100 protein-coding genes and 1 pseudogene (2 of these 101 cut by a window edge) are annotated in these 114,486 nt (G+C 64.5%); 67 read left to right on the forward strand and 34 right to left on the reverse strand.

The window, feature by feature from the left end; genetic code table 11:
* Nucleotides 1-310: the 3' end of a peptidoglycan-binding domain-containing protein gene (locus tag ACE10X_RS15565; RefSeq protein ID WP_244435937.1), read on the forward strand. The gene continues 431 nt to the left of window position 1, outside the view; only the last 310 of its 741 coding nucleotides appear in the window; its start codon lies beyond the left edge, outside the window; its stop codon occupies nt 308-310.
* A gap of 119 nt (nt 311-429) precedes the next feature.
* Here ACE10X_RS15565 and ACE10X_RS15570 read toward each other — a convergent pair whose 3' ends face one another.
* Nucleotides 430-2,073, reverse strand: coding sequence for an ankyrin repeat domain-containing protein (locus tag ACE10X_RS15570; RefSeq protein WP_038387188.1), 1,644 nt, complete (start codon nt 2,071-2,073; stop codon nt 430-432).
* 225 nt (nt 2,074-2,298) lie between these two features.
* Between ACE10X_RS15570 and ACE10X_RS15575 the strand changes: the two genes are divergently transcribed.
* Nucleotides 2,299-2,643 (forward strand): DUF1491 family protein, encoded by a 345-nt coding sequence (locus ACE10X_RS15575; protein WP_038387189.1) that lies wholly within the window; start codon nt 2,299-2,301, stop codon nt 2,641-2,643.
* On the opposite strand, the gene ACE10X_RS15580 is transcribed toward ACE10X_RS15575, so the two are convergent.
* Nucleotides 2,640-3,572 (reverse strand): DUF2336 domain-containing protein, encoded by a 933-nt coding sequence (locus ACE10X_RS15580; RefSeq protein WP_304556409.1) that lies wholly within the window; start codon nt 3,570-3,572, stop codon nt 2,640-2,642. The genes ACE10X_RS15575 and ACE10X_RS15580 overlap by 4 nt on opposite strands.
* A 295-nt stretch (nt 3,573-3,867) precedes the next feature.
* Between ACE10X_RS15580 and ACE10X_RS15585 the strand changes: the two genes are divergently transcribed.
* Nucleotides 3,868-4,062, forward strand: a complete 195-nt coding sequence (locus ACE10X_RS15585; RefSeq protein WP_024579523.1) for a hypothetical protein — start codon at nt 3,868-3,870, stop codon at nt 4,060-4,062.
* A gap of 16 nt (nt 4,063-4,078) precedes the next feature.
* Nucleotides 4,079-4,846 (forward strand): hypothetical protein, encoded by a 768-nt coding sequence (locus ACE10X_RS15590; RefSeq protein ID WP_038387196.1) that lies wholly within the window; start codon nt 4,079-4,081, stop codon nt 4,844-4,846.
* Here ACE10X_RS15590 and ACE10X_RS15595 read toward each other — a convergent pair.
* Nucleotides 4,843-5,703, reverse strand: a complete 861-nt coding sequence (locus tag ACE10X_RS15595; RefSeq protein ID WP_038387197.1) for a LysR family transcriptional regulator — start codon at nt 5,701-5,703, stop codon at nt 4,843-4,845. The genes ACE10X_RS15590 and ACE10X_RS15595 overlap by 4 nt on opposite strands.
* A 91-nt stretch (nt 5,704-5,794) precedes the next feature.
* On the opposite strand from ACE10X_RS15595, the gene ACE10X_RS15600 reads away from it, so the two are divergent.
* The gene (locus ACE10X_RS15600) at nt 5,795-6,637 is read left to right on the forward strand and encodes an MBL fold metallo-hydrolase (RefSeq protein WP_038387198.1); all 843 of its coding nucleotides are present in this window, start codon (nt 5,795-5,797) and stop codon (nt 6,635-6,637) included.
* Here the strand turns inward: ACE10X_RS15600 and ACE10X_RS15605 are convergent.
* From ACE10X_RS15605 to ACE10X_RS15615, 3 genes are read right to left on the reverse strand one after another with little or no spacing between them, the layout of a single operon-like run.
* Nucleotides 6,634-7,254, reverse strand: a complete 621-nt coding sequence (locus ACE10X_RS15605; RefSeq protein ID WP_028345337.1) for a DUF1254 domain-containing protein — start codon at nt 7,252-7,254, stop codon at nt 6,634-6,636. The two genes, ACE10X_RS15600 and ACE10X_RS15605, sit on opposite strands and share 4 nt — an antisense overlap.
* Nucleotides 7,251-7,829, reverse strand: coding sequence for a DUF1214 domain-containing protein (locus tag ACE10X_RS15610; RefSeq protein ID WP_028345336.1), 579 nt, complete (start codon nt 7,827-7,829; stop codon nt 7,251-7,253). The genes ACE10X_RS15605 and ACE10X_RS15610 overlap by 4 nt, the downstream gene beginning before the upstream one ends.
* A 1-nt stretch (nt 7,830) precedes the next feature.
* Nucleotides 7,831-10,104: a transglycosylase domain-containing protein gene (locus ACE10X_RS15615; protein ID WP_038387199.1), complete on the reverse strand. Its 2,274-nt coding sequence runs from the start codon at nt 10,102-10,104 to the stop codon at nt 7,831-7,833.
* 288 nt (nt 10,105-10,392) lie between these two features.
* Between ACE10X_RS15615 and ACE10X_RS15620 the strand changes: the two genes are divergently transcribed.
* From ACE10X_RS15620 to ACE10X_RS15650, 7 genes are all read left to right on the forward strand, one after another.
* The gene (locus ACE10X_RS15620) at nt 10,393-10,929 is read left to right on the forward strand and encodes a YcgN family cysteine cluster protein (RefSeq protein WP_016841827.1); all 537 of its coding nucleotides are present in this window, start codon (nt 10,393-10,395) and stop codon (nt 10,927-10,929) included.
* A gap of 159 nt (nt 10,930-11,088) precedes the next feature.
* On the forward strand, nt 11,089-12,681 hold the full coding sequence (locus ACE10X_RS15625) for an MDR family MFS transporter (protein WP_038387200.1): 1,593 nt from the start codon (nt 11,089-11,091) through the stop codon (nt 12,679-12,681).
* Between the two features lie 502 nt (nt 12,682-13,183).
* A complete protein-coding gene (locus ACE10X_RS15630) occupies nt 13,184-14,407 on the forward strand; it encodes an ABC transporter substrate-binding protein (protein WP_038387201.1) in 1,224 nt (407 codons plus the stop codon).
* A gap of 97 nt (nt 14,408-14,504) precedes the next feature.
* Nucleotides 14,505-15,380: a branched-chain amino acid ABC transporter permease gene (locus ACE10X_RS15635; protein WP_018270667.1), complete on the forward strand. Its 876-nt coding sequence runs from the start codon at nt 14,505-14,507 to the stop codon at nt 15,378-15,380.
* Between the two features lies 1 nt (nt 15,381).
* On the forward strand, nt 15,382-16,308 hold the full coding sequence (locus tag ACE10X_RS15640; protein ID WP_038387202.1) for a branched-chain amino acid ABC transporter permease: 927 nt from the start codon (nt 15,382-15,384) through the stop codon (nt 16,306-16,308).
* Nucleotides 16,309-17,787 (forward strand): ATP-binding cassette domain-containing protein, encoded by a 1,479-nt coding sequence (locus ACE10X_RS15645; protein WP_028331621.1) that lies wholly within the window; start codon nt 16,309-16,311, stop codon nt 17,785-17,787.
* A gap of 41 nt (nt 17,788-17,828) precedes the next feature.
* Nucleotides 17,829-19,073, forward strand: coding sequence for an ABC transporter substrate-binding protein (locus tag ACE10X_RS15650; protein ID WP_038387203.1), 1,245 nt, complete (start codon nt 17,829-17,831; stop codon nt 19,071-19,073).
* A 57-nt stretch (nt 19,074-19,130) separates the two neighbouring features.
* On the opposite strand, the gene ACE10X_RS15655 is transcribed toward ACE10X_RS15650, so the two are convergent.
* Nucleotides 19,131-20,345 carry an NAD(P)/FAD-dependent oxidoreductase gene (locus ACE10X_RS15655; RefSeq protein WP_038387204.1) on the reverse strand — a complete coding sequence of 405 codons (1,215 nt, stop codon included), beginning with the start codon at nt 20,343-20,345 and terminating at the stop codon, nt 19,131-19,133.
* 83 nt (nt 20,346-20,428) lie between these two features.
* Nucleotides 20,429-22,063: a thiamine pyrophosphate-requiring protein gene (locus ACE10X_RS15660; protein WP_038387205.1), complete on the reverse strand. Its 1,635-nt coding sequence runs from the start codon at nt 22,061-22,063 to the stop codon at nt 20,429-20,431.
* A gap of 425 nt (nt 22,064-22,488) precedes the next feature.
* Here ACE10X_RS15660 and ACE10X_RS15665 point away from each other — a divergent pair, with 425 nt between their 5' ends.
* Complete coding sequence (locus ACE10X_RS15665; RefSeq protein ID WP_016841801.1) at nt 22,489-22,653, forward strand: Flp family type IVb pilin; 165 nt, start codon at nt 22,489-22,491, stop codon at nt 22,651-22,653.
* A 30-nt stretch (nt 22,654-22,683) separates the two neighbouring features.
* On the opposite strand, the pseudogene ACE10X_RS15670 reads toward ACE10X_RS15665, so the two are convergent.
* Nucleotides 22,684-22,910 (reverse strand): annotated as a pseudogene (locus ACE10X_RS15670) (hypothetical protein).
* A 215-nt stretch (nt 22,911-23,125) separates the two neighbouring features.
* A complete protein-coding gene (locus tag ACE10X_RS15675; protein ID WP_038387206.1) occupies nt 23,126-24,103 on the reverse strand; it encodes a Ku protein in 978 nt (325 codons plus the stop codon).
* Here ACE10X_RS15675 and ACE10X_RS15680 point away from each other — a divergent pair.
* Entirely contained in the window at nt 24,102-24,518 is a 417-nt protein-coding gene (locus ACE10X_RS15680) for a hypothetical protein (RefSeq protein WP_038387207.1), read from the forward strand. The two genes, ACE10X_RS15675 and ACE10X_RS15680, sit on opposite strands and share 2 nt — an antisense overlap.
* Before the next feature lie 266 nt (nt 24,519-24,784).
* On the opposite strand, the gene ACE10X_RS15685 is transcribed toward ACE10X_RS15680, so the two are convergent.
* Nucleotides 24,785-25,798 carry an IS5 family transposase gene (locus ACE10X_RS15685; RefSeq protein ID WP_304556408.1) on the reverse strand — a complete coding sequence of 338 codons (1,014 nt, stop codon included), beginning with the start codon at nt 25,796-25,798 and terminating at the stop codon, nt 24,785-24,787.
* A gap of 350 nt (nt 25,799-26,148) precedes the next feature.
* Here ACE10X_RS15685 and ACE10X_RS15690 point away from each other — a divergent pair, with 350 nt between their 5' ends.
* The 7 genes from ACE10X_RS15690 to ACE10X_RS15720 all read left to right on the forward strand — a co-directional run bounded on the left by ACE10X_RS15690 (nt 26,149) and on the right by ACE10X_RS15720 (nt 30,121).
* Complete coding sequence (locus tag ACE10X_RS15690; RefSeq protein WP_016841796.1) at nt 26,149-26,307, forward strand: hypothetical protein; 159 nt, start codon at nt 26,149-26,151, stop codon at nt 26,305-26,307.
* 44 nt (nt 26,308-26,351) lie between these two features.
* A complete protein-coding gene (locus tag ACE10X_RS15695; RefSeq protein ID WP_157788140.1) occupies nt 26,352-26,666 on the forward strand; it encodes a hypothetical protein in 315 nt (104 codons plus the stop codon).
* Between the two features lie 169 nt (nt 26,667-26,835).
* A complete protein-coding gene (locus ACE10X_RS15700; RefSeq protein WP_038387968.1) occupies nt 26,836-27,114 on the forward strand; it encodes a hypothetical protein in 279 nt (92 codons plus the stop codon).
* A 56-nt stretch (nt 27,115-27,170) separates the two neighbouring features.
* Nucleotides 27,171-27,587: a hypothetical protein gene (locus tag ACE10X_RS15705; RefSeq protein ID WP_038387967.1), complete on the forward strand. Its 417-nt coding sequence runs from the start codon at nt 27,171-27,173 to the stop codon at nt 27,585-27,587.
* A 94-nt stretch (nt 27,588-27,681) separates the two neighbouring features.
* Entirely contained in the window at nt 27,682-28,710 is a 1,029-nt protein-coding gene (locus tag ACE10X_RS15710; protein WP_375764293.1) for an NAD-dependent epimerase, read from the forward strand.
* Between the two features lie 179 nt (nt 28,711-28,889).
* Nucleotides 28,890-29,147, forward strand: a complete 258-nt coding sequence (locus ACE10X_RS15715) for a hypothetical protein (RefSeq protein WP_244436009.1) — start codon at nt 28,890-28,892, stop codon at nt 29,145-29,147.
* A 764-nt stretch (nt 29,148-29,911) separates the two neighbouring features.
* Complete coding sequence (locus tag ACE10X_RS15720; protein ID WP_016841790.1) at nt 29,912-30,121, forward strand: hypothetical protein; 210 nt, start codon at nt 29,912-29,914, stop codon at nt 30,119-30,121.
* Between the two features lie 186 nt (nt 30,122-30,307).
* Here the strand turns inward: ACE10X_RS15720 and ACE10X_RS15725 are convergent, their stop codons facing one another.
* Nucleotides 30,308-30,496, reverse strand: coding sequence for a hypothetical protein (locus ACE10X_RS15725; RefSeq protein WP_038387966.1), 189 nt, complete (start codon nt 30,494-30,496; stop codon nt 30,308-30,310).
* A gap of 668 nt (nt 30,497-31,164) precedes the next feature.
* Between ACE10X_RS15725 and ACE10X_RS15730 the strand changes: the two genes are divergently transcribed.
* Nucleotides 31,165-31,539, forward strand: coding sequence for a helix-turn-helix domain-containing protein (locus ACE10X_RS15730; protein WP_304556407.1), 375 nt, complete (start codon nt 31,165-31,167; stop codon nt 31,537-31,539).
* A gap of 24 nt (nt 31,540-31,563) precedes the next feature.
* Here ACE10X_RS15730 and ACE10X_RS15735 read toward each other — a convergent pair whose 3' ends face one another.
* The gene (locus ACE10X_RS15735) at nt 31,564-31,869 is read right to left on the reverse strand and encodes a hypothetical protein (protein WP_038387964.1); all 306 of its coding nucleotides are present in this window, start codon (nt 31,867-31,869) and stop codon (nt 31,564-31,566) included.
* Between the two features lie 119 nt (nt 31,870-31,988).
* Here ACE10X_RS15735 and ACE10X_RS15740 point away from each other — a divergent pair, with 119 nt between their 5' ends.
* Nucleotides 31,989-33,407, forward strand: a complete 1,419-nt coding sequence (locus tag ACE10X_RS15740) for an undecaprenyl-phosphate glucose phosphotransferase (RefSeq protein WP_244436008.1) — start codon at nt 31,989-31,991, stop codon at nt 33,405-33,407.
* A gap of 28 nt (nt 33,408-33,435) precedes the next feature.
* On the opposite strand, the gene ACE10X_RS15745 is transcribed toward ACE10X_RS15740, so the two are convergent.
* The 5 genes from ACE10X_RS15745 to ACE10X_RS15765 form a co-directional block, all read right to left on the reverse strand.
* Entirely contained in the window at nt 33,436-34,020 is a 585-nt protein-coding gene (locus ACE10X_RS15745) for a hypothetical protein (protein ID WP_038387962.1), read from the reverse strand.
* Entirely contained in the window at nt 34,013-34,789 is a 777-nt protein-coding gene (locus ACE10X_RS15750; protein ID WP_038387961.1) for a metallophosphoesterase family protein, read from the reverse strand. Before ACE10X_RS15750 ends, ACE10X_RS15745 begins: the two co-directional genes overlap by 8 nt.
* Nucleotides 34,790-34,796: 7 nt before the next feature.
* Entirely contained in the window at nt 34,797-36,029 is a 1,233-nt protein-coding gene (locus ACE10X_RS15755) for a hypothetical protein (protein ID WP_375764294.1), read from the reverse strand.
* 160 nt (nt 36,030-36,189) lie between these two features.
* Nucleotides 36,190-36,474: a hypothetical protein gene (locus ACE10X_RS15760; RefSeq protein ID WP_157788137.1), complete on the reverse strand. Its 285-nt coding sequence runs from the start codon at nt 36,472-36,474 to the stop codon at nt 36,190-36,192.
* Between the two features lie 106 nt (nt 36,475-36,580).
* Entirely contained in the window at nt 36,581-36,886 is a 306-nt protein-coding gene (locus tag ACE10X_RS15765) for a hypothetical protein (protein ID WP_304556406.1), read from the reverse strand.
* Between the two features lie 320 nt (nt 36,887-37,206).
* Here ACE10X_RS15765 and ACE10X_RS15770 point away from each other — a divergent pair, with 320 nt between their 5' ends.
* The 11 genes from ACE10X_RS15770 (at nt 37,207) to ACE10X_RS15820 (ending at nt 49,668) form a co-directional block, all read left to right on the forward strand.
* Nucleotides 37,207-38,319 carry a polysaccharide biosynthesis/export family protein gene (locus ACE10X_RS15770; protein ID WP_080583562.1) on the forward strand — a complete coding sequence of 371 codons (1,113 nt, stop codon included), beginning with the start codon at nt 37,207-37,209 and terminating at the stop codon, nt 38,317-38,319.
* Between the two features lie 31 nt (nt 38,320-38,350).
* Nucleotides 38,351-39,865: an O-antigen ligase gene (locus tag ACE10X_RS15775; RefSeq protein ID WP_244436007.1), complete on the forward strand. Its 1,515-nt coding sequence runs from the start codon at nt 38,351-38,353 to the stop codon at nt 39,863-39,865.
* A 58-nt stretch (nt 39,866-39,923) separates the two neighbouring features.
* The gene (locus ACE10X_RS15780) at nt 39,924-40,586 is read left to right on the forward strand and encodes a hypothetical protein (protein WP_244436006.1); all 663 of its coding nucleotides are present in this window, start codon (nt 39,924-39,926) and stop codon (nt 40,584-40,586) included.
* A 129-nt stretch (nt 40,587-40,715) separates the two neighbouring features.
* The gene (locus ACE10X_RS15785; RefSeq protein WP_038387953.1) at nt 40,716-42,989 is read left to right on the forward strand and encodes a polysaccharide biosynthesis tyrosine autokinase; all 2,274 of its coding nucleotides are present in this window, start codon (nt 40,716-40,718) and stop codon (nt 42,987-42,989) included.
* Nucleotides 42,990-43,002: 13 nt separating this feature from the next.
* A complete protein-coding gene (locus ACE10X_RS15790) occupies nt 43,003-43,815 on the forward strand; it encodes a hypothetical protein (RefSeq protein WP_038387952.1) in 813 nt (270 codons plus the stop codon).
* On the forward strand, nt 43,812-44,564 hold the full coding sequence (locus ACE10X_RS15795) for a class I SAM-dependent methyltransferase (RefSeq protein ID WP_038387951.1): 753 nt from the start codon (nt 43,812-43,814) through the stop codon (nt 44,562-44,564). Before ACE10X_RS15790 ends, ACE10X_RS15795 begins: the two co-directional genes overlap by 4 nt.
* A 3-nt stretch (nt 44,565-44,567) precedes the next feature.
* Complete coding sequence (locus ACE10X_RS15800; protein ID WP_038387950.1) at nt 44,568-45,683, forward strand: glycosyltransferase family 4 protein; 1,116 nt, start codon at nt 44,568-44,570, stop codon at nt 45,681-45,683.
* Nucleotides 45,680-46,972 (forward strand): O-antigen ligase, encoded by a 1,293-nt coding sequence (locus ACE10X_RS15805; protein WP_028345307.1) that lies wholly within the window; start codon nt 45,680-45,682, stop codon nt 46,970-46,972. The genes ACE10X_RS15800 and ACE10X_RS15805 overlap by 4 nt, the downstream gene beginning before the upstream one ends.
* Nucleotides 46,969-48,288 carry a polysaccharide transporter gene (locus ACE10X_RS15810; RefSeq protein WP_304556405.1) on the forward strand — a complete coding sequence of 440 codons (1,320 nt, stop codon included), beginning with the start codon at nt 46,969-46,971 and terminating at the stop codon, nt 48,286-48,288. Before ACE10X_RS15805 ends, ACE10X_RS15810 begins: the two co-directional genes overlap by 4 nt.
* Entirely contained in the window at nt 48,285-48,911 is a 627-nt protein-coding gene (locus ACE10X_RS15815; RefSeq protein WP_038387946.1) for a methyltransferase domain-containing protein, read from the forward strand. Before ACE10X_RS15810 ends, ACE10X_RS15815 begins: the two co-directional genes overlap by 4 nt.
* A gap of 85 nt (nt 48,912-48,996) precedes the next feature.
* Nucleotides 48,997-49,668, forward strand: a complete 672-nt coding sequence (locus ACE10X_RS15820) for a class I SAM-dependent methyltransferase (RefSeq protein ID WP_038387949.1) — start codon at nt 48,997-48,999, stop codon at nt 49,666-49,668.
* A gap of 21 nt (nt 49,669-49,689) precedes the next feature.
* On the opposite strand, the gene ACE10X_RS15825 is transcribed toward ACE10X_RS15820, so the two are convergent.
* The 3 genes from ACE10X_RS15825 to ACE10X_RS15835 form a co-directional block, all read right to left on the reverse strand.
* Nucleotides 49,690-50,409, reverse strand: a complete 720-nt coding sequence (locus tag ACE10X_RS15825) for a bifunctional 2-polyprenyl-6-hydroxyphenol methylase/3-demethylubiquinol 3-O-methyltransferase UbiG (RefSeq protein WP_038387945.1) — start codon at nt 50,407-50,409, stop codon at nt 49,690-49,692.
* Between the two features lie 8 nt (nt 50,410-50,417).
* The gene (locus tag ACE10X_RS15830) at nt 50,418-51,728 is read right to left on the reverse strand and encodes a nucleotide sugar dehydrogenase (protein ID WP_018270697.1); all 1,311 of its coding nucleotides are present in this window, start codon (nt 51,726-51,728) and stop codon (nt 50,418-50,420) included.
* A 78-nt stretch (nt 51,729-51,806) separates the two neighbouring features.
* Nucleotides 51,807-53,111 carry a glycosyltransferase family 4 protein gene (locus ACE10X_RS15835; RefSeq protein ID WP_038387944.1) on the reverse strand — a complete coding sequence of 435 codons (1,305 nt, stop codon included), beginning with the start codon at nt 53,109-53,111 and terminating at the stop codon, nt 51,807-51,809.
* Between the two features lie 117 nt (nt 53,112-53,228).
* Between ACE10X_RS15835 and ACE10X_RS15840 the strand changes: the two genes are divergently transcribed.
* The 11 genes from ACE10X_RS15840 (at nt 53,229) to ACE10X_RS15890 (ending at nt 72,191) form a co-directional block, all read left to right on the forward strand.
* Nucleotides 53,229-54,479, forward strand: a complete 1,251-nt coding sequence (locus ACE10X_RS15840; RefSeq protein WP_244436005.1) for a glycosyl hydrolase — start codon at nt 53,229-53,231, stop codon at nt 54,477-54,479.
* A 112-nt stretch (nt 54,480-54,591) separates the two neighbouring features.
* A complete protein-coding gene (locus ACE10X_RS15845) occupies nt 54,592-56,778 on the forward strand; it encodes a bi-domain-containing oxidoreductase (protein WP_038387942.1) in 2,187 nt (728 codons plus the stop codon).
* Nucleotides 56,775-58,763, forward strand: coding sequence for an alginate lyase family protein (locus ACE10X_RS15850; protein ID WP_038387941.1), 1,989 nt, complete (start codon nt 56,775-56,777; stop codon nt 58,761-58,763). Before ACE10X_RS15845 ends, ACE10X_RS15850 begins: the two co-directional genes overlap by 4 nt.
* Nucleotides 58,760-59,914, forward strand: a complete 1,155-nt coding sequence (locus ACE10X_RS15855; RefSeq protein ID WP_038387940.1) for a glycosyltransferase — start codon at nt 58,760-58,762, stop codon at nt 59,912-59,914. Before ACE10X_RS15850 ends, ACE10X_RS15855 begins: the two co-directional genes overlap by 4 nt.
* Before the next feature lie 670 nt (nt 59,915-60,584).
* Nucleotides 60,585-61,856, forward strand: coding sequence for a calcium-binding protein (locus ACE10X_RS15860; protein WP_038387939.1), 1,272 nt, complete (start codon nt 60,585-60,587; stop codon nt 61,854-61,856).
* Nucleotides 61,857-62,304: 448 nt separating this feature from the next.
* Nucleotides 62,305-62,919, forward strand: coding sequence for a methyltransferase domain-containing protein (locus tag ACE10X_RS15865; RefSeq protein WP_038387948.1), 615 nt, complete (start codon nt 62,305-62,307; stop codon nt 62,917-62,919).
* 196 nt (nt 62,920-63,115) lie between these two features.
* Nucleotides 63,116-65,353, forward strand: coding sequence for a peptidase domain-containing ABC transporter (locus ACE10X_RS15870; RefSeq protein WP_038387938.1), 2,238 nt, complete (start codon nt 63,116-63,118; stop codon nt 65,351-65,353).
* A complete protein-coding gene (locus ACE10X_RS15875) occupies nt 65,343-66,689 on the forward strand; it encodes an HlyD family type I secretion periplasmic adaptor subunit (RefSeq protein WP_038387937.1) in 1,347 nt (448 codons plus the stop codon). Before ACE10X_RS15870 ends, ACE10X_RS15875 begins: the two co-directional genes overlap by 11 nt.
* Nucleotides 66,689-68,722: a tetratricopeptide repeat protein gene (locus tag ACE10X_RS15880; protein WP_038387936.1), complete on the forward strand. Its 2,034-nt coding sequence runs from the start codon at nt 66,689-66,691 to the stop codon at nt 68,720-68,722. Before ACE10X_RS15875 ends, ACE10X_RS15880 begins: the two co-directional genes overlap by 1 nt.
* A gap of 322 nt (nt 68,723-69,044) precedes the next feature.
* Nucleotides 69,045-71,255 (forward strand): glycoside hydrolase family 99-like domain-containing protein, encoded by a 2,211-nt coding sequence (locus tag ACE10X_RS15885; RefSeq protein WP_038387935.1) that lies wholly within the window; start codon nt 69,045-69,047, stop codon nt 71,253-71,255.
* A gap of 12 nt (nt 71,256-71,267) precedes the next feature.
* Nucleotides 71,268-72,191, forward strand: a complete 924-nt coding sequence (locus ACE10X_RS15890) for a glycosyltransferase family 2 protein (protein WP_038387934.1) — start codon at nt 71,268-71,270, stop codon at nt 72,189-72,191.
* A gap of 95 nt (nt 72,192-72,286) precedes the next feature.
* Here ACE10X_RS15890 and ACE10X_RS15895 read toward each other — a convergent pair whose 3' ends face one another.
* On the reverse strand, nt 72,287-73,447 hold the full coding sequence (locus tag ACE10X_RS15895) for a hypothetical protein (RefSeq protein WP_304556404.1): 1,161 nt from the start codon (nt 73,445-73,447) through the stop codon (nt 72,287-72,289).
* 169 nt (nt 73,448-73,616) lie between these two features.
* On the opposite strand from ACE10X_RS15895, the gene ACE10X_RS15900 reads away from it, so the two are divergent.
* Entirely contained in the window at nt 73,617-74,585 is a 969-nt protein-coding gene (locus ACE10X_RS15900) for a hypothetical protein (protein WP_038387932.1), read from the forward strand.
* Nucleotides 74,586-74,687: 102 nt separating this feature from the next.
* Here ACE10X_RS15900 and ACE10X_RS15905 read toward each other — a convergent pair whose 3' ends face one another.
* From ACE10X_RS15905 to rfbA, 3 genes are all read right to left on the reverse strand, one after another.
* A complete protein-coding gene (locus tag ACE10X_RS15905; RefSeq protein ID WP_038387931.1) occupies nt 74,688-75,236 on the reverse strand; it encodes a hypothetical protein in 549 nt (182 codons plus the stop codon).
* Between the two features lie 288 nt (nt 75,237-75,524).
* Nucleotides 75,525-76,592, reverse strand: coding sequence for a dTDP-glucose 4,6-dehydratase (rfbB, locus tag ACE10X_RS15910; RefSeq protein WP_028345287.1), 1,068 nt, complete (start codon nt 76,590-76,592; stop codon nt 75,525-75,527).
* Nucleotides 76,582-77,493 carry a glucose-1-phosphate thymidylyltransferase RfbA gene (gene rfbA / locus ACE10X_RS15915; protein WP_028345286.1) on the reverse strand — a complete coding sequence of 304 codons (912 nt, stop codon included), beginning with the start codon at nt 77,491-77,493 and terminating at the stop codon, nt 76,582-76,584. The genes rfbB and rfbA overlap by 11 nt, the downstream gene beginning before the upstream one ends.
* Before the next feature lie 109 nt (nt 77,494-77,602).
* On the opposite strand from rfbA, the gene rfbC reads away from it, so the two are divergent.
* Nucleotides 77,603-78,157, forward strand: coding sequence for a dTDP-4-dehydrorhamnose 3,5-epimerase (gene rfbC, locus ACE10X_RS15920; RefSeq protein ID WP_016841672.1), 555 nt, complete (start codon nt 77,603-77,605; stop codon nt 78,155-78,157).
* Nucleotides 78,157-79,068 (forward strand): dTDP-4-dehydrorhamnose reductase, encoded by a 912-nt coding sequence (gene rfbD / locus ACE10X_RS15925; protein ID WP_304556402.1) that lies wholly within the window; start codon nt 78,157-78,159, stop codon nt 79,066-79,068. The genes rfbC and rfbD overlap by 1 nt, the downstream gene beginning before the upstream one ends.
* Nucleotides 79,069-79,305: 237 nt before the next feature.
* On the opposite strand, the gene ACE10X_RS15930 is transcribed toward rfbD, so the two are convergent.
* Nucleotides 79,306-80,613 (reverse strand): UDP-glucose/GDP-mannose dehydrogenase family protein, encoded by a 1,308-nt coding sequence (locus tag ACE10X_RS15930; RefSeq protein ID WP_304556401.1) that lies wholly within the window; start codon nt 80,611-80,613, stop codon nt 79,306-79,308.
* 227 nt (nt 80,614-80,840) lie between these two features.
* Here ACE10X_RS15930 and ACE10X_RS15935 point away from each other — a divergent pair, with 227 nt between their 5' ends.
* Nucleotides 80,841-83,189, forward strand: a complete 2,349-nt coding sequence (locus ACE10X_RS15935; RefSeq protein WP_038382204.1) for a glycosyltransferase family 2 protein — start codon at nt 80,841-80,843, stop codon at nt 83,187-83,189.
* On the opposite strand, the gene ACE10X_RS15940 is transcribed toward ACE10X_RS15935, so the two are convergent.
* Entirely contained in the window at nt 83,130-85,412 is a 2,283-nt protein-coding gene (locus ACE10X_RS15940; RefSeq protein ID WP_375764581.1) for a glycosyltransferase family 2 protein, read from the reverse strand. The two genes, ACE10X_RS15935 and ACE10X_RS15940, sit on opposite strands and share 60 nt — an antisense overlap.
* A gap of 298 nt (nt 85,413-85,710) precedes the next feature.
* Nucleotides 85,711-86,634 carry a hypothetical protein gene (locus ACE10X_RS15945; protein ID WP_038382203.1) on the reverse strand — a complete coding sequence of 308 codons (924 nt, stop codon included), beginning with the start codon at nt 86,632-86,634 and terminating at the stop codon, nt 85,711-85,713.
* Nucleotides 86,635-86,828: 194 nt separating this feature from the next.
* Between ACE10X_RS15945 and ACE10X_RS15950 the strand changes: the two genes are divergently transcribed.
* From ACE10X_RS15950 to galE, 5 genes are all read left to right on the forward strand, one after another.
* Nucleotides 86,829-88,055 (forward strand): glycosyltransferase family 4 protein, encoded by a 1,227-nt coding sequence (locus ACE10X_RS15950; RefSeq protein ID WP_038382202.1) that lies wholly within the window; start codon nt 86,829-86,831, stop codon nt 88,053-88,055.
* 24 nt (nt 88,056-88,079) lie between these two features.
* Complete coding sequence (locus tag ACE10X_RS15955) at nt 88,080-88,742, forward strand: ParA family protein (protein ID WP_028345280.1); 663 nt, start codon at nt 88,080-88,082, stop codon at nt 88,740-88,742.
* A gap of 220 nt (nt 88,743-88,962) precedes the next feature.
* Nucleotides 88,963-89,592, forward strand: a complete 630-nt coding sequence (locus tag ACE10X_RS15960) for a transglutaminase-like cysteine peptidase (RefSeq protein WP_038382201.1) — start codon at nt 88,963-88,965, stop codon at nt 89,590-89,592.
* Nucleotides 89,593-89,742: 150 nt separating this feature from the next.
* On the forward strand, nt 89,743-89,997 hold the full coding sequence (locus ACE10X_RS15965) for a hypothetical protein (protein WP_038382200.1): 255 nt from the start codon (nt 89,743-89,745) through the stop codon (nt 89,995-89,997).
* 140 nt (nt 89,998-90,137) lie between these two features.
* Entirely contained in the window at nt 90,138-91,133 is a 996-nt protein-coding gene (gene galE / locus ACE10X_RS15970; protein WP_038382199.1) for a UDP-glucose 4-epimerase GalE, read from the forward strand.
* Between the two features lie 98 nt (nt 91,134-91,231).
* Here galE and ACE10X_RS15975 read toward each other — a convergent pair whose 3' ends face one another.
* Together ACE10X_RS15975 and ACE10X_RS15980 are read right to left on the reverse strand one after the other, a co-directional pair.
* Nucleotides 91,232-92,218, reverse strand: a complete 987-nt coding sequence (locus tag ACE10X_RS15975) for a UbiA family prenyltransferase (protein ID WP_244435659.1) — start codon at nt 92,216-92,218, stop codon at nt 91,232-91,234.
* Between the two features lie 36 nt (nt 92,219-92,254).
* Nucleotides 92,255-93,823, reverse strand: coding sequence for a hypothetical protein (locus ACE10X_RS15980; RefSeq protein ID WP_038382198.1), 1,569 nt, complete (start codon nt 93,821-93,823; stop codon nt 92,255-92,257).
* Between the two features lie 126 nt (nt 93,824-93,949).
* Between ACE10X_RS15980 and ACE10X_RS15985 the strand changes: the two genes are divergently transcribed.
* Nucleotides 93,950-95,107, forward strand: coding sequence for a hypothetical protein (locus ACE10X_RS15985; RefSeq protein WP_244435658.1), 1,158 nt, complete (start codon nt 93,950-93,952; stop codon nt 95,105-95,107).
* Nucleotides 95,104-95,337 (forward strand): hypothetical protein, encoded by a 234-nt coding sequence (locus ACE10X_RS15990; protein ID WP_244435657.1) that lies wholly within the window; start codon nt 95,104-95,106, stop codon nt 95,335-95,337. The genes ACE10X_RS15985 and ACE10X_RS15990 overlap by 4 nt, the downstream gene beginning before the upstream one ends.
* Nucleotides 95,338-95,355: 18 nt before the next feature.
* On the opposite strand, the gene ACE10X_RS15995 is transcribed toward ACE10X_RS15990, so the two are convergent.
* A complete protein-coding gene (locus tag ACE10X_RS15995; protein WP_179077249.1) occupies nt 95,356-95,715 on the reverse strand; it encodes a VanZ family protein in 360 nt (119 codons plus the stop codon).
* A 385-nt stretch (nt 95,716-96,100) separates the two neighbouring features.
* Between ACE10X_RS15995 and ACE10X_RS16000 the strand changes: the two genes are divergently transcribed.
* The 11 genes from ACE10X_RS16000 (at nt 96,101) to ACE10X_RS16050 (ending at nt 111,482) form a co-directional block, all read left to right on the forward strand.
* The gene (locus ACE10X_RS16000) at nt 96,101-96,763 is read left to right on the forward strand and encodes a response regulator transcription factor (RefSeq protein WP_016841655.1); all 663 of its coding nucleotides are present in this window, start codon (nt 96,101-96,103) and stop codon (nt 96,761-96,763) included.
* 178 nt (nt 96,764-96,941) lie between these two features.
* The gene (locus ACE10X_RS16005; protein ID WP_038382195.1) at nt 96,942-98,318 is read left to right on the forward strand and encodes a sensor histidine kinase; all 1,377 of its coding nucleotides are present in this window, start codon (nt 96,942-96,944) and stop codon (nt 98,316-98,318) included.
* Between the two features lie 108 nt (nt 98,319-98,426).
* Nucleotides 98,427-99,821 (forward strand): hypothetical protein, encoded by a 1,395-nt coding sequence (locus ACE10X_RS16010; protein ID WP_038382194.1) that lies wholly within the window; start codon nt 98,427-98,429, stop codon nt 99,819-99,821.
* A 392-nt stretch (nt 99,822-100,213) separates the two neighbouring features.
* The gene (gene ccmI / locus ACE10X_RS16015; protein ID WP_038382193.1) at nt 100,214-101,338 is read left to right on the forward strand and encodes a c-type cytochrome biogenesis protein CcmI; all 1,125 of its coding nucleotides are present in this window, start codon (nt 100,214-100,216) and stop codon (nt 101,336-101,338) included.
* A gap of 59 nt (nt 101,339-101,397) precedes the next feature.
* Complete coding sequence (gene ccmE / locus ACE10X_RS16020) at nt 101,398-101,895, forward strand: cytochrome c maturation protein CcmE (protein ID WP_038382192.1); 498 nt, start codon at nt 101,398-101,400, stop codon at nt 101,893-101,895.
* Nucleotides 101,892-103,874: a heme lyase CcmF/NrfE family subunit gene (locus ACE10X_RS16025; RefSeq protein WP_038382191.1), complete on the forward strand. Its 1,983-nt coding sequence runs from the start codon at nt 101,892-101,894 to the stop codon at nt 103,872-103,874. The genes ccmE and ACE10X_RS16025 overlap by 4 nt, the downstream gene beginning before the upstream one ends.
* Nucleotides 103,874-104,380: a cytochrome c-type biogenesis protein gene (locus ACE10X_RS16030; protein WP_038382190.1), complete on the forward strand. Its 507-nt coding sequence runs from the start codon at nt 103,874-103,876 to the stop codon at nt 104,378-104,380. The genes ACE10X_RS16025 and ACE10X_RS16030 overlap by 1 nt, the downstream gene beginning before the upstream one ends.
* Before the next feature lie 171 nt (nt 104,381-104,551).
* On the forward strand, nt 104,552-106,138 hold the full coding sequence (locus ACE10X_RS16035; protein WP_038382189.1) for a Do family serine endopeptidase: 1,587 nt from the start codon (nt 104,552-104,554) through the stop codon (nt 106,136-106,138).
* 265 nt (nt 106,139-106,403) lie between these two features.
* Nucleotides 106,404-107,084 carry a response regulator transcription factor gene (locus tag ACE10X_RS16040; RefSeq protein ID WP_016842329.1) on the forward strand — a complete coding sequence of 227 codons (681 nt, stop codon included), beginning with the start codon at nt 106,404-106,406 and terminating at the stop codon, nt 107,082-107,084.
* On the forward strand, nt 107,068-108,522 hold the full coding sequence (locus ACE10X_RS16045; RefSeq protein WP_375764295.1) for an ATP-binding protein: 1,455 nt from the start codon (nt 107,068-107,070) through the stop codon (nt 108,520-108,522). Before ACE10X_RS16040 ends, ACE10X_RS16045 begins: the two co-directional genes overlap by 17 nt.
* Entirely contained in the window at nt 108,519-111,482 is a 2,964-nt protein-coding gene (locus ACE10X_RS16050) for a bifunctional [glutamine synthetase] adenylyltransferase/[glutamine synthetase]-adenylyl-L-tyrosine phosphorylase (protein WP_375764296.1), read from the forward strand. The genes ACE10X_RS16045 and ACE10X_RS16050 overlap by 4 nt, the downstream gene beginning before the upstream one ends.
* A 172-nt stretch (nt 111,483-111,654) precedes the next feature.
* Here the strand turns inward: ACE10X_RS16050 and ACE10X_RS16055 are convergent, their stop codons facing one another.
* The 3 genes in view from ACE10X_RS16055 to fdhF are tightly spaced (at most 2 nt apart) and all read right to left on the reverse strand, a layout consistent with a single transcriptional unit that may run on beyond the window.
* A complete protein-coding gene (locus ACE10X_RS16055) occupies nt 111,655-111,876 on the reverse strand; it encodes a formate dehydrogenase subunit delta (RefSeq protein WP_038382187.1) in 222 nt (73 codons plus the stop codon).
* The gene (gene fdhD / locus ACE10X_RS16060) at nt 111,860-112,696 is read right to left on the reverse strand and encodes a formate dehydrogenase accessory sulfurtransferase FdhD (protein ID WP_038382186.1); all 837 of its coding nucleotides are present in this window, start codon (nt 112,694-112,696) and stop codon (nt 111,860-111,862) included. The genes ACE10X_RS16055 and fdhD overlap by 17 nt, the downstream gene beginning before the upstream one ends.
* A 2-nt stretch (nt 112,697-112,698) precedes the next feature.
* Nucleotides 112,699-114,486, reverse strand: partial view of a formate dehydrogenase subunit alpha gene (fdhF, locus tag ACE10X_RS16065; RefSeq protein ID WP_304556399.1) — the 3' portion only. Its footprint extends 1,092 nt past the window's final position; the window shows 1,788 of its 2,880 coding nt (coding positions 1,093-2,880); its start codon lies off the right edge, out of view — the gene reads right to left on this strand; its stop codon occupies nt 112,699-112,701.

Below are 114,486 nucleotides of genomic sequence, written 5' to 3' on the forward strand. Positions count from 1 at the left end.
GGTGCTGAAATCGACCACTGCGCCGCCGGCCGCAGCACCGTCCCCGGCCGCCGCGCCGTCCAGCGTCATTCGTCCGCCGGCATCGATTCCGACACAGCATCTGAGCCCGGCCGGCAAACGCATCGCCGCGGTCCAGCGTACGCTGACGGAGTATGGCTACGGCCAGCTCAAGCCGACCGGCACGATCGGCGCCGATACCCAGCACGCGATCGCGAAGTTCGAGCGCGCCCGCAAGCTGCCGGTGACCGGTCAGATGTCCGATCGCCTGGTGCGCGAGCTCAGCGCGATGATCGGGCATTCGATCGAGTAGCCTCTCTACTACGGCATTGAATGTGTATTCGTCATGCCCGGGCTTGTCCCGGGCATCCACGTCTTTGAGACCTGTTGAAGCTAACGCGTGGATGGCCGGGACAAGCCGGCCATGACGAGTTAGGTCGTCTCGCCCAGCAGCACGTCCCTGACCTCGTCGGAGAACAGCTTCCTGCGGCCGGCCACCAGCACCCATTCCGGATCGTCGCGATCCGGAATGGCGCGCGGCATCCCGTGATCGAGCAGGGCCTGCGCGCAGCCCACCCAATTGCCGCCGCTGACCGGCTCGTTGCAGGAGGCCCACGACAAGGAGCCGGACGCATTGTCGCCGAAGCCGTGCTGCTCGGTCCATTCCGCGCCGTGCTCGAGCAGGAATCGCGTCAGGGCGGCATTGCCGCGGAATACCGCGTGATTGAGCGCCGACGCATCCCAATCGCCGCCGCGTACCGTGATCGGCCAGCCGAGCTCGACCATCAGCCGCACTGCATCGTCGCCGCCTGCCGCGGCAAGTTCCGGAAGCAACCGCAATTGCTGCGGTGAAAGTGAACCTGGAAGGTCGGGCCGGCCGGCCTGGATTCGCCGCGCCTCGCTCTCGTCACCGCTGCTGCACGCCGCGGCGAACCGCTCGTCATCGGCAAGCGTCTCGTCGCCGGTGCGCTCACGCAGCAACTCGGCGACCTCGGTCAGTCCGAATTGCAATGCGTAGCGGTAGGCGCTGAGACCATCCGGCGTCGTGACGTGCGGATCTGCGCCAGCGTCGAGCAGTGTTGCGATGCAGGTCCGCGACCGCCGCCGGCGAATCGCCCACAGCAGCGGCGAGCCGCATTCGGTCAGCGGCGCGTTGCCGGCGGGTTCGTTTGGATTTCCGCCGTGCCGCAGCAGCAAGTCGAGCGCCGCCACGTTCTCGTCGTCGAGCGCCTTGTACATTGCGTTGGTGCCGGCGATCCGCGCGCCATGCTCGAGCAGCAGGCCTGTCGTCACCGAGCCTTCGAGCGAGTGATACAGCGATTCATTGTCGTTCGGATTGGCGCCCGCTTCGAGCAACAGTCTGGTCAGTTCGAGATCGTGGTTGCGGCCGGCGGCGCCGTACAGCGCTGACAGCGGATTGCTGTCATCGGGTGCGTCGAGCGTTCCGGGCGGCCAGCGGCTGCTGATGTGCTGGTCGGGATCGGCGCCGGCTTGCAGCAGCAGGCGTGCGCAGCGATGCAGCCGGGCCTGAAATTCCGCAATCTGCAGCAGGCTGGAATGCGTGACCGCGACCAGCGGCGGCACTTTGAACGGACCGCCGGGACGATTGACCCATCCTGGATCGTCGTTGGCGGCGCGTTGCACCGTCTCCTCGTCGCCGATGGCGCAGGCGAGATAGGGATCATCGGCGATGAGGCCGGGATCCTCGGCGAGCATCCGCGCCGCAACGCGCGGATTGGCGCGGTCGGTGGTGCCGGCGACGTCTGCGGCATAGACTAGCTGCAACCATCGCCGCACGCGGTCGGCCTTGCTTTTACCGGGCGGCAATTGTGCGTCGACATAGCGCCGCAGGTCCGGCCAGGAGCCGAAGCCGAGATCGCGCGCCACGCAGGACTGCGCATCGTGCAGCCGCAGATCAAGCGCGGCGATCTCAGTATCGCTGCGCCCGGCCGCAGCCGGAAGCGCATGCCGGAAACGCGCGTAAGCCTCCGGCGCTTGCCGCCGGTAAAGGCGAATGAGCTCCTTGGCCTGCTTCTTCAGATGTTCGAGATTCAATCGCGCGGGCGATCGGTCCATGGAAACCTCCGTGCATCATCGCCGATGGTCCACAAAACCGGCTGCACAAAGGCTTGGTTGGCCGCTCAATTGGTGCAAGTGGGTTCAACCCTTCCCGTGGACCCGGGCGCGGCTTGCACCGCAGATGCAAGGATATGGGTGACGATTGGTTCGGTCAACCCGCCGCGGCGTGACGACATCTGTGACAATTGGACGTGGCCGTGCCGCTGGCCTATAGGTCGGCGCATGCGATTGAAAACCAGCATATGGGTCGCGGCGTATCTGCGCCGCTGCCAGACCGAGGGCGTGTTCGGCGCAGTCCGCAAGAAGGGCGCTGAGGAAGCCGGTGCCGTGTTCGTCAAGGTGGCGCTGATGGACGGCAACGCGATGCTGTATGCGCCCGCGCCGCAGACAGTCTATGACGACAGCCGTCCGGTCGAGCGGCTGTTCGTGCCGACCGCGCTACAACCGGTGTCCGAGCCCTCAATCGAGGAACGTTTGACCAAGGAACTCCGCTTCGATCCCGATGCCTGGATCGTCGAGACCGAAGATCGCGCCGGACGGCACTTCCTCGATCTGGCTAAAAACTAGCTTCCGGATTTCTGGTTGCGAATGGCGGGCGCACTGCCGGGCTGCAGCGCGGGGCGCGTCTGCGAGGATGTCGCGCGCACGCGATGACGCTCATCGTCATAGAGCGACGAGCGATACCTGGCGCGGGCCACCGCCATGGTCGAGCCGCGCCACGCCGCCAGCATCACCAGTGCCGAGCGCTCGCTCAAGCGATCGTAGAGCCGCGACAGCCGATAGACATAATTGACCGAGGAGCCGGCTTCCGGATTGAGGAACATCAGGATCCGCTGGAATGCGGCGCTCGACACGTCGAGCGCCCGCATCGCGCAGGCGAGCGGCTCGCCGCCGGGATCGTTGACCACATCGGCGGCGATCCGCGACGGCAGGATCAGCGCCTCGCCGAGTTCGAGCGTGAAGTTATCGAGGTCCTCGGCAAACGCCGCCATCTCCAGGATATGGATCGCGCGCGCGGCGCGCGCGGCGGGGATCCGCGCGGCGGCCTTCAGCGGCGTGTCCTGCAGATTGTGCAGGATCTGCGCGCGCTCCTTCGTGCTGGCGGCAAAGAACATGTCGGAGATTTCGGCGGCATCGTTCGGCCGCATGGCAAGGCTCGCGGCCATCCGCAGTTCGGCTTCGGTCGGGATCTTGGCCGGCAGCGCGGAGGGGGCGGGCGCAGGAATTGGTGTGGCCGCCGGCATCGGCTGGTCGGGACCGACGCGGCGCAGCCCGAGCTTGTCCATGATCCGGGCGGGCGTGGCCGGATAGATCGCAAGCCGCGCGCGGACGGCGGCGCGCGTTGCGTCGTCGACCTCGTCGATCAGGCGTGTCGTCAGCTCGACGAACTGGCGCTCTTCATCGGCGGAATGTGCGCTCGCCTGCACATAGAGGTCGGTCAGGACGCGCAGCAGCGTCGGGCGGATGTCGACGCCCTCGCGACGGGAGAGCGTCATCAGCCCATCGAAACCAGGAAATAGCGGAGCTGCGCTCATCTCGGGCGTACGCGACTTGCCAGTGAACTTCGGTTTGAAAACCTTGTGGCAGCGAGCCTACGCAGGCTGTTTTAAGAGGCAGTTAAGGAAAATAAGCCGTGAAGGTGAATGCTCGAATTTGCGCGTGTCTATTAAGGCACAGCGCCATATCCGTAACCGTCCGTACCCGAGGCTTAAGATGTCATTAACCATGCGCGTTCTTAACTCGGCGTGCGCGGGGCAAATCATGTCCGTGCGGGGCCAGAGAGAACGGAACATGGGCACCATCGTTGAGTTTCCGGCGGATGCGGCTGCACGGCGGCCGAGCATGGCCGGTGCTGCCGGCGAAGGCATGGGGACCGTACTGATCCTTCCCGTCGTCCGGATCGAGCGAACGACGGAGGAGACCGGCGGTGGTCGCGGACCGGAGCAGGGCACTGCGCAGGGCCGCCGTCGCCGACGCCGCTCCTGATCGCGGACATCGGGCAATGCCGGAGCTTGTGCAGCGGACCGTCGCTCGGCGGTCACTCCCGGCGCTGATCCTGCTGCTGGCAGGCTCGGCGCTCGCCGGCTGCAGCGGCGGGGATTTCGGCCGCACCCGCGCCGATTTCCGCAACGACGACATGCATCGCTGGATCGGTGCCGAGGCGACCGGCAGCATCGGCAAGAACGCCTCGCAATTCCAGCTCACCGAACACGAACGTCAGCTGCGCGACCTCGCCTATCAGTTCATCGAGCCGCCGCTGTCGCGTCCGGCGTGGAAGAGCGTATTCGGCGACTACCAGCCGCTGCCTTCGCCGTGGCGGCAGAGGGTCGTGTTCGATCGCACCGCCTATGGCCGCAATCTGATCGACGAGCCGCATCGCTCGTTCGCCTCGCGCTATTCGCTGCTGATCGACGAGGTGCGCGACGACATCACCCGCTTCGAGCCGTTCTTCGCCACCGCGATCCAGGTGATCGAGCTCGATCGCAAGCGCAATGCCAGCCTCCACATGATCGCCGATGTGTCGCCGCGCGAGCGGGCTGACGCGGTGGCGCGGATGGAAGAGAACACGCTGATCGTGCAATGGGTCCAGCAGGCCCTGGAGCGGCGGATCTCGTCCTATCGCTGGGCGCTGGAGCGACTGGTGATCCAGGCGCCCGACGGCATGGCGGCGGATGCAGAACGCCAGATCAACGAGCTCGCCCGGCTCACCGCCAACGCACCGCTCATCTCCGCGCCGGTCGCGGGCCAGGCTGTGGTGACGAAGGGCTAGGCGCGCTTCGCCTTCTTCGCCGTCGATTTGACCCGGCGACCGTTGGCCTGCCGTGGCAGGCTCGCAATGAATGCCTTCAGCGCATCGGAGGGCGGGTGGGCCGAGGGATAGGCGAGGCCGACCTGGCGCGTCACGTCGATATCGATCGCGCGCATCGCGACATCAGGATTGCCGCGCGCCACGCCCTCGGGGACGATGGCGACGCCGACCCCGGCCGCCACCAGCGCCATCGCCCACTCCTCGGATTCCGCGATCGCCACCGGCTTGCGCGGCGGTGAGGCACGCTTGAAGAATTCCTGCTGCTCGCAATGGCAACGATCGATCATCGGAACGCCGGCGAAGTCGGTGGTCCGGAGCGTCTCCTTCAGCGTCAGGGGATGCGAGGGCGGCAGTGCCGCGACATAACGCTCGCTCCACAGCGGGATGAAGTGCTCGCCGGCGCCGACCATGGACTTGGCGACGATCCGCGCGTCGGCCTTTTCGCTGGCGCCGACCAGCCGGAGCGCAAGATCGGTATCGCCGGTCAACGGCTTCAGCAGCGCGATGGTCCGGGCTTGATCGAGCGTCCGCAGCAGCCCGAGCGTCAGCGCCTGCCGCGTCGCGGGCTTGCGGAAGAGATTTCGCGCCGCGTCCGCCTCGTCGATGATCCGGCGGGCGATGCCGTGAAACTGCGCGGCTGAGGCGGTCGGGGCCATGCCCTTCTTGTGCCGGATGAACAGCGTGGTGCCGAGCTCGGCCTCGAGATTGGTGATCGCCGCCGAGATCGACGGCTGCGAGATGAAGCAGCGCTTCGCCGCGGCGGTCAGATTGCGCTCGCGGTAGACCGCGGCGAAGTAGCGGAGTTCGCGGATATCCATAGGCATATCCTATCACAGAGATAGAAAGACAATATTTTACCTATGGAAACGCCAGTGGCAAGCCTGCGCCTATTAAAGCGGAGGATCTGTCATGCGCATCCACCATCTCAACACCGGCACGATGTGCCCGATCGGAAAGCGGCTCGTGAACGGCAGCGGCAGCGTTTTCCAGCGGGCGCGGATGGTATGTCATTGCTTGCTGGTCGAGAGCAATGACGGCCTCGTGCTGGTCGACACCGGGATCGGCCTCGACGACATCGGCGACCCGCCGCGGCTCGGACGCAAATGGGTGCGGCAGGCGACGCCGCGGCTCGATCCGGCCGAGACGGCGGTGCGGCAGGTCAAGGCGCTCGGCTTTTCAGCTGATGATGTGCGCCATGTGCTGCTGACGCATCTCGATCGCGATCACGCCGGCGGCGTGCCGGACTTTCCGAAGGCCAAGGTGCACGTCCATCGCAAGGAGTACGAGATGGCGGTGACGCATCAGGTCACGCCGCCGCAGGGGCGCTACATCACGGCGCAGTGGCGGCATGGGCCGGATTGGAGTTTCTATGGTGCCGGCGGCGAGGACTGGTTCGGCTTCAAGGGCGTGCGCGCGCTCGGTGACCGCGAGCCGGACATCCTGATGATCCCGTTGCCGGGCCACACGCTCGGCCATTGCGGGATTGGGGTGCGCGACAAGAACAAATGGCTGCTGCACGCCGGCGACGCCTATTTCCACCACGCGCAGCTCGACGCCAGGCCGCGGATCCCGCTGGTGCTCGGCATGTTCCAGCGCCGCGCGGACATGGATCGCGCGACGCGCATCCAGAACCAGGAGCGGCTGCGGCAATTGAAGGCGGCGCATGGCGCTGATGTGACGATCGTCAACAGCCACGATCCCGTCGACTACGAGACCTGCCGCTGCGGCCGGCATGCACTGGATGTAAGCTAACGCTTGCGAGCGGCAGGCGGCGGGGCCGGAGCGGGGAGCGGCGGCGGCGCCTCCTGCTTGGCCGCGACCGGCTCGGTCTGCACCTTGCACGAGGAGGCGGCGAGCGAGGCCTGCGCCTGCGGCATCAGGCCGGGCTCCGGCGCCAGCGCCTTCAGCAGGATCAGGCCGGTTGACGTCGGCGAGTCGATGATCAGCCGGTCGGCAGCGGTGATTTCCTCGTCCTCCGGCAGCTCGTTGTGCTGCGCTTCCGTCATCAGGTCGAGCTCGATCACCTTCTTGCCGGCCGAGCGGTCGTTGATCGCGTAATAGGCGACCTCGTTGCGGGTGTAGAACGACACCGACGTATAGGCCTGGCTGACCGGCACGGTGAGCTTGAGCGGTCCGGTCGAGAGATCGTAGCGGCAGATCGCCACCGCGAAGGCCGGATCCATCAGCGGCATCGGCGAATGGCTCGGGTCGGCCAGCGGCAGCTGCGTCACCTCGTTGAGCTTGGTCATCGGCGTCAGCCGCGAATAGGCGTCCTGCGAGGCGATGCGCGGCAGCGCCAGCACGCTGACGAGATGCACCACGCCACCGAGCAGCACGCCTGCGAGGATGGTGAGCAGCACGCGGATCATGGGCAACCCGTCGTTGCGATCGAGGGCATCGGCGCGTCGCGCTGCGTGCGGGTCGCGACCCCGACCGGCGTATCGTAGAGGCGCAGCATCAGCGCGTAGCGCTCGATGCCGCCAGTCGGCAGCCAGTTGCCGGCGCGCGAGCGCGAGGCGATGTGGATCTCGAACGTGCCGTCGGAGGCGCGCATGATCTCCTGGCTGGTGAAGCCGTAGCGCTGCAGCGTGTTGGCGACCAGATGGCCCTTGCGGTCGAACAGCGTCAGCGTCCAGAACCGCGCCGCCGGCGTCACGCCGCTGACCACGATGTCGCAGCGGCCGTCGAGCGGCTTGTTCTTGTCGTCTGATGTCGCCGAGAACGCGATGCCGTCGCCGGTGCCGATCGGCAGCTCGCCGCTGCGCGCGATGGTGGCGCGCGAATAGGGGTCGACATCGGAGGTGCCGCTCTTCGGACGCGCGGTCCAGGCGCCGATCTTCAGCGTGCCGAGATCGGTGCCGCGCGTCGCCGTCGCATAGGTCAGGCCGAGGCCAACGGCCGTGGCGATGACGAGTGCCAGCAAAGTGGTGAGGAGGAGCCGCACGTCAGTTCTTGCGTGGCACGGCCGGTGTCGCGCCGTCCGGCCCGGCCGCGGCAACGTAGTTTTCGGGGAACGCCAGCGCGCTCGAGGACTCGGCCTTGCCGGTCTTCGAAGGCTCGTTCAGCGTGGTCTTGCCGGCGGTCTTGGCGGCGTCGTCGAGCAGCTTCTCGACCCGCACCAAGATATCCGCGCCGCGCTTGGTCAAAACCGGCGGCGGGCCGGGCTTGGTTTCCAATACGCGCGGCGCCGCGTTGGCCTGGGCATTGGCCTGCGCCGGCTGCGGCGGCAGCTTCTGGCCCATGCCGACGCCGACGAGCTCCTTGACCTCCACGCCCTGATGCGCGGCGACCATGATGTCGTGCCAGGTCTGTGCCGGCAGCGATCCGCCGGTCATGCGGTTGGTCGGCGAATAGTCGTCATTGCCGTACCAGACCGCGCAGGTGAAGTTGCCAGTGTAGCCGACGAACCAGGCGTCGCGATAGGCGTTGGTGGTGCCGGTCTTGCCCGCGGTCGGAATGCCGTCGAGCGCGGCGCGTCGCGCGGTGCCTTCGCTGACCACGTGGCTCATCATGCCGGCCATGTCGGCGGCGATGTTCGGCGGAATGGCTTGCCGCGGTTTCGGGCCGTCGCGGTCCCAGCGCCAGACCAGGTCGCCGGCGCCGGTGCGCACCTCGAGCACCGAATGCGGCGTCACCGCCTTGCCGCGGTTCGGGAAGGTCGCATAGGCGACCGCGTGCTCCAGCACCGTGACTTCGTCGGAGCCGATCGGCAGCGACGGCGTATCGGGCAGCGGCGCCTTGAGGCCGAAGCGGCGCGCGACCTCGACGATCTTGGCGCGGCCCGCCTTCGGGCCTTCCTTGCCGCCCATCATGATCGAGAGCTTGACCGGCACCACGTTGATCGAGCGGGTGATCGCCTGCGTCAGCGTGACCTGACCCGAATAAGAATGGCCATAGTTCTGCGGGCACCAGTTGCCGATGCAGACCGGGCCGTCGACGATCTTCGAGTTCGGCGTGAAGCCGTTCAGCAGCGCCGTGGTGTAGACATAGGGTTTGAACGACGAGCCCGGCTGGCGATAGGCGTCCGTGGCGCGGTTGAACTGGCTCGCACCATAGTCGCGGCCGCCGACCATGGCGCGGATGCCGCCGTCGAGATCGGACACCACGGTCGCGGCCTGCGTCGCGTGATAGTCGCGCCCGAACTGCCGCAGCTGGTTCTCGATCGCTTCCTCGGCCGCCTTCTGCACGTTCATGTCGATCGCGGTGCGGACCACGAAGACGCGCTCGGTGTAGGATTTCGGGAAGGTGTCGACCAGCTTGCGCATCTCGTCGAAGGCGTAGTCGAGATAGTAGTTCGGCGAATTCTCGTCGCGCCGGTCGACCGCGACCGCCGGATTGCGGCGGGCGCCGAACACCTGGCCCTCGGTCATGAAGCCGGCATCGACGAGGTTGTCGAGCACGACATTGGCGCGGGCACGCGCCGCGGGCAGGTTGATGTGCGGGGCGTATTTGGTCGGCGCCTTGAACAGGCCGGCGAGCATCGCGGCCTCCGCGAGGTTCACGTCGCGCACTGACTTGTTGAAGTAGAAGTGCGCCGCGCCGTCGACGCCGAAGGTGCCGCCGCCCATATAGGCGCGGTCGAGATAGAGCTTCAGGATCTCGTTCTTGGTGAGCCGCGTCTCCAGCCAGATCGCGAGGAAGGCTTCCTTCACCTTGCGCTCGATGGTGCGCTCGTTGTTCAGGAACAGGTTCTTGGCGAGCTGCTGGGTGATCGACGAACCGCCCTGGCGGACGCCGCCGGCCTGCGCGTTGGTGACGAGCGCGCGGGCGAGGCCCGGCACGTCGATGCCGAAATGGTCGTAGAAGCGGCGGTCTTCGGTCGCGAGCGTTGCCTTGATCAGATTGTCCGGAAAATCTTCCAGCGGGATCGAGTCATTATGCTTGATGCCGCGGCTGCCGATCGGGTTGCCGTAACGGTCGAGGAAGGTCACCGCGAGGTCGGACTTCTTCAGCCAGTCCTCGTCGGCGGTCTCGCGGAAAGCCGGGATCGCGAGCGTCAGCATCAGGATCATGCCGCCGAGCCCGAGGGTTGCGGCCTCCGACAGCGGCTCGATGAACACCCAGCGCTTCCAGCGGCCGACATAGAAGCGGTCCATGAAGGTGGAATAGCGCTCGTAGAGCTCGCGCAGGCCCTTGCCCGACGAGAACAGCGTCGAGTCGATACGCGCATCGAGGTCCAGGAAGAAGTTCCGGACCTTCTGTTTCCAATGCGACGGCATGATCTGAAAGGACCGGACCCTTGATCAGTTCGACAGCGGTGCGGGTGCCCATAACGGGCACGGGCCAGCGTCTTGCTTCGATGTTGCGGCAATCCCAAGGCGCTTTTGCGTCGTTGGGGACTCGTTCGTTGTTCTATCCGAGCGGCTGCGATAAACCAATGGCGCGGCTTGTGAATTTAATGAAAGCCCTAACGCTGCCCACCGGCTTTTTCGACCCCGCAATACCACCCCCTTGCGGAGGGAGCGCCGGCATCCCAAGAAGAGTTGCACCGCCATTTCAGGGATATCATGACCGCACCGCCCAAGCGCCCGTCGGACCAGGAGGGATTCTTCTGGAAAACCAAGACGTTGGAAGAAATGTCCAACGCCGAATGGGAGAGCCTGTGTGACGGCTGCGCACGGTGCTGCCTGGAGAAGCTCGAGGACGAGGACACCGGCAAGATCTATTTCACCCATATCTCCTGCAAGCTGCTCGATTCCGGCCTCTGCACCTGCAAGGACTACCCGAACCGTTCCGACCAGGTTCCGGATTGCGTCCGCCTGACGCCCGAAAATGTCCGGACGCTGAACTGGCTGCCGCCGAGCTGCGGCTACCGGCTGGTGGCCGAGGGGCGGGACCTCTATTGGTGGCATCCCCTGATCTCGGGCGATCCCAACACCGTCCATGAAGCCGGAGTCTCGGTGCGCGGGCGGGTGGAGGGCACCGAGCTCGACGTCAACGACGCCGATCTCGAGGATCATATCGTGCGATGGCCCGCTCTGCTGCCGAAACGGGCACAATTGAAGAAGCGGCCGAAAATGCTGGGCAAGACGACCAAAGCGTGACGTCGTCGCTGCGTCCGCGATCACGTCACCGCGAGAACGTTGCGGCGGGATGCACCCATGCGCTGGGGTGCCTGCCTCAGCATTCAATTGCTGCATAAATTACGAACCAGAGAATGATTCCATCGCGGGACGCGCCCGCGCAGCAGCATTACGCCCCAAATGAACAAGTATGAACGGCAGAGCCGTTTTCCTGCCGACCAATCCACATTGCCTGAAGACATTGCCGAAGAGCTGTCTCATCTCCCGAGCGAGGTGATCGAACTCAGCGACGCGCCACCACTGGCGCCGCCGGCACCGCTCAATCCGGACGAAGTCCGCACCATCGTCATCAGCCTGATGCTGACGATGTTCCTGGCCGCGCTCGACCAGACCATCGTCGCGACCGCGCTGCCGACGATCGGGCGCCAGTTTCACGACGTCACCAATCTGTCCTGGGTGATCACGGCCTATCTGCTCGCCTCCACCGCGGTGGCGCCGGTGTTCGGCACGCTGAGCGACATCTATGGCCGCCGCGTCATGATCATCACCTCGCTCAGCCTGTTCGTGGTCGGCTCGGTGCTGTGCGCGATCGCGCCCAGCATGCCCATGCTGATCGTTGCCCGCGGCCTGCAGGGGCTCGGCGGCGGCGGCATCATGCCGGTGGTCCAGACCGTGATCTCCGACGTGGTGAGCCCGCGCGAGCGCGGGCGATATCAGGCCTATTTCTCCAGCGTCTGGATGGCCGGCGGCATCCTCGGCCCGGTGGTCGGCGGCGTGTTCGCCGAGCATCTGCACTGGTCGATGATTTTCTGGATCAACCTGCCGCTCGCGGCGGCGGCGCTGGCGCTGCTGCTGCCGAAGATGAGCAAGATCCCGGTGTTCCACCGCAAGCGCAAGGTCGACTGGCTTGGCGGCGTGCTGCTGATGGCCTCGGCCGTCGTGCTGATGCTGGTGCTGACCTGGGGCGGCACCAAGCTGTCTTGGCTGTCGCCGACGATTACGGCGATGATTGGCGCCTCGATCGCGCTTGCCGGCGCCTTCGTCTGGCACGCGCGCCGCGCCGACGAGCCGTTCCTGCCGCTGTCGCTGCTCGGCGGCTCGGTGGTGCCGTTCGCGATGGGTGCGGGCGGCTGTGCGCTCGGCGCCATGGTCGGCCTCACCGTCCACCTGCCGCTCTATTATGAGGTGGTCTATCACCTCACCGCCAGCGAGGCCGGCCTCGCGCTGATCCCGCTCGCGGCGATCTCGACCTTCGGTGCGGCGATCGCCGGCCGGACAATGGCGAAGGCCAAGCACTACAAGCGTGTCGCGATCGTCGGCACCTCGGTGGCCGCGATCTGTGCCGTCGGCATGGCGGTGACGACGCTGCCGCTGTGGGGATTGTTGCTGTTGATGAGCGTGTTCGCGCTCGGGCTCGGCACCACTTTCCCGATCAGCGTGGTGTCGCTGCAGAACGCGGTGGCGCGGCCGCAGGTCGGCACCGTCACCGGTGCGATGAACTTCTTCCGCGCGATGATGGCCTCCTTCACGGTCGCCGCCTTCACCACCATTCTGCTGATGACGCTCGGGACCGACATCTCGCTCGCCGGCGAGCATCATGCCGCGGCCAGCACCGTAAGCGCGATCCCGATGGCCGACATGATCCACGCGTTCCGCTACGTGTTCGGCGCCGCCGCCGTGCTGCTGACCACCGCCTCGATCTGCATGATCACGATGGAAGAGCGCCCGCTCGCCGGTCCCGCCGCCCACCCGCCGGCGGAGATGGCTGAGTAGGACGGTGGCCCCATACACCGCTGTCGTCCCGGCGAAAGCCGGGACCGATACGCCGCGGCGGATGTTGTGAATGGGACTCGTCGTCCAACATCGCGTAACAATCAGCATCCGTGGTTACGGGTCCCTGCTTTCGCAGGGACGACACGGAGCTTGTCGCACGGCCAGCGGGCGACAATCCACGTTCTCGCGACATGAATTGCCCGAGCCTTGCTTTTCGTTCCGCTTTCTCCGCTTCGCTCGCCCTGCGTAATTTGCGCAGCGGGGAATGAGATCTGAGAGATCGGCGCCCCACGACCTTTTATTCCCCCTCTGCCTCAAATTTATTCAGCCGCACCGCGCCGACCCACTACTTTAGTCGCCGTCCATGCATGACGATCTGCGCGCAGTTTCACTTGCTGCGCATTTTGTCGCGGCTATAGTCGCGCCCCAAGAGCTCGAAGCAGCCGAAGAAAAAGAGGAGAGAAACAGGGTGACAAGAACATCGCGACTCCCCGTGCATGCGATGCAAAAACTCGCAGGAGCGGCCGTGTTGGGCCTGTTGGCTGCGGCGCCGAGCGGAGCGCTGGCTGCCGACACCCTCAAGATCGGCGTGATCGCCGAAGCGCAGGCGATTGCCGGTGCATCGATCCCGCAGGCGGCGCAGCTGGCCGCCGACGAGATCAACGCCAAGGGCGGCATCGACGGCCGGAAGATCGAGATCGTCAGCTACGACAACCACTCGTCCTCGGCGGATTCGGTGCGCGCATTCCAGCGCGCCGTCAACGAGGACAAGGTCAACGTCGTCATCTCGAGCTACATCAGCGAAGTGGTGCTGGCGCTCGAGCCCTGGGCTTCGCGCCTGAAGACGCCGTTCGTCACGCCCGGCGCCGCCTCCAACGAGATCAGCAAGAGCGTCCACGCCGACTACGAGAAGAACAAGTACACCTTCCACGGCTACCTGACCTCGGCCGCGCTGGCGCTGTCGGTGTGCGACGCCGCCAAGGAGCTCCTGGTCGATCAGAAGCACATGAAGACCGCGGTCATCATGAGCGAGGATGCGGCGTGGACCAAGCCGCTCGATGTCGGCTACGAGGAGTGCCTGCCGAAGATCGGGCTCAAGGTCGTCGACCATATCCGTTTCTCGCCCGACACCACAGACTTCACGCCGATCTTCAACAAGGTCGAAGGCTCCAAGCCCGACGTGATCATCACCGGCATCTCGCATGTCGGCGTGCAGCCGACGGTGCAGTGGAAGAACCAGCAGGTGCCGATCCCGATGTTCGGCATTTCTTCACAGGCGACCAACGAGACCTTCGGCAAGGACACCAATGACGCGGCGGAAGGCGTACTGTATCAGGGCGTGTCGGGCCCGAACGTCGCGGTGACGCCGAAGTCGGTGCCGTTCGCGGAGGGCTTCAAGAAGCGCTACGGCAACTATCCGTCCTACGCGGGCTACACCGCCTATGACGAGGTCTACTACATCGCGGATGCGGTGAAGCGCGCCGGCTCGGTCGAGGCCGACAAGATGGTCGATGCGCTGGAGAAGACCGACTGGGAAGGCACCATCGGACGCGTCCAGTTCTACGGCAAGGACGATCCGTTCACCCATTCGATCAAGTACGGCAAGGGCCTGATCACCGGACTGATGCTGCAGTGGCAGGGCGGCAAGCAGGTCGCGGTCTGGCCGAAGGAGGTCGCCAAGAGCGACCTCAAGTTCCCGAGCTTCGTCAAGGTCACCACGAATTAGTTGATGATCATGCTCCCGGGCCCCTCCCGGGAGCATCGGTCTTCGTCGGTTCCGCGTCCTCCACAACAGGCAGCCCCGCTGCCGCGGCCAATCTGAGATGCTTGCCCTACAAATCCTGATCGATGGCTTTGCCATCAGTGCGCTCTATGCACTCGGCGCGACCGGCTTCACCCTGATCTTCGGTGTCTCCGGCGTTCTCAATCTCTCCCACGGTGCCATCATGGTGGCCGCAGCGGTCGCGGCCTGGGCCGCGGCCAGCGTGCTGCACCTCGACATCTACACCGGCGCGCTGTTCGGTGTCGGCGTCGCGCTGATCGTGTCGTTCGCGACCTATTTCGCGGTCGTCAAGCCGATCCAGAATTCGAGGCGGATCCCCAACGAGGAGAAGGAAATCTTCGTCCTCACCGGCACCCTGCTGTGGGGCATCATGATCCAGGAGCTGATCGCCTATTTCTTCACCAACAACGCCAAGACGGTGCTGCCGATCGTCGAAGGTGTCGTCGATATCTTCGGCAACCGCACGCCGCGCAACAATATCTTCACCGCGCTGGTGTGCTGCCTCGTGATCGGCCTGCTGTGGCTCCTGGTGAACCGCACCAGGACCGGCAAGGCGGTGCTGGCGGCCTCGATGAACCCGCGCGGCGTCACGCTGCTCGGGCTCGAGCTCACCCAGATCTACATCGTGGTGTGGGGCATCTACGGCATTCTCGCCGGCATCGCCGGCGTGCTGCTCGGCATGTTCCTCGGCGTCAGCTCCTACAGCGTCGGGCCGCTGACCGCGAGCGCGTTCTCGATCGTCGTGCTCGGCGGCCTCGGCAGCGTGTCAGGCTCGCTGATCGCGGCCTTCGTCGTCGGCTATCTCGAGACCATCACGGCCTACATGATCTCGCCGGCCTATCGCACCATTCCGGCGCTGCTGCTTCTGGTGTTCGTGATGTATATCCGGCCTCAAGGCCTGCTCGGGAGGCGCTGAGATGGCCAGCTTCTTTTCCTCGCGCCTGTTCTTCATTTCGCTGATCTGCGTGGTGGTCGCCGCGACGCTGCCGTTCTACGTCTCGGGCTACATCCTCGGGCTGCTGACCGTCGCGTTCTATTTCGGCGTGTTCGCGATGGCCTGGGACCTCTTGTTCGGCTTCGCCGGCGAGGTGAATTTCGGGCCGACCTTCCTGATCGGCACCGGCGCCTACACCGCCGGGATCCTCAACAACCAGTTCGGCTGGTCGGTTTATGTCTGCATCCTGCTCGGCGCGCTGGCGTCGGTCGTCGCGGGCTTCGTGCTGGCGCTGCCGGCGCTGCGGGTGAGGGGACCGTATTTCGGCCTGACCACGCTGGTCGCGGTCTTGATGCTGCAGAACTTCGTCGTGGTGTTCGCCGATCTCACCGGCGGCGAGATCGGGCTCACCATCCCCGACGTCATCACCATCAATGCCGGCGCCAATTACTGGATCGCGCTCGGCTTCATGACCGTGAGCGCGGCCATCCTGTACGGCCTGTCGCAATCGCCGGTCGGTCTCGTGCTGCAGGCGAGCGGGCAGGACCCGGTGCAGGCCGGCGCGCTCGGCTTCAACATCGTCAAGCACAAGCTCGCGGCCTTCATCGTCAGCGCCTTCTTCTCGGGACTGTCGGGCGCGCTGCTGGTGTTCTACTTCGGCACCGCCTCGGTCGGCACCGTGGTCGACGTCGCGGTCGGCGTGAACGTGATCGTCTCCGCCGTGCTCGGCGGCCGGCGCACGGTGCTGGGGGCCGCGTTAGGCGCGATCTTCCTGATCGTCGCCGGCGAATTCCTGCGCCCGACCGGCGAGCTTGCGACCTTCATCGTCTCGGCGGTGGCGCTGCTCGTCGTCCTGTTCTTCCCCGGCGGTTTCCTCGGAGCGGCCCTGTCACGCGAGGCGCGCTCTTAAATGGATCAGACTGTGACCACAGCAACGCTCACCGTCCGTGGATTGACCAAGCGATTCGGCGGCTTGACCGCCGTGAAGAACCTCTCGTTCGACCTGCATCCCGGCGAGATCCTCGGCCTGATCGGACCGAACGGCTCGGGCAAGTCGACCGCGATGAAGAGCGTGATGGGCATCGAGCGTCCGACCGCGGGCGAGGTGCTGTTCGAAGGCGAGAACGTCGCCGGGCTGCCTGCGCACAAGATCGCGCGCAAGGGCTTCGGCATGGTGTTCCAGCACTCGCGGCCCCTGAACCGGCAGACCGTGCTGGAGAACATCATGGTCGCGCTGTTGCCCGACAGCCTGTTCATGCTGTTTCCCGACAAGGCGCTGACCGAGCGCGCCAAGTGGATCGCCGAGCGCGTCGGGTTGGGGGCGGTGATGGACCGCCGCCCGCCGACGCTGCCGTTCGCCGACCTGCGCCGGCTGGAATTGGCCAAGGCGATCGCGCGCGACCCCAAGGTTGTGCTGGTCGACGAGCCCTTCGCTGGCCTCACCAGCGCCGAGGTCGGCACCTTCTCCGCATTGATCCGCAGCTTCCGCGACGAAGGCCGCGCGGTGATGCTGGTCGATCACAACGTCAAGAGCGTCGCGGCGCTGGTCGACCGCGTGCTCGCGATGTATCTCGGCGAGGAGATCACGACCGGCCGCGCCGAGGACGTGATGAAGAACGAGACCGTGCGGCGGGTCTATCTCGGCGGCGCGATCGAGACCCACGCGCGGCCCGAGACCTCGTTCAAGGACAAGGTGCCGCTGCTGCAGGTCGAGAATGTCAGCGTGCATTACGGCAAGGCGCAGGCGCTGGAGAACGTCTCGATCCACGTCCATGAGGGCGAATTCGTCTCCGTCGTCGGCCTCAACGGCGCCGGCAAGACCACGCTGTTCAACACCATCTCGGGCTTCCTGCCCTATACCGGCGAGATCCTGCGCGGCGGACAGCCACTGCGCGGCACGGGGCCTGCGAAGATCGCCCGCTCAGGCCTCGTGCAATGTCCGGAATCGCGCGAGCTATTCGGCGAGATGACGGTGCGGGAAAATCTCGATCTCGGCGGCCAGCATCTCGATGACGCGGCGAGGGCCAAGCAGCTCGCCTGGTTGTTCGAGCTGTTCCCGATCCTGAAGGAGCGTCAGGGCCAGATGGCGCAGACGCTGTCCGGCGGCGAGCAGCAGATGCTGGCGATCGGCCGCGCGCTGATGATGCAGCCGCAGATCCTGATCCTGGACGAGCCGACGCTGGGGCTTGCGCCTGTTATCCTCGAGCTGCTGTCGAAGGCGCTGGAGAAGCTGCGCCAGACCACCAAGATCACGGTGCTGCTCGGCGAGCAGAACGTGACGTTTGCGCTCCCGCATGCCGACCGCGTCTATGTGCTGGAGCACGCGCGGATCGTCTGGGAGGGCGATCCGGGCCGGTTCGCCGCGGAGGCCGGCAAGGACTTTCTGTGACGTTCGCAGTTTGAAAAGAAAAAAGCAAAACAAGGGAGATCATGATGACAGCATATTCAACCGCGACCCGCGTGAGCCTGTTGGCCTCGGCGCTTGCGCTCTGCGTCACGGCGCCGGCCTATGCGCAGTCCAAGGACCCGATCAAGATCGGCATCATTGCCGAAGTGCAGTCGATCGCGGGTGCGGCGACGCCGGGTGGCGCGCAGATCGCAGCCGACGAGATCAACGCCAAGGGCGGCGTGATGGGCCGCAAGATCGAGATCGTCACCTACGACAACAAGAGCTCGTCGGCGGACTCGGTGCGCGCCTTCCAGCGCGCGGTGAGCGAGGACAAGGTCTCCGCCGTGATCGCGAGCTATATCAGCGAGGTCGTGCTGGCGCTCGAGCCGTGGGCCTCGCGGCTGAAGATGCCGCTGATCACGCCCGGCGCCGCGTCGAACGAGATCACCAAGGCGGTGCACAACGACTATGAGAAGAACAAGTACACCTTCCACGGCTACCTGACCTCGGCCGCGCAGGCGCAGCTGGTCTGCGACGCGGCCAAGGAGCTGCTGGTCGACCAGCTCAAGTTCAAGTCGGTCGCGATCATGAGCGAGGACGCGGCCTGGACCAAGCCGCTCGACGTCGGCTACGAGGCCTGCCTGCCGAAAGCGGGCCTGAAGGTGGTCGAGCACATCCGCTTCTCGCCCGACACCACCGACTTCACGCCGATCTTCAACAAGATGGAAGCCGCCAAGCCCGACGTGATCGTCACCGGCATCTCCCATGTCGGCGTGCAGCCGACCGTGCAGTGGAAGAACCAGCAGGTGCCGATCCCGATGTTCGGCATCAGCGCGCAGGCGCTGAGCCCGACCTTCTGGGGCGACACCAACGGCGCGGCCGAGGGCGTGCCCTCGCTCGCGGTGGCGACGCCTGATGTTGCCGTCACGCCGAAGACCAAGCCGTTCGCGGCGGCGTTCAAGGCCAAGTTCGGCACGCCGCCGGCCTATACCGGCTACACCGCCTATGACGAGGTCTACATCATCGCCGAGGCAATCCAGCGCGCCGGCTCGACCGATCCGGACAAGATGGTGACCGAGCTCGAGAAGACCGACTTCGAGGGCACGATCGGCAAGATCCAGTTCTACGGCAAGAACGACGAGTTCACCCACGGCATCAAGTCCGGTCCGGGCGCCGTGACCGGCCTCGTGTTCCAGTGGCAGGGCGGCAAGCAGATCACGGTCTGGCCGAAGGCGATCGCCGAGGGCCAGATGAAGTTTCCGAACTTTGTGAAGCTGTCGCAGTAATCGCGGCGCGAGTGTTAAAGGCGACCAGGGGCGGTCATGCGGTGGCCGCCCCTTTTGTTATTTGCGCGTCGGCGGCGCCGTCTGGATCGTCGGCGCGGCTGCCGCGAGCAGCGCGGCACGGTCGCCGTTGCGCGGCGGATAGATGCGCTGCTGGTTGATGGTCTGCTTGGTGAGCTTGGCGGCGGCGCCTGACGTGTGCACCTCGCGGTCCCAGCCGGTGGTGTAGAGTGCGCCCCAGGCGCCGAGATCGAGCACCGTCACATACCAGTCGATATTGAGCGGCAGCAGCTTTTCACCAAACAGGTCCGCCACCACATTGTGGCCGGCGAAGCGGCCCATCGGCCGCGCGAATTGGCAGGACATCACGGTCGGGTGCTCGCCGTCGATCAGGCAGACGGCGACGTCGCCGGCGGCGAAGACATCCGGCAGGCCTTCGACGCGCATGGTGTGGTCGACTTTGATGCGGCCGAGCGCGTCGCGCCCGGCCGGCAGCGAGGCGGTGAGGGGGCTGGCGCGCATGCCCGCGCACCACACCACGGTTTTGGTCAGAATGATCTCGTCGGAGTTGAGCGTGATGCTGTCGGCGCTGATGGCACTGACCCGGACATTCAGCTGCGTCTCGACGCCGAGCGTGGCCAGCGCCTCGTTGATGACCGGGCGGCCATGCGCGCCGAAGGTCGCGCCGACCACGGGATTGGGATCGATCAGGATGATCCGATGATCGCCGGTGATGCCGGCGTGCGCCAGCTTGGCCGGCATCTCGGCCGCGACCTCTATCCCGGTGAACCCCGCGCCGACGACCGCGACCGTCGCGCGTGCCTCTGACGGCGGCTCTTTGCCGAGCGCCGCCAGATGCGCGTCGAGCCGCATCGCCGCTTCATACGTGTCGACATCGAAGCCGTGGGCGGCCAAGCCTGAGATGGCGGGGCGGACCAGTTCGCTGCCGGTGGTCAGCACCAGCCGGTCGTAGCTCAGAACCTCCGCGCCCGCGCTGGTCTTGATTGTGACCGCGCGCGTCGCCGGATCGATCGCCGCGACCTCGGCCACCCTGTGGCTGACGCCGACCGGATCGAGCAGGTCCTTAAGCGGCAACGCGACGTCGCCGAGATCGACCTCGTAATTGCGCACCCGAATGTTGTGATAGGCGTTGCGATCGACGACGAGGATTTCGGTGTCTGCTGCCCGCGCGCCGATCTCGTCGCGCTTGCGGGCTGCGCCGAGCGCGGCCCATAGCCCGGCAAAGCCGGCCCCCAGCACCAGGATGCGCGCCATCTCTCCCTCCGAAGTTGCACCGGAGGGAGCTTGCCTGCGCTAGCGATGTCAAATCAAGTGGCAGAGAGGCGTGTGAGGTGCCCTCACGTTCCCGGCCGCGACACCTCGGTTTCCTTGCTGGTGATGAACTCCAGCAGCACCGGCACGCCTTCCTTGGTCTTCTGGATGCCGCGCTTAATCGCGGGGATGATATCCTCGGGCTTGGTCACCCGTTCGCCGTAGCCGCCGAACGCGCGGGCCATCGCGGCGTAGTCGCCGGAGATGTCGGTCGAGCGATATTTCTCCGTCGAGATCGGCATCACCTTCAATTCGATCGCCATCGAGAAATTGTTGAGCAGGATCGACATGATCGGAATCCGCTCGCGCACCGCGGTCTCGAAGTCCATCCCGGTAAAGCCGATCGCGGCGTCGCCCCAGACATTGATGCAGAGCTTGTCCGGCTTTGCCAGTTTGGCGCCCATCGCAAGGCCCAGGCCGTAGCCAAGCTGCGTGGTCTTGCCCCAGCCGATATAGGACAGCGGCTCGACCGACTTCCAGAACGGCGAGAGCTGGTCGCGCGGGCTGCCGGCGTCGTGGGTGATGATGGTGTTGTGGATGTCGACGGTGTGTTGCAGGTCCCACAGCACGCGGTAGGGATTGAGCGGCGCGTCGTTATGCGTCAGCTTCGGCATCCACTTGGCGAGCCACTCCTTGTGGGAGGCGGCGATCTCCTCGGCGACCGCGCTGGCGTTGCGGTCCGAGGTCACGGTCTTGCCGATCTCCTCCAGCAGCGCGTCGAGCACCAGGCCGGCGTCGCCGACCAGGCCGACCTTGGCCTCGACATCCTTGTTGATGTGGTTCGGATCGAGCGTCGAGTGGATGATGGTCTTGCCCTTCGGCATCGCGATGCCGAACGACGTCTCGGTGAAGGAGCAGCCGATGCCGAAGATCACGTCGGCTTCGGAAAGAAATTTCGGCACCGCGCGCGGCACGGCGAGGCCGCCGGAGCCGAGCGAGAGCGGGTGCGTCTCGGGGAAGGACGACTTGCCGCCGAGGCTGGTGGTAACCGGGATCGCAAGCCGTTCGGCGAGGCGCTTCAGCTGCGGCCAGGCCTTTGCATAGTGCACGCCCTGGCCGGCATAGATCACCGGACGTTTTGCATTCACGAGTAGCGCCGCTGCCTCCTTCACATGCACGGGGTCGGCGCCATAGCGGGTGCGCAGCACCGGCGTGTAGTTCAGGGGCTCCGGCACCTCCTCGTTCCACATGTCGGCGGGGATTTCGACGATGACCGGCCCGCCGCGGCCGTTCTTCAGTTTGGTAAAGGCGCGGCGGAAAATGTTACAGACCTCCGCGGCGATGTTGATCGGCTCCGAGGATTTCGAGAACGCCTTCATCGCCTGGCTGGAATTGAAGTTCGGGTCGATATTCGCGAGCCGACGCGCATAGCCCATCGGCAGCACCAGGACGGGCACGGATTCGCCGTAGCACTGCGCGACGCCGCCCATCGCGTTCTCCGCGCCGGGGCCGTGCTGCATGCAGAAGGCGCCGATCTTCTCGCCCGAGGTGACGCGGGAGATCGCGTCTGCCATGTGCACGCCGATGCGCTCCTGGCGCACCATCACCGGGCGGATGTCGGCATTGGCGGCGTATTCGATCAGGTGGTTGACCGGGTAGCCCGTGAGGATCTCGATGCCCTCGCGCTTCATGATTTCCGCGATCGCGGTGCCGAGCTTCATGACGGTCACTCCCTTTGCATGCGGCCGGTTCGTTCCGGCCTCGTTGTCGCCTGTCCGATAAAGGAACAGGATTCCGCGGCACCGGTAAAGCGCGGCCGGGGCCGGATCAGGTAGTCCTGATATGCGTTTACGAGCGGAGCTGTTTCCGGTCAGACAGGATCAGAGCGGGGGCCCTAGATTCTTGTTTTGACGCGTTTTTCTTTGCGCGAGCCGGTGTCCATTTCGCTGGAAAACGCTCCGGTCGCGGCCCGTGCCTCGCCCGGCGGCAACCCGATGCAGGCAGAACTAGCAGGGAAATTCGCTGCAACTTTTAAGCGACCGTTCATCCTTTCCCTCAATGGGCCGTCAACCAATGTGGCCTAGTTTGGCCGGCATATTACTACGGCGCGGGAGAAAAAGCCGCGAGCGTCGGACAGGAGCTTTTCATGCGCGCGTTGATGGCAAGGTTTCTGCGTGATGAGGTCGGGGCGACGGCCATTGAATACGCCATCATCGCCGGTGGCATCAGCATCGTTATCGTCGCCGGCGTCAGGGGCATCGGCACCAGTGTAAGCGGCCAATTCAATGCCGTCAGTTCGGCATTCAAGTAAGCGCTGCCGACAGGCCGGCATTTTCCAGATTCAGTCATCCCCATTCAACGCGCGCAGCATCGCGATGCGCGCGAACATCAACCAGCCGGCACCTTGTTCCGCCGCATTGATCAGATGCTCGACCGCGATCTGCCAGCGCGTCTCCTGCTGGGTGTCTTCCGATAGCTTCATGATGTGTCGGCAGCGTGCTGCAGCGTCACCAGCGTGCCGCCGCGATGCGGCGCGATCGGTTCGTCAAACGGCGTCGACCAGGGCATCTCGACCAGGACATCTCAGGCGCGGCGGACCGGGCTCAACTTGCGGTCGCTGCGCTAGTGTCCCGAATCCGAAGTTCGCATCATTTGCCGCACCTTCGGAGCGTACTTCGGATTCGATAAGGACACTAGGAAACTTATGATTCTAGTGTGCTTTATGAATGCGAAGTTCGTGAAAGTGGCTGCCGCGAAATCGCACGAACTTCGCATTCAGCACACTAGCCTGCCTTCTTCCGCGCCGCGGTGCCCTGGGCGCGCGTTGTCTTCTCGGCCTTCTTCGGCTCGGGCTTGGCGGCCTCCTTGGGCTCGCGCTTGCCGCTGCCCGAGATCGGCAGCAGCATTTCGCGCTGGCCCTCGATGCGCTTCTTCGGCTTCTTGCCCTTCGCGGCCTTTGCCTCGGCCTTGGCGGGCGCGGCCTGCTTCTCGTTGGCGAGGCTCTTTTTCAGCGCGTCCATCAGGTTGATGACGTTGCCGCTGGTCTTCGCCGCGGGCTTGGCGATCTTGATGCCGTTGCGCTTCTGGTTGATCAGGTCGATCAGCGCCTGCTCGTAGCGGTCCTCGAACTCCTCCGGATCGAAGTCGACGGACTTCTGCTCGACGATGTGCTTGGCGAGATCGAGCATGTCCTTGGTGATCTTCACATCCTGGATGTCGTCGAAATACTCCTTCTCGCTGCGCACTTCATACGGGTAGCGCAACAGCGTGCCCATCAGCCCGTTGTCGAGCGGCTCGAGCGCGATGATGTGCTCGCGATTGGTCAGCACCACGCGGCCGATCGCGACCTTGTTCAGGCTGCGGATGGTCTCGCGGATCACCGCAAAGGCGTCGTGGCCCACCTTGCCGTCGGGAACGAGGTAGTAGGGGCGGATCAGATAGCGGCTGTCGATCTCGCTGCGCGGCACGAATTCGTCGATCTCGATGGTGCGGGTCGAATCCAGCGCGATGTCGTCGAGCTCTTCCTTGGTGACCTCGATATAGGTGTCGGTGTCGACCTTGTAGCCCTTCATGATGTCTTCGGTAGAGACTTCCTCGCCAGTCTCCGCGTCGACCTTGGCGTATTTGATGCGATGGCCGGTCTTGCGGTTGATCTGGTTGAAGGAGACCTTTTCGGTATCCGATGTCGCCGGGTACAGGGCAACCGGGCAAGTCACGAGCGAAAGGCGCAAAAAGCCCTTCCAATTGGCGCGAGGGGCCATGGGGAAACTCCGGGGAAACTCCGATTACGCAACCGACGGAACGGTCAAGGATAACACCGGGAACCCCAGTTTGAAACAACGCGGCCCGGTGAATCTCGCAACGGCGTTAACCGTGACCTCGCGCTGCGCCCGTTTGACGCGGCGGGCGGACTGCGGTTGGGCAGCCGTCGAAGCGCTCGGAACATCGCTCCCGATCACGCGTTGGCTGTCGAAGGGGAGCGGCAAACGCCGGAATTACAGGCACTTAAGCAATGAGGTTGCCATGGCAACGGAACGACACGGTCAAATCGTTGAAACCCCGACCGAGGCGCGCCAGGCCGAGCCTGGACCTTCGGTTCTCGCGCTGCTCACCGCCTCGACAGGGCTGGCTGTCCTGATCCTCGGCATTGTCTGGTTCGCCTTTTTCCGCGTGTGAGGCGATGATCATTGGTTGGCCGCGTGCGAGGACTTGATTGTTAAACTGAGAGGCGGGGCGAAGCGGGCAGATTGCTCCCGGGAAGAATGCGTTCGGTCGATCGCACGGGCTTCCGGCGCGCGGCTATCCCGCAAGCGAGGGCTTTGCGCAATCGGGCGTGCGCGAGTGCAGGCCAGTGTCAGGCCTTTTTTTGCGTGGCTTCTGGGGGCGCGGGGGAGTGGACAGCTTGGTTTGGGCGGCCGATTGACGGCATTGCGGAGCGGCGGTCACAGCGCAACTCCCGCTGGACGCAGCATTGCCCATCGTTTGAGGTTCATGGCGAGGCAGAGAAGATGCAGATGGGTCTGATTGCGTGCCAAGCCCAGATAGCGAGCGCGCGCCCAGCCATAGACGCCCTTGAGGCGCGCGAAGACCTGCTCGACCGGGGCGCGGCGCCGTCCCACGGCGTCGTTGAAGCGCTTCTGACGCGCGGTCAGGGGATGATGCTTGTTGGGCCGGAACATCAGCCGCGGCTTGATGCCCCGGGCCGCGAGGAGGGCGCGGCGCTCGTGCTTGTCATAGGCCTGGTCGGCGTAGACCGCCTTCTCGTCGCCGCAGATCAACTCGTCGGCCGGCACCGTGTCGTTGACCGCAGCGTCGGTCAGCTTGCTGCGACGGATGATCGCCGAGCCCTGGTCGACGCCGACATGCGCCTTGTAGCCGAAGTACCGCTTGCCACCCTTCTTGGTCCATCGCGCATCCGCATCCCGCTCGCTGTTGACCAGCTTGCTCGGCGCACGCCCGTCCGGGCCGAGCGGCAGCGGGTCTTTCGGCGGCTTCGGCGGCTTCACCGCCGCCGGGATCAGGCTCGCATCGATCAAGGTGCCCCGGCGCAGCACCAGCCCGCGCGCGTCGATCTGGCGCAGGATCTCGCCGAACAGCCTCTCCTCCAGAGCGGCCTGCTGCAAAGCTTCGCGGAAGCGCCAGATCGTCGTGTGGTCGGGCGTCTCGTCACCGAGCACAAAGCCGCAGAATTCGCGGAACGAGGCCCGATCATCGAGCGCCTCCTCCAGCTCCGGATCAGACAACCCATACCATTGCTGCAACAACAACGCCTTGAACATCACCAGCCGTGGATAGGGCGGCGCTCCACGCTCCGGTTCAGCAAGGCTGCGCAGCACGCACTCCACAGCCGCCCAATCGACCAGCTCGCCAATCCGCCTCAGCACCGAACTCCCTTTCCCCCGCCGCGACACCAGCGCATCTGCGAAGCTCGCTTGATCAACCTGCCGATACGCCATCCCCGCCTCCCCCTTCAGATCGGTCCTAGAGAATCGCAGATTCGCCTTTGCGCAAAGCCCTCGCATGCGGGCCACATCGCATGGTCAAGCCGCACGATCGTCTTGACGTACGGACGCGACGTCGATCGGATCAGAATGCAAGTGGAAATTCCGGCGCGCGGGCTGTCGCGATCGCCGACATCGAATTCCACATCGTGTCGAATGGAATTTCCCTGAGCGACGACGTGCGGCCTGGCGGCGTTTTGCAGCGGTGATCTGTGATGCGCGAGGCGAATGGCTGCGGCGACGCGCCACGAGATCATCGAAATTGACTGCTAGCTGATTTGAATCAGATACGTCCTGAGCCTGAGATGTTCTATTCACAAGAAGAAAAAAACTCGTTGCTGGCCCGCCTCAAGGAGAAAAGCGTTTCAGGTGTCTTCGTCGGATTGACGGTGCTGGCGATGGCGGGGTGGATTTATCTTCTCAGCTCGATGTTCCTGAAATTCATGCTCTGGTGGTTCTCCTGAGACGTTGTCTCGCGAGAACAACCATTGTTGACGCCTGATCATTGTTGCGCCGTTCGATTGCACAAAAATTCCAGCGGCTGAACAATCTTTCGGCGCGTCCAATCATGATGTCGTCACAACTTCGAATGTTAATAACATCGGGGCAAACGTGGACGATTGTGATGGTTTCTCCTGCTCTGATTCTCGCGGCGGTGTTCGTCGCAGGCTTCTTCTCCGGTTTCGCTGCGCGCTCGTGGCGATCGCACAAGCGCCGCGCGCAATATCGGATCTATGCACCGTATGTGGCGCCATCAGCCGCGAAATCGTCGAGGCGGGAACAGCCGGTCAGTGCGTTCGGCCACATGCGTCGCGCGTTCTAGCGGAGTAGTTCGATCGAGGTAGCGCGACTGTGCGTGGTGAGTTGGGGTTGGCTGGCAACATGCAATCGGTCATCATGTCCGCGTCCGTTGCGGCAGGCGGGTTGGTTGCGCGCCGGCGTGCGCCTGATCTCGTCGCCAGCCCCGCGGATCGCAAGGGAACTTTCACGTCATGAGTGATCTCAGGGGGCATTCGCCAAGGCGGTATGTCGTCGATGTCAGTGGCAAGCGCGTGCTGGTCGGCCTGACGCTTGAGGAGACGTCGGAGTTCGAGGACCTGGACTCCTCGCTGCCGGGACTGGCGGACGGAGGCGATAAGGGCACGGGCCTGGTGCCGTCAGCGGGAGAGGGACGGTGGCTCGAACTCTATGACAAGCACGACAAGGCCTGGATCAAGTGGAAAGCCGACCTGAGGGCCGGGCATGAGGGCAATTCACCCTTTTTTAACTAAGACCGGGCGATTTTTGACCTGTGCTGCCTGAATGGGCCCGAACCGGATACTGACAGATGTTTCAGCTGTTTTTGCGGTCTCGCGCGCACGACCTGATCAGGTCGCGGCGCGGCGAGGAAGGTTTCAAGGCACGCTCGGCCGAGCGCGATGCCGAGACCGATCGCGCCCGGATCGGATCGATCATGGCCGCGATCGAGGCCGCGTTGCAGGCGGCCGAAAGCGAGCAATCTGGTCTTGGCCGCCGTGTCGATGATGTTCTGGCCCGCGCCGCGGTGACCCTCGGCAACGGCACCGACGAATATCTGGAACGCGAGGCGCTTGACAACTATCATCAAGACCTGTTTGACGCCGAGATCTCCAACGGCCAGCGCCGGTTGAAGGAATTGGCGACCGAGATTGCGCACTTCAAGTTCATGAAGGCCGCGGTCCTGAGCCGCTTTCCGGACTACAAGCCTCCGGCCGCCGGCAACTGACGCCTAGCGGCGCGCAACGTGCAGGCAGCTGCGGCTGCCGCGTGTAACGGCGTTTCCCGAAGGTCCGGCGCAAGGCGAAAGGCACAGGCAAAACGTGGTGATCGCAGGCAATCTACTCGTCACGGGCTGCGCCGGCTTCATCGGCTTCCATCTGGCGGAGCATCTGCTGCGTGCAGGGCAGCCGGTCATCGGCCTCGACAATCTGAACGACTATTACGATCCGGCGCTCAAGCGCGCGCGCCTCGATCTGCTCAAGCAGCACCGTGGCTTCACCTTCGTGGAGCTCGACCTCGCCGACCGCGCCGGCATGAAGGCGCTGTTCGAGCGTTATCGCTTCGAGGTCGTGGTGCATCTCGCCGCGCAGGCCGGCGTGCGCTATTCCCTGCAGAACCCGCACGCCTATGCGGATTCCAATCTGGAGGGCTTCCTCAACGTCCTCGAGGGCTGCCGGCACACCGCGTGCAAACACCTGTTGTTTGCGTCCTCATCGTCAGTCTATGGCGCCAACACCAAGTTGCCGTTTTCGGTCCACGACAATGTCGACCATCCGGTCAGCCTGTACGCCGCGACCAAGAAGGCCAACGAGCTGATCGCCCATTCCTACAGCCATCTGTATCGCGTACCGACGACCGGGCTGCGGTTTTTCACCGTGTATGGGACGTGGTATCGGCCCGACATGGCGCTCTATGCGTTCGCCGACGCGATCACCAAGGGCAAGCCGATCCAGCTGTTCAACAACGGCAACATGCGGCGCGACTTCACCTATGTCGACGACGTGGTCGAGGCGGTGGTGCGGTTGATCGGCCGTGCGCCCGAGGGCGACGTCAACTGGTCGGGAGCGCATCCCGATCCGGGTTCGAGCCGGGCGCCGTGGCGGGTCTACAATATCGGCAACAGCAGGCCGGAAGAATTGATGCACGTGGTGGCGCTGCTCGAGCAGGGCTTCGGGCGGCAGGCCGAAAAGCAGTTGTTGCCGATGCAACCGGGAGATGTACCGCAGACGTCGGCCGACGTCTCCGACCTGGAGCGTGAAATCGGCTTCCGCCCGCAGACGCGGATCGAGGATGGCATTGCCAGGTTTGTCGCCTGGTATCGGGCCTATCACGACCTCGATCGGACCTAGGCCCCGCGAGAATCGCCGTCGCGTTTTAACTCGTGGTCAGTGCTTGATCTTCGCGCAAACGCGATCCGCGTTTGTCGCGATGGAAAACCGCTTCGCACTTTTCCGGATCATGCTTTAGTGCGCGCCTTGCGGGTCCGGGCTCGAGAAAAAAATGGTTCAGCTTGGAACGGAGCGTGGCAATGCGAGTTATCTCCGGTTTTGCGGTCGCTTCAGCCGTGATCATGATCTTCAGCGCGACGGTTCCGGCGCACGCGATCGACGTGCAGGTGGCACGCGCCTGCGATGCTTTGGTGGCGAAGGCATTTCCGCCGCTGCAGCCCGGCAATCCCGCTTCCGGTAGCGCGCGGGGCGGTGCGAAAGCCCAGCGGGACTATTTCAACAAGTGCGTCGCCAATGGTGGCAAGATGGACGACGATACGCCTCCTAAATCGAAATAGCGCGCGATCGCGACGCGTGGCGAATTAGCGATGCTTATGGCGAATCTTCGCTGTCGCTGCTGTTCGTGGCGACTTGCAAGCGCGTGCGAATGGAGCGCCAAGCGCGCGAAAGGCGTTCGCTCCCTCTGATCAAGCCGGACGCTCGGTCCCGCTCATTTGAATTAGAATAGCGTTAGCGCGGTTGGGTCCGGCGGAGGCGAAATCGCGCTTGATCCGATGCCCAGCGTTGAATTCATTTCGCTGGATTGCTCGAGCGCTTCAGAACCGTCAGCTGCTTCAATATTCGCAACCGATCGAAACACTCTGCGATCCTTGATGGACATGGCAGCAGCAGATTTTGCGTCTACGGAGCAGCTTGGTAGAATATCTTGTATGCAGCTGAACGCGTCCTTCGACGTGCGATCGCTGTAACACGGCGACATTGTGTTAGCCCGACAATGCGCGTTCAGCATTGCAAGACAGGCAGCCATCAATGATCACCGAGCAATATCATGCGCTTGGTAGAGCTTCTGCCCCGCATTGAGTCGCGTTGTCCAGCCGCGCGCCTTATCGCTGCCGCTGCCAACTCATCGGTACGACACATCGAAGGCCGCCGATCGAGCGCCTCGCGATCAGGTTGTGGAACCTGATTGAGAAAATTTAACTTGGAGCCGTGTTGGTCGCAAACCTGCCCCATTAACCGCCTTCCATGTGCGCGGAATAACCCTGTCATCGAAACTTCAATCACATCGCTCATACCCTTAACCGCAGAGCGAGGGCGCGCCATGAAGCAGCACAAAGTTCAACATTTGCATCAGCCGATCGAAGAGGCGTTGCTCGCGACCAATCAATCGCTGCGCAACGAAGTCGTTGCGTTGATGCTTGATATCGCTGAGTTACGTGAAATCCAGGAACGCCCGGGCTCGTCGCGTTCGTTCGGCATGTCTCGTGAGCAGAACACCCCGCGCGTCGCGCTGCGCCGGGTTCACAGCTGAAGTTCGTCAGCCTATTTCTAACCGGCAAAATATGCGGCCACATCCTCGCCAATCCGGCGAGCATGCTGGCGCGCCTGCAGCTGCGGACAATTCAATTCTAAATTGAAGAATGCGCCGGCCCAATGCTCGTTCAGGCGAGCTGGCGGACGTTGCTGCGGACAATCGCGGTCGTGAGGGTTGGGGCGGTCAGTGTTCCTGCGGCACGGACTTGTGCGCCCCGACATCGGACAGACGCTCGCGCAGGATCCAATTCTGCAAGACCAGTTCGACCGCGGTATGCCGGAGCTCGCAATTCTCTGCGACGAGGCGTTCCAGGATGTCGGCCGCCTCGCTGGACGCGGGTTGGTTCCCCTCGAAGACCTTGAGACGCGCCATGGTGTCGATCCTCGCAAAAAATGTTGATCAGAGACTGGCTCTGACAAGCGTCAGCGCAGAATGGTTCGTGGATTATCGGGCGGACGTGGTTCCGCCTGATGGCCTTGGGTGGGAAAGCGCTTAATTGATAATTCGTGGATCGAGTTATGAGCGTTAGATCTCGTGAAAATAATCCTCAAATATGTTGAAACCCTCATGACACCTGACGTCCTAGTAACTACTGCTGGGCGTGTACGCCCGCAAGCGGTCCGACGCGAAAGTTGCGGGATTAATTTGTTAGAAATTTGTGAAAGTTGCGCTTGGCCGATGAGGCGATTATCGCGGCGAGGCATGGCGCACTCACAATCTGTCGAGGGACCGATTGAATATTCTCATTTGCTTCCCGTTTGAGAATGCAAACAGTGCGCCAGTTATCCAGATCAAACTCTCATACACAGAAAGTCGTATAACTTTTTTTATCGGGCCCTTTCAGCGGAGGAATATTCCCCGTATATTCCGGTAAATACCTTGCAGCTTCGGCGTTTCTTCGCACTATGTGTTGCTGCCGACCGGCAAGTTCGAGGCTCCCGAAAGGCCCCCGGGAAACCCTCAATTTGAATTTCCTGTTGCATTTACATAGCTTATAGGCCATGCGATGATTGCTAATCTAGGGGGCAATGAGATGACCAATGAGGCGTCATTCTACTGAGGAGATCAGTTCCAAGGTCAAACAGGCCGAGGAACTCATGGCGCGGGGGCAGTCCCAGGCCCAAGCGTGCAAGGTGCTGGGCGTTAGCGTGATGACATTTCATCGCTGGCGCAAGCAGGAGGCCGCACGTGGCCACCAGGCGAATGGTAGTGTTACCGAATTCGCCGCTCGCACCGATGATCGAGATGGGATCCCCCCTGTCCATAACCGTATTGATGAATTACGGCTGGAAAATGAACGGCTGCGCCGGATCGTGACCGACTTGCTGCTCGAGAAAATGAAGATCGAGGAGAAGCTTGCGCTCAGGTCCAGCGGCGGGAGCGGCTTGCCCCGCCGTGGTGAAGCCCAAAGCTGACGTCAGCTATCCGTTAGCTATCCGTTAGTGGATGCGTGGAGGCCTGGGAGCCAGCAGCAGCTGGTCGCTCAGATGTGCCTTCTCCGACCTTGCGCGCAGCTCTTCGAAGATCGGACGCAGTCTGGCCTGTGCAAGGTCCAGACCTCTGACGATGTCCTGATTCGGCATGTCCGCCGGGAAGCGGGCCGCGCGCAGCTTTGTCTCGATCGCCTTGACCAGCACCTCGACGTCGTCGCGGTGCTGGCCTGCGACGAGTTCGGCGCCCATCAGGCGGATGAGATGGAGGAGGGCCACCAGCGCGGCCTCGGTTTCGCCAGCCGATGAACTCATGCGCGCTCTCTGTCTGATATCCGCAGCAGGTCTTGCGAGCTCACGACCCGCCTGATAATACACATATGAATTGTTAACACGAATGTTAATTCCCGATGACCGACCTTTCGGACGCTCGATTGGCGAAGGTACCGGTTAACTTCGGCGCCTTCTCGTTCGCTTTCGCCTCTCTCGAGGTGTTTGCCGTCGCCTTCGAGATGATAATCGTCGTGCTGTCCAGCATCGTCGGCGGCGCGGCCTATCACCTCTTTTACTACCACACGGTTTATAGCAACAGCTTCGAGGGTTTTCTAGGGATCGGGGTCCTCGCCGCCATCCTTCACATGTTCGTGGCGAAGTCGCAGGGCCTCTACAATGCGCAGGTGCTGGCCGGTCTCGACCGGCGCTGGAGCAGCCTGCTCGGCGGATGGCTGCTGGTCGTTCTGCTGATGACCCTGATCATCTTCCTTCTGAAGGTGGGTTCCGGCGTCTCGCGCGGATCGGTGATGTCATTTGGCCTGATCGGCGGCCTCGGGCTGGTCACCGGACGGATGCTGCTGCAGGCGCCGCTGCAACGCGCGATCGACCGCGGCATTCTGGCCACGCGCCGCGCGGTCGTGGTCGGGATGGCGGACGAATTGTCCCGGGTGCGGCAAGCGAGCCTGCTGAGCGATTTCGGCCTCAGCGAGGTGCGGCGGGTCCAGCTCTCCGGATCGTCCGACGACGCCGGCGACCGGGCCGCCGTCGCGTCAGCCATTCGTGCAGCCCGCGAGTGCGGCGCCGACGAGATCATCCTGGCCATGCCCTGGCAGCAAGAGCCGCGCATCCAGTTCGTGTGCGATCAGCTGCGGGCATCGCCGCTGCCGGTGCGGCTGCTGCCGGACCGGACCGCGGAGCGGTTCCTGGCGCTGCGGATGGTGGCGACCGGCCCGATCCCAACGCTGGAGATGCAGCGCTCGCCGCTTACCTCGCTCGAGCGCGCCGGCAAGCGGCTGTTCGACATCGTGGCATCCAGCGGCCTCCTGGTGCTGTTCGCGCCGCTGCTGATCGGAACGGCGATTGCGATCAAGCTCGACTCCAGGGGGCCGGTCCTGTTCCGACAGCGCCGCAACGGCTTCGACGGCGAGCAATTCACCATCCTCAAATTCCGCTCGATGCACGTGCTCGAGGATGGCGATGTCATCACGCAGGCCCGCCCGAACGATCCGCGGCTGACCGGGATCGGTGCGACGCTGCGCCGCCGCAGCATCGACGAGCTGCCGCAGCTGGTGAACGTGTTGCGCGGCGACATGTCGCTGGTCGGGCCGCGGCCGCACGCGCTGGCGCATGACGACAAATATTCGAAGCTGATCGCGAGCTATGCGCAGCGCCAGCACGTCAAGCCCGGCATCACCGGTCTCGCGCAGGTGCAGGGGCTGCGCGGCGCGACGCCGGCGATCGAGGACATGCAGCTACGCGTGGCGCACGACCTCATCTACATCAAGAGCTGGAGCTTCGTGCTCGACCTGCGCATCCTGCTGCGCACGGTCGGCGCGGTGCTGCGTCACAAGGGCATCTGACGGCTGGGCATCCGGCGCCAGGCGCGCCTTACTCCGGAATGCTCTGGTTGGCGTCCTTGAATTCCGCCTCGATGATGCGCCGGTTAGCGTCGCCGGCCACGCGATAGGCCTGCCCGATCGCTCCCTTCAGCTCCGGCGCGCGGGTGAGGATCAGGCGAATCTGCCGCTGCAGCAGATCGACCAATTCGACATCGCGCGTGGTGTCGACCTGCGCCAGCAGGATCAGGCGCGGCGCGATCAGGTCGCTGCGGTTGAAGCCGGTGTAGTAGGACATCTTCAGCGCCTTCGACGCGGTCGGGTTCAGCCAGTCGAACCGTCCCGTTGCCGAGGCGAGGCCGAACCAGGCGCCGGCGTCCATCGGCGAGAGGCGAAGCGCGTGCGTGAACGCGGCTTCGGCCGCCTCCGGCGACGTCTGCAATTCGCTCCAGCCGTCGCGCAGCCACAGCTCGCCTCGGACCATGCCGACCTCTGCGGCGATCGCCGGTTTGCCGCGCAATGCATCGCCGGCAAGCCACCAGGCCGACAAGGCCAGCGTCGCCGCGCCGATCACGGCGGCGGCGGGCACGAAGGCAGGCGAGAGGCGCCTCGCATTCCGGCCGATCGCGTCAGCCATGGCGCGCGGCCCGGTTGCCGGTCATCAGCAGGGTTCGCCGTGCTCCCTCGAGCTTGACGCAGGTCAGGCGGCCGGTCGCATAGGCGCCGGTGTCGACATTGATGCGGTTGCGCAGCAGCTCGGCCTCATGCACCGGCGTATGGCCGTGGACCACGACCTTGCCGAAATCATCTTCCGACATCAGGAAGTCGTCGCGGATCCAGAGCAGATCCTCCTTGCGCTGCTGGTTGAGCGCGACCCCGGGCCTGACGCCGGCATGGACGAAGAAGTAGCGTTTGTGCACATAACAGAGCGGCAGAGAGCGCAGGAAGGCGAGATGAGCCGGCGGCATCTCGCGGATCAATTGCCGGGCGAGCGCCCTTCGTTCGGAGGCGTCGGGATTGGGCGAGGGCGTCAATCCGTAGGACATCAGCGTTTGCAAGCCGCCGAACTGCCGCCATTGCGCGAGCATGTCGGGATTGACGAGAAACTCCAGCAGGCAGGCCTCGTGATTGCCGAGCAGGCAGACCATGCTGCGGGTGCGGCGGCGTTGATCGAGCATGGCGATGACATCGCGCGAATCCGGTCCGCGATCGATATAGTCGCCGAGGAACACCTGGATCGGTCGCGCCGGCCGGAACCGACCGATGTCGGCATCGATGCGGGCGCAGATCTCGTGCAGCAGGTCGGCGTGGCCGTGGATATCACCGACGGCGTAGATGCAGGTCTCGTCGCCCTCATGTTCGCGATCGCCGGTCTGGCGGACAAGACGCTGGAGGAAGCTGCGCATCTGGCGTCTAGCCCGCCTGCAACCGTGAACGGCTGATCCGCTGTGCCAGTCCTGTTCCGATCACGGCTCCCAACACGATCACTCCGGGCAGCGCCGGCAATTCCGGCAAGGTGAAGCTGGCAAGCAGCAGCGTCAGCAGGGCGGCTGCGGCCGATGCAGGGTAGGACCAGTCGCGGCCGCGATTGCGCGCACCGGCCGTGTACGCCGCGATGCCGACGATGATAGCCGCGACTAAAGTCCAGAACATGGCGGAGCCGAACTGGGCGATCAAGGCCGCCGCGCTGGTCGCAACCACCGGCCGCGTGGTGGCGCCCTGCCAGTCCATATAGGTCGACGCCAGCGTTGCCGTGGTGCCGGCGCCGCTGCCGAGCGCGGACAGGTCGGCGAGCAGATTGTGAGTCGATTGCACGAACTCGGACGGTGCATGAACAAAGGCGACCGCAAGCGGCACGTCGGGATGGCGGTTGGCGATCGCCGTCGCCAGGGCGATCAGCGCGATCGCCGCCGCAGCAGCAGCGCTGCTCCAGCCGTGCAGATGAAGCTTCCGCGCGGCAAAGGTCATCAGGACGAGGGCGATGCCCGCCGCGAGTGCGATCGCGGCGCCGCGCCCCCCGTACCAGCAGGCGCTGGCGGCGCAGAACAGCGCGCCGGCGGCGAGTAGCCAGCGCAGCCGCGTCAATTGGGCTGCGGTGCGGCCATCGGCGTGTCCACCGACGTCGAGCGCGCGCGCAAGGCCGAGCGGAACGCCAACGAGAACCACGACCAGGAATCCGTTTGCCGTCTCATCGCGCGCAGCGCCAAGCCAGACTTTGACCGGATCGCTTGATAGCAGCAGGATCAGGGCCGCGACGGCGGCCGTTGCTGCAATGGTGCGGGCCACCACATCGGCGCGGCGGGCGTCGATCGCGATCGCGGCGGCGGTGATCATGACTGACGTGAGTGACAGCCAGATCAGCAGCGCGCCGAGGCTTGCGCCGGTGTCGATCGTGATGCTGCCGCTGAGCTGTGCTCCCAGTGTTTCGCCGGCGAACTTCCACACCGGATGTGCCAAGGAAGCGAGTGGCAGCATCTGCAGGATGATCCAGAGCATCGGTAGAAGCGCCGCCGCAACAGCGGGCCCGGCGACCGACTTCAGGAACGACAGCTCACCTGGACGGATCGCCACGAGGCTTGCGAGCAGCCCGAGCGACGTCGCCGCGCCGACGGGACCCGTTGCGAGCGATGCGTCGATGAGACCCAACGGAACCGACGCCCCGATCAAGATGCAGATGAAAGCCGTGACGTTCCACACGAGAGGGGGAGGTCCTGCGGAGGATGAGACGCAAGACAGCGGGATGCCCCGGGCTTGCCGCGAGGTCAACGGAAATCGGCCACGCCAAAGGGGGCAGTGTTATGCCCTGTTATTGCGAACGGCGCAGGGCAAGACGTGGCGTCGAGGTGCGAGACCAGAACAGCGGCGCGAAGGTGCTTGCCAGATATCCGACTTGCAGCGCTACGATCGCGGTGATCATGAGCAGCGCGGTTTCCGACCACGACAGGCGCGCGACTCCGATGGCGGCCAGCAGCGCGAGCTCCGCAAGTGCCACCGGCGCCAGCACCAGACAGTGCTGACGCAGCCCGAGAACGGCGCCGCCGATCAAATTGCCAAGGAAAATAAATAACATAACCAAACCCTGCGCCCGCACGGTAGCGGGCCGGGCCTAAGCCTGGGTTAATCCGCACGCCGAAAACGGGCCGGCGCGGCGCCGGCCGACGCGCGAATGGCCAGTGGGTTTGTTAATCGATTAACATTCAGAACGGGCGCAGATCGCCGTAACTATAGGCGGCCCAATAGTCGCGGCCGCCATACGGTCCATAGGCGCCGTAGAGCGGTGCGCAGGAGTAGCGATCGGGACAGCCGTGCCAGCAAACCCGTTTCCACTGGCAGACGTCGCCATGACAATATTGCAGCCGCTGACAATTGCCGCCGACCCGTTGCACGGCGCGCGGCGCCGGGGAAACGCTTAGTTCTACGGCAAAAACCGAGCTGCCAACAGAACCGCCCAGCAGCAAGGCGACCATTCCCAACGCGATCGCCAGTGGCTTCATGCGGGTCATCGAAGTGGCTTCATGCGGGTCATCGAACCCTCAATCGGTTAACTCAAACCATCTCATTCACAGATAACGGGAACATCGGACGAAATCAAAGCCGGAGTGACGGCGCGCCGGGCTTTGTCTCACGGCGGTGCGCCGATGTCGCCGAATTGCCTCACCTCGCTAACATTATTTATCAATTGCATCGCAATATATCGCGGAACCTTGTGATTATGATAGTCGGCGTGTTACGGCACGGCCGGAGTATTTAAATGTCGCGTGCGGTTTTCATTCGGGTAATGTTATTGCTTGCGGCCGCCTGTTGGGTCAGCGGTTGCCATTACATGCCGACCAACGGTCCGACGAGCTCCGATGTCGTGGCCGGGCAGCGCGATCCCGAAAGCCTGCCCTATGCGATGGTCAAGATCACACCGCAGATCGAGAACGTGCTGGCGTCATTCTCGCCGCAACTTGCCGGCGGCATCCAGGGCCCGCCGCCGAAGGATATCCGTTTCGGCATCGGCGACGTCGTCAGCGTCACGATCTTCGAGGCCGCCGCCGGCGGTCTGTTCATTCCGGTCGAGGCCGGCGTGCGCCCCGGCAACTACATCACGCTGCCGAACCAGAACGTCGATACCGACGGCAACATCTCGGTGCCCTATGCCGGCGCGATCCGCGCCAAGAGCCGCACGCCGACCGAAGTGCAGCGCTCGATCGTCGATGCGCTGAAGAACCGCGCGATCGAGCCGCAGGCCGTGGTCGCCCTGATCGAGCAGCGCACCTCGCTGATCTCCGTGCTCGGCGAGGTCAATTCGCCGAACCGCTTCCCCGCCAACGCAGCGGGTGAGCACGTGCTCGACGCCATCACGCGCGCCGGCGGCCCGAAAGGGCAGGGCTTTGACACATGGGTCATGCTCGAGCGCGACGGCAAACGTACTACGGTGCCGTTCGGCCAGCTGGTCTACGAGCCCAAGAGCAACATCTACGCCCATCCCGGCGACACCATTTATGTCTACCGCGAGCCGCAGACCTTCGTCGCCTTCGGCGCCTCGGGCGCGCAGGGCCAGTTCAATTTCGAGGCCTGGCGCATCTCGCTCGCCGAAGCGGTCGCCAAGGCGGGCGGCCTAAATGACTCCTCCGCCGATCCGGCCTCGGTGTTCGTCTATCGCGGCGAACTGCCGGAAGTGGCGGCCAAGCTTGGCGTCGACGTCAGCAAATATTCAGGGCCGATCATCCCGGTCGTCTACAACATCAATTTCCGCGATCCGGCCGGCTATTTTCTGGCCACGCGTTTCCAGTTGCGCAACAAGGACGTGCTTTATGCGTCGAACGCGGCATCCGTCGAGGACGCCAAGGTGATGCAGCAGATCCGCCTCGTGACCGCAACGGTGAACGATCCGATCGTGGCCGCCTACAACGCAACCTTACTTCGTAATTCGATCAAGCTTGCGCCCTGATACTGGGGCGTGAGCCGGCACGGCCGGCTTCATGACACGTTTGCGATTTGCTTCCGGCTCGGGCGAGGCGACGGCATTGCCGTGGCCGGTGCGCTGGTCGTCGTGGCTGTTCTGCGCCGTCGTCGCCTTGGCGCCGCTGCCGCTCGGCTCGGTCGGCACTGTTGCGCCCGCGATCTGGTCGATCCTGCTCGGGATTGCACTGCTCGGGGTGTTGCCGATGCGCCTGCGCGGCAGTCAGCTCATGATCCTCGCCGTGACGGCGCTATTGACGGCGCTTGCCATGCTGGTGCTGCACGAGCAGTCGGCGCTCCACCCCTGGTCAGGCGTGGCGCCGAACGCGTTGTGGGCACAGGCCGGCAAATTGCTGCCTGCCGAGCTGCCGCCGGCCGTGTCGATCGCGCGCGGTCAGCCGTTCTATTCGATCGGCGTCGGAATCGTTTGCCTGCTCAGCTTCGCTATCGGCGTCGTACTCGGTGCCAACCGCGGACTGGCGCGCGGGTTGTTGCGGGCGGTGGCCGCGGCGGGCCTGGTCTATGCGATCTGCGGCATCATCACCTTCGCGATCGATCCCACCCGGATCTACCTGCTGCACGAGAAGCAGGCGCACCTGGCGTGGCTGACATCTCCGTTCGTCAATCGCAACACTGCCGGCATCTATTATGGTTGCTGTGCGCTGATCTGGCTGTTGTTCGGCTGCGAGCTGATCGAGCGGCATTGGCCGTCGCGCCGCGCCAGCCTGTCACGGCTGCTCGCGCGTCTCGATATGCCGGCGCGGCACCGGCTCGCCGGCCATGCGTTCGGCTGGCTCACCTGTCTTCTGGCGATGTTTCTGACCGGCTCGCGCGGCGGCATCGGGATCTCGCTGCTCGCTGCGGTCGCAGCAGCCGCGATCTTCTTTCGCGACCGCGTGCCGCGCCGCTACGGCATGATCGTGGCGCTCGGCGGCGGCGGCCTGGTCGCGCTGGCACTGCTGCAGCTTCTCGGCGGCGGAGTCGGCGCGCGCTTCAGCACGATGGGCCTGTCGGACGAGGGACGGTTCTCGACCTATCGCGCAACGTTACGGATGATCTGGGATCACCCGTGGCTCGGCGATGGTTTCGGGACCTTCGAATGGGTCTATCCGGCCTATCGCACCGACGACATCTCGCTGCGCGGGACCTGGAACCGGGCGCACAACAGCTGGCTCGAACTGGCGTCCGACGGCGGAATGTTAATGGCCGGCGCCGCCATGATCGCACTGCTCGCAGCGTTCGGCGTGCTCGCGCATGGCGTGCGGACCCGTCGCCGCGACGTGATCGTGCCGCTCGCGGCGCTCTGCGCGTCGGCCGCCGGCGCGCTCCATTCGATGATCGATTTCTCGCTCCAGATCACCGGCTATGCCGTTGTGATCGCGGCCCTGCTCGGGGCAGGCCTGTCGCAATCCTTCCGCTCCGGCGGGGGCGGCTCCGGTGGCGGCTCCGATCGTGACGCCGGTGTTACGGTCGGGCAGCCGGTTAACGCTGATTTGCCGCGCCGAAGCGGAGGCGCGGCCGGCGAGGCTATTTAATTGGCGCGATAACTCTGACTATGCTAACGAACTGTTAGTATTCGTTAGGGAGATAGCTGTGTTCACATTTGAGCGATCCGGCGGCTTTTCCGCCCCGCGCTTGGCGACGTTGGTGGTGATGCTGGTGCTCGCGACACCCGGTGGCGCGGCGCTGGCGGAGACTCCTGGCGGGCTGATCCAGCTGTCCCAGGCGGTCACCAATTTCAAGGCCAATCCGGAGCAGCTGCTGACCCAATATCCGAATGCGGGCGTGGAGTTGACCTCGCGGGCGCGCGATTTCGCCCTCAACGATCCGACGTCGCTCGACCCGCTGATTGCGCTGCTCGCCAAGGCAAGCAAGGACCAGAAGACCGCGATCGCCGCCGGTCTCGCCCAGGCCGCGCGCATCGTGGTGCGCAGCAACCAGCCCTACGCGACGCGCATCCAGCAGGCGATTGCCGACACCAAGGATCTCGACACCGTGATGGCGTTTGCCGCAGCGTCGGGCGACAGCGGCACCGCCGCGACCGGCGCCGGCGGCGCGGGTAGCGCCGGTGCATCCGGCGGCCAGACCAGCGCGCTGGGCGCCAGCGGCGCCGGAGCCGGCACGCTCGAGGCCATCGACGGCAACAGTGTGAACACCGGCATCTTCAGCTTCACCTCGTCGGTCAGCAGTTCGGGCAGCACGACCGGTACGGCCACGGGCACCGGCACCACCCTCATTTCAACAGTAACTCCCTGAGCGGGCTTCCGATCGCCAATGGAGAACTCTCTGCAGCAACGCGCTTCGGTGTCGGCGGCGGGACGCTTCGCAGGATCATTGGAGGGCGCGAGGGCAGGCATCGGCCTGCCGGCGCGGCGATAGGACGAGATGCTTCAGCGCAACCAGATTTCGCCGTCTGTCGATCTGAGAAATCGTCCGGCCGAACTGCCGTCGCTGGCGGAAACCTTCGACGCCTTCGTCACCTATCTGCTCCGGCAATACTGGGTCATCCTCGGGACCGCCGCGCTCTGCCTGTTCGGCGGCATCTGCTATCTGATGACGGCGGCACCGAGCTACACGGCGCTCGCCACGATGATCATCGACACGCGCAAATTCCAGGCCTTCCAGCAGCAATCGCCGGTGAGCGAGGCCCCGGTCGATTCCGCCGCGGTCGAGAGCCAGGTCGAAATCCTGAAGTCGGAGAACGTGGCGCTCGCGGTGATCCGCGACCTCAAGCTCAACGAGGATCCGGAATTCGTCGGCTCGAGGGCCGGCGCTGCGGGAGCCGTGCTGGATTTCGTGTCCGGCCTGCTCGCCGGCGGCGCGCCACCCACCGAGTTCGACCGGACCCGGCGCGCGGTTCGCGCTTTCCAGAAGCAGCTCGACGTCCGCCGTCGCGGCATGACCTATGTGATCGAGGTCAGCTTCCGTTCGCTCGATCCGGAGCGCGCGGCGCAGATCGCCAATGCCGTCGCCGACGCCTACATCGTCGACCAGCTCGATTCCAAGTATCAGGCGACGCGACGCGCCAGCGTCTGGCTGCAGGACCGCATCCAGGAGCTGCGCACGCAGGCATCCAACGCCGAGCGCGCGGTGCTCGACTACAAGAAGACCAACAACATCGTCACCTCCAGCGGCAAGCTGCTCAACGAGCAGCAGCTCGGCGAGCTCAACACCCAGCTGCTCCACGTGAAGTCGCAGGTCACCGACGCCAAGGCCAAGCTCGACCGCATCGAGGCGGTGGTGAAGGGGGGCGTCCCCGATGCGACGGTAGCCGATACCCTGAACAACCAGGTCATCACCAAGCTGCGCTCGCAATATCTCGAGCTGGCCAACCGCGAGGCCGACTGGTCGTCGCGCTACGGCTACAATCACTTGGCCGCCGTCAACCTGCGCAACCAGATGCGCGAGATCCAGTCGTCGATCGTTGACGAGCTGAAGCGGCTCGCCGAAAGCTACAAGAGCGACTATGCGATCGCCCTGCAGCGCCAGAACGAGATCGAGCGCGCCGTCAACGACTCGGTGTCGCAGTCGCAGTCGACCAACCAGGCGCAGGTCACGCTGCGCGAGCTCGAGAGCTCTGCGCAGACCTATCGCTCGCTCTACGACAACTTCCTGCAGCGCTACATGGAAAACGTGCAGCAGCAATCGTTTCCGGTCAGCGAGGCGCGGGTGATCACCCGCGCCTCGCGTCCGCTCAGCAAGAGCCATCCGCAGACCTTGGTCGTGCTCGCGCTCTCGGCGCTCGGCGGCCTGCTCGCCGGGCTCGGGCTCGGCGTGCTGCGCGACCTCTATGACCGGGTGTTCCGCACCGCTGAAATGGTCGAGACGATCCTCGAGGCCGACTGCGTCGCCATCGTTCCCCGCGTCTCGCCGGGCCAGATCAAGGCGCCGGTCGCCGGTCGTCCCAATCTGCCGATCGGTCCGCGCACGATCCGGCGCGGCAACGAGCCGGTGCTGTGGGCGGCGATCGATTCGCCGTTCTCGCGGTTCTCGGAAGCGATCCGCTCGATCAAGGTCAATGCTGACCTCAACGTCACCAAGCCGTCAAAGATCCTCGGCCTGACCTCCGCGCTGCCCAACGAGGGCAAGTCGACGCTGGCCTTCGTGTTTGCGCAACTGGTTGCCCAGAGCGGGGCCCGCGTGCTCCTGATCGATTGCGACCTGCGCAATCCCTCGCTCAGCCGCAAGGTCGCCGCGACTGCCGAGCGCGGCATCCTCGACGTGCTGTCGAACAATGCGACATTGCAGGACACGCTGTGGCGCGATCCCGAGACCGGCCTCGCCTTCCTGCCTGGCGCCACGCGATCGCGCATCGCGCATTCGCACGACGTGCTGGCCTCCGACCAGATGAGGGATTTCATCGACGGGGCCCGCGGCCACTATGACTACGTGATCGTCGATTTCCCGCCGCTCACGCCGGTGGTCGATGTCCGTATCACCGCACACTTCGTCGATTCCTTCGTCTTCATCGTGGAATGGGGCAAGACCCAGGTGCAGGTGGTCGAGCGCGCGCTGCGCAGTGCGCGAGCGGTCAACGAGAACCTGCTCGGCGTCGTGCTCAACAAGGCCGATATTGCCGCGATGAGCCGCTATAGCGGCTATGGCGGCAAGAACTACTATTACAACTCGCACTATGGGCGATATGGCTACACCGAGTGAGACGCACGGTGGGATGCCCGGGCGCGCAGCCGCCTGGCTTGCGCGCGGCTTGCTGGCCGCGCTCGCGTGCTCGTCGGTTGCCTGGGGCACGACCACCTTGCCGGACTTTGTCGACCAGACCCGGCTCGACGGCGCAAAGGACCTGATCCTTCGCAACGTACCGGTCAGCGACACTGAGCTCGATGACCTCGGTCCGTTGCTGTCGCGCGCCGTGGCGGAAAGGGATTGCATGCCGGCCATCGATCGCAGCGCGGCGGTGATCCGGTTGCGGCGCGCCGAGAACGCGCTCGCATCCGGCGAGCAGGTCGACGCACGGATGGGCGAGCTTGACGAAGCCGTCCGCAAATCGCTCGGCTGCGCGCCGGCCGATCCCTATCTCTGGCTCGTGCTGTTCTGGCTTCGCAATACAAGGCAGGGTTTGAGCGACGCCAATTTCGACCTGCTGCGGATGTCGTACCGGCTCGGACCGAACGAGGGCTGGATCGTGGTCAAGCGCAGCGCGATGGCTCTCGCAATGTTCGACGCGCTGCCGCCCGACCTTTCGGCCGACGTGGTTGCCGAGTTCGCGCGTCTCGTGAAGACCGAACTGTACACCGAGGCAATCGATCTCCTGAAGGGACCGGGCTGGGCGCACCGTGACAAGCTGCTGGCCGGCCTCGCAGCTGTCCCGCAACGGAACGTCGACATCCTGACCCGCACCATGGCCGACATTGGATACGATCTTGACCGCCGCTCGCCGGCGGAACGGCGCAATCGGGAGCACAAATCGAACGACCGCTTCGACGAGCTTGCCCGAATGCCGCCGGAGGCGAGGGCCAGGCCATGACGATGGAATTTTGCGTCGGACAGCACAACGCGCATTATGAGGGCGTCTATTCGGCGCAGGAGCGCGACTGGCGCCGCGTCTGCGCGGTCGACAAGGCCGATCATATCGCCGGGTTGCTCGGCGCAGCCGCCGCGCGGGTCGGCAATGTGCTCGAGGTCGGCTGCGGAACCGGCGCCGTGCTGGCGCGGCTGTCGGCGATCGGTGTCGGCCGCGATTTCACCGGCATTGACGTCATCGATCCCGCGACCAATCTGGAGATCGACGGCGCGGCTTCAACTCCATTCCGCTGGTCCAGCTATGACGGTGCGACGATCCCGTTCGCCGACGGCGCGTTCGACCTCGTCTATGCCAGCCACGTGCTGGAACACGTGCCCGAACCGCGCGCATTGCTTTACGAGCTCGCCCGGGTCTCGCGGGACTTCATCTATGTCGAGGTGCCCTGCGAATTGCACGCGCGGACCAGTCGCCGGGCGCTGCAATCGACGCTCGACATCGGCCATATCAATTTTTACACGCCCGATACGTTTCGGCTGCTGCTGGAGACCGTGGGGCTCAAGGTCAAGGACTTCGGCACCTGGGACCACAGCCTGCCGGTGCATGCTTTTCATTCGTCGCGGATGAAGGGGCTCGCGAAGAGCATCGTGCGGAAGTCGCTGTTGACGGTCAGCCCAGGGGTCGCGACCCGGCTTGCGACTTATCATTGCGGGGCGATCTGCCGGCACGACGCGGCGCCGCCACAGGACCGATAAGCCATGGCGTCGCGCGTGGTCGTCTTCAACAACATGATCACACCTTACACCAACCGTCTCTACAACGAGCTGGCCAGCCGCGGGCTGGATCTCGCCGTGCTGTCCTGTACGCCGCAGGAGGCCGATCGCGCCTGGGCCGGCTCGTTCACGCCGCGCTACATCACGCGCACGGTGCCGGGTGTATCGATTCCGCTGTCGCGGTCGCGTCACACCCATGTCAATATCGGGATCGGGCGCGCCTTGAATGCGCTCGCGCCCGACCTGCTGTTCGTCAACGGCCTGTATCCCTCGATGCTGGCCGGGGCGGCATGGGCGCGCGCCAACGGCAAGGCGCTCGCGCTCACGATCGACGGCTGGCGCGAGACGATGCCCAACACCGCCTATCATCGGCTGGCGCGGCCCTGGCTGCTGCGCCAGTGCGACGCAGTCGTATGTTGCAGCGACAAGGGCAGGGCGTATTTTCGCGGCGAGGGCGTTCGTGCCGACGATCTGTTCGTGGTGCCGCTGGTGCCGGCATGGGATCCGCCGGAGACTGCGCCGGCATTCCACGACCGTCCATTTCATCTGCTCTGGTGCGCCCGCCTCAATGACGACGCCAAGAACGCGATCTTCTTCGAGAACGTCGCGATCGCGCTTGGCCGGATCGTGCCCGGACTGAAGGTGCGCGTGGTCGGGTCCGGCGCCGCTGAGCGGCGCATGCTGGCGCGGCTCGGCGGTGCCGGCATTGATGTCAGCCACGACCGCTATCTGCCGTGGCACGCGATATCGGACGTTTTTCTGCAGTCGCGGCTGCTGCTGCTGCCCTCATTGCTGGAACCGTGGGGCCTGGTGTGCAACGAGGCCCTGCAGTGCGGGGTTCCCTGCCTGGTGTCGCCTCATGTCGGGGCAGGCGGCGAGTTGGTCCGTGACCAGGACAACGGCTATGTTTGCGCGCTCGATGAACAGGTTTGGGTCGACGCGGCGCGCGGCTTGCTCGAACATCCCGCGCGCTGGGCGGCAATGTCGCGGCAGGCCCGGCAGAGCGTGCGACGCGATGCGCTTGCCGACGCCGCGGCGCGTTTCACCGACGCGGTCGATCATCTCTTGAGGGCGCCGGCCCGGCAGGAGGCCGTGCAATGATCGGCAGATGGTGGCTGCGAACCGATGTCTTTCTGCACGCCTATCTGGTGATGGTGCTCGGCTGCATCTATTTCCTGTTCAATTTCATCGAGGGCATCTCGTTCGCGGAAAGGGCCGGGGAATCCACGCTGTTCCGCGGCGCATGGCTGCTGCTCTACATCCTCTTGATGCTGCACATTGCGATCGATCGGAATCGCTTCGGCCTGCTGATGCTGCAGTCGCATCTCTATCTGACGTTCATCGCCTTCGCCCTGGTATCGCTGGCGCTGAGCGCCGACCCCGCCGGCTCGTCGATCAAGTTCGCGATGTATCTGCTGACCACGATGTTCTCGGCGTGGGTCGTGATCAGCTGCCCGGTCGATCGTCTCGTCGATACGCTGTTCCGGATCGGGATCGTGGTGCTGATCGTTCACGTCCTGCTGTTTCCGGTGATAGGCTCGCAATGGGATTACGACCCGCTGCACCGGCCGACGGTGCTCGGAACCCAGGCCTATGCTGGCGTGTTCGGTCACAAGAACCTCGCGGGCGCGTTCTTCGGCCTCATGGTGCTGATCTGCTTCGTGCGCATGCTGGCAGGACCGCGGCGGCAATTCGGCTGGACGCTGCTGCTGATGGGATGTCATTTTTTCGCGCTCGCCGCGGCCGGCGCCGCAGGACCGCTGATCAGCATGTTGACGGCGCTTGCCGTGACCTTCGGGCTTCTGCTGGTGGTGCTCGGGCACAGGGGCGCTGCCTCGATCTACTGGCTCGGCCTCGCCTTTGTCGCGCTTGTCGTGTTCGCCGTGCCGAGCGACGAGTTGTATGGGCTGGTCGGCCGAAGCGGAAACCTGACCGGCCGCTCGTTCCTCTGGTCGGTCTGGCCGCACTTCTTCTGGCAGCACCCCTGGCTCGGCTACGGGTTTTCGGGATTCTTCAACGAACTGCCGAACTCACCCGTGAACGAGCTGACGAGCATGGCGCCGTGGAATACCGAGTTCGGCTCATTCGAGAATTCCTATCTCGACGCCTTTCTCCAGTTCGGCCTGCTCGGCGGTGCGCTCTATATGCTGCTGCTGGCGCTCGCATTGTGGAATAGCATCGTGTTCGCGTTCGAGCGGAGAGGGATGTACTGTATGGCGCCGTTCGCGATGCTGCTGTTCGTCGTGATCGCGTCGGCCAATGACTCCAGCCAGCTGCTGCACAATTATTTCGGCTGCGTGCTGGTGTTCTGGTGCTATTTCGGCCCGGAGGCCAGGCTGCAAATGGCGCCGCGGCGGACATTCAACAGGCTACGGGTGAGTGAGGCGTGAGTGCGTTGACCGACAGGCTGGACCGGGCGGCGGCTCAGACCGGGGTCGCCGGTGCCATGAGCGGATTGCTTCGCCGGCTACGGCGTGCCGGGGGCAATGTCGCGCTCGGCCTGATCGATCAGGCGCTGCTGAGCGGGTCTGCCTTCGTGCTGACGATCGTGCTCGCCAACGTGCTCGGCATCAATTCATTCGGCAGGTTCAGCGTCGCCTGGTCGCTCTCGATCCTGATCGAGGCGGTGTTTCTGCGCGGCCTGTTCGACGACGGCTTGCCGGCGACTGCGCACCGCATCCCGAAATCGCTATGGCCGCAGCTGCGGCTCGGCCTCTATCTGTCGTCGCTGCTCGTCTCGGGTGCGCTCGGCCTGCTGCTGGCGGGTGCGGGGCTTGTGATCGCAGCCGCCGGCGGGGACGCCGGCGGGCTCGTGATCGCAACCGGGCTTGCGATCCCGGCGGTTCGGCTGCAGAGCATGTTCCGCCGCATCAGCTATCTCGACGGGCGGCTGCCGCGCGCGCTGGCGTCCTCGCTGACCTATTGCGTGGCGCTGGTCGTCTCGGCCGGGCTGATGATCGTCTTCAAGCTCGCCGGCGCCGCCGCGGCGATGGCGTGCATCGCGATCTCGGCGGCGCTCGCCGGCAGCCTGCTGCTGGCCCACACCCGCGAGCTGGCCTGGCCGCAAGCCAGAATCTTCCGTGGCTCGCTGCGGCGGCTGTTTCGGAACGGGCGCTGGTTCGTCGCGACCTCGCTCACCTACTGGATCGGCAGCATCGGGCTGATCCCGGTGTGCGGCTTCCTGATCGGGCTGGACGCGAGCGCGTCGCTGCGGATCCTGCTCTTGGTGTTCGCACCGCTCAGTCAGTTCTGCGCGACGATGTTCTCGGTTCGCCTGCCGGAAATCGCGGCCGAACTGCGCGCCGGCCGGCGCAGCGCGGTCGCCGCGGCCGCGCGCGAAAATGCCCTGCTGCTCGGGTCGATCGCGGCCGCCTATGGCACGGTGGTCGTGCTGCTCGGCCAGCGCATTCTGGCGTTTGTCATCCACGGACAGAGCTACGAGATCGGCACCGGCAGCCTCGCCTTGATGGGCGCGGCGATGGCGCTCGACGCGGTGTGGCTCGGCCTCGCGCTGCCGCTGTTTGCGACCGGCAAGCCGCAGCGATTCATGCTGAGCCGGATCGCCGGCCTCGTCGCGCTGTGCTGCGTCCTGCCGTTCGCGGCGGAGGCCTGGCAGGTGATGGGCGCGGTTGCGGCGATGGTGGCCTCCAGCGCGGCGTCGGTGATCACGGTTGTGCTGACCAATTCGGCGCGGGAGCGGACATGACCGGCGACGCGCGCGGCGGCTCGCTCGAAAAGCTGCATATCGGCGCCTTCAATTGCGGTATCGACGGCTGGATCAATACCGACATCACGATGCACCTGTGGATCGCGCGGATGCCGTTCGCGGCGAAAGCGCTGCATCTCGCCGGCCTGCTCAGCGATGCCCGCTATGCCGAGCATCGCCAAGGCAAGTTTGCCGGGCTGCGCCACATGAACCTGACCAGGCCGCTGCCGTTCGCGGATCGCAGCCTCTCGGCAGTATTCAGCGCGCATGTCTTCGAGCACCTGTTTCCCGACGAGGTCGAGCGGCTGGCGCGCGAGATCGCGCGGGTGCTGGCGCCGGGCGGGGTGTGCCGGATCGTCGTCCCCGACATGGAGCGGATCGTCGCGCTCTACGATCCGGCGGCGCCGCAGGCTTTCCTCAAGGGCGTGTTCGAGATCGATCGCCGCAGGGAGGCGGCCTTCGCGCATCACTGGGGCTTTACCCGCGCCTCGCTCGCCGCGCTGTTCCGCGACGCCGGCTGTTCGGAAACCCACACCCGTGCCTATCGCGAGGGCGTCTGTCCCGACATTGACCGGCTCGACAACCGGCCGGACGAGTCGATCTTCTTCGAGGCCATCAAATGAGCGCGACAGGAAAATCGACGGACCGTTGCGTGAAGGATCGCGCATGCCGTGCCAGATCGAACCGACCGGTAGCAGGAGACTGACCTTGCTGGGTGCGATTCAAGCCCGATTTTCCAATGCAGCGCGCCAGCGGCGCGGCGAATTCCTCGTTCGCACCGTGAAGCTGCCGCTCGATGCGAAAATCCTCGATCTTGGCGGCGGCACTGGCCGGCACATTCGCGCGATCCTGCCCCGCCATACCGACATCACGGTTTGCGACATATCGACCGACGATCTGAAGGCCGCGCGCGAGCGCTTCGGCTTCAAGACGGTGCTGCTGCGGGAGACCGAGCGCCTGCCGTTCGACGATCAGGCGTTCGACTTCTGCTTCTGCTCGTCGGTGATCGAACATGTCACCGGGCCGAAGCAGGATGTCGTCACGATCGAGGACGGAGCGGCGTTTCAGAGCATCGCGCGCGAGCATCAGAACCGCTTTGCGGGCGAGATCTCGCGGGTCGCAAAGTCCTTCTACGTGCAGACGCCGTACCGGTATTTTCCGATCGAAAGCCATACCTGGCTGCCGGGCATCATCGTCCTGTTGCCGAGGCGGCTGCAGATCGCGCTGATCGGTATATTCAATCGCTTCTGGTTCAAGCGCACCGCGCCCGACTGGCACCTGTTCGACTGGCGCGAGATGACGGAAACCTTTCCCGACGCCAAGATTTATCGCGAACGCTATCTCGGCATGACCAAATCGCTGATGGCGATCAAGGCCTGAGGCAGCTATCCGCCTGCCACGTCAACCGTCGCGCCGGGCCAGGACGTTGATCAGCGTGCCGACCGTCGCCTGGCGATCGAGCACCGGCGGGAGCGGGGAGCCGGCAAAGCTGCTCCCCAGCATCGTGAGGCCGTGTTGTCGCAGCAGACCCTGCATGGCCGCCGGCGAGGTGTCGAATTTGGAGAACGCGAGATAGCGGAACAGCGGCCGCGCCGACACGCGTGAAGAGGCCGCATGCGCGAGCTTGTAGCCCCGGCGCAGCAGCGATCCGCGGTTGGGGATGGAGAGCAGCAAAAGCCCGCGAGGCCTGAGCACGCGATGAATCTCGGCGAGGCACTGCGCCACGTCGGGAACATATTCCAGCACGCTCGCGCACAGCGCACCGTCGAAGGATCGATCAGGAAACGGCAGGCTTGCGATGGTCGGAATCTGCTGGAATGTGAGCCGCGCGGCGAGGGTGCCGCCGGCGCGGCGGCCGTGTGCCGCCCCAATCATCTCCGATGATGCGTCGACGCCGGTGACGTCGCAGCCGCGTGCGGCGAGCAGGCGGGACAGCGTTCCGGTGCCGCAGCCTGCATCGAGCCAGCGCTGCCCATTGAGGTCCGCGTTCCCGAGCAGACCGAACATCGCGGCCGTCCGCGCCTTGAAGGTGCGGCTCTGATGCAGCGTCTCCCATCCCGACGAAATCTCGTCGTGAAAGCGGATTTCGGGTCGCTCGCGGGTCTGGCCCATGGTGGCCATGATAGTCTTTACCAGTGGAAGCCGCTCACTTTGGCGCGCACCTGCTCGGGCAATCCGATCTCTGAAAGTTCGAGCACGACCTGGTCGGGGCGCGTCGCCGTCAACGCTGCAACGAAGCGCGGATCGGCCGTCGTCAGCACGATAATGTCGGCCCACTCGATGGTCGCAGTCACATCGTCGTTCAACAGGCCGACCAGCTCCGGATTGCGCATCAGGAATTCCCGGTTGGCGCCGATCAGTTGCGACAGCTGCACATTGGGGTCGTAGATCCGGATGTCGCGCCGCTCGCCGCGCAGGCTCTTCACCAGCCTCACGAAGGGACTGTCGCGGACGTCGTCGGTGCCGGCCTTGAAGCTGATGCCGAGGAACGCGATGCGGCGGCCCTCATGCGACAGGATCCAGTCGGCGCCGCGCGACATGATCATGTCATTGCTCGGCAGGATGCTTTCGAGCACCGGCGTCGACAGTCCGCGGCTGTGCGCCAGGTGCTTCAGCGCCTTGACGTCCTTGGGCAGGCACGAGCCGCCGAAGGCAAAACCCGGCCGCAGATAGGCCGGCGAGATGTTGAGCCGCGTGTCCTGCATGAAGATGTTCATGACGTCGCGCCCGTCGATGCCGAGCGTCTTCGCGATCGTGCCGATCTCGTTGGCAAAGCTGACCTTGAGCGCATGCCAGCTGTTGTCGACATATTTCACCAGTTCCGCGGTCTCGACCGGCGGCGTGATCTTGGCGCCGGGCAGGTCCTTGTAAAGCGCCATGACGCGGTCGGCGGTTTCCTGGTTGAAGGCGCCGACCACGGTCTTGGACGGTGCGTTGAAATCCGCAATCGCGCTGCCTTCGCGCAGGAACTCCGGATTGAAGGCGAGGTCGAAGTCGCGTCCGATCCTGTTGCCGGAGGCTTCCTCGATCAGTGGCCCGACGGTGCCGCGGGTGGTGCCGGGCAGCACGGTGGAGCGGATCGTCACGGTATGCGGCGCGTTCTTGGCGCGCAGTCCGCGGCCGATCTCGATCGCGACCTGTCGGATCGCGGTCAGGTCGAGATTGCCGTTGCCGGACGAGGGCGTGCCGACGCAGACCATCGATATGTCGCTGTTGACGATCGCTTCGGTGGCGTCGGTGGTCGCGGTCAGCTGACCGGTTGCCACCGCGCGCGCCACCTTGTCCGAGATGCCCGGCTCGACGACCGGCGATCTGCCTCCGCGGATCAGGTCGACCTTCGCAACGCTCTTGTCGACGCCGATGATCTGGTGGCCGAGCTCGGTGAAGCAGGCGGCGCAGACCGTTCCGACGTAGCCGAGGCCGAAAATGCTGACGTTCATGCTTCGACCTTCAACAATCCAGGACGTGCGCGTGGCCGCAGCCGCGTCGCGTTTGACGTGAGTGAGGCGGCTGCGCGTTCAAGACGATGCCCGCCCGGGGGCTGCGTTCGCGCTGGAAGGTTGCGAGGTTGGCCGCTCGGCGGTTGCATGCGCGCGTGGTGCGCGGTTCGGCGCGGGGACCTTCCCGGCGAACAACGCCTCATAGGCCGCGAGCAGCTTCGGCTCCTCATGCGTCCACGACAGCGCCCGCTCGACGCGGTTGCGGCCAAATGCCCCCATCGTCTGCCGCAACGACGGATCGTCGATCAACGTAATGATCTTGCTGGCGAAATCCCTCGGATCGTTCTTCGCGGCATAGAGCGAGGCGTCGAGCGCCGAGCGGCGGCCTTCGCGGACGTCGAACTGAACGATCGGCCGTCCGAGCGCCATGTACTCCATGATCTTGTTCATGGTGGAGATGTCGTTCATCGGCGTGACGCGGTCCGGATTGACGCAGACGTCAGCCGTCGAGAGCATCGTGAACAGCGCCTCATCCGCGATGGCGCCGGTGAAGTTCACGTAGTCCGAGAGCTGCATCTCCTCGCAGAGCTTGACGACCGCATTCCACTCCGGCCCGGTGCCGGCGATGTTGAACTGGATGTCGGTGCGGCCGAGATCGTGCACGATGTGGTCGATCGACTGCAGCAGCAGATCGATGCCTTCCGACTGGCCGATCACGCCGACATAGCCGACGCTGTGGCGCCGGCCGCGGCGCCAGGCCGGATCGGCCGGCCGCGAGCGCACCCGGTCGAGATTGGGGCCGGATCGCACCACGAAGACCCGGTTGGCCGGCATGCCGCCGCGCGCGATCGCGATCTCGCGATAGGATTCGTTGGTCGCGATCGAGATGCTCGCCGTCTTGAAGGTGAGATATTCGACCAGCCGCAGCAGATGCCAGAACATGTCCCTGCGGCCGAATTTTGCTTCGTAGAGCTCGGGATTGACGTCGTGATGATCGAACACGAAGCGCTTGCCGCCGAGCTTGAACAACAGGCCGATCAGGAAGATCAGGTCGGGCGGATTGCAGCCCTGGATCACGTCGAAGCCGTGCTTCCACGCCACCTTGATCGCAAGCAGCGTTTCCCAGAACAGTGCGACCGGATATTCGATCAGGTAGGCGGCGATCCCGCGCGCTTCCACCGGCATCGGATGACGGTAGATGTGAATGCCCTCGAGGCACTCGTAGGATTCGTCATGGCCGCGGCCCTTCGGGCAGATCACCGAAACTTCATAGCCTGCCTTGCGCAGCGACGTTGCTTCGCACCACACCCTGCGATCGAAAGGAACCGGAAGGTTCTCGACGATGATCAGGATCCGCCGCGGTGATGGTTCAGCTCTCGACATCTGCGATGATCTATACCATTGACCTAACAACATCACAATCCGACTAACATCGGCATTAACATGCGCGGCTTCCACTATGCAATCCCGGCACCGATGTGACGGCGACGAGACAGGGACATGGCAGGTAGAGTGAGGGATTGGGGCCAAAGAGCATTGATTGCGCTGGTTTTGAGCGCGCTGCTGCCGCTGGCCTACAAATGGCCGCTGCAGTGGGCTGGTTTGACGGCATACGATGCACTCAATGCGAGCCGCGTGAATGCGGTGATCCCGCCGACGCTTTTCGGCATGACGATCAACGCGATCGGGCAGTCGGAGCCAAAGTCGCAGCCCTGGCCCGAGCTCAAATTCGACGGCGTTCGGCTGTGGGGCGCGATCTATTGGGCGCAAATCAATCCGGCGCCCGGCATCTACAATTGGGCGCGCTTCGACGCCATCCTGGCCGCGGCGGAGCGCGAGCATGTCGAGATCGTTCTCAATCTCGCCTACACGCCGCGCTGGGCCGCAGCGGTGAAGGATGCCCCGCCGGCGTTCACGCCGGGCGCAAGCTCACCGCCTGCCGATCTCGCGTCATGGGATGACTGGGTGCGCGCGGCCGTCACGCGTGCCGCCGGCCGCATCAAATACTGGGAAATCTGGAACGAGCCCGAGGATCCCAAATATTACTCGGGCGATATCGCGACCATGGTCCAGCTGCAGAAGCGGGCCTACGAGATCATTAAAGCCAGCGATCCCACGCTGACCGTGCTGACGCCGCCGTCAAATGGCACGCCGGACGGGTATCGCTGGCAAGAGGCCTTCATGGCGCAAGGTGGCGGACAATATGCCGATGTGTTCGCCTTCCACGGCTATACGAGCGAGCCCGAAGCGGTGCTCGGAATCATTGCGCGCTTCAAGCGGATCCTTGCCGCGCACGACCTGTCCGCGAGGCCGATCTGGGACACCGAGGCCGGCTGGTCGTCCTATGAGGACAATCCGGACGGGTGTCTGGCGCGCGCCTACATCCTGAAATGGATCAGTGGTGTCGACCGGTTCTATTGGTACGAGTTTGCCGGAGGCGGCAGCGACTTTGGGAAATTATGGGACCCGGCGCGCGGGCTGCTTCCGAGCGGAATTGCCTACCGCACGATCCAGTCCTGGTTGGTCGGTGCGAGCGTCGTGGCGGCAGGCAGGACGTCGCCGTCGACCTGGCGCGTCGAGCTTCGCATGCCGGATGGCCGCAACGGTCTGATCCTCTGGACCACCAAGGGCCGGTCCGTTGATCGGGTCGACCCGCATTTTAGCCGTTACCAGGGCCTCGACGGCGGCGAAGGACCTGTCGCCAACGGCGAGGTCGAGATCTCGCCAAAACCGGTCCTGTTGCTGGAATGATAACAATGTTAAGTCCCGGCAAACGAGATAATTATGACGATGTTTCCTGGCTTCATTGCGGGCGTTGGGCGCGATACAAGGAGCGCTGTTAACTTGAGGCGATTGACCGACCGTGAAGCAGATCGCGCAGAACTATAAGAGCGGCGAGCTCAAGCTGATCGATGTGCCGGCGCCGCGCTGCCGCCCCGGCGGGGTTTTGGTGCGCACGGCGTTCTCCGCGGTGTCGACCGGCACCGAGATGATGAAGTTCACCGAAGGCCGCCTGTCGCTGCTCGGCAAGGCGCGCGCGCGACCCGACCAGGTTGCCAAGGTGGTAGGCTCGGTCCGTCAGCAGGGGTTGCTTGCGACCTATCAGAAGGTGATGAACCGGCTCGATTCCTACACGCCGCTCGGCTACTCGCTGTCGGGTACCGTCGTGGAGGTCGGCGAGGGCGTCGGCGGCTTCTCGGTCGGACAGCGCGTCTGTTGCGGCGGCAATCAATATGCAACCCACGCTGAATATAATTGGGTGCCGGTGAACCTTTGCGTGCCGCTGCCGCACAGCGCTGCGCTGGACCAGGCCGCATTCACCACGATCGCCTCGATCGCGCTGCAGGCGATGCGCCAGTCGGAGATCCGTTTCGGCGAGACCGCCTGCGTGATCGGCCTTGGCCTGATCGGGCAGATCATGGTGCGGCTGCTGCGCAGCGCCGGTGTCGTGGTCGTCGGGCTTGACAGGCTCGAGGCGCGATGCCGGCAGGCCGAGGCTGCGGGCGCCGCGGTCTGTGCCGTCGCATCGGATGATGCCGCGGCCGAATTCCGCGCCCGGATCGACCAGCTGACCGCAGGCAGCGGCGTCGACTGCGTGTTCATCACCGCAGGCAGCGACGATCCCGATCTCGCCTCGCGTTCGGCGGCACTGCTGCGCGACCGCGGCCGCATTGTCGATATCGGCAAATGCACGCTGAACCTGCCGTGGAACGAATTCTACGACAAGGAGCTCGACGTGCGCTTCTCGCGCTCCTACGGCCCCGGCCGCTACGATCCGCTCTATGAGGAGGGCGGCATCGATTATCCGATCGGTCATGTGCGCTGGACCGAGAGGCGCAATATGGAAGCGATCGTCGCGCTGCTCGCTGACGGGCGGCTCGATTTCTCCTCGCTGATTTCCGAAATGGTGCCGCTGGAGCAGGCGACGTCGGCGTTCGAGCGCATGAGCCGGGGCGAGGTCGGTCTCGGCATGGTGTTCGCCTATCCGGACGCCGCTCCCCGCGCGATGCAGATGACCTATCGTCCGGCGGTTGCCCCGCGCAGCGGCCGGGTGCGGCTCGGCGTCATCGGCGCCGGCAATTATGCCTCCAGCATGCTGTTGCCGCAGCTTGCGAATAACCAGCGCGTCGATCTCGTCGAGGTCGCCACCAATACCGGCCTGAGCGGCGCCACTGCGGTCCGCAAGTTCGGCTTCGCGCGTGCCTCGACGGATGCGGCCTCGGTGCTCGGCGCCGACGACATCGATGCCGTGCTGATCGCAACGCGCCATGCCTCCCATACCGACCTCGCGACGCAGGCGCTGCGCGCCGGCAAGGCGGTGTTTGTCGAAAAGCCCTTGGCGATCGATGCAAACTCGCTCGATCGATTGGAGCAGGTGATCCGGGAAACCGGCAACAACCGGCTGATGGTCGGCTTCAACCGCCGCTTTTCGCCGCTGCTGCAGGGCATGCGCGCGGCGTTTGCGCCGGCAGGACCGCAGACCCTGCAATATCGCGTCATCGCCGGGCCGCTGGAGAAGTCATCCTGGTATCTGCAGGCCGAGAGCGAAGGCAGCCGCTTCGTCGGCGAGGGCGGCCATTTCATCGACGTGTTGTGCTGGTGGCTCGGCGCCGGGCCGGTGCGTGTCTCCGCGAGCACGGCGGGCAAGGACGTCGACAATCTCGTCGCCACCTTCGACTTTGCCGACGGTTCGGTCGCGAGCCTCAGCTATCTCACCGGCGGCGATCCGCGGGTGCCGAAGGAAGCGCTCGAGATATCGGCAAGCACGGGTTTTGCCGCCTTCGACAATTTCTCGGGCTTCGAGGTCTGGCACGCCGGACAGCGCACGGCCAAGACAGCGCGGCTCGACAAGGGCCAGCGGCCGATGCTGGATGCCTTCATCGCGGCGGTCGCATCGGGAGCTGCGATGCCGATTGCGCTCGACTCGCTGCTGGCGACCACGCGCGCGACGCTTGCCGTGCAGGAAAGCGCGGCCGCCGGGATGCCGATCGATCTGACGGCCGGCGCGGCGGAGCAGGGCGTCGCGCGCGCCTCGACTGCGTTGAGATGAATCCGGCCTGGTATCTGCGCAGGCTGCAGCGCATGGAGCCGTCCGAGCTTGCGGGACGGGTGAACGATCAGCTGCTGCATCTGCTCTGGCGGATCACTCCGCCCGATATCGCTCGGCGCGCCAGCGCCAAACTCGCTCCCGGCCCGCGGCAGCCGCGCCTGAAGCCGCTGCCTTTGCCCGCCCACGCCCCGCAACAGGCCGCCGAACGGTTGATCCAGAGCGCCGACCGGATTCTCGCCGGGCACTGGCGGATTTTCGCCAGAGATCATGAGGCCCTCGGCGAACGGCCCGACTGGTTCGTCGATATCAGAAGCGGCAAGCGGGCGCCGGCCGATGTGCACGCGTTCGCGGTTCCCTATCGTGACGAAACCGCGGTCGGAAACATCAAATACATCTGGGAGCCGTCGCGTCACCACCATCTCACGGTGCTCGCGGCCGCGTATTACCTGACCTCCGACGAGCGCTACGCGAGGCGCGCGGCCGAGCATCTGGCGAGTTGGTGGCGCGAAAATCCGTTCCCGCGCGGCCCGCACTGGATCAGCGGCATCGAGCTTGGCGTGCGGCTGATCTCATGGGCCTGGGTACGCCAGCTGCTGCAGAACTGGCCCGAGGCTGCTGCGCTGTTCGAGAACAACGATCTGTTCCTGACGCAGCTCTATGCGCATCAATACTGGCTGTCGCAATTCCCAAGCCGTGGATCCTCGGCCAACAACCACCTCATCGCGGAGGCTGCCGGGCAGTTCGTAGCGGCTTGCGTGTTTCCGTTCTTCCAGGACAGTGCGCGATGGCGTGAGCAATCGGCCGGCACGCTGGCACACGAAGCCGTTGCGCAGACGCTTGCCTGCGGCAGCAACAGCGAACTCGCGACCGACTATCATGGTTTTGTGCTCGAACTGCTGCTGGCGGCGGCAGTGCAGGGCCAGTCGTCCGGACATCCGCTTGGCGATGCGGTCTGGACCACGATGTGCCGCATGAGCGACGTCATTGCCGCGATGCTGGACGATCGCGGTCATCCTCCGCGGCAGGGCGACGGTGACGACGGCATCGGCCTGCAGCTCGACGATCACGCCGGTAATCGCTGGCTCGGCCTGCTCGCCAGCGGAGCGCGCCTGTTCGGCGCTCTGCCATGGTGGCCCAAATCGCCGGAGCCTGATCTGCGCAGCTTTGTGCTCACCGACGGCATCGAGGCCCGCGCGATCGCTGGGCGGCCCAAGTGCCGCCCGCATTTGCTTGAAGGGGCGGGACAGACCTTTCTGATCGATTCCGAGCGCGCCGTGTGGTGCCGTTGTGACCACGGCCCGCATGGCTTCGGCCGCATTGCCGCCCACGCCCATGCGGACGCGCTGTCGCTCGAATGCAGGATCGGCGGCGTGGAGATCTTCGCCGACCCCGGCACCTATTGCTACCATGGCGATCCGCGATGGCGGGCCTACTTCCGCTCCACGCTGGCGCACAACACGCTCTGCCTGTCCGCGCGCGACCAGTCGGTGTCGGGCGGGCCGTTTCTCTGGACACGGCATGCGCAGAGCCGGCTTGTCGCAGCAGGCGGCCTGGACGATCGCGATGCGGATGCGAGCTGGGTCGCGGAGCATTCGGGATATCGGGACGAAGCAGGTGTCGTGCATCGCCGCTCGGTGCAATTGCAGCGTCAGGCGGCGCGGCTCGTCGTCACCGATACCGTGCTTGCCGATGAAGGGCTTGCGGTGCCGGCGAGCCTCAGCTGGCATCTCGGGCCCGACGTCGAATGCAGGCTCGAAGGGCACAGGGCGCAGCTCGCATGGCCGGGCGGGCGCGGCGAGCTCGATCTGCCGGCGGCACTCAGCTGGATGCCGTATCGGGGTGACGAGACCATACCGGCCGGCTGGTATTCGCCGTCCTTCGATCTCAAGGTGCCGGCGACGACGCTGATCGGCTCCGGCACGCTCGCCGCTGGCCAAAGCCTGATGACCGAGCTGAGCTGGTTCTCGGACCCGGCCCGATCATGAAGATCCTGGTCGCTCACAACAGGTATCAGGGACGCGGCGGCGAGGACGTCGTGTTTGAAGCGGAAGTCGACCTGCTGCGCGCCGCAGGACACAGCGTTGAAATGTTCACGGTCAGCAACCAGGCGATCAATTCGCTCGCCGCGCGCATCACGACCACGCTGTCGATCGCCGATAATGCGGAGGGAAAGCGGGTCGTGGCGGAGGCGATCGACCGCTTTCGCCCCGACGTCGTGCACGTCCACAATTTCTTCCCGCTGCTGTCGCCCGCGGTGTTCGATCTCTGCCGGCAAAAGCGCGTGCCCGCGGTGGCGACGCTGCACAATTATCGCACCATCTGCACCGGCGGCATGCTGCTGCGCGACGGCCGCATCTGCCACAAGTGCCTGGACCGTGGACATCTCTGGGGCGTCGTGCACCGCTGCTACCGCGGATCGCTTCCGGGCTCGATCGCTTCGGCCTACATGATCGCACAGCACCAGCGCCGCGGCACCTGGACGCGTCCCGGGCTGCGCCTGATCGCGCTGACGCAGTTTGCCAAAACCCTGTTCACGCAGGCCGGCTTCGACGCAGACCGGATCGACGTGAAACCGAACTTCATGGCCGATCCGGGGGCGCCCGATCCGGCGGCGCCGCGCGCCGGGCTGCTTTACGTTGGACGGCTGAGCCGCGAGAAGGGCGTCGGCGTGCTGCTCGAGGCCGTTGCAGGGACCGGCATGTCCTTGCGGATCGTGGGCGAGGGGCCTGAGCGCGTCGCGCTCGAGGCTCGGGCGCCCGGCAATGTCGCGTTCCTTGGCGGGCTCTCGCGCGGTGAGGTGCTTCGGGAAATGGCGAATGCCCAGGCATTGGTGGTGCCGTCGCTATGGTACGAGGGATTTCCGATGGTCGTGGTCGAGGCCTTCGCGCGAGGCACGCCGGTGATCGCGTCCGAGATCGGCGGACTTGCCGAGGTGGTGACCGCCGGCAAGACCGGCGCGCTGATGCCGCCGGGCGACGCGGCCGCGCTCCGAAAGCGGATCGGTGAGGTGCTCGGCGCCGCCGAATTGACCGCCGCATGGGGGCGGGCCGCGCGAGCCGCCTATCTCGAGCGCTACGCGCCGGACGAGAACCGCCGGCTGCTCGAGGCCATCTACGCGCGCGCCGCCGGTGGATGATCGCCGCTGGCCGGCGCGCGGCCCGCGATCGGGGCTCGTCTCGCCGGTTCCATGCTGGCGTCGCTAACATATTGCGGCAAATCTGGTGTTAATTTGTTACAGTGCGGCGTCCGGTCGGCGTCGCGCCGGGTTTTAATCGCGCGGTCGAATGGCGCTGATTCTGCGGGTGATTCCATGGATCTCGCTGGATCGAGCCCGCAAACTGCGGCCAAGCGGCGTTATAACACTGGCCGGTGGGGGGCCGGCTGCGAAGTTTGACGCTTTTTTGCAAAACGTCTCACGCGATGCAGAAATATTTTTTCAGATCAGAAAATCCCGTCGAAGCGCTCACAGCGTCAGTGAAATTCAGCGCGCCCGCGGTATCCTGGGCTCCCGTGAAACCCCGTATAATCACTACCCTTTTTGCGCCGCGGCTAACATTGGCGATCGGCCTGCGCTGAATGTTATAGCGCATCCGAAGCGGCGCTAAGTCTCACATAAACCTCGTGGAACCTAGTGTTAACAGCACATTGCTGATTGACACTCCGACTTGGTGGACTTAACAATGGACTTAACAAGTTCGTAACCTGGGTCCACATTTGGGTTGCATCGCAACAAACCAGTTGTGAATCAACAGCTTAAGTGTGGGCGAGCGGCTTGAATCCTCGTATCCCAAGCAGGGGCTACATCGATGGCGACTTACAATCTAGACCAGACGGACCTCAAAGCGGCGATCAACTCAACGATCGATCACTCGACCCAGCAACAGATTCTTGACTATCTGATCAACGCGGGGATCGGATACACCAGCCCGGATAACGGCGCGACGATACCGGTGCAGGAGGGGTCTGGGATCACCAACCCGGATCCGAACGCCAATGTTCTGATCGAGAACAACCCGATTAACACTGTTAACACCGACGCCAACCTGAAGGCGATCATCGAAAATACCAACAGCGACGTGACGCTGACGGTGAACGGCAGCACCCCGGTGCTGGTCGCGACCGGTCACGGCGACGATCAGGTGTTCATCAACAACACCGGCGACACGACGGTTCTCACCGGCTCCGGCAACGACACGATCTTCGGCGGTGCCGGTCACGACTCGATCGATGCGGGCTCCGGCAACGACGTGCTGGTCGACAACGCCTCTGGTCACAGCACGCTGGATGGCGGCAGGGGCAACGATCTGCTGTTCGGCTCCGGTGCTGACACCCTGAACGGTGGCGCCGGCAACGACACGATTTACGGCGGCGGCTCGTCGCAGCTGAGCGGCGGCAACGGCAACGACGTGCTGGCGTCCGGCAGCACCGCCGGCAATTCGAGCACGCTGGATGGCGGCAAGGGCAATGATGCGCTGTACGCTGGTGCGGGCAACGACAGCCTGGACGGCGGCGCCGGCAACGACTCGCTGTATGGCGGTTCCGGTGTCGACACGCTGTATGGCGGCAACGGCAACGATCTCCTTGTCGGCGGTGCTCAGACTGCTTCTGAGTTCGGCGGCAACGGCAAGGACGTGCTCTACTCGGGCAGCGATGCGTCGCACGCGACCTCGCTCGATGGCGGTAACGGCAACGACTCGCTCTATGGCGGTGCCGGCAACGACACGCTGTATGGCGGTTCCGGCAACGACACGCTGGTCGCCGGCTCCGGCACGCAGACGCTGATCGGCGGCGACGGCAAGGACTCGTTCGTCGGCTCCGAGACCGGTACGGCCTCGATGGTTGGCGGCTCCGGTCAGGACTACTTCTACCTGAACAATGCCACCAGCAGCGACACCATCGATGGCGGTGGCGGCAACAAGGACTCCCTGACCTTCCTGGATCACGCTTCGACCGACGTGAGCGACATCAGCTCTGGATCGAACGGTTCTCTGGACATCACCTTCAGCAATGGTCAGGTGACCCAGATCAGCAACATCGAATACCTGATCTTCAACGATGGTAACTCGACCAAGCTGTAAGATCCTAGGTCTGCACTAAGCGAAGGCGCCGCCCCAACCGAGGTTGAGGCGGCGCTTTTTTCTTTGATCGCCGGCATGACCCGTCAGGAATGGGTGATTGAATGATCGAATACGCGGCCGTTCATGATCGTGACGCACACGCGATGAGTTCGGCTCGCATCAGTGGAAGCGCGTGCGCACATCCCGATTGGAACTTTGTCGACCGATCCGCGTCGGATGCATCAAATCAATCACAAGTTCCGCCTCGGGCATTTCCGACAAGGGATGTTAGAAGTTAGTCCGTCACATTCGGACCACGTAGCTTTTGTAAAGCGTGCCGCTCGCTTGACACGACGGAGCTGTGGCGATCGCTATCCGCGGCCCTGGCGCCTTTGGTCAAGACGAACGATCGCTGCAGAACTCAGCCGCTTAACGAACCCGCGGAGCTCTCGAATTGGCCAAGAAGAAAATGCTGAATGCCGGCGCTGGATCGACGGTTACCAAGCGCATCCAGCCGCTCCTGACATCGCATGAATGGGACGAGATTCGATTAGACGTCGACAGCGGCGTGAACCCCGACGTCGTCGGCTCGATCACCGATCTTTCCCGATTGTTCCCGGTGGCCTCGTTCGATGCGATCTGGTGTTCTCATGTCATGGAGCATCTCTATGCCCATGAGGTTCACCCCACATTCGTCCAGTTCCGCGAAGTGCTCAAACCGGACGGCTTCGCACTGATCATGTCTCCCGACCTCGAGGCGGTCGCTCAGCACATGTTGACGCGCGGCCTCGGTGCGATCGCTTACGTCTCGCCGGCAGGTCCGATCCGGCCATTGGACATGATCTACGGGCATTCCGGCGCGATCGAGCAGGGGCGCCACCACATGGCGCACAAGACCGGCTTTTCGACCGAGCGGATGGGGAACCTGCTGCTCAGCGCCGGTTTCCCGACGGTGTCGGTTCGGAGCGGGAATTTCGAGATCTGCGCATTGGCACTCATGCCGGAGGCGAGGGATGAGCGGATCAGGCCACAGCTGGAGGCCTGCGGATTCGACTTCCAGGAGACGGTGACCGCCGACTCGTGATTTGTCGATGTTAAACAATGTTATAAGGTTCCCTGGTTAAGTCGCACGAGAACGTGCTCGAAACTGGCTTCGCGGCCTGCCGTGATGCATATCTTTTTCGGGTGACGCGCTGAAAATGCTGCGTTAGCGAACTAACAGTGATAAGTTATATCTCGCTGGGGACCGGACCTTGCGCAGTCGAAACTTCGAGGCATCCATGACCAAACACCTCTCGCTCGTCGGCGCACCTTCGGTGGAGGCACTGCCACCTTCGGGTCTCGCTTGTCTCGTCATCGTGGCAAGACAGCATGGTTTGCATCTGACCCCGTCCCAGCTGATCCACGACAACCTCCTGGGCGACCAGGAAGTCACGCTGGCCGAGCTTTTGAAGTGCGCGAATTCCTCGGGCATGACGGCAAAGGCCGTCACGCTGGACTGGAAGGGCCTGAGCCATCTCAAGAGGGCGCTGCCGGCCATCGTTCGGCTGCGCGACGGCAGCCACATGGTGCTGCTGCGCCTCGAAGGCGATGAAAACAGCTCCCGGGTGGTCCTGCAGGATCCGAATGCCGGCGAGGACGCGCTGCTCGTCATCGATCAACCGCGCTTTGAGGACATCTGGTCGGGCGACGTCGTCATGGCCAAGCGCGACTATGAGATTTCGGACGAGACGCAGCCGTTCAGCTTCGGTTTTGTCGTTGCCCTCGTGTTCCGCGAACGGCGCATCATGCGCGACGTCGCGATCGCGGCGCTGGTCCTGGGCTTCATGGGGCTGGCACCGATCATGTTCTGGAGGCTGCTCTCGGACAAGGTCATTTTCTACAAGGCGTACAATACGTTCTACGTGCTGTGCGTCGCGATGCTGGTGATCATCCTGTTCGAGACGGCGTTCTCGTTCCTGCGGCAATACCTCGTTCAGAGCTTGACGGCACGCCTCGACGTCAAATTGTCGACCTACGTGTTCGAAAAGGTGCTCAATCTGCCGATCGATTATTTCGAGCAGAATCCCGTCGGCCTGATTTCCCGGGACATCCGCGAAGTGTTCCGGATTCGCGGCTTCCTGACCGGGCAGTTGTTCGGGACGGTTCTCGATTCGACGACGCTGATCTTCTTCCTGCCCGTCATGTTCTTCTTCAGCCCGATCATGACGCTGATGGTTCTGGGCTTTGCCGCGATGATCGTGGTCTGGCTCATCCTGATGCTGCCCGTGTACCGGAGGAGCTCCTCGGCGGTTCTTGCCGCCGAAGGCGCGCAGGGGGCGTTTCTGATCCAGAGCCTGAACGGCATGAGGACCATCAAATCGCTGGCGCTCGACACGCGCCAGCGGCACATGTGGGATGTGCTCGTTGCGCGCGCCGCCAAGGCGCGTCTTGCCGAAGGCATGACCGGAAACATGATCCAGACGCTGGTCCGTCCGCTGGAACGGTTGGCGGTCAGCGCTCCCTATGCACTCGGCGTCTACCTCGCCGTATCGAGCGGCGATCCGGTCTATGTCGGGGCGCTGTTTGCCTTTCTGATGCTGTCGCAACGTGTTGCCGGCCCGCTGATGAAGATGGCCCAACTCATCAACCAGTATGACGAGGCGCGCACCGCGGTCACCATCGTCGGCAATCTGGTGAATCAGCTGCCGGAGGAGGGACGCTCTGGCCATGGCGTGCGGGTTCCGCTGAAGGGCCTGATCGAGTTCTCCGGCGTCACGTTCAAGTACAAGGGCGCGGTGTCGCCGGCGCTGAACAATATCTCATTCGAGATTCCGCTCGGCACGACGCTCGGCGTGATGGGCAAGAGCGGCTCGGGCAAGACCACGATCACGCGGCTGTTGCAGCGCCTGCACTCCGACTATGGCGGGCTGATCAAGGTCGACGGTATCGATGTTCGGGAATACGATGTCGACCATCTGCGGCGCAACGTCGGCGTCGTGCTGCAGGAGAACTTCCTGTTCAGCGGCACGATCCGCGAGAATATTGCCGCGGCAAAGCCGGACGCGACCTTCGACGACGTCGTCAGGGCGGCGCGATTGGCCGGCGCCGAGGAATTCATCGACAAGCTGCCGCGGGGTTACGAGACCTACGTTTACGAGGGCTCCACCAACCTCTCCGGCGGACAGCGTCAGCGCCTCGCGATCGCGCGCGCGCTGATCGTCAATCCGCCCATCCTGATCCTGGACGAGGCGACCAGCGCGCTCGATGCGGAGAGCGAGACGATCGTGAATGCGAACATTTCGCGGATCGCGCACGGCCGCACGCTGATCATCATCTCGCATCGCCTGTCGTCGCTGACGAAGGCCGACGCGATCCTCGTGCTCAATCGCGGCGTGGTCAACGATATCGGTCGCCACGAGGAACTTCTGGAGCGCAACGACATCTACAGCTCGCTCTGGTACCAGCAGAACACGCATCTCGTTCCGACGGGCCGCAACGACAAGCCTAACTTCAGGAGTCCGACCCTTGTCTCCTAATCAAGCGTCGCTCGCGACCGTTCGCCAGTTCCAGTCCGAAACCGACGCCATCCGCGAGGCGCCCGAGCCGATGTTGGCCCGTGCGACGCTGTTCGTGCTGTCGGCGCTGCTGGTATCCATCGTGGCGATCATGTGCCTGACGCGCCTCGATCGGGTGATCACCAGCGTCCGCGGCAAGATCGTTCCGGTCGATCAGATCAACGTGTTGCAGGCCCTTGACCCGTCGATCATCAAGACGATCGATGTTCGGGAAGGCGAGCAGGTCGACACGGGACAATTGCTTGCGACCCTCGACTCGACCTTCACCGCGGCCGATGTCACCCAGTACAAGCTGCAGATCGCGAGCCTCGATGCGCAGGTTGCGCGTGACGAGGCCGAATTGTCCGGAAAGCCGCTGTCGTATGGCAACGCCAAGGATCCGGATGCCGCCCGGTACAACGCCTTGCAGAAGGCGCTCTACGACCAGCGCGTCGCCCAGTACAGCGCGCAGGTGACGAGTTACGATTCCAAGATCAGCCAGACCGAAGCGACGATCTCGAAGGCGAAGAAGGACGACGAGCGGTATGGTCAACGCGCCGAGATCGCCGGCAAGATCGAGGACATGCGCTCGACCCTTGCCGAAAGCGGCAGCGGGTCCAAGCTGAACCTGTATCTGTCGCAGGATACGCGCCTGGAGTTGCTGCGTCAGATCGACAACACGCACAACACGCTGCTGGAAGCGCAACACCAGCTCGACTCGCTGAGGGCCGATCGCAAGGCCTTCATCGAGCAGTGGAACGCGCAGCTGAGCCAGGATCTGGTCACGACGCGCAACAATTTGGATACGGCCCGGGCAGCCTACGACAAGGCCATCAAGCATCAGGACCTGGTCCGATGGACGGCTGCCGAGCCGTCGGTCGTCCTCACCCTTGCCAAGCTCTCGGTCGGATCCGTGCTGAAGCCGGGCGATCCCTTCATCACGCTGATGCCGCTCAAGACGCGGCTGGAGGCGGAGATCCAGGTGCTGTCCCGCGACGTCGGCTTTATCCGGCCGAATGACCCCTGCACGTTGAAGGTCGATGCCTTCAACGCGGCGGAGCACGGCACGGCGGCGGGCAAGATACGCTGGATCAGCGAAGGCGCCTTCACCACTGACGACGACGGAAAGCCCGTCGATGCCTACTACAAGGCGCGATGCTCGGTCGATCAGACCAACTTCACCAATGTTCCGAACAATTTCCGCCTCATCCCGGGCATGACGCTGCAGGGCGACGTCAATGTCGGCACCCGTTCGGTGGCGATGTATCTGCTCAGTGACATGCTGCGCGGCATGACGGAAGCGATGCGCGAGCCATGATGGAGTCGACGAGATCCCTGCTCGAGTTGCTCCGGCCCGACTCCTCCCGTTCAGACTCAAAGCAGTTTGAACGGGGACTGGAGGCTTACGAGAACGGGCGATACCTTGAAGCCTTGCGCTTTTGGCGGCTTGCCTCGCGGGCGGGCAACCCCGAGGCGGATTACCGGATCGGGCTGCTCTATGCGCGGAACGAGGGCGTTATCGGCAGCATTCCGGACGCGGTCGCGTGGTATGAGCGCGCCGCGCTGAATGGACATCTGGATGCGCAATTCCAGCTCGGCCTGATCTACCTCAACGGGGTCAAGGCGACGCTCGGTCCGAACAGGCCCGAGATGTGGCGACAATCCACTGCGGCCCGTCTCGGCGACAAGGCGATCAACCTCCACGATCTGGTCTTCCCGAACGGGATAGGCGTGGCCAAGGACGTCGACGCCGCATTCCTCTGGATGTCGGTCGCGGCGGAAGCCGGCAAGGCGGAGGCGCAATCGATTCTCGGCAACATGTACGCCAACGGCCAAGGTTGCGAGCGGGATCACGCTGCAGCCCTGCGCTGGTATCAGGCCGCGGCCGAGCAGAAAGCGGCGTCCGGCGAATTCGCACTCGGCGATGTGTATTATCAGGGCCGCGGCGTTCCCGTCGATTTCGCGCAGGCCGCGATCTGGTATCAGAAGGCCGCCGAGCAGGGACATGTTCGCGCACAGGTTGCGCTGGCTTTCATGTGCCTCAAGGGTACCGGGCTTCCCGAAAATGTCGAAGAGGCCGCACGGCTGTTCCAGAGCGCCGCTGCGCATGACGATACGATCGCGCTCTACAACATTGCGCTGTTGCGGTTGAGCGGCAAAGGGGCTGTCAGGGATCTCGACAGGGCCGAGACCGCATTGCGCAAGGCGGCGCGGAAGGACTACCTGCCGGCGATCCAGGCGCTGGCTGAGTTCTATGCGCTCGGGACTGCCGCCGAGCCGGATCTGCGCGAGGCGGCGTATTGGTACGAGAAGGCGGCCGAGCGCGGCGATACGCAGGCGCAGTTCCTGACCGGACGCTTCTATGCCACCGGCACCGGCGTTCCGCCCAGCATTCGCCAGGCTGCGAAATGGTTCGAGCGTGCGGCGGAAGGCGGCCACGCCACGGCGGCCCACAACATTGCGGTGTTCTATCTCAATGGCAGGGGCGTGGCGCGCGATGTCGCGGCTGCGATCAAGTGGTTCGAGCGCGCATCCGAGGGAGGCATCAGCGCCGCCGGCGTGCAACTCGGCCGGCTCTACTCGGCGGGCAACGGCGTGCCGCGCGATCAAGCGCGCGCCGCGGAGTGGCTCAGCAAGGCGGCCAACGGCGGCGATGCCGACGCGAAGACGGCCTATGCGATGTTTCTTATCCAGGATGAGCCGTCCGCGGAGCGTCTTGCGCAAGCACGTGCGCTGCTGACCGACGCTGCCGAGGCGGGCCATCCGGCTGCGGCATTTCAGCTGGGCGGGCTTCACATGGGCAGATCCGGCGGCGCCGTCGATGTTCCGGCCGCAGCCCAATGGTTCAAGCGTGCGGCAAGCGCCGGGCACGTCGAAGCCCAGCACACTTTGGCGCTGCTGTATTCCGATCCTAAGAGCGGCCTCAAGGATCCGCAGGCCGCCGCCGGCTGGATCGTCAAGGCTGCGGACGGCGGCAACGCCGCGGCGCAGTTCAAGCTTGCGGTGATGTATTGCACCGGGCAGGGCGTCGAGCAGGACCTCGCCAAGGGCGTCACGTGGTACGAGGCGGCGGCGCGCCAGGGCCACACGACGGCGCAATACAACCTTGCCGTGATGCTCGGCCGGGGACAGGGGCGCGATGCCGATCCGGCGAAGGCGGCCGAATGGTTCGAGGCCGCGGCGAAGCAGGGCATGGTCGAAGCCCAGCTCGCGATCGGCGATGCGCTGCGCGCCGGCGACGGCGTCGCGCAGGACCGCGATCAGGCGCTGCACTGGTATCGACAAGCGGCACAGCAGAACAACGAAGGCGCGCGACGTCGTCTGCAGGCAATGGGCGTGAGTGTTGGCTGAGATTGCTGGAGGCGGGCTTCGCACGCGGCCGCAGACGATGAGCAGCGGCTTTGTTTTTAGGCGCGAAGGCAACGAAGCAGGCAGCTTCGCGCGACAATCTGGGCAGAACTAACGGTGGCTTTCATATCGACGACAGAGAGATTGCGTTAATGTGGACGTCGCCAACAAATACTCATTGTGGTTGTGTGAAGTTGACTGATAAGCATCAGGTCACGATCCGGGGCAGGTTTGAACGGCAACGCGATCTCGGGATATCGATCTTCCGCACGGCTGAGAAAGAAACTGGAACCAGCGTTAGACGTTGGTAGGAGATTGAGAAGCGATGAACAAGATGGTGGAACGGAGCGTCAGGGATACGAAGGATATGTTGCCCGTTGCCAGTCCGGTTCAGCAGGACGATCAATCGCAGAGCGTATTCCTGGATCCCGATGTCGGCGATCTCCAGTCGGGACCGAGGCTGCGTGGTGCGATCCTCGAGCACTCCGGGCGAGTGATCTCCGGCTGGATTGTGGATGCGCAGTCGCCTGCTTCGACCGTTGCGATATCGCTTTTTGTGGCTTCCCACTGTGTCGAAGAGGGACGGACGGGCCGGTCTGTGCCGGCCAGCGTCGGTCCGCACACCGTGATCGGGCGCCCCGGATTTCGCATCAATCTATCCACGCCGGGCGTGCGCCGTCGTCTGGCGCGCGCCCTGAAGAATACGCTGCTGGAACGCAAGCCTGTGCAGATCTACCTGCGCATCAGCCTGAACGACGGCGAATACTACGAAATACCGCTGTTCGAGAAACTCGAGTCGAACGAGGTGGTCGTCGCGCTCGGCTTCTCGACCGACGATTACGACGATCTGCTGTTTCCGAACAACGACAAGAAACTGGTTGCCGCCATGGCAGGCGCCGCCTCCGTGAAAGAGGTGCGCTACGTCTGCTTCTACCTGCCGCAATTCCATTCGTTCGCGGAGAACGACCGTTGGTGGGGTCCTGGCTTCACCGAATGGACCAACGTCTCCCAGATGCGTCCGCAGTTTCCTACGCACCAGTCTCCGTGGTTGCCCGCGGATCTCGGCTTCTATGACATGAGACTGGTCGAGACGCGCCAGCAGCAGGCAGACCTGGCTCGCCGTTACGGCGTTCACGGCTTTTGCTATTACGCCTACTGGTTTCAGGGGCGAAGATTGCTGGAGCGGCCGCTGAGGCTTTTGCTGGAGGACGGAGAGCCGAACATCCCGTTCTGCATCTGCTGGGCGAACGAAAACTGGTCACGGCGATGGGATGGTTCTGATACCGAGCTCCTGCTCGGCCAAAACCACTCCCTCGAGGATGATGTTCGCTTCATTGACGATATGGCCGATATCCTCCTGGATGATCGCTACATCACCGTTGACGGTCGCAAGATACTTCTCATCTACCGTCCCTCGCTGATCCCGGACAAGGAACGCCTGTTCCAGACCTGGCGGGTGCGTGCAAGGCAACTCGGCATCGGCGAGCTGCTGATTTGCAATGCGATGACCTTCGGCGAGTTCGATCCACGAGAATTCCATTGCGATGCCGCCGTGGAATTCCCGCCCCATACCGTCAATGCGCGGGAGCTGAGCCGAGCGGAGGTCGAGACGCCGACGGAGTTCTCCGGCAAGCTCTACGACTATCTCGAAGCCATGCGCTCGACGCTCGGCAAGGTCTATGAGTTTCCGTTCTTTCCAACCGTGATGCCGCGCTGGGACAACACGCCGCGCAAGGGCTCGCGTGGACATGTGTTCGTCAGATCAAGCCCCGAGGCATTCGAAGTCTGGCTTCGCGAGGCGACGGAGCGGGCTCGCCGGAGTTCTTTCGAACAGCCGATCGTCTTCATCAATTCGTGGAACGAATGGGCCGAGGGAGCCCACCTGGAGCCGGACTCGCGTTTCGGCCGTGCCTATCTCGATGTCGTCAGGCGTGTGTCTGCCGGCGAGTCGATCTCGGCAGAACTGCGCTCGAACTCCGCGCTGCTGGACTGCTTGAGCAGATCGGAGCTTGAGCAGACGATCAAGAGCGCTGCAGTTCATGTCGAAGTACTCGCCAATTTGCAGCGCAATGAAGTCGCGCTCACCGGATTCCAGAGTATTCGCGAAGGCTTGCCGGTCGAAATTGAGGGAGCCATCGCAAGTCCGGATGGCTCGATGTTTGTGATCGAGAATATCAATTCGCAAACGGAGGAGCGCGTGGTGGTGGACCCGCGCTACAGAGTGCTGGTCCGAGGGTGGGTTTTTGCCAAGGATGGCTTCGAGCCCCTGAGAAACCGCATCTCGTTTCTGGTGTTGTCTCCGGAAGGAGAGACGAACGCCGGCAAAAGCGGGTACTGCCTCGTCATCGATTGGCACGAGCGAATGGACGTCACGGAGTATATGAAGGCGACCGCGCGCGAGTGCTGCTTCGGCTTCGAGGTCAGCTTCATGCTCAAGGGACTGCCGGACGGAGAGTACAGGCTTTCGATGCTTGAGGTTGGCGAAGGAGAAAACCTGCTGGTTGGATCAAGCCATTCCCTGGTCGTTCGGCATTGAGTTGAGAGTCCTATGTTAGCCAGCGTGGTGATTGCTTGTTACAAGCACGAGGCCTATCTCGAGCATTGTCTCGAGACGGTCTTCGACCAGACATATCCCAAACTTGAGCTGATCATTGTCGACGACAATTCGCCGGACAACAGCTTCCAACTGGCCGAAAGGCTTCTGAAGCGGAAGTCGTTCGCAAAGCGTTTTGCATCATGCAAACTGCTCAAGAATCCCACCAACATGGGAGCTCACTTTACCTGGAATCGCGCGCTGTCCCTTGCAAAGGGCGAGATGCTCTTCCTGCTCAATTCGGACGACGCGTTCTCGAAAGAGCGGGTCGAGACATTTGTCGGCCGCCATGGCGCTGAAAAGCTGTTCTTCGGCTTCTCCGCGATTGAACCAATCGACGAGAATGGGAAGTCCATCAAGAGCTTTCAGTTTCCGGCGCGTCTCAGATACGCAACGAGCCAGGCGGTAAGCGCCGATCGCCCGCTGTCGTGGTCCTTCCTGGAGTCGCAGATCGCCGCCTCGACGGGAAATTTTGTGTTGAGCGCTGAACTATTGAGGCAGGCCGGCTGGTTCGCGGACCTCAAATATTGTCACGATTGGGAATTCGCGCTGCGCGCGATCACGATCGTCGAACCAAAATATGTGGAATCCGATCAATACATGTATCGATTGCATGCGACCAACAGCTTCCGTGGACTAAGTTCGGTGGCCGAAAGCGAAACGCGGGCTTGCATGCACAGCTATTCACTGCGCGCGATGACGTCCAAGCCACCGAACGGGACCTGTCTCAGTCCGCTCAACATGGGGGAGGCGTTCTACAAGCTGATCAGGAATTACCCGAACTTCCGCTTCTGGATGCGGCAGCTCTACGCACCTTATCTTGCCGAGCACAGGACCGTGGAGCTGAACCAATGGACGGTCCCGGCCGAATGGCGCTAGCACAACGCGGCTGACGCCAGATCACGCGCCAAGTCACGGCTGACGCCCGGTCGCAGCTGAAGGAGCTTGCGGGCGCCAGCCTCAGCGCGTCAGAGCTAGCAAAGGTTTGGCCTTTGCTTGGATTGCGGGTCTTTCAGGACCTTGCGCAAGGCCTCCAGGCGCTCGGTCTTGCAGGGCAAGGTGGGGACAAGCCATCCGCCTTCGTCGTTTTCGTTCCAGGCATAAATCAGGATCGCAGGAGACTTCATCTCACCCGGCTGAGCAGCCCTCCATTCGATCGAGCGGTGCAGATGATCCGACAGCTCCGCCCCGGTCGGCGCAATGAAGAAGTTTTCCATTCCCACGCCCGGGCGCTGCTTGGCTTCCCAAGGCACTGGGCGTTCGATGCGTGGACGGCGATCCCAACCGGTCATCACGGTGGGGATGACGGGAAGCCGGCTCTTGGCGAGTTCATTCCAGTCTCGCTCCGCTCCGCGCGTGAGGTCTGCGTAGGAACCACGGACGCTCCCGTATACTCCGGCATAGGAACTAACCGCGTCGGCAGTCAGGAAAGCGCCCTGTTCATTGAGCAGTTTCTTGTCACCGGTGAGCACCAGATACGGATCTCCGTGTCCCGCAGCCTTTACACGCGCTCTGAATTGCTCGATCTGGGCTCGAAGGTTCTCGAACCCACCCCATCGTTTTTCAACGTCGGCAACATGTATGAAGCCGAGAAAATACAGCGGTCTTCCGCCCGCTACTTTCAGGTAGTTGCTGTCGCCCATGAGTTTGACGTGTTCGTCAATCAGCGGGCTGACCTTGTCGTGGGAGCCCCATCGAGGGAACTCGGTAAAGATGCAGTACGAAATCTCATTCTTGATCGGGCTTTCCCTGAAGACTTTCAGAGCCCTCGACATCGGATCGGCGGAGCCGTAGGCGACAAACGCCCAGTAGTCGATGCCTGCGAAAACGGCCTGTTTGATTTCCTTGTCGATCGTCTGTTGCGTGATCTCCGGAAAGGCAACTTCACTGCGGCTCTTTCCGGTGGTCTCCTTCGCAAAGAATGGAACTCGCCAATGGTACTGCTGGGGAGAGAGTGATGTTTCAACTGCCTTGGTTGGCGTTGATCCGGGGGCATACCAGGCGTCCCACCGTAGCGCGCCCACCAGAGGCCGGTCGGTGCGCGCAGCCACTTGGTTGGCGGCCAGAGCGCGCTCAACCGTATAGCTAAGGGCTCCAGCTGAGCCCAGGGCCAGAAACAATCGTCGTGTCAGCATCTTCGAGCGCTCGCCGTTGTTTTCCCAAACATCCTGTTGATTCTCTTCAAAAACGCCCTAATGATCCACTGACAGTGCGGCTAATGATGGGCCAAACTTTTTCTGCGCGATGAGCTTAGATTGGCTAAAACCAGTCGATGTTGATTGCAACGCACAGGGACCGTGTTTGATGCAGCTGGTTGCATGGGAAAATGAATCTACGGCGATTTGCGATCGCATCCGGAGCAGCCATGGAGCGCTCAAGATCGTTCTCAAGACCAAGGATGATCCGTTTTTCCTTGCGGATTGGGTGGACCATCACAGGAAAATCGTGGGCGATGCGAACCTGATCATTTTTGACAATGGATCTTCCGACAGCAAGGTCTTGTCGGTTTACGAAGAGCTGGGGCCGGACTTGCTGATCGCGAGTTTCGGCGGATTTCACAACAACCTGCACAACCCCAAAAACTTCGAGGAGCTTTACGCCAGCCTGTCGGCTTCTTCCGATTTCCATTGCTTCCTGGATACGGACGAGTTTCTGGCGTTCTATGATGGCGAGCGCTTCACGAGCGATGCTTCAATATTGCGTCACCTGAGCGACAAGGACGGTGGTGCGTTTATCCCGTCGACTTGGCTGTACAACGCGCCGTCCTATCGCGACAGAATGTTGTGCGGCACCGATTTAGGCACGCTCCGGAATGGCCTCACCTGGGGCAAGCCGTTGATCCGATCGGCTGCCGCGCCTTTCTCGGGAGAGGTGAATCACAACTGCCAAATCGCCAAGGGAAAGAAGCCTCCGGCGCCGTTGTTTGGATTTTTCCTGCTGCATATGGCGACCTTGTCGCCCGCGCAGCGGATCCGCGCCAATCTAAACAAGCTGATTGCCCGCGGATTCATGCAGCGCGGGGACTCCCTCGAGAAAGTATTGGAGCGGGATATATCGCGGGCGACAGAGAACGAGAAGCTGTACGTGACCGAGATCAAGCGGATGCTCTCTCTTCGAGAAGACCGCGGTCCCGAGACGGCTCCCTTGGGAACCGGCTCGATGCGAATTGACCAGTCGGGCAAAGTTGAATTTGCGTCGTCCACCGAGGAGCGCATCTTTGCCGAATTCGCCGCATCCTTTGACGCGCTATGCGCGCAGACACTGCCTTCCTGAGGTTGGATCTGTCTGCTTCGTCGGGGCATTGCCGCCTTTTACGCCTAGGCGGCAAGCCATGGTGCAACGTAGGCTTTGACGTCTATCGGGAGAGCTCGCCGCTCAGGACGGCTCTCCGCTGAACGACTGAAGGATGGCTTGGGCAGCCTCTCTTTTCGCAAGCGGCATGAAGAACGACATATCGCCGGCCGTCGCAATCTCGCGAGCTATCTCTCTGACGCAGTGATAGGCGGGGCGAGAGCTGAAGTCGTGCATGCCGATGATTGCAGTCGGGCTGCAGTGCAGGACGATCTGGGCGAAGCATGCGACCCTGAAACGACCGTCGACGAGATACAGATCAGCATCGGCGCTTTGCGGCGTTTCCCAGATGGTGGAGTGATAGTCCGGCCAACGCGGCTTTGTTGATGGGTCGACCGGGAAACCCCAATCGCCAGTCCGTCCGATGTCGATGAACGTCAAATGGGGCTTCGTACGGGCTGAGGCGCAAGCACGATCCACCTGATCCAGCCAGTCCTGTGAGGAATCGATCGACAATATCGAGTTCGTGACGTGCTTTGAGGCGATGACCGTACTTCCGCCTGTGCCGAATTCGACGTAATCGCGGCTGTTTCTCACAAACGACAAGAACAGTTCCGCTTCTTCCCGCGACATTCTTGGTAGCAATTGACGTCTCCTCGTTGTTCGCAGCCCCTGGGACAATTTCTCCTCACCGGGGGCGTTGGACGTGTCTGATGCCCAGCACGTCTTTGCATATTCAGGCCGCGCCGCAGTTCACCAAACGCCAGTTCATCGACGCCAAGTCATCACCGCCGAGGCACGGTCACCCAGGCCTGCGTCCTTGCACCCGATCGGCCGGACATCTTCCGGCCGAGGGATATTCCGCAAGTCCCACGATGATCGGCGCTGCCACCGTCGCTGATGATCCGCGGTGATCGGCGGCTACTGGTTCAGACCGACGCGCTCCACCTTGTAGCCGCCCTCCAGGATGGAACGCCACCAGGGTTGCTCGTCGACATACCAGCGCACGGTCTTGGCGATGCCGGTCTCGAAATTCTCCTCGGCGCGCCAGCCGAGTTCGGTCTCGAGCTTGGTGGCGTCGATGGCGTAGCGGCGGTCGTGGCCGGGCCGGTCGGCGACGAAATTGATCAGCTGGCGGCGCGGGCCTGCTGCGGCCGGCACGACCTCGTCGAGCAGGTCGCAGATGCTCTCGACCACGTGCAGGTTGGTGCGCTCGTTGCGGCCGCCGACATTGTAAGTCTCGCCGACCTCGCCGCGCTCCAGCACCAGCGTCAGCGCCTTGGCGTGATCCTCGACGAACAGCCAGTCGCGGATGTTCTTGCCGTCGCCATAGACCGGCAGCGGCTCGCCGGCGAGCCCCTTGATGATCATGTGCGGGATCAGCTTTTCCGGGAAGTGATAGGGGCCGTAATTATTGGAGCAGTTGGTCACCAGGGTCGGCAGCTCGTAGGTCTCGCGCCAGGCCCGCACCAGGTGATCGGACGATGCCTTGCTGGCCGAATAGGGCGAGTTCGGCGCATACGCCGTGGTCTCGGTGAACAGCCCTTCGTCGCCGAGCGAACCGAACACCTCGTCGGTCGAGATATGCAGGAAGCGGAACCGGTCGCGCTTCTCGGGCGAGAGCGAACGCCAGTGACGCAGCGTCTCCTGCAGGATCGTGAAGGTGCCGACGATGTTGGTCTGGATGAATTCGCCGGGGCCGTCGATCGAGCGGTCGACATGGCTTTCCGCGGCAAGGTTCATCACCGCATCGGGCTGATATTTCTCGAACAGCCGGCGCAGGTTCTGTGCCTCGCAGATGCAGGCCTTCTCGAAGGTGTAGTTCAGGCTTTCGGCGGCACGGGGCAGGGAAGCCAGGTTTGCCGCGTAGGTCAGCTTGTCGATGTTGACGACGCGGGCGTGGGTGTCGCGCAGCAGGTGACGGACCACGGCGGAGCCGATGAAGCCGGCGCCGCCGGTGACGAAAATCGTCGATCCCTTAAACCGCATGTTTGAATACCTCCGCCGCGCGCGGCTCGCCGTGGAACGAGCGGTAGACCGACAGCAGGTACTCGCCGTAGCTGCTCTTGGCGGTCTTCTGTGCCACCCTCGCGAAGGCTTCGAGCGAGATGTAGCCCTGGCGCAGCGCGATCTCCTCGGGGCAGGCGATGCGCAGGCCCTGGCGCTGCTCCAGGATCTGGACGAAGTGGCTGGCTTCGACCAGCGAGGAATGGGTGCCGGTATCGAGCCAGGCAAAGCCGCGGCCGAGCACCTCGACATAGAGGTCGCCGCGCTCGAGATAGGCCTTGTTGACGTCGGTGATCTCGATCTCGCCGCGCGGCGATGGCCTGATGCCGGCCGCGATGTCGACCACATCATTGTCGTAGAAGTAGAGGCCGGTGACCGCGACGTTGGACTTCGGCCGCTTCGGCTTCTCTTCGATTGAGAGTGCCCGGCCGGTGCCGTCGAGCTCGATCACGCCGTACTGTTCAGGCGCGTTCACGACGTAGCCGAACACGGTGGCGCCTTTCTTGCGGATCGAGGCGGCCGACAGCATGCTCGGCAGGCCGTGGCCGTAGAAAATGTTATCCCCTAACACAAGGGCAACAGAGTCATCGCCGATGAAGTCGCGTCCGACGATGAAGGCGTCGGCAAGACCTCGCGGGGTCTCCTGCGTGGCATAGGCGAACCGGACACCCATCTCGCTGCCGTCGCCGAGCAAGCGCTGGAACAGCGGCTTGTCCTGCGGCGTAGAAATGATCAGGATATCGCGGATTCCGCCCAGCATCAGCGTCGACAGCGGATAGTAGATCATCGGCTTGTCGAAGACGGGCAGCAGTTGCTTGGAGACGACTGTCGTCACCGGATAGAGGCGCGAGCCGGTGCCACCGGCAAGGATAATGCCTTTCATGGTCCCTCACAATTTGACTATCAGAACATAACATATAGCGTGCGCTGCACAAGTTTGTTATGAGAGGGAAATTAACATTTCAAGCGCGTCAAACTGGAACAAATGTTAGATGAACGTCATCAAGACCGAGCTTCCTGAAGTCCTGATCGTCGAGCCGAAGCTGTTCGGCGACCAGCGCGGCTTCTTCCTCGAGACCTACCAGTCTCCGCGTTATGTCGAGCACGGCATCACGCGTCCCTTCGTGCAGGACAACATGTCCCGCTCGGCCTATGGCGTGCTGCGCGGGCTGCATCTGCAAAACCCGCTCACCCAGGGCAAGCTCGTGACCGTGCTGCGCGGCAAGGTGCTGGACGTTGCCGTCGACGTGCGCGTCGGCAGTCCGAATTTCGGCAAGCATGTCGCGGTCGAATTGAGCGAGGACAACCGCCGGCAATTATGGGTGCCGCGCGGCTTCGCCCACGGCTTCGTGGTTCTCTCGGAGACGGCCGACTTCTTCTACAAATGCGATGATTTCTACAGCCCCAAGGACGAGCTCTCGATCCGCTGGAATGATCCCGCGATCGGGATCAAATGGGGCGTCGACAAGCCTCAGCTGTCGGCCAAGGATGCGGACGCGCCGCTCCTGGCCGACGCCAGCAATCTTCCGACCTATGGACAAATCTGATGCGGATCTTGTTGACGGGAACACGCGGCCAGGTTGGCAGTGCGCTCAAGCCTTTGCTGGAAAGCCACGGCACGATCATCGCGCCGCCCACCGCGGAGTTCGATCTGTCGAAGCCGGAGATGTTGACGAGCCAACTTGAGAGTCTGAAGCCCGATCTCATCATCAATCCGGCGGCCTATACCGCCGTCGATCGCGCCGAGGACGAGCGTGAGCTGGCGTTCCTGGTCAACGCCAAGGGACCTGAAGCGATCGCCAAATGGGCTGCGGCGAACCGCGTGCCCCTGGTGCATTTCTCGACGGACTACGTCTTCAATGGTTCGGGCGACAGGCCGTGGCGCGAAGACAGCCCGACCGAACCGCTGTCGGTCTACGGCGCCAGCAAGCTTGCCGGCGATGTCGCGATCCAGGCGGCGGGCGGGGCGCACCTGATCGCGCGCACCTCGTGGGTTTACGCCGCAAAGGGCACGAACTTCCTGCGCACCATCGCGCGGCTCGCCGGCGAGCGTAAGGAACTGCGGATCGTGGCCGATCAGATCGGTGCGCCGACCACGGCATCAGCGATCGCCAGTGCGGTCGCCGGCATCGTCCTGCCGAACCTCACCACGTTGCACGATCAGCTCGTGCGCAGGGGTGGTGTCGTCAATCTCGTTTGCGCCGGCGAAACCAGCTGGCACGGCTTCGCAACCGCCATTGTCGGCGGGCTGAGGTCTCGCGGCGTCACGCTGGCGGTCGAGAATATCGCTCCGATCGCAGCGACCGATTTTCCGACCAAGGCCGTGCGTCCGGGCAATTCGCGGCTGGACTTGTCGCGGCTGCAGGCACAGTTCGGCGTGGCGATGCCGACCTGGCAGGAAGCGCTGGCGCGCGAACTGGATGCATTTGTCCAGCTCGGCGCGCCCGCCCACGCCTAGAGCGTTTTCGAGCGAAGTGGATGCCGGTTCGCGTGAAGAAAACGCGTCAAAACAAGAATCTAGAGCCCCGTTCCGATTCCATCGGAACGGGAAAAGCTCTTGGGCGCATTCGGAAGCGGATGCCGGTGCGCGTGAAGAAATCGTGTCAGACAAGAAGGGAGCCTTGGTTCTGATTTGATCAGAACCAAGGCTCCAGGATTGAACCGACCGGCGGCTATTGTCGCCAGGCGCGAGCGCTCAGCGCGGCCGACCGATGCTGTCGTAGGTGAAGCCGTGCGTGGCCATCTCGTCCGGACGGTAGATGTTGCGCAGGTCGACCACGACCGGATGCTTCATCTCCTGCTTGATGCGCTTGAGATCGAGCGCGCGGAACTGGCGCCACTCGGTCACGATCACCAGCGCATCCGCCTGGCGCGCGCATTCATAGGCATCCCTGCAGTACTCGATCTCCGGCAATTCCTTGCGCGCCTGCTCCATGCCGATGGGATCGTAGGCGCGAACCTTGGCGCCGAAGTCGATCAGGCCGTTGATCAGCGGGATCGAGGGGGCCTCGCGCATGTCGTCCGTATCGGGCTTGAAGGTCAGGCCAAGCACGCCGATGGTCTTGCCGCGCAGCTCCCCGCCGAGCACGTTGGCGACCTTGCGCGCCATCGCGCGCTTGCGGTTGTCGTTCGCGGTCAGCGTGGCTTCGACGATTTTCAGCTGGACGTCGTGGTCGAGCGCGGTCTTGAACAGCGCACGGGTGTCCTTCGGAAAGCAGGAACCGCCATAGCCGGCGCCGGCATGCAGGAACTTGGTTCCAATCCGGTTGTCGAGCCCGATGCCGCGCGCGACCTCCTGCACGTTCGCCCCGACCTTCTCGGAGAGATCGGCGATCTCGTTGATGAAGGTGATCTTGGTGGCAAGGAAGGCATTTGCGGCGTATTTGATCAATTCAGCCGTGCGTCGCGCGGTATAGAGGATCGGCGCCTGGTTGAGATAGAGCGGACGATAGACTTCGCCCATCACCCTCTTGGCCCGATCATCCTCGGTGCCGACGACGATGCGGTCGGGATGGCGAAAATCCTGGATTGCGGCGCCTTCGCGCAGGAATTCGGGGTTCGACGCAACGGCGAAATCGGCGTCGGGATTGGTTTCGCGGATCAGGCGTTCAACCTCGTCGCCGGTGCCCACGGGCACGGTCGACTTGGTCACGACCACGGTGAACTTCTTGAGCGCTGCGCCGATCTCCTTGGCAGCGGCATAGACGTAGCTCAGGTCCGCATGGCCGTCGCCGCGCCGCGAGGGCGTTCCAACCGCGATGAACACGGCATCGGCGTCCGCGACGGCGCCCGCGAGCTCCGTCGTGAAGGTCAGCCGTCCGGCCGCGGCGTTGGTCTCGACGAGCTTATCGAGGTCAGTTTCGTAGATCGGGATCTTGCCGCGCTTCAGGGCTTCGATCTTGCCGGCGTCCTTGTCGACGCAAACGACCTGATGGCCGAAATCGGCAAAACACGCTCCGGACACGAGACCTACATATCCCGTTCCAACCATTGCAATCTTCATGAATCCGCTCGTCGATCAGTGTGGAGAGGAGGAGTTAGCACTAGCACAAATGGCGCCGATAACGCCAAGTTTTATAGCGTATAGTTTGTGTTGGAGCTCGGCGGCTTTTTGTGCAAACGGTGATCGCCTCGGTGCAGCTGAGCGCCCGTTAGTCACCTCGGGCGCACCATGGACACATTCTCAACTTGAAATCGACCGACAATCGAGCCGCCGTTTCAGGGGTGGACATGAGCACGAAGACGATTGGCAAGCAGAAGCCCTCGGGAGCTGAATATGCGTCGTTGCAAACGCAGTTCGCCAGATACGATCGCACGACGTTTTCCGGGTTCGTCTATGATCGCGCCGATCTCGGCCGACGCTACACCGTCGACCTGCTCGTCGACGGCGAGCCATACATGTCATCATTGTGTGACGAGTTTGTAACGGAGCTTGCCGACGCCGGGATCGGCGATGCGCGATTTGGCTTTACCTTCAACGTGCAGGATCAAGTCAGCGCGAACGCCACGATCATTGAGGCAAGGCTGGCAAATATCGGCAGTCCCGTCGGGGCTCCGATTCGTTGCGATGTCGCCGCGCCGGAAGCGCGGTGGCACCGGATCGGCGATATCGAGTGGGTCGGAGGTTTGCGCTTCGAAGGCTGGCTTGCTCAGGACATCGACGAGGAGATCGAAATCCTGATCGCGCAACGGCCGGTGATGACCGTGAAGCCGACCGGGTGGACCAACGTTGCGCGGGGCGGCGAGTTCGGCGTCGGCCGCCGGATCGATTTTCATCTGCCCGAGCATTTTGCGGACGGTCGCATGCGCGGACTATCCGCGCGGACGATTTCGGGACGGAGCCTGATCTCGGCGCCGATTTCCTTTGTCGCTTTCGATCGCGGATTGGAGCAAACGCTCGCGGATCTCGGGCGCTGGGAGAGCGAGCGGCTTCGTGGAGAGCTGTTCGATCGGGTGCTGCCGGCCTCGATGCCGTTTCACGCCTATCGCGGCTGGAAAGAGCGCTTCTCGCCGACGACACGATCTGAACAGTCTGACGTCGTATCCGAGGCGGCAGTCGTCCTGATCGGCGATGTCAGGGTGGACGAGAGCATCGAAAGCCTCGAAGCCCAACGGCACTCCGCCTGGTCGGCGGTGTCACTGCCGGCGCGCGCGTTCAGTCAGTTCGATCCAAAAGCAGCGCGCGAGTTTATCGACGGCGATGCCGCCGGCAGCGCGTTCTTTGTGTTTTGTCTGAGCGGAACGATCCTCGCGGAAGACGCCTTGCAGCGCTTCGCCGATCTGTTCGCGTCCGAACCCGGCTGCGATCTCGTCTATGGCGACGTCGAAGTTGCTGCGGGCGCCGGCGCTGTCTGGCCGCTGGCGTTTTCGGCATTCGATCTCGAGCGTGCGCTCGAGCAGGGCTATGGGGCGTATTGTTTTGCGGTGCGCCGGGAACGTGCCCTGGACGCGCTGCGTTCGGCGACGTCGCTCTACGACATCTTCCTTTCCTGCGCGGAGTCGGATCGAACCTATCATCTTCCGGGATCGGTTGCGGCGTTGCCGCGGATTGATGCATCCGCCGCCACCGCCGAACTGGTCGCGGCAAGCAAGGCGTATTTCGCCAGGGCCGGCATCGATGCCAATGTCGAGCCGCGAAAAGCGGGTCTTCTTCCGGCCGTTCAGGTCAAGCGCGCCGTCGATTGGAGCGAGCGCACCACCATCATCGTCCCGACCAGAAATCGCGCCGAGCTGCTCAAGCGATGCATCGAGACGGTCATGCCGGCGGCAAATGAGACGAACGCCCGGATCCTTGTCGTCGACAACAGCTCAACCGAGCCGGAAACGCTGGACTATCTGGACAGCCTGTCCGCGCAGGAAATCGACGTCATCTCGGTCGAGGGGCCCTTCAACTTCGCATCCATCAACAACGCCGCCGTCGCTTGCGTCGATACGGAGAACATCTGCTTTCTCAACAATGACGTCGAGGCGCTCGACGATACTTGGTTGGCGGAGATGCTGTGGCGGCTCGCCGCTCCCGATGTCGGAGCCGTCGGTGCAAAGCTGCTCTGGCCGAGCAGCGTCGTGCAGCACGGCGGAGTGGTGCTGGGGGCCAATTTCTCGGCCGCGCACGCCTTCAACGACCGGATGGATGGTGATCCCGGCTATGGCGATCTGCTTCAGGTGGCGCACGAATGTTCGGCGGTGACGGGGGCGTGCCTCTTGATGCGCAAGCGCGATTTCGTGGCCGTCGGCGGCATGGACGAGATCCGCTTTCCGATCAGCTTCAACGATATCGATTTGTGCCTGAAGCTGCGCCAGCTCGGAAAGCGGATCGTGTTCACGCCGGATGCGAAACTCGTTCATCTGGAGTCGGCAAGCCGCGGCCGCGATTCCGCGCCGGATCGCAGGGCACGCTTCAGGCGCGAGCTGTCGATCCTGCGCGCGAAATGGGGAGAGGTGCTGCTCGACGATCCCTATTACAGCCCGCTGCTGGGGCTGGATTCGACGCCGTTCTCTTCGCTTGCATGGCCGCCGCGATCATGGAAACCGCGCGCCAACCTGCCGCCGGTGCCGACCGCTCCTCCGATCGGGTTGTAGCAGGACGTCCTCCACCGCCCAGTCGCATACGACAGCAATCGTTGCATCGGCATCGAAGCCCGCCTGCAGCTTCAGGTCCGTGCTTCGGCCGCGCCCCGGAGGAGTCGGACTCCATTCCGTTGCGGCGATCGGCAGCCCGGTTGCCAGCAGCGCGTCCACCAATGGATGGCCAAACGCCGGTTCGCCGATGTTGAGAACCAATTTCGTGATGCCGTGACCTTCGATCAGCGTGGCGACGTCGTCGACGGCAATATCGCCGGTGACGATGACATTGGTGCGCTGCATCAGCTTGAGATCGTCGAGGGTACTCCCCAGCACGATGATCTCGACGTCTTCGTCGGCGTCGGCCAGTTGATCGCTCAACGCTCGTATGAAGCGAAATTCTGTGGCGTTGGCGTGCAGGACCAGCAGGCCGAGACGCGCGGGGCCGCTCGCGGCGGGATACTGCGCCGGCGGCGCGGGCGGGTCGCTCAGCCTCACGACTTGCAGGCCGAGAACGGCTTCCGAAAAGGCTGCGCCGTCGTCACCGATCGCAGTCACGCGCCGCGCCCCGGCGACCAGGCTTGTCCAATCCGGATGAACGCCTGATCCAGCCGCCGCGCGCATGGCAAGCGTGGTGTCGGTGATCAGGAGGTCGTAGGCAAAGCGTTGCGTGAGCTGCACCACGCATGCGCCGGGAATGCGGTTCGGCTCTGCGATCTCGAGCGACCGGATTCCGAGATCGGCGAGAGACGTCAGAAGAGCTTCGCGGCCCTCAGGCGTCGCAACGTCGAGTGCGATCGACTGCGGCGCTCCGCCATCCGGATCGAACATCGCAGCCAGCTGGCGTTGCCCCTCGGAGCGGATCTGCACGACCAGACCGTGCTGACCCTCTGCAGCCAGCTGCCGGCAGCGTTCGATGGCAATTGCGCGGCCGGCGAACGAGCCGCACAGGATGACGGATGGGCCGGTGGAGACCTGCTGGTTCGTGAGCAGCTTGAGCTCAAGCGCGGCCCGGCAATCGCGGAGTGGATCGGCAAGCAGGAATGCGGCGCAGTCCGTCGCATAGCGCCGGTAACGGTGTTCGAGAACGCGAAGATTTCGCATCACGAGCGAACGCTTTTCGCCAAGGAACGAGCGCGAGCCTTCGTGTCCGACGAAAACCGAAGGAATGCACACGTTGCGGAAGCCGGCCTCCGCTGCGCGCAGGCAGAAGTCGACGTCTTCGAGATAGCCGCGATAGAAGTCGTCGGAGAGCTCGCGCACGGCGTCGAGGCATTCGCGGGTAATGTAGAGGCAGAACCCGATGCCGTTGGGGATGTCGATGGCAATTCCGGAATTTGCGCTGCCTGCAAGTTCATCCAGCAATTCGATTTCGCCCGCCGGGGGCAGGGGATTTGACCGGTTCGGGATTGGAAAGCTGGTGTATTCGCCGTTGTTCGACAGCGGGGTCGCCGTGCCCACGCGCGGCGTCGATTGCACGGCGCTTCGCAGGCGTTGCAGCGCGTATTTCGGCACGATCGTGTCCGAGTTCAGCAGCACGACGTCGCCGGCGCCGGTCTCGCCGAGCGCGCGGTTGACCGCGCCGACAAAGCCAAGATTGTGCTCGTTGGTCAGGAGGCGGATGCGGAACTCGGCGGCGAGCTCGTTGAGCAGGCGCTTGATGTCGGGCTCGGGCGACGCATCATCCACGACGACGATGGTCGAGCCCGGCGTGCAGGCGAGCGCATTCAACGCGCTGTCGATGCAGGCTCGTGTCGCGGCCAGATCCCGGTATACCGGGATGATGATGGTGAGCGGAGGAGGTTCGCCGTTTCGAAGGCGAGCCGGCCGGCGTGGTGCGGCCCGGTGATCCGGAACGCGGTTGGCCGGGAGTTGAACACTTGCGATCACCCGGTCCGCCTGCGTGATCTGCAGGCGCTGCGAGGTCGCGGACGCGGGCCGGATCAGACGAAAGCTCGCGGCCTGTCGGCCGTCTCGCGCAAACCTGTGGCGTGGGTCGGCGGGAAGCTGGATCATGCTGGATTGATCCGCCTGCGCCAGCGAAAGGTGCGGGTCGTCCGGCCCGCGCCACGTCACCCATCCCTTCACCTCTTCATCGAGAAAGTCGATGCGGGCGCAGCTGTCCTGGCCGCTCTGTTCGAGCAGCAGCAGGGCGCTCCTGACCGAATCCGGATCGTCATCACGCCGCGTGACGCTTCGCGCCGCCTCGATCTGCTGAAGGTCGTCGCCCCAAGCCATCATTCGCCGCGCGGCGACCAGATCGTCCGGCTCGAGCTCGAGCGCCCTCGCGACGCCGGCGATCGCCGCATCCCTGAGATCGAGATGAAACAGCGCTTCCGCGCGCAGCAGATGGGCGCGGGCGCCCGGATGCGGCGGGATCCGGCAGCGGCGGTCGGCGAGCGCGAACGCCAGGCGGAAATCACGCGCCTCGAGCGCCCCGACAGCGGCCCGCTCGAGATCGACGTGGTGGAGCGTTTTGGACGTAAAGGCGATCCTGCGCGCGTCGGCGGTCAAGTGGCGCCCTTATCTGCCCGCATGGTCAGCCTGCCGTCTTGACGGCGCCCTGACGGCTCCGGAACACGCGCACCCGTCCCTCGAGGCGTGGTTCCTCGTGGCGCGGCATCGGAGCGGCGGGCTCGACCCGCCTCGGCTGCTGGGGCGCGAGAGGGGCTGCCTGCACCCGGCGCTCCTCGAGATTGAGCTTGAGGCCCACCAGCGGTTCCCGTCCCGAAGGACCCGACACCACGATCCGGTTCCCGGTGACCCGCAGGGCGGGAGCCCCCAGGAAGATGGTCTCAGCCGCGATGGCGTAGCGATCCGCACCGGGACCCGTGGCCTCCAGCGAGAACCCCGTGATGGCCAATGCGCGTCCCCGGGTTCCGGCAAAAGTTCCCAGAGGAACGAACTGGTTGTCGCCCCGCTGCGGCCTAGCGAACTTGACGGCATATTGCAGCTGGAGATCGTGCGGCTTGTTGGGCCATTCGAGGGAAATTCCCTCGATCCGCGCCGGAGCGGACGGTCCGGCAATCCAGACATTCGAGCCGACCGTCACGTCGCCGAGGCCCGCGACATGTGCGAGCAGCTTGAGGTCGCTCAATTCGCCGGGGCCAGCCTCCGGCTCGAACATGTCGAATGGCTGGCTGGCCGGCTGCTCAGCCGGCTGTCCCTGGGTCAGCGGCTCGATCTTGATATTGGCGGCGGTCGACCCGCCGACGCGCCCTGCGGTGACCTCGACGATCAGGCGGCTCGGCCGGGCGACCGACACGACCAGCGCGGTCTCGGGCGCGAACAGGGTTCCATTGACCAAGTCCGGCCCGGTAATGATATTACAATTGTTAAGACTGGCGCGATCCGCGTATACGCGCACCACCGGAGGTGACACCTTATCATCTGCGCCATTGTACCGAACCAGGAAGAGACCCCGTGCCAGATCAATGGTTTTCTGCTGAATCTGTTCGTTCATTGTCGCCTGCGAGCCTAACGGAATGGATTGATAAGTCTCCTGCAGTGTGCCTCAAAAATCTGTGTGATAGAAGGGGTCTTAATGTTAATCCGGTAAGATAGTTTCGCTCGCCAATCGATGACACACCGCCGGTGATGATGCAGACCCTGACCCCAATCGAAGACCGCGCGGCCGGGGGGCGCGCTCGCCCGCCAATGAACGTCCTGTTCGTCCACAATAACTTTCCAGCCCAGTACCGCCACATTGCGCGCGCGCTCGCAGAGCAGCCCGGCAACAGGGTCGTTGCCGTCGGTTCATCGACCGCCAGCACGACGCCGGATATCCGGCTGCTCAAATATTCGACGACCAAGACGGATTCCGCGGTCGTCCATCCGTTTGCCCGGCGCTTCGATGTCGAATCGCGGCGCGCCGAAGAGGTTCTGTACGCGCTGTCGTCGCTGTCGGGGCAGGGCTTCGTGCCCGACCTGATCTTCGCGCATCCCGGTTGGGGCGAGACGCTTCCGCTGCGTACGATGTTTCCGCGCGCGCGGATCATCCTCTATTGCGAATTCTATTACGGTGCCGAGGGCAGGGACGTCGGCTTCGATCCCGAGTTTCCCATGACGGGCCTTGATGGCAATGTCGCGCTCCATCTGAAGAATGCGACCACGCTGCTGGCGCTCACCGAATGCGACACGGGCGTCTCGCCGACGCCATGGCAGCGGTCGACCTTTCCCGCCGAGTTTCAGAGCAAGATCGAGGTGATCCACGAGGGCGTCGACACCGACGAGGTGAAGCCCAATCCCGTCGCGCGGTTTCAGCTTCCGAACGGTGCGACGCTGTCGGCGGACGACGAGGTGATCACCTATGTCTCGCGCAACCTCGAGCCGGTGCGCGGATTCCATGTCTTCATGCGGTCCCTGCCGAGGATCCTCGCCACGCGGCCGAATGCGCAGGTCGTGATCGTCGGCGGCAGCGGGACATCCTACGGCGCGAATCCACCCAAGGGCTCGAGCTGGAAGTCGATGTTCCTGGACGAGATCAAGTCGGACATCGACCTGCGCCGGGTGCATTTCCTCGGCCGGATTCCTCGGGAACCGTATCTCGAGCTGCTGCAGATTTCCTCGGTGCACGTCTATCTGACCTATCCCTTCGTGCTGTCCTGGTCGCTGCTGGAGGCGATGAGCGCGGGATGTGCGGTGGTGGCATCCGACACCGCCCCGCTTCGCGATATCATCTCGGACGGCAACGGCCTGCTGGTGCCGTTTTTTGATATTGATGCGCTGTCGGATCAGGTACTCTCGGTGCTGTCACGGCCCAAGGCCTTCAAGAAGATGCGGATGAAGGCGCGCAGCTTCGTGCGGGACAATTACGACGCAAAGCGGGTCTGTCTGCCGCGGATGCTGACGCTCGTTGATGAAGGTGTCCTCCCGCGCACGTAAGGGGGATAACGCCAGGAGTTTGCGATGCCGCTTGTCATCTCGGTTGCCCAGCGCAAGGGCGGGGTCGGAAAGACGACCCTTGCGGTCTTGCTGGCCGCAGAACTGGATCGGCGCACGGGCGTCGTGGGACTGGTCGACGCCGACTCGCAGGCGTCCGCGTGTCACTGGGCCGAGCCCGGCAATCTGTCGTTCCCCGTCTACCAGCTTGATCCGGAAACCCGGCCGGTCGCCGAATGGGCCAAGCTGATGCGCCAGATCCCGCATCAGATCATCGTGGTGGACTCCGCGCCGAACGATCGGGTGCTGGGCGCCGTGCTCGCGGTCGCCAATATCGTGCTGATGCCATGCACGCCGTCCGGCCTTGACATCGAGGCCACCGCGCGGACGCTCGACATCGTGCGGGAAGTGCGTGCCACGCGGCGAACGGCGCTCCGTGCCATGATCGTGCCGAACCGCGTCGACCAGCGCACGCTCGAAGGCCAGCAGTTGATCGAGGAGCTCGATACGCTCGACGAGGAGATCGGGCCGATGATCGGCAGTCGCTCGGCCTATGTTCGCGCCGTCGCCTTGGGGCAATCGGTCGCCGATTTCGCCGGCGGGACGCCCGCGGATCTCGAGATCAAGATGCTCGCCGATCTCGTGATGAGCTGGTGCGGCATCGCTCCCAGGCAGCGGGTGGCGATTTAACAGAGCGCGCCGGCGGCTTCGCGACAGGCTGACCATGCCGGCATGGAACGAGAGATTTCGGGCCGCAACCGGCCCTTGATCTGACGGCGCCCCGCCGAAAGGGCTTGGTTAACGGACTGCTCGCGCGCACCCTCGCATTTGAAACAAATGCCGCCGCGCGCTTGAGCCCAAGCTCAAGACATTTCCCGTACATGCTTCCCGTCACTGTGGGGAGTGAAGAATGTACAACGTCAAGAGAGTGATGGCCCTGGTTCTGGCCGTCCTTGCGCTCGGGACAAGCGCACAGAACACCCAGGCTGGAATGGTCGGCTTCCCGCTGCCGCTGCGCGGCGTGATCGAGAAGATCCGCTTCAGCGAGCCGACGCTGGCCCCGATGGCCTACACCATGTTCTGCATGCGCTATGCCGACGAGTGCAAGCCGAAAGCCCGCGCCCGGATGGTGTTCCGCGGCGGCGCCACACGCCTGACCAAGCAGCGCATCGCCGACCTGATCGAGGTCAATGCTTCGGTCAATCGCAGCATCGCGCCCCTGCGCAACGAACGCGGCCTCGCCGGCGAGGAATGGTTGATCAATCCGGCGCGCGGCGATTGCAACGACTATGCGGTCAGCAAGCGCCACGAGCTTTTGGCGCGCGGCTGGCCGATGCGCGACCTTCTGCTGAGCGAGGTTGTGACCTCCTCCGGCGAGCATCATCTCGTGCTGGTGGTCCGCGCCAAGGGTGGAGACATCGTGCTCGACAATCTGAATGCGCAGATCCGCAGCTGGTCGCAGGCGCGTTATCGTTGGGTCAGGATGCAGACCCCGGCGAACCCCGATCACTGGGCCGCCGTCGCGCAGGCAGGCGCCTGAATTTCTGAACGAGCCCCATCGATCGCACGTGGCGTGGCGAGACATTTCGCCGCGCCATTTTTCGTATCAAGGACGATCACTGCGGCGACATTGCCGGAACGATTGGAGGCATCAACGGTTGATCCTGATCCAACCCATCGAGGCATCGACATGAAGCTGGCCGGCCTTGTCACAACAGCGGCGCTGGTCGTCGCCACCGTCCCCGCCCTTGCACAGGGCACCGGGCAGACCACGCAGGGCGCAACGCGCTATTCGATCGATGGACCGGGCGGCGGCGTTCCGACGTCGCGGTCGCAGGCGACCCAGCCGGTCCCGCCGGCAACACCGGCTTACCCCTATGGCAGACCGTCGCGGCACGCGCCGCCGGTCGGGCAACGGACCAACGTGCCGCTGGGGTCGCGCTAACCGTCGCTTCGGCTGCAAAATCCGTTCGGTCTTAACGCTATTCCCATCGTCATTTTGCCGCCTCGGACGGAATGTCGTACCGATGCGATCACTGCGCCTGTTGAGGCGCGGGATTGGTTCGCGCAGGGACGACACTTTCAATGGCGAGCAGGGGTTCGATCCTGATCACGGGTGGCGCGGGATACATCGGGTCCCATTGCGTCAAGGCGGTTGCCGAGGCCGGGTTTCTGCCGGTCGTCTACGACAATTTGTCCACCGGTCACCGTGATTTCGTGCGATGGGGACCGCTCGTGATCGGCGATGTCGCCGACCATGACAAGATCGCCGCCACCGTCCGCGAGCACAATGCGCTCGCCGTGATGCATTTCGCCGCGTTCAGTGCGGTCGGCGAGTCCGTGGCGGATCCGCAGAAGTACTTCACCAATAACGTTGCCGGCACGCTCGGCCTGCTGCGCGGCATGCGGGAGGCGGGCTGCGACCGCCTGGTGTTTTCCAGCACCGGCGCGGTCTACGGCAACGCCGGACGCGATCCAATTCCCGAGAGTGCTGCAGGTCCGACCGTCAATCCCTACGGCCGCTCCAAGTTCATGATCGAGCAGATCCTGGCCGACTACCGCGCGGCGTATCAGTTCAACTCGGTCTGCCTGCGCTATTTCAATGCCTGCGGCGCCGACGCCTCCGGCACCATCGGCGAGCTCCGCGATCCCGAGACGCATTTGATTCCGCGCGCGCTGATGGCGCTGCTGGGGCACGTGCCGGACTTTGCCATCTTCGGCGAAGACTATGACACGCCTGACGGCACCGCGGTGCGCGACTACATCCATGTCGATGACCTCGCGAGCGCCCATATCGCGGCGCTCGAACTGCTGCTGAAGGGCGACGCCGGCGGCGTGTTCAATCTCGGCACCGGCACCGGCTATTCCGTGCGCCAGGTGCTCGACGCGATCCGCGCCGAGACCGGTGAAGCGGTGCCGAGCGTGGTGCGCGAGCGCCGGGCCGGCGATCCGCCGATCCTGGTGGCCGATCCCTCCAGGTCGGAGCGCGGCCTCGGCTTCAAGGCCAGCCGGTCCGATCTCGGCTACATCATTCGCTCGGCCTGGGCCTGGCACCAGAAGGCTCATCCGCGCCGGCGGTGAGCATGATCCGGAAAAGTCGAAGCGGTTTTCCCTCGCGACAAACGCGGAGCGCGTTTGCGCGGAGATCATGCTCGAATAACGATCAAGCCGCCAGGGCCTCAGTTCAATGTGATGTAGTGCTGTTCGGCCAATCGCGCGAGGAACGGCATGTCGACAAGGCTTGCCACCAGGAAGACGGCGACCAGCGCCAGCACGAGCAGCATCAGGCCGCCCTCGCCATAGAGCTTCTCGGGTTTCTGCGCCGACGACCCCGGCGACGTCGACATCGAGAAGTAGGTGGTGAACAGCATCACCACCAGCGGCATCGCAAGGACATACTCGATGCGGTACTTCACCAGGAACACCGAGAGGAAGAACACCGAGAACAGCGAATAGCTGAGGCACGAGGCCGTCAGCGACACCTCGGTGTAGTACGCGAAGCTCGCGCGGTAGCGCGCCAGCAGCTCCCTGCCATGGGACGCGGCAATCTCGCGATATTCGGACAGCCGCTTGGCCGCCATCAGGAACGCGCCGCCAAACCAGTAGCACAGGATCACCGAGCCCGGCGGCAGCGAGGTTGGGTCGATCATCGCCCAGCCGATCAACAGCCGCAGCGGATTGTTGACGGATTCCGAGATGACGTCGAAATAGGCCTTGTCCTTGCTGCGCAGCGGCGGGACATTGTAGACGATGCCCTGCAGGGCGAAGATGCCGGTTGCGAACAGCATCAGGCGGCTGCTCGCAGATGCGCAGACGAGGCCGAGCGCGACCAGCAGCAGCCACTCGATTCCGATGATCTTGCCGTCCATCGCGCTCTGGACCGCGGAGCGCTGCGATTTGGTCGGGTGATGCCGGTCGAAGTCGCGGTCGAACCATTCATTGATCACATAATTGGCCGACGCGATGCAGATCGCGGCCACAAGGCCGAGGACGATCGCGCTTGCAACATGCTCGCCTCTCGGGCCGCGCAACAGCCAGGCGAGGACAATCCCGGGAACGATGAAGATGTGCTTGGTGCTGTGATCGAGCCGCAGGATGGCGAGATACTGCCGGATGCTTGCGGCCGGCGGCTTGCGGGCTTCGACCTTGCTGTCCATCAGCGCCATCGCGCGGTCCTTTTTCTGTCGTCGTTGATCGATCGCCTAGTTGAGAAGGTAGACGTCGAAACTCTCGTCGGTTTTGGCGGGGCCGAAGCTGCGGAGCATCGTGGTCGCTTCGCGGAAATCGCGGATCTGCGCCGCTGAGGCACGGAACGTCCGCCAGTCCTTGCCTTCGTCGTAGGTCCGGTTGGGCGTGATCTCGTCGAGCCGGTAGGCCAGCAGGATGATGACGGGCGCGCGGCTCGTGTCGCGAAGCTCGCGGGCGAGGCGCAGGGTCTCGCCGAGATCGCTGTCCATCTTGCCCTTGCGCGAGAAGATCACGACGCTGCCGAATTTGTAGTCGCGCGCGAGATAGATCCGGTTCTTGACGTAGTAGGGCAGCGCCTCGACCAGCCATTCCGGCTCGCTGAGGATCACCGCGTCGGCCAGATCGGCGCACGAGGCGATCAGGCGGCCGAGATCGGCGCTGCGGCTCGCGACCACGCCGGTCACTGCGTTGCGCAAATCGTTGATGCCTGCGGCGGTCTGGACCGCGAGCACCAGCAGGAGCGACACGCGTCCGATCGCCGGCAAGCGCCGGTCGAGCCATGCTCGGGAGACGGATGGCGCGGTGACCCGGCTCCAGCCGATCCAGTAAAGCGCGATCAGGAAGCTCAGCCAGACCGCGGCATGGCGGTAGGCGCCGTTGGCGGCGACGGCGAAGAACAACGACGTCAGCAACAGGGCGGCGATGGCGGCGAGAAAGGCCGGTCGTCGCGGCAAAAGCGCGAGCGTCGCGCCGAACAGCAGCGCCGATCCCGCGACCCCCGGCAACAGATTGGCAAACAGCGCGCCCAGCGACGTCGCGCCGGGGTTCACCAGCGAAAGGATTGCCGCCGCCAGCGGTGACTCGTGCGACCAGTCCCGGGCCGCGGCGTCATTATAGGTCGGCAGCATCGTCACGGCGCAGATGACGACGCCAATCGTCGCGATGATTGCATTGATCGCGAAATTGGTGAGTTGCGGCGACCAGCGCCAGCCATCGGTCTCGAGCAGGTCGAGCAGCCAGAACAGCAGGAATGCGCCGGTCATGATCGCGCCGACGACGTTGGCGTTGGCGAGCAGGAATAGCAGCGCGCCGATCAGGACGCCGCGATCTCGGTGGGGCCGATAGCACGCCGCGATCGCGAACAGGAACAGGGCCGAGATGCCGTAATTCCTGGCCATCACGACATATTCAAACAACAGCGCATGGCCGGTGATCAGCAGCAGGACCAACGGCCGCGGGAATGGCGACCGGAAGATCAGCAGTGCGACCGTGAGGAGCCCGACCACGAAGGCGACGGCGGGCAGCACCTCGACCCGATCGAATACGGCATGCGCGCCGCGCAGCAGAAGGTACCAAAGGGCAGGGTGGCCCTCGCCATGCAACCCTCTCAGCATGGCGAACACATTGTCGCCGTTCAGGGCAATGGTGAGCGCGCGGACCTCGTCGCGCCACATCACGTGACGGCCGATCTGGAAGCCGACCAGCGCGACCCATCCTGCGAGGAGCAGGACGTCCGGCCAGGATCGGCGGTCCCGCTTGGGCGCGAACAACCACTGGTCCAGGATGTGCAGAGAACGGGTCAATGAATCCTGCTGCTGCTCGGATCGGGACGGTCAAACCAGGGCGTCATCCACCGGCCTGGTGGTTTGTGTTAACAGTAAAATCCACATAGAATGTTGTAACATTATGGGCAAACCAGACTAACATTTATGACGCCGACGCCGGCCCAGAGAACGGTCAGGGACATCGCTCCTGCGCACCCCGAGGTGGAGTTCGCGCTGGTGCTGGCGCGAACCATCGATTCCGTGAGCGCCGACCCGCAGCAGCTGCGCAGCGCGGTCTACGAGCTCGCGCGGCAGAAGCTGCAGCAGCTCGCGCACGAGGATCCGGCGGAAAAGCAGCGTCTGATGCAGGCGCTGGAAGTGGCGATCGAAGGCGTCGAAGCGCACACGAAGAGCAATGTGATCGAGAAATTCGAGGTGCCGGCGGCGCGGGCGCTGCCCGCATTCCTCGAGGCGGCGGGCGCTGCACGGCGGATCGAGGCGCCGCCCCGGATCGATGCCGAGGCGGCATTTGCCGTGACCCTCGATCGCGTCGAGCCTGCCGCGGTGTCGCGCCGTCCGCGATGGTCGTCGTCGACGCCGCTGCGTTACGTTGTCATGCTGGCGTTCTTTGGGCTGATCGCGGCCGTTGTCCTGCTGCAGCAACGCGGCGTGTCATTGGCCGTGGCCCGCGCGATGATTGCCGGCACGCTGGCATCGGCGCCGCCTGAAACCCAAAGGCCGGCGGTGGTCGCGGCCGTGCCGGCGCCGGCCGTCGCGGCCGAGCCGCCGGCGCCGAGACGGCCGCTGCCGACCGCGTACGGCGTTTACGCCGAGAGCGGCGGCAGGCTCTACGAGCTGCAACTGATCCAGGGGCGTGCGCCGGATCCGCGGGTGGCGATCTCGGCGGCGATCACGCGGCCGAGCGAGACGATATTGCCGGACGGACATCTCCGCTTCATCGTGTTCCGGCGCGAGGGTGCCGGCGGCGCCTCCGATCCGATCGATGTGCGTCTGATCGCGCATGTGAGCCAGCAGACCACGTTCGACGCCACCGGCAAGCCGGTGGTTTCGCCGGGCGACGACAGCTGGGTGATCCGCAACATCTCGATCCCGTTCCGCGCGGCGCCGCTCAAGGACGATCCGCAGATGTTCGAGGTCCTGCCGCGCGACGACGCGCCGCTGCCGCCGGGACGCTACGCGCTGATCCTGAAGGCCCAAGCCTACGATTTCACGGTCGAGGGAACGGTGACCGACAATCGGCACTGCCTGCAGCGGCTGGCAGCCGCGAATGGCGTGTTCTACTCGGAATGCGAGAAACCGTGAGCGGGGTGTCCGTCCGGTTCAGCGCCGTGCTGGCGCTCCTGCTGGCGTCCAGTGCCGCCGTCGCCGCGCCCGCTGCCGAGACCGCAAAGCGCTGCCTGCGCGCGGCCTACATGGTCTACCCCTACAAGCGACCGGGGGCCGTGCCGATGAATGGCGACCGGCTGCACTTCTTTCAGCAATGCATGGCGCAGGACGGCATGAAGTCGGCGGAAGCGCCGAAGCGCGATTGAGCGCAATGCGCCGGCCGCTCAGCTCGCGGACTGCTCCACGCCCGGCCTCAGCCGGCCGAACTGGTTGCGCAGCACGAGCAGCATGAAGCGACCGACGCCTACGCCGGCGAGACCTCCCGCCACCTTGACGATCGCGTCGATCAGGCGCCCGTGACGGTCCGGTGTCAGGAATTGCATTGCTTCGAGCGTGAACGCGCTGAAGATCACAAAGAGCACGATCAGCGCGGTGCGCCGCGGGTAGCCCAGCACGAAGGCCAGCGCCATCACGGCGAAAGCCGCGAAATGCTCGATCTGCGGATGGAATAGCGAGGGACGGTCCTGGATCGGCGACAGTGTCACGAAGGCGATGAAGGCAAGCGCAAGCCAGCCTGCAATCACGCCGAACCTCCGTATCCTTGAAACAAGCAACGCGTTCTTCCCGGTCCGTGGGCGCTCGGCGCGCCGCCGTTGAATTAGCGCATCGCTCGTGTCAGCGACATGAAAATGGTCGTCGAAGGTTAACTTGCCGGTCGACTGTAAAGTGCCCTGGTCCGCGGGAAGGCTGCCAGCAAGAATAGTCTTCAGTTTAAGGTATTAAAATACCATAACCCGATCTCACTTCGCGCGCATCTCATAGAGGGAACCAGGGGTGCTTGCGCGGGTTCCCGGGATGGTGCACCTGACGAAAAAATTAGCTGCGCCTTGCGGGTCCATTCATAAGCCGTTCACGGCGGGAAGCCTCATTTGATGCCGGATATCGCAATGCTCACTCTCGGAGGCCAATGTGCGTCTGCTCGTCGTTGAGGATGACCCGGATCTGAACCGCCAGCTCACCACCGCGCTGACGGACGCCGGCTATGTGGTCGATCGCGCGTTCGACGGCGAGGAGGGGCATTTCCTTGGCGACAGCGAGCCCTATGACGCGGTCGTGCTGGATATCGGCCTGCCGAAGATGGACGGTATTTCGGTGCTCGAGGCCTGGCGGCGGAACAAGCGGGTAATGCCGGTGCTGATCCTGACTGCGCGCGATCGCTGGAGCGACAAGGTTCAGGGCTTCGACGCCGGCGCCGACGACTATGTCGCCAAGCCCTTCCACCTCGAGGAGGTGCTGGCGCGGATCCGCGCGCTGCTGCGCCGCGCGACCGGGCATGCCCAGGTCGAACTGAACTGCGGGCCGGTGGCGTTGAATACCCGCACCAAGCGTGTCACCGTCAACGGCAATCCGATCAAGCTGACCTCGCACGAGTACAATCTGCTCGACTATCTGATGCACCACACCGGGCGGGTGGTCTCGCGCACCGAACTGGTCGAGCATCTCTACGACCAGGACTTCGACCGCGACTCCAACACGATCGAGGTGTTCGTCGGGCGCATTCGCAAGAAGCTGGAAGTCGATATCATCCAGACCGTTCGCGGCCTCGGCTACATGCTGTCGCCGCCGACCTAAAGCGTTTTTTGAACGAACTGGTTCGCGCGAAGAAAGCACGACCAAACAAAAGGATAAGGGCATATCCTATTCAATCGGATCATGCTCTTAAGGCGCTTGATCGGCGTGCGGGCTACGGCATGATCCGCGCTAGGAGGACGGGATTCGCCATGTCTGTTGCCGCTGACACGATGTTCTGATGGGCGGCAGCTCGCTTGCGACACGCCTGTTCGTCTCGGCGACCGCCTGGGTGGTGGTGATCCTGGCGATCACGGGCGTCATCCTGTCGTCGGTCTATCGCGACGCGACCGAGCGCGCCTTCGACCGGCGCCTCAATCTCTATCTGCGCACCCTGATCGCCGAGGTGGCGACGCCGGACGAGCCGGCGGACCGCCAGTTCCAGTCGCTCGGCGAGCCGTTGTTCGACCTGCCGCTGTCGGGCTGGTACTGGCAGATCACCCGGACCGATACCGAAAAGGGCGAGACCCGCGCCTCGCGCTCGCTCTGGGACAAGAAGCTGCCCAAGCTCGAGGAGCACGGCGCCGAGCTGACCGCCGCCGGGGTCCGGCTCGGCTATGTCGACGGGCCCGAAGGCCAGAGCCTGCGCGTGGTGGAGCGGCCGGTCGATCTCGGCGCCGACGGCAAGTTCCTGGTCAGCGTCGCCGGCGATGCCACCGAGATCTTCGATGAGACGCGCAGCTTCGACTATTATCTCGGCGGCACCTTCGCCGCGCTCGGCATCGTGCTGCTCCTGACCACGATCTTCCAGGTGCGCTACGGCCTCGCGCCGCTCAAGCGCATTTCGGATGCGATTGCCGACATCCGCTCCGGCCGCGCCGAGCGGCTGGAGGGCCGGTTTCCGGTCGAGATCGCGCCGCTGGCGCGCGAGACCAATGCGCTGATCGACGCCAACCGGGAGATCGTCGAGCGCTCGCGTACCCATGTCGGCAATCTCGCCCATGCGATCAAGACGCCGCTCTCGGTGATCGTGAACGAGGCGGCGGCGCATACCGCCGATCCTTTCGCCAGCAAGGTGCTGGAGCAGGCCGATTTGATGCGGGACCAGGTCGCGCACCATCTCGAGCGCGCGCGGATCGCCGCCCGTGCCACCATCGTCAGCACCATCACCGACGTCGCACCCGTGATCGAGGCGCTGCGCCGGACCATGGAAAAGATCCATCGCGATCGTGACCTTTCGATCGAGGCGAAGGCCGATCCGGCGGCACAGTTTCGCGGGGAGCGGCAGGACCTCGAGGAAATGGTCGGCAATCTCGTCGATAACGCCTGCAAATGGGCGGCGTCGCAGGTGTTCGTCGAGGTGACCGTGGTGCCGCCCGAGGCCTCGGGCGCCGGGCCGAGGCTGCGCATCGTGGTCGACGACGACGGGCGCGGCCTGTCGGAAGCCGAGCGTGCCCAGGTGTCGCGGCGCGGCCAGCGGCTCGACGAGTCAAAACCCGGCTCCGGTCTCGGCCTGTCGATCGTGACCGATCTCGCCGGCCTCTATGGCGGCAATCTCACCCTGAACAACGCGCCGATCGGCGGCCTGCGAGCCGAGCTCGTGTTGCCGGCGGTCTAGCGGTCGACGCCGCTATTATTCCTAAACGGCTTCTTAACGGGCCCGCCCCTATCATTGCGGGCGGACGGGCTGCGGCGCTTGCCGGGCACCAAGCTTTCACGACCGGGCATGAGCCAGAAATCGACCGAGCGGCTGAGGGATTATCTCGCGCAGCTTCCACCGCAATCGCAGGCGCTGCTGATGCGGGAGCTGGAGCGCGCCGTCGAACGCGGCGATGACGTCGCCGTCGCCAATCTGGTCCTCGAGCAGCTGCGCAAGATCGTGCGCGGGGCCGAGGAGGACGAGCAGATCCAGCCGCGCAGCGACGATCCGGCGCGGCTCCTGTTCCGGCCGCTCGAGCCGTTCCTCGCCGAGACCAATTTCCCGACGCGAGCGGGACAGATCCGGCGCGCCTCGCTGCTGCCGATCTGGCAATGGCTCGCCCGCGAGGGCGCGCCCGAAGCGGCTCGCGCGTTCGAGGCGGCGTTGGCCGCGGCCACGGAGAGCGGTCCGATGGAGACCGCCGCGCGCAAGTTCCAGCTTGCCGCCGCGGACGCCATCCTCAAGATCGCGGCGCCAAGCCAGGATGACCGCCAGCGCGCGCTGTCGCGGGTCGGCCCGCCGAACGTGGTCGAGGACCTGCTGCCGATCGGCCTCGTTCTGCAGGCCCGCGAAGCGCTGGAAACCCTGGGAAGCCGGCTGCCGAGCCAGATCCGGGTGTTTGCCGATTCCCAGATCGCTTCAGCGACCGAAGCGCTCAAGCTGCCGTCGCTGCAGACGCCGCAGCTATTGCCGTTCGCGCTGTCACTGATTGCGCAGCGGCTCGCCGCGCCATGGCAGATCGTCCGCCTTGCCATCAAGATGGCGGCCTCGGACGATGAGCTCCGCGTCGCGGCAACGCCGTATGGCGTCGCGGTCACCATCGCGCTGCATGACCTGTCGTTCGTCGCGGCCTGCCTGCGTACCGACATCAGGCGCGGGCATTTCGATTATGTCGGCGAGCAGCTCAAGACCCTGCATGACGGGGTCCGCGGCCTGCGCACCGAGCTTGATCTGCGCAACGATTCCACCTGGGGTCGCCAGCTCACCTCGGTTCGCGCCGATACCTCCAACGCGCTGCAATCGGAGATCGACAGCGTGCCGGGCCGGGTTCGCCGCATCCTGCGCCAGCGCGCCGACAAGGACATTGCGGCAGGCGCCAAGATCGATGCGACCGAGGTCGAGGACGCCGCGGCGCTGATCGATTTCGTCGCGGTGTGCCGCACCTATGCCAGCGAGCTCGCCATCAACGAGGTGACGCTGCGGACCTTCTCCGACCTGCAACATTATGTCGAGCAATCGACCGAGGGGCTGGTGCAGTCGCTGCGCGGCGGCGATGCCCGGGTCCGGGCCTTCCGCCAGCAGCAGGTCAAGGCCGCGATCCGGTTCTGCGAAGTGCTGTTCGGCCACGACTACGCGTCGCTGATGAACAGGGCGGCGGAAAACGCCGTGACCGGCGAGCGCAAATCCTCGCGCGCGGGGTAGCGAGACCGCGCAATTCGCGGGCAGGTTCGACGGCAAGCCGACGAGCCCGCCAAGGCGGGACGACCAGCATCTGCACAATTTCGGAATAATGGAAGTGTGGCGCTGAGTTGCCCGACGTGTCAAGTCGTCAATCGAGCGCCGGCCGCCGGCTCCTTTGCATGGGGTTGTTTTCGATATTTTGGTCGCGCGCCTTCACGTCGGGCATCGGCTCCGGACCGGAACTGGCTTCGCCCGAAAACGCTCTTGCAATACCGCCGGAACGGCACCGGAAACCGCCTGATTTCGACGTTCCGCCGATCCAGCAATTGTCAATTGCCGGGCTCGCCGCCGGTAGTGTAAAGCGATTCTAAGGCGGCTTGCCGGAAGTCGCCGTTCCATCCGGGAACCGCTTGATGACGCTGTGGTTTGTGTTCGCGCTGATGACGGTCGCGGCGATCTTTGCCGTGCTGTGGCCGCTTAGCCGCCGCGGGCGCGCGGATACCGGCGGCAGCGAGGTCGTGGTCTACCGCGACCAGCTCGCCGAAATCGACCGCGACATGGCCGCCGGGATCATCGGCGCCGCGGAGGCCGATGCCGCGCGGATCGAGATCAGCCGCCGGCTGCTGGCCGCCGCCGATCAGGGCGGACGTGAAGCACCGGTGCAGTGCAGCCTCAGTCTGCGGCGCGCCGCCGCGATCGTCGGCCTGGTCGGATTGCCTGTGATTGCCTCGAGCTTCTATCTCGCGCTCGGCTCGCCACGCCTTGGTGACTTTCCGCTCGCCGAACGCGGCCGGGTGGCCGACGCCAACCAGCCGCTCGCCAATCTGGTCGCGCAGGTCGAGGCGCATCTGGAGAAGAACCCGACCGACGGCCGCGGCTGGACGGTGCTGGCGCCGGTGCTGTCGCGCCTCGGCCGCTTCGATGACGCCGTCCGCGCCTATCGCAACGCCATCACCTATGCCGGCGACAGCGCCGATCGCCGCGCCGATCTCGGCGAGGCGCTGATGGGGACCGCCGGCGGCGTCGTCACCGCGGACGCCAAGGCGGAATTCGAGCGCGCGGTCGCGCTGAACGGCGATGATGCCAAGGCGAACTATTTCCTCGGTCTTGCCGCCGAGCAGGACGGCCGCAAGGCTGATGCCGCGGCGCTCTGGCAGAAGATGCTGGCGAAGGCGCCGGCGGACGCGCCATGGCGGCCGCTGGTGCAGGCCGCGCTGGTGCGGGTCGGCGGCGCTAGCTCACCCGGTGGCGTCAGCGCACCGGCGCTGCCGGACAGTGCGGTGGCTGCGGCCAAGGACATGAGCGAGGCCGATCGCGGCACCATGATCAAAGGCATGGTCGATCGGCTGGCGACGCGGCTGAAGACCAATGGCGACGACGTCGAGGGCTGGCTGCGGCTGGTCCGCGCCTATCTCGTGATGGGCGAGCGCGACAAGGCGATGAGCGCGCTCGCGGATGCCCGTCAGGCGGTCGGCAACGATGCGGACCGGTTGCGTCAGCTCAATGAGGGGCTGAAGAATCTCGGGCTGGATGGATAACGCATGACGCCGAAAAGTGCGCAGCGGGTTTCGGAGAACGTCATGCGCAAGGATGGAACATGACCAGGAAGCAACGGCGTTTGACACTGATCGGCTGCGCGCTCGTCGTGCTTGCGATCGCCGCGGGCCTGGTGCTGAACGCGCTGCGCGATTCCATCGTGTTCTTCTCGACGCCGTCGATGGTCGCCGAAAAGCATCTTGGTCCGGGCAAGCGCTTCCGGCTCGGCGGCCTGGTGGAGCAGGGCTCGCTCAAGCGCGGCGACAATCTCGCCGTGACCTTCACCGTTGGCGACGGCGGCGCGACGCTGCCGGTCGCCTACAAGGGCATCCTGCCGGATCTGTTCCGAGAGGGGCAGGGCGTGGTAGCCGAAGGCGCGCTCGACGCGAACGGCGTGTTCCGCGCCGACACCGTGCTCGCCAAGCATGACGAGACCTACATGCCGAAGGACGTCGCCGACGCCTTGAAGAAGCAGGGCCACTGGAAGGACGATTACGGCGCCAAATCAAGCAATACGCCGAGCGCCTCCGCGGCGCCGACCCAGGGAGCCGTGCGGTGATTGCCGAAAGTGGACATTACGCCCTGGTGCTCGCGCTTGGGCTGGCGCTGATCCAGTCCATCGTGCCGATCGTCGGCGCGCGCTGGCGCGATGCGGCGCTGATGAACGTCGCGCGTTCGACCGCGCTCGCCCAATTGCTGTTCGTCGCGGCGTCGTTCGCGGCGCTGGTGACGCTGCACGTCACCTCGGATTTCTCGGTCGCCAATGTCTACGAGAATTCGCACTCGCTGAAGCCGCTGCTCTACAAAATCACCGGTGTCTGGGGAAACCATGAAGGATCGATGCTGCTGTGGGTGTCGATCCTGGCGCTGTTCGGCGGCCTCGTCGCGGCCTTCGGCAACAATCTGCCGCTGTCGCTGCGCGCGCATGTGCTGGCGGTGCAGGCGTGGGTCGCCAGCGCGTTCTACCTGTTCATCCTGATCACCTCGAACCCGTTCCTGCGCATCGCCAATCCGCCGCTGGAAGGACGCGACCTCAATCCGGTGCTGCAGGACATCGGCCTCGCGGTGCATCCGCCGATGCTCTATCTCGGCTATGTCGGCTTCTCGATCTCGTTCTCGTTCGCGGTGGCGGCGCTGCTGGAAGGACGGATCGACGCCGCCTGGGCGCGCTGGGTGCGGCCGTGGACGCTGATGGCGTGGATCTTCCTGACGCTCGGCATCGCGATGGGCTCCTACTGGGCCTATTACGAGCTCGGCTGGGGCGGCTGGTGGTTCTGGGATCCGGTCGAGAACGCCTCGCTGATGCCGTGGCTTGCCGGCACCGCGCTGCTGCATTCGGCACTGGTGATGGAGAAGCGCAATGCGCTGAAGGTCTGGACCGTCCTGCTGTCGATCCTGACCTTCTCGCTGTCGCTGCTCGGCACCTTCCTGGTGCGCTCCGGCGTGCTGACGTCGGTCCATGCCTTCGCGACCGATCCGACACGCGGCGTGTTCACCCTGCTGATCCTGTTCGTCTTCATCGGCGGCAGCCTGTCGCTCTACGCCTGGCGCGCGCCGGCGCTGAAGCAGGGCGGGCTGTTCGCGCCGATCTCGCGCGAGGGCGCGCTGGTGCTCAACAATCTGCTGCTCACCACCGCCTGCGCGACCGTGTTCATCGGCACGCTATATCCGCTGGCGCTCGAGGTGTTGACCGGCGAGAAGATCTCGGTCGGCGCGCCGTTCTTCAATTTCACCTTCGCACCATTGTTCGTGCCGCTGCTGCTCGCGGTGCCGTTCGGGCCGCTGCTGGCCTGGAAGCGCGGCGATCTGCTCGGCGCGGCGCAGCGGCTGATGGTGGCCGGCATCGTCGCGCTCGTCGCGATGGCGCTGGTGTTGGCATGGACCTATGGCGGTGCGACCTTGGCGCCGCTCGCGATTGCGCTGGCGGTGTTCGTGATCATGGGCGCGCTGTGCGATCTCGCCGAGCGCATCGCGCTGTTCCGGATTCCTTTGTCGCTCTCGCTGCGCCGCGCGCGCGGCCTGCCGCGCGCGACCTGGGGGACTGCGTTTGCGCATGCCGGTCTCGGCGTCGCGCTGATCGGGATCGTCTGCGAGACCACCTGGAACAGCGAATATATCGGCGCGATGAAGCCGGACGACGTCGCCCGCGTCGCCGGCTACCAGTTGCGGCTCGACGGCCTGAACCCGCGGCAGGGTCCGAACTTCCGCGAGATGGTCGCGCAATTCACCGTGACGCGTGACGGCGAGAAGGTCAGCGTGATGACGCCCTCGAAGCGCAACTTCACGACCCGCGGCGCCTCGACGACCGAGGCCGCGCTGATGACGCGCGGCGCAAGCCAACTCTACATCTCGCTCGGCGATACCTCGGCCGACGGCGCGATCGCGGTGCGCATCTATCACAAGCCGCTGGTGCTGATGATCTGGTGGGGCCCGGTGCTGATGGCGTTCGGCGGCATGCTGTCGGTGTCCGACCGCCGCTTGCGGGTCGGCGCGCCGAAGCCCGCGAAAGCGGCGCGCGCATTGCAGGCGGCCGAGTGATGCGGTCGCGCGCGCTTGCAGCCGCCGTGCTTGCGACGGCCCTGATGCTCGGCGCGATGCCCGCCCGGGCGGTGCTGCCCGACGAGATCATGGCGGATCCGGCCAAGGAGGCGAGGGCGCGCGAGCTCTCCAAGGAACTCCGCTGCATGGTCTGCCAGAACCAGTCGATCGACGATTCGGAGGCGCCGCTGGCGCGCGACCTCCGTCTTTTGGTGCGTGAACGCATCTCGGCCGGCGACAGCGACCGCCAGGTGATCGATTTCCTGGTGGCCCGCTACGGCGAATTCGTGCTGTTGAAGCCGCGCCTCAACGAGCATACGCTGCTGCTGTGGTTGACCCCGCCGCTGGCGCTTCTGCTGGGCGGTTTTGCGCTCTGGTGCCTCGGCCGGCGCAAGGCAAATCCGGCCGCCGGCGGGGGCGATTCCACCGCCGGACTGACGTCCGACGAGCAGGCGCGCCTGAAACGGCTGCTGGCGGCCGAATCCGCGCCGGACAAGCCGCTTTAGTTCCCTTTTAAGTGCTTTATTTACCTGCGCTATTCTGCCGCAGCGGTGGCCTGCTCAATTACCAAAGTTTAATTCCGCAGCCAGCGCGCTGTAAGGCTGATGACCCCATGTTCAGACCCATCAGGTGCTCGCCCCCGGCACCAATGATTCTGGCCCTGGAGATTTCAAGACATGACCGACCGTCCCGACCTCTCGACCCTTCCGTCCTACAAGGCGCCGAAGCGCTCGCTGTTCTCTGCCCGCAAACTCGCGCTGATGGCGTCGGTCGTGGCCGGCCTCGGTGCCGCCACCTATGGCTTCAGCCCCTCGCACAACCCCGCCGACCTGTTCACGACGCCCGCGCATGCGCAGGTCAATAACGAGGTCAAGAAGGTTCAGCAGCCGGTCGGGTTTGCCGACATCGTCGAGCGCGTCAAGCCGTCAGTGATCTCGGTCAAGGTCAACATTCGCGAGAAGGTCGCGAAGGATGACAGCAATAACAATGACGATTCGCCGTTCCAGCCGGGTTCGCCGATGGAGCGCTTCTTCCGCCGCTTCGGCGGTCCGGATGGCTTGCCCCCGGGCCTGCGCGGTGGGCCGCGTGGCGGTGGCGTGGTGACGGGCCAGGGCTCCGGCTTCTTCATCTCGGCTGACGGCTTTGCCGTGACCAACAATCACGTCGTCGACGGCGCCGACAAGGTCGAAGTCACCACCGACGACGGCAAGACCTATTCCGCCAAGGTGATCGGCACCGATCCGCGCACCGACCTCGCGCTGATCAAGGTCGAGGGCGGCTCCAACTTCCAGTTCGCCAAGCTGTCCGAAACCAAGCCGCGCATCGGCGACTGGGTGCTGGCGGTCGGCAATCCGTTCGGCCTCGGCGGCACCGTGACCGCGGGCATCGTCTCGGCCTCCGGCCGCGACATCGGCAACGGCCCGTATGACGATTTCATCCAGATCGATGCGCCCGTGAACAAGGGCAATTCGGGTGGCCCGGCGTTCGACGTGTCCGGTGAGGTGATGGGCGTCAACACGGCGATCTACTCGCCGTCCGGCGGCAGCGTCGGCATCGCGTTCTCGATCCCGGCCCAGACCGTCAAGAGCGTCGTCGCCCAGCTGAAGGACAAGGGCGCGGTCAGCCGTGGCTGGATCGGCGTCCAGATCCAGCCGGTGACCTCCGACATCGCCGACAGCCTCGGCATGAAGAAGGCCGAAGGCGCGCTGGTTGCCGAACCGCAGGCCAACGGCCCGGCGGCCAAGGCCGGCATCGAATCCGGTGACGTCATCACCGCCGTCAACGGCGAGCCGGTGAAGGATGCGCGCGAACTCGCCCGCACCATCGGTGGCCTCGCGCCTGGCAACGCCGTGAAGCTGAACGTGCTGCACAAGGGTCAGGACAAGACCGTCAACCTCACGCTCGGCCAGCTGCCGAACAACCTGGAGGCCAAGGCTGACACCGACAAGAGCGACAAGGGCAACTCGTCCCGCGGCACCGACGTGCCGAAGCTCGGCCTCACCGTGGCGCCCGCCAACAGCGTGGCCGGCGCCGGCAAGGAAGGCGTGGTCGTGACCGAAGTCGATCCCAAGAGTGCTGCCGCTGAGCGGGGCTTCAAGGAAGGCGACGTGATCCTCGAGGTCGCCGGCAAGTCCGTCGGCACCGCCGGTGAAGTGCGTGATGCGATCACCGCGGCGCGCAATGACAGCAAGAACAGCGTTCTCATGCGCGTGAAGAGCGGCGGTTCGTCGCGCTTTGTGGCAGTGCCGCTGGCGAAGGGATAACTATCTATGAGTTGGGAAGCGCCGCCGGCATCAGTCGCCCCCGCCGACGGCGCTTTCCGGGGGGCGGGCCCCTTGCTCGCTCCCTACGTTGCCTTTCGATGGAATATGCCCCCCTCTGTCGGAAGGTCTCAGGGCGGTGAGGTCCCCCAGCTTCACCGCCCACTTTTTTCAAGCAATCGAGAATATGCGCGGTCGTCTTGCATGTGCAGGCCGGCCGCGTCATGCTGACAGAGGGCCAATTCCCGTGACCGCAATCGCTCCGCAAATGCGCATCCTGATCATCGAAGACGACCGTGAGTCAGCCGACTATCTGGTCAAGGCATTCCGCGAAGTCGGCTACATCGCCGATCTCGCCTCCGATGGCGAGGAAGGGCTGTCGATGGCCGAGACCGGCGACTACGATGTGCTGGTTGTGGATCGCATGCTGCCGAAGCGTGACGGCCTGTCGCTGATCGGCAGCCTGCGCGACAAGGGCAACCGGACGCCGGTCCTGATCCTCTCGGCGCTCGGCCAGGTCGATGACCGCATCAAGGGCCTGCGTGCCGGCGGCGACGACTATCTGCCGAAACCCTATTCCTTCGCCGAGCTGCTCGCGCGCGTCGAGGTGCTGTCGCGGCGCAATGTCGGCCCGGCCGAGGAGACGACCTACCGGGTCGGCGACCTCGAGCTCGATCGGCTGTCCCATCGCGTCGCCCGCGGCAAGGACGAGCTGACCTTGCAGCCGCGCGAGTTCCGCCTGCTCGAGTATCTCATGAAGCATGCCGGGCAGGTGGTGACGCGCACCATGCTGCTCGAGAATGTCTGGGATTATCATTTCGATCCGCAGACCAACGTCATCGACGTCCACATCTCGCGGCTGCGCTCCAAGATCGACAAGGGTTTTGAGCGGCCGCTGCTGCATACCATCCGCGGCGCGGGGTATATGATCCGTGACGGCATTCGGTAAACTGATCCGGACCACGGCGTTTCGGCTGACGCTGGTCTACCTGTTCCTGTTCGCGCTGTTCGCCGCCTCGCTGCTGGCTTACTTCGCCTGGAACACGCGGCGGCTGATCACCGAGCAGATCACGACGACGGTCAACGTCGAGATCAGCGAGATCACCGACATCTACAACCGCCGCGGCCTGCGCGGCCTGCTGGGCACCATGGGCAATCGTGCGCTGCGGCCGGGCGCCAACCTCTATCTGGTGACGGCGCCGAACGGGCAGATGCTTGCCGGCAATGTCGGCGCGCTGGCGCCGGGCGTGATGAGCACGCAGGGCTGGACCGAGACCGCCTATCGCCGGCTCGACGACCAGGACAAGACCGATCACCGCGCGCTGGTGCGGGTCACCCAGATGGACAACGGCTTCCGCCTGCTGGTCGGGCGCGACCTCGAGGAACGGCGGCGGCTGTTCGGCATCGTCGCCAAGGCCGCGCAATGGTCGATCCTCGTCGTCGTCGTGCTCGGCATCGGCGGCGGTATCTTCGTCGCCCGCCGCGTGCTGCACCGGATCGACGCCATGACCGGCACGACCAAGCGCATCATGGCGGGCGATCTGTCCGGCCGGCTGCCGGTCGGCCGCAGCGGCGACGAGCTCGATCGCCTGGCGGAAAATCTCAACGCCATGCTCGAGCGCATCGAGGCGCTGATGACGGGGCTGAAGGAGGTCTCCGACAACATCGCCCATGACCTCAAGACACCGCTGACGCGGCTGCGCAACCGCGCCGAGGAGGCGCTGGCGCGGTCGGGCTACGAGGCCGACTATCGCGCGGCGCTGGAGCGGACCATCGAGGAGTCCGACGGGCTGATCCGCACCTTCAACGCCCTGTTGATGATCGCGCGTGCCGAGTCCGGCCAGGCACGCGGCAACATGGACGATTTCGACGGTGCCGATGTCGCCAACGGCATCCACGAACTGTACGAGCCGCTGGCCGAGGACGACGGCATGACGCTGCAGGTGAAGACCGTGCCGGCGCCGATTCACGGCAACCGCGAATTGATCAGCCAGGCGGTCGCCAACCTGGTCGAGAATGCCATCAAATACGGCAAGCCCGACGCGAGCGTGCAGCCGCTCAATGCTGATGCGCGGGAGATCCTGATCGAGGCGCGGCGCGAGGGCGACCAGGTCCTGCTCAGCGTCACCGACCACGGCCCGGGCATTCCCGAGGCCGACCGCAAGCACGCGGTCGAGCGCTTCGTCCGGCTCGAGGCGAGCCGCACCTTACCCGGTTCCGGTCTCGGCCTCAGCCTGGCCTCGGCGGTCGCCACGCTTCATGGCGGCGAGCTCAGGCTCGGCGACGCCCATCCGGGGCTGGTCGCCACCCTGGTGCTGCCCGCGCGGGCGGGCGGCAGTGACAGGCTTGCGGCTCAAACGCAGGATGTGCCACAGAAGGCGGCATGAATGCCGCCGCGCCGGGAAACGCGGATCGACATCGTCTGGCCGCGCGGTTCGCGGACGGACCGCGTGTCGCCGCGCCCGTATCCGCCGATCAGCGCCTGACCGACTGGTTCGCCGAGCTCGAGCCGGCGCAATCGGCCGCGCTCAATGCGTTGCTCGAACATCCGGTCGCACGGGACATCCTGCGCGGCATCGCCGAGTTCTCGCCCTATTTGTTCGAGCTCGCCCGCGCCGACGCCGCGCGGCTGATCCGGATCCTGTCATGCGACCCGGAACAGCATCTTGCCGGCCTGATCGAGACGACGTCGCGCGAGGTGCTCGCCGCCGGCAGCGAGGCCGACGTGATGGTTCTGCTTCGCCGCATGAAGGCGGAGGCCGCGCTGATGATCGCGCTGTGCGACATCGGCGGCGTCTGGCCGGTGATGCGGGTGACGGCGGCGCTGACCGACATCGCGGTGAATTCGGTGCAATCGGCGCTGCGATATTTGTTCCGGCAGGAAGTGGCCCGCGGCCGGATGACCGCCGCCGATCCCGATCATCCCGAGGCAGGCTCGGGCCTGATCGTGCTCGCGATGGGCAAGATGGGGGCCGGCGAGCTGAACTATTCCAGCGACATCGACCTGATCGTGTTCTTCGATCGCACGGCGACCTCGCTCGCCGAGGACATCGAGCCGCAGCCGTTCTTCGTGCGCGTCACCCAGGCGATGGCGCGGATGCTGCAGCAGCGCTCGGGCGACGGCTACGTGTTCCGGGTCGATCTCAGGCTGCGGCCGGACCCGGCCTCGACCCAGGTCGCGATCTCGACCGACGCGGCGCTGCATTATTACGAGCGCGAGGGGCGCACCTGGGAGCGCGCCGCGATGATCAAGGCGCGGCCCTGCGCCGGCGATCCCAAGGCCGGCGAGGCGCTGATCGCCGAGCTCGCGCCCTTCGTCTGGCGCAAGCATCTGGACTTTGCCGCGCTTGCCGATGTCCACGACATGAAGCGGCAGATGCAGACCTATCGCGGCCAGAGCGAGATCTCGGTCGAGGGCCATAACGTCAAGGTCGGCCGCGGCGGCATCCGCGAGATCGAGTTCTTCGCCCAGACCCAGCAGCTGATCGCCGGCGGCCGCCATCCGGAGTTGCGGGTGCGGCCGACGCTGGAGGCGCTCAACGTGCTCGCCAACAGCAACTGGATCACCTTTGAAGCGCGCGACGAGCTGACGACGGCCTATGAATTCCTGCGCCGGGTCGAGCACCGGCTGCAGATGATCGCCGACGAGCAGACCCATTCGCTGCCCGAAGCGCGCGAGGATGTCGAGCGCTTTGCGCATTTCTTCGGCTACGAGGATCGCGAGGCCTTCGCCAGGGATTTGCTCGGCCAGCTCAAGATCGTGCAGAACCATTACGGCAAGCTGTTTGAGGGCGACGATCCGACCGGCACCGCGAAGCTGCCGGATATCGACTATGGCGCCGGCCCCGAGGGCGCCCGCCTGATCGAGCATCTCGCCAATCTCGGCTTCAAGAAGCCGATCGCGGTTGCCGGCACCGTGCAGCAATGGATCGAGGGCGATTATCGCGCGCTGCGCGTCGAGGCGACGCGCGCCGCGTTCCTGGAATTCATTCCCGGCCTGATCGACGGCCTCGCGCATGCCGAGGAGCCGGATGATGCGGTCGCGGCGTTCGACCGTTTCCTCGGCGCGCTGCAACGGGGCGGGCGACTGATCTCGCTGCTCAGCCAGAACCGCGATTTCGTCGCGCTGGTGGCGCTGATCCTCGGCGCGGCACCGCGGCTCGGCGACATGCTGGCGCGGCAGCCGCAGATTATGGACGGCCTGGTCGATCCGCGCTTCTTCGGCGCGATGCCGGACAAGAAGGAACTGTCGGAGCGGCTCGCCGCCACGCTGCAGGATGCGTCGTCCTACGAGGATTTCCTCGATCGTCTGAGATTGTTCGGCCAGGAGAGCCTGTTCCTGATCGGCACGCGGATCCTGTCCGGCACGGTGTCGGCGCAGCACGCCAGCACCGCCTTTGCCGATGTGGCCGAGGGCATCGTCCACACCGTGCACGGCCTCGTCACCGACCAGTTCGCCGCGCAATATGGCCGGATCAAGGGGCAGGAGACCGCGATCATCGCGATGGGCCGGCTCGGCAGTCGCGAGATGACGGCGTCCTCCGACCTCGATTTGATCCTGCTGTACGATTTCGACAGCGAGGCGCCGGATTCCGACGGCGAGCGCTCGCTGCACGGCGCGCAGTATTTTGCCCGCTTCACCCAGCGCCTGATCAGCGCCTTCACGACCCGGACCAATTACGGCGTGCTCTACGAGGTCGACATGCGGCTGCGCCCGTCGGGGCGCGCCGGCCCGGTCGCCTCGCGGATCGATTCATTTGCCGACTATCAGGAGCGCGAGGCGTGGACCTGGGAGCACATGGCGCTGACGCGCGCCCGCGTGATCTCGTCGTCGCCGGAGTTCCGCGAGAAGATCGAGGCGATCATCCGCAGCGTGCTGACCCGGCCGCGCGATGCGGCGTCGACCGCGGCCGACGTTGCCGACATGCGGCGCGCGATCGCGCTGGAGAAGGGCGAGGACGACGTCTGGGATCTCAAGCTCGCCGCCGGCGGGCTCGTCGACATCGATTTCATCGCGCAATATCTCCAGCTCGCGCATGCCTCGGTGAAGCCAGAAATTCTCAGCGTCTCCACGCTGCAGGTGCTCGACAATGCCGCCAAGCTCGGCCTGCTCGGCCAGTCCGAGGCCGAGATCCTGCGCTCGGCGGCGCGGCTCTATCATGACCTGACGCAGATCCTACGGCTCTGCGTCACCGGCAAGTTCAATCCGGAGACCGCCGGCGAAGACCTGCTGCGCGTGATGGCACGGGCCGGGGACACGCCGGATTTCTCCGCACTGGAAGCGCGCCTGCGCGAGACCCAGAGCGAGGTGCGCCGCGTCTTCAACACGATCGTGGGCGGCGGCTGATCCGACTGCGATGCTCGACCCGTCATCCCCGCGCAAAGGCTTCGCCTTTGTCGCTGGAGGTGCGAGCTCTTGCGAGCCTCGAAGGATGCACGGCCACATTCGGGCCGTCGACCCTTCGAGGCTCGCTCCGCTCGCACCTCAGGGTGACGGTGATAGAGCAGGGCGCGGCTGCCTACGCCTGCTGCTTCAGCTTCTGCAGGGCATCGCGGACGTCGGGGTCGAGGCCGGCGCCGCCGGCGTCGAGATGGGCGAAGATCTGCTTGCGCATGCGCGGATCCCAGAACTTCCAGATGTGTTCGGAAATGCCCTGCACCGCGCGGTCGCGCCCCTGGCTCTGGAAGAATTTTCCGATCTGGTTCGCCATATAGACCAGTTTGTCAGGCGACGACGACATAAGCGGACTCCTTGCCGGCCACCGCGCCAGTGACGCGTTCCGGATGCGTAAAGATTTCAAATCCATCGGCGCGAGCGATCGCGGCGAGCGTGATGCCGGCGGTATCCGCCATCCGCACCGCAAGCGCGGTCGGCGCCGACACCGCGGCGATCAGCGGCGCGCCGATCGCGGCGGTCTTCTGCACCATCTCGACCGAAACGCGGCTGGTCAGCAGCACCATGCCGTCGCTGGCCGCGACCTTGTCGCGGGCCAGCGCGCCGGCGAGCTTGTCCAGCGCATTGTGGCGGCCGACATCCTCGCGCAGCGCCACGATGCCGCGCCCACCCGTCCAGAACGCCGCGGCGTGCACGGCGCGGGTCTGGTGGTTGATCTCCTGCAGCGGCGCGACCGCCGCCACCGCCGCCATGATCTCGCGCGGCGAGAAGGCGCGGCCCGCGCGCACCACCGCGGCCGGCCGGACCGCCTCGCTGATGGAATCGAGCCCGCACAGGCCGCAGCCGGTCGGGCCGGCGATGTTGCGCCGCCGCTCGGCGATCCGCTCGGCCCTGTCAGGCCTGAGCCACATCCGAAGCTCGATGCCGTCATCGAGCTCGACGATATCGAGGGTCTCGATCTCGTCGGCCGATTGCACGATGCCTTCGCTGAGGCTGAAGCCAACGGCGAAATCGCCGAGGTCCTCGGGCGAGCCCATCATCACGGCGTAGGTGCCGCCATTATAGGTCAGCGCGAGCGGCGTCTCCTCCGGAATCAGGCGCGCGCCGTCGCTGAAGACGCCGTCGCGCCAGACTTTCCGCCTCGATTGGTGGACGGGCTCGCGCATCGTTACTCCGCGGCTTCCACCACCGGCGCGGCGATGCGGCGGGAGTGGCGTGCCTGCTCGTCATAGGCCTTCTGCCAGTCGGACGGACCGTTCGACGGCGAGATCTGCACGGCGGTGACCTTGTACTCCGGACAGTTGGTGGCCCAGTCCGAGAAGTCGGTCGTGATGACGTTGGCCTGGGTGTCCGGATGGTGGAACGTGGTGTAGACGACGCCCGGCGCCACACGGTCGGTGATCTCCGCGCGCAGCGTGGTCTCGCCGGCGCGGCTCGCCAGCCGCACCCAGTCGCCGTCGCGCACGCCGCGCTGCTCGGCGTCATGCGGATGGATCTCCAGCCGGTCCTCGGCGTGCCACACCACGTTCTCGGTGCGCCGGGTCTGCGCGCCGACATTGTACTGGCTGAGGATGCGGCCGGTGGTGAGCAGCAGCGGGTAGCGCGGGCCGGTGCGTTCGTCGGTCGCGATGTATTCGGTGAGGATGAACTTGCCCTTGCCGCGCACGAAGCCGCCGATATGCATCACCGGGGTGCCTTCCGGCGCCTTCTCGTTGCAGGGCCACTGCACCGAGCCGAGCTCGTCGAGCCTGGCATAGGAGACGCCCGCGAAGGTCGGCGTCAGCGCGGCAATCTCGTCCATGATGTCGGATGGATGGGCGTAGTTCATCTCAAAACCCATCGCCTTGCCGAGCATGATCGTCACTTCCCAGTCGGCATAGCCGTTGAGCGGCGTCATCACCTTGCGGACGCGCTGGATGCGGCGTTCGGCATTGGTGAAGGTGCCGTCCTTCTCGAGGAAGGTCGAGCCGGGCAGGAAGACGTGGGCGTAGTTGGCGGTCTCGTTCAGGAAGAGATCGTGGACGATCACGCATTCCATTGCCGACAGCGCCGCCACCACGTGCTTGGTGTTGGGGTCGGACTGCAGGATGTCCTCGCCCTGCACGTAGAGCCCCATGAAGCTGCCTTCGATGGCGGCGTCGAACATGTTCGGGATGCGCAGGCCCGGCTCGTTGTTGAGCTTGACGTTCCACATCGCCTCGAACTGCTCGCGCACCGCATCGCCGGCGATATGGCGGTAGCCCGGCAGCTCGTGCGGGAATGAGCCCATGTCGCAGGAGCCCTGCACGTTGTTCTGGCCGCGCAGCGGATTCACGCCGACGCCGGGCCGGCCGATATTGCCGGTTGCCATCGCGAGGTTGGCGATCGCGATCACCGTGGTCGAGCCCTGGCTGTGCTCGGTGACGCCGAGCCCGTAATAGATCGCGCCGTTGCCGCCGGTGGCATAGATCCGGGCCGCCTCGCGCAGCGCCTTCGGATCGACGCCGGTCATGATCGCGGTGGCTTCCGGGCTGTGCTTGTCCTGGGCGACGAAGGTTGCCCAGTCCTCGAACTCGCTCCAGTCGCAGCGCTCGCGCACGAAGGCCTCATCGACGAGCCCTTCGGTGACGATGACATGGGCCAGCGCGGTCAGCACGGCGACGTTGGTGCCGGGCATCAGCGGCAGATGCAGCGCCTTCACATGCGGCGATTCCACCATCTCGGTGCGGCGCGGATCGATCACGATCAGCCTGGCGCCCTGGCGCAGCCGCTTCTTCAGCCGCGAGGCGAACACCGGATGGGCGGAAGCCGGATTGGCGCCAATGATCAGCACGACGTCGGTGTCCTCCACCGAGTCGAAATCCTGCGTGCCGGCCGAGGTTCCAAAGGTCTGCGACAGGCCGTAGCCGGTCGGCGAATGGCAGACGCGGGCGCAGGTGTCGACATTGTTGTTGCCGAAGCCGGCGCGGATCAGCTT

This window comes from Bradyrhizobium sp. Pha-3 (assembly GCF_042258325.1).
Taxonomy (GTDB): Bacteria; Pseudomonadota; Alphaproteobacteria; order Rhizobiales; family Xanthobacteraceae; genus Bradyrhizobium; species Bradyrhizobium elkanii.

Excerpts from the sequence above, each read along its gene's own strand:
- fdhD (WP_038382186.1), bottom strand. The coding sequence starts at position 112,696 with ATGCGCGAGCCCGTCCACCAATCGAGGCGGAAAGTCTGGCGCGACGGC.
- ACE10X_RS15705 (WP_038387967.1), top strand. The coding sequence starts at position 27,171 with ATGTTTCAGCTGTTTTTGCGGTCTCGCGCGCACGACCTGATCAGGTCG.
- ACE10X_RS15860 (WP_038387939.1), top strand. The coding sequence starts at position 60,585 with ATGGCGACTTACAATCTAGACCAGACGGACCTCAAAGCGGCGATCAAC.
- ccmE (WP_038382192.1), top strand. The coding sequence starts at position 101,398 with ATGACCAGGAAGCAACGGCGTTTGACACTGATCGGCTGCGCGCTCGTC.
- ACE10X_RS15675 (WP_038387206.1), bottom strand. The coding sequence starts at position 24,103 with ATGGCCCCTCGCGCCAATTGGAAGGGCTTTTTGCGCCTTTCGCTCGTG.
- ACE10X_RS15620 (WP_016841827.1), top strand. The coding sequence starts at position 10,393 with ATGACCGCACCGCCCAAGCGCCCGTCGGACCAGGAGGGATTCTTCTGG.
- ACE10X_RS15685 (WP_304556408.1), bottom strand. The coding sequence starts at position 25,798 with ATGGCGTATCGGCAGGTTGATCAAGCGAGCTTCGCAGATGCGCTGGTG.
- ACE10X_RS15700 (WP_038387968.1), top strand. The coding sequence starts at position 26,836 with ATGAGTGATCTCAGGGGGCATTCGCCAAGGCGGTATGTCGTCGATGTC.
- ACE10X_RS15680 (WP_038387207.1), top strand. The coding sequence starts at position 24,102 with ATGGGGAAACTCCGGGGAAACTCCGATTACGCAACCGACGGAACGGTC.
- ACE10X_RS15805 (WP_028345307.1), top strand. The coding sequence starts at position 45,680 with ATGATCGGCAGATGGTGGCTGCGAACCGATGTCTTTCTGCACGCCTAT.
- ACE10X_RS15720 (WP_016841790.1), top strand. The coding sequence starts at position 29,912 with ATGAAGCAGCACAAAGTTCAACATTTGCATCAGCCGATCGAAGAGGCG.
- ACE10X_RS15905 (WP_038387931.1), bottom strand. The coding sequence starts at position 75,236 with ATGTCGCGGGAAGAAGCGGAACTGTTCTTGTCGTTTGTGAGAAACAGC.
- ACE10X_RS15955 (WP_028345280.1), top strand. The coding sequence starts at position 88,080 with ATGCCGCTTGTCATCTCGGTTGCCCAGCGCAAGGGCGGGGTCGGAAAG.
- rfbC (WP_016841672.1), top strand. The coding sequence starts at position 77,603 with ATGAACGTCATCAAGACCGAGCTTCCTGAAGTCCTGATCGTCGAGCCG.
- ACE10X_RS16030 (WP_038382190.1), top strand. The coding sequence starts at position 103,874 with ATGCGGTCGCGCGCGCTTGCAGCCGCCGTGCTTGCGACGGCCCTGATG.
- ACE10X_RS15590 (WP_038387196.1), top strand. The coding sequence starts at position 4,079 with ATGCCGGAGCTTGTGCAGCGGACCGTCGCTCGGCGGTCACTCCCGGCG.
- ACE10X_RS15935 (WP_038382204.1), top strand. The coding sequence starts at position 80,841 with ATGAGCACGAAGACGATTGGCAAGCAGAAGCCCTCGGGAGCTGAATAT.
- ACE10X_RS15660 (WP_038387205.1), bottom strand. The coding sequence starts at position 22,063 with ATGAAGCTCGGCACCGCGATCGCGGAAATCATGAAGCGCGAGGGCATC.
- ACE10X_RS15575 (WP_038387189.1), top strand. The coding sequence starts at position 2,299 with ATGCGATTGAAAACCAGCATATGGGTCGCGGCGTATCTGCGCCGCTGC.
- ACE10X_RS16050 (WP_375764296.1), top strand. The coding sequence starts at position 108,519 with ATGAATGCCGCCGCGCCGGGAAACGCGGATCGACATCGTCTGGCCGCG.
- ACE10X_RS15640 (WP_038387202.1), top strand. The coding sequence starts at position 15,382 with ATGGCCAGCTTCTTTTCCTCGCGCCTGTTCTTCATTTCGCTGATCTGC.
- ACE10X_RS15615 (WP_038387199.1), bottom strand. The coding sequence starts at position 10,104 with ATGCCGTCGCATTGGAAACAGAAGGTCCGGAACTTCTTCCTGGACCTC.
- ACE10X_RS15715 (WP_244436009.1), top strand. The coding sequence starts at position 28,890 with ATGCGAGTTATCTCCGGTTTTGCGGTCGCTTCAGCCGTGATCATGATC.
- ACE10X_RS15635 (WP_018270667.1), top strand. The coding sequence starts at position 14,505 with ATGCTTGCCCTACAAATCCTGATCGATGGCTTTGCCATCAGTGCGCTC.
- ACE10X_RS15595 (WP_038387197.1), bottom strand. The coding sequence starts at position 5,703 with ATGGATATCCGCGAACTCCGCTACTTCGCCGCGGTCTACCGCGAGCGC.
- ACE10X_RS16010 (WP_038382194.1), top strand. The coding sequence starts at position 98,427 with ATGAGCCAGAAATCGACCGAGCGGCTGAGGGATTATCTCGCGCAGCTT.
- ACE10X_RS15725 (WP_038387966.1), bottom strand. The coding sequence starts at position 30,496 with ATGGCGCGTCTCAAGGTCTTCGAGGGGAACCAACCCGCGTCCAGCGAG.
- ACE10X_RS15795 (WP_038387951.1), top strand. The coding sequence starts at position 43,812 with ATGACGATGGAATTTTGCGTCGGACAGCACAACGCGCATTATGAGGGC.
- ACE10X_RS16005 (WP_038382195.1), top strand. The coding sequence starts at position 96,942 with ATGGGCGGCAGCTCGCTTGCGACACGCCTGTTCGTCTCGGCGACCGCC.
- ACE10X_RS15835 (WP_038387944.1), bottom strand. The coding sequence starts at position 53,111 with ATGTCGAGAGCTGAACCATCACCGCGGCGGATCCTGATCATCGTCGAG.
- ACE10X_RS15735 (WP_038387964.1), bottom strand. The coding sequence starts at position 31,869 with ATGAGTTCATCGGCTGGCGAAACCGAGGCCGCGCTGGTGGCCCTCCTC.
- ACE10X_RS15770 (WP_080583562.1), top strand. The coding sequence starts at position 37,207 with ATGCCGACCAACGGTCCGACGAGCTCCGATGTCGTGGCCGGGCAGCGC.
- ACE10X_RS15650 (WP_038387203.1), top strand. The coding sequence starts at position 17,829 with ATGATGACAGCATATTCAACCGCGACCCGCGTGAGCCTGTTGGCCTCG.
- ACE10X_RS15775 (WP_244436007.1), top strand. The coding sequence starts at position 38,351 with ATGACACGTTTGCGATTTGCTTCCGGCTCGGGCGAGGCGACGGCATTG.
- ACE10X_RS16035 (WP_038382189.1), top strand. The coding sequence starts at position 104,552 with ATGACCGACCGTCCCGACCTCTCGACCCTTCCGTCCTACAAGGCGCCG.
- ACE10X_RS15800 (WP_038387950.1), top strand. The coding sequence starts at position 44,568 with ATGGCGTCGCGCGTGGTCGTCTTCAACAACATGATCACACCTTACACC.
- ACE10X_RS15730 (WP_304556407.1), top strand. The coding sequence starts at position 31,165 with ATGAGGCGTCATTCTACTGAGGAGATCAGTTCCAAGGTCAAACAGGCC.
- ACE10X_RS15975 (WP_244435659.1), bottom strand. The coding sequence starts at position 92,218 with ATGGCGCTGATGGACAGCAAGGTCGAAGCCCGCAAGCCGCCGGCCGCA.
- ACE10X_RS15605 (WP_028345337.1), bottom strand. The coding sequence starts at position 7,254 with ATGATCCGCGTGCTGCTCACCATCCTCGCAGGCGTGCTGCTCGGTGGC.
- ACE10X_RS15940 (WP_375764581.1), bottom strand. The coding sequence starts at position 85,412 with ATGATGGCTTGGGGCGACGACCTTCAGCAGATCGAGGCGGCGCGAAGC.
- rfbD (WP_304556402.1), top strand. The coding sequence starts at position 78,157 with ATGCGGATCTTGTTGACGGGAACACGCGGCCAGGTTGGCAGTGCGCTC.
- ACE10X_RS15830 (WP_018270697.1), bottom strand. The coding sequence starts at position 51,728 with ATGAACGTCAGCATTTTCGGCCTCGGCTACGTCGGAACGGTCTGCGCC.
- ACE10X_RS15960 (WP_038382201.1), top strand. The coding sequence starts at position 88,963 with ATGTACAACGTCAAGAGAGTGATGGCCCTGGTTCTGGCCGTCCTTGCG.
- ACE10X_RS15750 (WP_038387961.1), bottom strand. The coding sequence starts at position 34,789 with ATGCGCAGCTTCCTCCAGCGTCTTGTCCGCCAGACCGGCGATCGCGAA.
- ACE10X_RS15745 (WP_038387962.1), bottom strand. The coding sequence starts at position 34,020 with ATGGCTGACGCGATCGGCCGGAATGCGAGGCGCCTCTCGCCTGCCTTC.
- ACE10X_RS15585 (WP_024579523.1), top strand. The coding sequence starts at position 3,868 with ATGGGCACCATCGTTGAGTTTCCGGCGGATGCGGCTGCACGGCGGCCG.
- ACE10X_RS15945 (WP_038382203.1), bottom strand. The coding sequence starts at position 86,634 with ATGAACGAACAGATTCAGCAGAAAACCATTGATCTGGCACGGGGTCTC.
- ACE10X_RS15625 (WP_038387200.1), top strand. The coding sequence starts at position 11,089 with ATGAACAAGTATGAACGGCAGAGCCGTTTTCCTGCCGACCAATCCACA.
- ACE10X_RS15885 (WP_038387935.1), top strand. The coding sequence starts at position 69,045 with ATGAACAAGATGGTGGAACGGAGCGTCAGGGATACGAAGGATATGTTG.
- ACE10X_RS15900 (WP_038387932.1), top strand. The coding sequence starts at position 73,617 with ATGCAGCTGGTTGCATGGGAAAATGAATCTACGGCGATTTGCGATCGC.
- ACE10X_RS15890 (WP_038387934.1), top strand. The coding sequence starts at position 71,268 with ATGTTAGCCAGCGTGGTGATTGCTTGTTACAAGCACGAGGCCTATCTC.
- ACE10X_RS16040 (WP_016842329.1), top strand. The coding sequence starts at position 106,404 with ATGCGCATCCTGATCATCGAAGACGACCGTGAGTCAGCCGACTATCTG.
- ACE10X_RS15850 (WP_038387941.1), top strand. The coding sequence starts at position 56,775 with ATGAATCCGGCCTGGTATCTGCGCAGGCTGCAGCGCATGGAGCCGTCC.
- ACE10X_RS15815 (WP_038387946.1), top strand. The coding sequence starts at position 48,285 with ATGACCGGCGACGCGCGCGGCGGCTCGCTCGAAAAGCTGCATATCGGC.
- ACE10X_RS15950 (WP_038382202.1), top strand. The coding sequence starts at position 86,829 with ATGAACGTCCTGTTCGTCCACAATAACTTTCCAGCCCAGTACCGCCAC.
- ACE10X_RS15765 (WP_304556406.1), bottom strand. The coding sequence starts at position 36,886 with ATGACCCGCATGAAGCCACTGGCGATCGCGTTGGGAATGGTCGCCTTG.
- ACE10X_RS15825 (WP_038387945.1), bottom strand. The coding sequence starts at position 50,409 with ATGGCCACCATGGGCCAGACCCGCGAGCGACCCGAAATCCGCTTTCAC.
- ACE10X_RS15840 (WP_244436005.1), top strand. The coding sequence starts at position 53,229 with ATGGCAGGTAGAGTGAGGGATTGGGGCCAAAGAGCATTGATTGCGCTG.
- ACE10X_RS15665 (WP_016841801.1), top strand. The coding sequence starts at position 22,489 with ATGCGCGCGTTGATGGCAAGGTTTCTGCGTGATGAGGTCGGGGCGACG.
- ACE10X_RS15870 (WP_038387938.1), top strand. The coding sequence starts at position 63,116 with ATGACCAAACACCTCTCGCTCGTCGGCGCACCTTCGGTGGAGGCACTG.
- ACE10X_RS15785 (WP_038387953.1), top strand. The coding sequence starts at position 40,716 with ATGCTTCAGCGCAACCAGATTTCGCCGTCTGTCGATCTGAGAAATCGT.
- ACE10X_RS15655 (WP_038387204.1), bottom strand. The coding sequence starts at position 20,345 with ATGGCGCGCATCCTGGTGCTGGGGGCCGGCTTTGCCGGGCTATGGGCC.
- ACE10X_RS15865 (WP_038387948.1), top strand. The coding sequence starts at position 62,305 with ATGCTGAATGCCGGCGCTGGATCGACGGTTACCAAGCGCATCCAGCCG.
- ACE10X_RS15965 (WP_038382200.1), top strand. The coding sequence starts at position 89,743 with ATGAAGCTGGCCGGCCTTGTCACAACAGCGGCGCTGGTCGTCGCCACC.
- ACE10X_RS15930 (WP_304556401.1), bottom strand. The coding sequence starts at position 80,613 with ATGAAGATTGCAATGGTTGGAACGGGATATGTAGGTCTCGTGTCCGGA.
- galE (WP_038382199.1), top strand. The coding sequence starts at position 90,138 with ATGGCGAGCAGGGGTTCGATCCTGATCACGGGTGGCGCGGGATACATC.
- ACE10X_RS15985 (WP_244435658.1), top strand. The coding sequence starts at position 93,950 with ATGACGCCGACGCCGGCCCAGAGAACGGTCAGGGACATCGCTCCTGCG.
- ACE10X_RS15645 (WP_028331621.1), top strand. The coding sequence starts at position 16,309 with ATGGATCAGACTGTGACCACAGCAACGCTCACCGTCCGTGGATTGACC.
- ACE10X_RS15600 (WP_038387198.1), top strand. The coding sequence starts at position 5,795 with ATGCGCATCCACCATCTCAACACCGGCACGATGTGCCCGATCGGAAAG.
- ACE10X_RS15790 (WP_038387952.1), top strand. The coding sequence starts at position 43,003 with ATGCCCGGGCGCGCAGCCGCCTGGCTTGCGCGCGGCTTGCTGGCCGCG.
- ACE10X_RS15855 (WP_038387940.1), top strand. The coding sequence starts at position 58,760 with ATGAAGATCCTGGTCGCTCACAACAGGTATCAGGGACGCGGCGGCGAG.
- ACE10X_RS15630 (WP_038387201.1), top strand. The coding sequence starts at position 13,184 with ATGCAAAAACTCGCAGGAGCGGCCGTGTTGGGCCTGTTGGCTGCGGCG.
- rfbB (WP_028345287.1), bottom strand. The coding sequence starts at position 76,592 with ATGCGGTTTAAGGGATCGACGATTTTCGTCACCGGCGGCGCCGGCTTC.
- rfbA (WP_028345286.1), bottom strand. The coding sequence starts at position 77,493 with ATGAAAGGCATTATCCTTGCCGGTGGCACCGGCTCGCGCCTCTATCCG.
- ACE10X_RS15880 (WP_038387936.1), top strand. The coding sequence starts at position 66,689 with ATGGAGTCGACGAGATCCCTGCTCGAGTTGCTCCGGCCCGACTCCTCC.
- ACE10X_RS15570 (WP_038387188.1), bottom strand. The coding sequence starts at position 2,073 with ATGGACCGATCGCCCGCGCGATTGAATCTCGAACATCTGAAGAAGCAG.
- ACE10X_RS15895 (WP_304556404.1), bottom strand. The coding sequence starts at position 73,447 with ATGCTGACACGACGATTGTTTCTGGCCCTGGGCTCAGCTGGAGCCCTT.
- ccmI (WP_038382193.1), top strand. The coding sequence starts at position 100,214 with ATGACGCTGTGGTTTGTGTTCGCGCTGATGACGGTCGCGGCGATCTTT.
- ACE10X_RS16055 (WP_038382187.1), bottom strand. The coding sequence starts at position 111,876 with ATGTCGTCGTCGCCTGACAAACTGGTCTATATGGCGAACCAGATCGGA.
- ACE10X_RS15580 (WP_304556409.1), bottom strand. The coding sequence starts at position 3,572 with ATGACGCTCTCCCGTCGCGAGGGCGTCGACATCCGCCCGACGCTGCTG.
- ACE10X_RS15690 (WP_016841796.1), top strand. The coding sequence starts at position 26,149 with ATGTTCTATTCACAAGAAGAAAAAAACTCGTTGCTGGCCCGCCTCAAG.